Origin of the sequence: Paenibacillus sp. FSL K6-1558, assembly GCF_038002565.1 — a bacterium.
Lineage (GTDB): Bacteria > Bacillota > Bacilli > Paenibacillales > Paenibacillaceae > Paenibacillus > Paenibacillus polysaccharolyticus.
Genome location: NZ_JBBOCV010000001.1, coordinates 5,824,820 through 5,940,162, shown reverse-complemented (window position 1 = coordinate 5,940,162; position 115,343 = coordinate 5,824,820). Strand labels below are relative to the sequence as shown.

The window sequence follows — 115,343 nt, the reverse complement described above, 5'->3', positions numbered from 1 at the left end:
GAAAGGCAGCGATGCCAACCGTCAAAATACACGGCTGTGCGTAATCGGTCCGGGTTAACTCTGCCAGACTCCCTTGAAAACAAAGGTTCGATACGCTGTATCCCAAGATCTCCGAGGCCTCTTCAAACGTTCTTTTGGCTACTATGGAACTGGAAAACAGCTCCTGTCCCATACCTATATATTGCGATCCCTGACCTGGAAACAGCAGTGCCGTGTGCATAACATCCCCCTCAGAACCAGATATTCGACAATATTCGATGTTCAATTTACGTTGTTACATGATTTAATTATCTAATCATAATTGAAATTTAAGGATTATAATACAATTTATTTACATTTGAACACATTATATCAACACTGCCTTAAACAGATCAATTTATTTTTTTTACCCATTGCAAAATGAACTGAATGTCATTTATATTATAATAAATCGTGATTCATTTTTAAGAAAAGGAGGAATTGATCCGATGTCTCCAAAGTTATCCGATGATCAGAAGGAACTAAGGACTTTGCAAATTCTTGAAGCAGCGAAACGTGCATTTGAATACAAGGGTTATGGGGCAACAACGCTAAAAGATATCGTCGAAGAGGCCGGTATGAGCAGAGGCTGGATCTATCTATATTATCAAAGCAAAGAAGAAATCTTCGAGGCACTGCTTCATTGGCAAGATATGCGGTACAAAGAACACATCGAAACCTTGATTCACTCTTCGTCATCCATCTGGAAAATTATCCAGGATCTCTATACGCAGCAATTAGAGGATCTGCTTCGTTTCCCAAATGCGGGACTACAATCTGCTTTCTATGAATACTCTCTGATTGGCTCACGCGATGAAGAACGCCGGAACTTACTGATTGAGCGCTACAATTCGGGTGTTGCACAGTTCGCAACCTTAATTCGGATTGGCGTAGAGCGAGGAGAATTCTCAACTGACATGGACGTGATGGACATTTCCAGACTCGTTGCATCGTATCAGGAAGGAATCATGACACACTCCATCACGGTAGGTACCGAAAAGGCTAAAACAAGCATGCAGTTTGAGGCGTTGCTCGCGTATCTGAAAACACTGTTACATCCCGTAATGATTCACGAACCTGACCATTCGGAGGAAAACTAATGCAGGAACTTTTCCGTAATCCAACTTTCTTGAAACTCTTTCTGGCAACCTTCACTTCGCAGCTGGGAAATGTCGTTGGAAATATGGCGTTCGCTTATTATATGGTGGATCGTTTCAGTAACCAGCCGTCTTTGGCCAGTATGGCAGAGCTTATGTATTCCCTTCCAACCTTAGCCGTTTTCTGGATTGTTGGAGTCGTCGCAGACCGTTTTGATCGTAAACATATTGCTACATACAGTGACTGGATCAGAGCTTTGTTAACCTTGTTATTGCTACTTTTTGTTCACTATGACGTGTTGTTTATGTGCTTTCTGATTCTTTTTCTGCGTAGTTCCATTTCCAAGTTTTTCGGACCGGCCGAAATGGGACTTCTCCAAGGTAGCATCGGTCCAGATCAGTACGTTCACGCATCTGGACTTATTCAGATCATCTCAGGTGTATTTATGCTTTTTGGACTGAGTCTGGGAGCAACGGCATACCATTTCATTGGTATCGAGGGAGCTATTATCGTGGATTTGTGCAGCTTCCTGTTATCTGGTTTCCTTCTCGCCTGGGCCAAATTTCCCGAACAGGCACGCATGCCGAACGGAAAAAACCGTGTACGTGATCTGCGATTTTCTCTTGTCATCAAAGACTTCTGGCAGGGGCTTCAATATATTATACATAACCGGCTTCTGCTGATTTTAATTAGTGGATTCATGTTTTTTGGTATAGTTAACGGAGTTTTTTCCGTCCTTCCAATCTTTTCAATGAAGTACAAACTTAGCCCGGATCAGTATGTTGTCCATTCATCCCTTGTCACTGTCTTTATGGGGATTGGTTTCTTGATCGGCAGTATTTTGGGTCCCATTCTGATTCGGCGTTACACAAGAACACCCATTCTGATCACTTGTCTATTTCTAGCAAGCCTGTTCCTGGCAGGATTGGGCCTCGTACCTCGTGTGGAGCTTTATTTCGTTATTATTCTGCTGGCAGGGATCGCCATTGCTCCTATCAACATTGCACTTGGTAGCTGGCTTCCGGAACTTGTTCCGCCTCAGAATATGGGACGTGTGAATTCACTCATTGAACCCGTTATGATGCTGGGCCATTCTCTGGCACTCGGAACGATCAGCTTGGCTTTCCCTGTGTGGATCAATGTGACATGGCTTCATCTGACACTCGCTATATGCACAGTCGCCGTTAGTTTCTTCTATTTGAGATCACTTCCGGGACTTGTTCGCAAAACCACGGCACCTGCAACTGCTGAACAGGCTACACCATAATCATATTTTCCAAACCAAATCCCCCCTGCAATCCATCGGAGACACTACAGCATTCAGCATGATCTCGATGTTTATTTCAGGGGGCACTCCATTTACATCATCTCACAACCCCTTGTTCTGCCTGTTACGAATCATTGCCACAATCCATAACAACAGCGGAAGTAGAATAAAAACAACGGGCAGGTTAAACGGTACGGCTACAAGCTTCGGAAAAAGAATAGAGCTATCCACAAAGTTCCGTGGCAGCATAGATAGTATGATGGCAATTGGAGATGCGATAAAGATGAAGCTCCGCCAACGTTTAACCCCTAGCCACTGGGCAGTCCCGTAAGATGCTGCAAACAGATATAAAGACACCTTGATAAAAATCCCCATGATCCAGATCGCAACGACGATCGCATCGAGATTTTGCAGGAAACCAAAGGAAATAAAACGTACCAGATTAAGAAACGGATAGGTCTGTCTGGATGCCGTAGAATAACCAAAGATAGCAATACATTGCATCGCTGAAAGTAAGGTGAAGAGACCTGCTATAACAGAACCTAGGAGAGCGCCCTTCACGCCTTTTCGTGGATCAGCCACAAAAGGAAGAATCATCATGAGCAATATATTGTCGCCTAGGAATGAGGCTGTTGGCAAAGCTCCCTTCAGCAACACGGAAAAGGTATTGTCCATAATAATCGGCTGCAGGTTATCAAGTTGGATTTGGGAAATATTGAGGAGCAAGGGCACCATAATACCAAGCAAGATGAGAGGGCCCAGTACCTCGCTGCATCTGGCCAAGACCTCGATACCCGCATACGTTACATAAGCCGCAACAACAAGCATGCCGATAATGGGGATGATGACTGGCGTCAATTGAAGGATGGTGCCAATCATAAAATCGCCATACTGTCGCAAGATAATCCCTAGCACCGTAAACCAATATAATACATAGATCAAAATAATCACATGCCCCAGAAACTTGCCCATAATTTTAGGTGCATAGCTGATAAGAGACTCATTGGGATACATAATGCTTATACGTGTCAGCACATAGGCAAGTCCTACGGAAAACATACTGGAGAGTAATATGGAAATCCAGGCATCCTGCTTGGCAACAGCAATGGACGGATTAATCGTAAGCAGGATGGTCATACCAATCTGCATCGTGGAAATCAGCCAAAAAACCTGATTACCACTGATTTTTTCCTTGTACATGAAGACCCTCCTCTCCCTATTGCTTCTGTTGGGTATTGAACATGCCTGGACGCAAAATATCCGCTTGTGCATTTACTGTAATTTTGAGTTCTGGAAAAATAGTGTCCCATTCCTTCTCATGTTTTTTCCACAAAACGGGATATTTACGGTGAAATGCACCAGCAAAATTAAAAATATCCGCTTTATATTTGGTTTTAGCTTCATGGATCGCCAGGTGAATACGCTCTTCTATATTTTCTTCCAGTTGTTTTTCAATATTCGCCAAGCTATCACTGCTCTGGTCGATGTTAATCTCCGTTGTGTTCTGAATCAACTGATTTTTGCAATCCACATCGATTCTGAGAGACCATTCCCCGTTCTTGTACATGGGTGTAATCTTGGATCGGTTCCTCAATAGTTGCACCGACAAGGTCCCCTTCGTGTGCTCTGGACGAATTGTAATGATCGCATTATTCATCTCATCTACAGCCCACAAGATACCACGAGTGATTCGGTTATCCGCTACACCTACCAACTTATGGTTGTGCATGATCGCTGTTCCGTTAATGTAACCAATGCCTTTGGATGGGTCATCTTGTCCCGGAGCTTGTAATATCTCGACCCAAGGGAGTAAAGCCGCTCTACTCTCATCCTCCAGCATCTCCATTAAATGTGCCATCGACGAGTTGATGCTCGTTTTGTTTACTGCCATCTCACGCAAAACTTCAGACGTATTCCGTTCCAGAATCGAATGTTTTTCTAATACTTCTCTGGCCTTTCCCTTGGTGACAAAAGTAAACGCGCGTTCGCGCGGCTCGGAATCCCGCATGAGGAAGTCTAAATCATCCTTTAAGCCCTGCTCTACCTTTTCTGCACCAAATAAATAGACTTCGGAATGCCCCCAGAAAATTTTGCGCGAAAACTTCATCTGCAATTGGGCCAGGGCATCTGCTATATTGACACCTTGAGCGGATTGCACAAACGTTGTGCCACTTCCACCCGTTGCTTCTCCCCCAGACTGACCGCTTTGAGTTGAACCTTGAGGGATAAAAATCTGAATACTCACTTCAATCGAGTTGTCACTTGCCTTATCAATGGCTACACCCGTTACAAGCGCAAGATCATTGATCTCCTTACGATCCCAACATCCAGCCAGCAGTGGAAAGAATAACAGAACAACCAACATTAGACAAAAATAACGCATCCACGGCTTCATGGCGAGGCTCCTTCATCCTCTTGATCCGGACGGTTATTGGAGGGTTGCCGAATTGCATTTTTTCGCCCTGTCAAACTTGGTCTCTTGAGATTAGCCCATATTGGCGACACCATGAAGCTGTCGAGCATTTCACTCCACTTCATTGGCGCAAGGGGCTGTAGATAGGGAACACCGAGCGAGCGTAAGGAACATAGATGAATAATGATGGCGATGACGCCAAGCATCAGACCGAGCAGTCCAAACATTCCTGACAGAAACATAATCGGAAAACGTAACAGACGAATAGCTATACCCGCGCTATATTGTGGCAGCAAAAAAGATGCGATACCGGTAATGGCAACCACCATAACCATTGGGGAAGAAACAAGACCAGCAGAGGTCGCTGCCTGTCCAATAACAAGCGCGCCAACGATACTGACGGCGGAACCGACCTGTTTGGGCAAACGTACGCCAGCTTCTCGCAGTGCCTCGAAGGAAACCTCCATGAGCAACGCTTCAATCAACGCAGGAAACGGAATCTCTTCCCGTGACTTCGCGATACTAAGCAACAATGAGGTGGGCACCATTTCCTGGTGAAATGTCAAAATGGCTACGTAAAGAGAAGGCAGCACCAGCGAAATAATCAGGAACAAAAATCGCAGCCAGCGAATGAAACTGCTTATGACATAACGTTGGTAATAGTCTTCCGGTGATTGTAACATCGCAAAGAAAGTCGTCGGGGCAATGAGACAGAATGGTGTGCCATCCACCATAATGCCGATTTTTCCTTCAAGGAGAGAAGCGCTGACTACATCCGGTCGCTCTGTAACTTGAATCTGCGGGAACGGAGAATAGGGGTGATCCTCGATCAATCCCTCGATATAACCACTTTCCAGCACACCGTCAATATCAATTCTCTTGATGCGGCTGTGAACCTCTTCAACTAATGCATGGCTAGCAATGCCGTCAATATGAACAACAAGGACCGACGTTTTTGTATATCGCCCAACCTGAAACGGATCTAATTTTAGAGAAGGGTCTTTAATTTTGCGGCGTAGCATCGAAGTGTTTACACTGAGTGTCTCTGTAAAACCTTCCCTTGGCCCGCGAATAATCGATTCTGCTGCTGGCTCCTCAATGCCCCTTTGCTGCCAACCAGCTACCCCAATGGCAATACCAAACGGCAGTTGATCTACAAGCAATGCGACACAACCGTTAGCGATATGGTTTAACAAATCCTCAAAGCTTGTCACGATGGTGAGCTGACTTGTGGTCACAATAGAACCTATGTATGCGAAGTCAATCTGAGATTTGTCCGTGCGGGCTTGTAAGAGCGGGGCCAAAACATGCAGATCCAGCAACGATTCATTGACCATTCCGTCAATAAACAACATAAACGCTTCTCTGCTGCCCGCAAGCGGAAATGTTCTGGTTTTGATATCTGTGGAATGGTTGTATATCGTTTGGACAATGTCCACATTCTCCGAAAGCACGGTGCTGAAGGGCATCGTTCGGTAATCCAAAACGTCGACCATCTGAACGCTCCTTAAATAGGAAAAATAGTTTATTCGTTCAATGTACAGCCTAGTAGCAAAATTCAATGTAAGGATATATTTTCCCCAATCGGATTTTTTATTCTTTTAGCGTGAAAAAACAGCAAATAAACCACTTCAAAATGAAGTGGTTTACGGATGGATTTATACCTCTAGCGTTCTATTTTCACATTGCCCACAAGATTCATTTCTTCAACAGCCGTTTTACCCGCAATTCGTCCAAACGTAAAGATGTCTGTCAGGGCATTACCGCCCAAACGGTTGCCTGCGTGAATCCCCCCTGCCACTTCTCCAGCGGCATATAGATGGGCAATCGGCTGGCCGTTTTCATTCAATACACGGGTTTCCGTATCAATCTTGATCCCGCCCATCGTATGGTGAACGGCAGGTTTTCTAGGCGTAGCGTAAAATGGCGCTTTCTCTACTTTTAAACTAAACGTATCCTTATGGAATTCGGGATCAAAGCCCGCATCCACATAAGAGTTATACTTATCAATTGTCGTTCTGAGTACCTGAGGGTCCATGCCCACTTTTACTGCCAGTTCTTCAATCGTATCCGCTTTAAACAGAGTCCCCGCTTCAACTTGCCGATCTATCTTCTCCTGGCTGGTATTCGCTGCGGTTTTCTTAATCTCGTCGTCAGCGATTAGATAAAATAAACTTCCCTGTTCGATGGCCGCTTTAGTCAAGACATCCCGTCCAGAAAATTCATTAACGAAACGCTCGCCTTTTTTGTTAACAATGACAAAGTTCTCAGGTGGTACTTGTAGTCCACTGAACAGTTCGCCAGTCTCTGGATCGGCTACAGGCATCATTTGTGTGAAACCCATGCCTGTTAATGCCGCGCCTGCACTCTTGCCAAGCGATATTCCATCCCCTGTCATCGCGTAGGAATTCGTCGTTTTGATATCATCATCGATGTGGCTCCAGTACGTGTTATATTCCTTGAGCATCTGTGTATTTGCACCAAAACCACCACTAGCAAGCACAACAGCTTTCGCATGAACGGTGATTCTCTGTCCGTTGACTCCAGTTGCAATAACACCTGCTATTTTTCCATCTTCGATGATGAGCTGTTTAACCGGACTATCTGTAATAATTTGACCGCCATTTTCTTCTACATACTTGCTAAGTGCGATGATAAAGGCAGAACCATAACTTTTGACAGGTTTATGACCACGTCGCCACAGGGCACCCACTGGAGCAAATACGATGCTCTTATCATATTCGACCCCGATATCTTCAAGCCATTGCACACTTTCCAGGGCACGGTCTGTAAGTACTTTGACCAAATCATACTGTCCATAGATCGTATTGCCATTCAAATCCGTTCGTTTGCCCCCAAAATACGTTTGCATTCTGTGAAGTAGCGGGGAATCGAATAAATAAGCCTTTTGTGTTCCGAACTTTTCCTGATATGCTGTGAATTCTTCTTTTAGTGCATGGAAATCATCTATATATTCGGGATGGATTAGGTTCTCATCCGTACTTAACAAATTCTCAATAGTCTGTCTTTCACCTGGATTTTCATTAAACTGTTGTTGCCATAGAGGATCAGCTGCATTAACAGGACCACCCGAACGGATCGTGTTGCCCCCTACGGCTGGATATTTCTCCAGAACAATCGCACTTGCGCCGTGTTGTAGAGCTGTTGCAGCAGCACTTAAACCCGCGCCGCCTCCCCCTACAACGACCACGTCACAAGTATATTCCTCATCATCTTTCATCTGGCTGCTGGCAGGTTTTGCACGTCTTTTCAGAATATCCGGATTCACGCCGGCAAGCTTAACTGCTTTAGCAACACCGTTGATGACCGCGTTGCTCGTTTCAGAAGCACCGGAGAGCGCATCCACATTGAGTGTCTGTCCTTCAATAATTTTATTCGGAATTCTCACAAAAACAACATCGGCGATACCCTCGGTTTCCCCCTTTGCATCAATATCGATACTCTCGATTCGGTTTGTACTAAAAGACACTTTCATCGGCAAATTCCCACTGTGACCAATGGCATTGACCTCATACACACCCGGTTTATAAGTAAACTCTTCTTCCTCATTCAACTGATTAGAAATTTTGGCAAAACGAAGGAAACGCAGGAAACATACTTCCAAGAAATCAATCGTTCCTTCATGATTCAGGTTTCCTGCTTCGTCAAACGCTTTATGTGCACTCCCCAGCAAAAACTCATACCCTGGCATCACATTAGCTTCAACACCCGGTGCATCCAGAATTTGACGAAGATGCAACTGGGCACGAGATGAACCTTGTGTTCCCTGTGACGCTCCAATGATCATAACGGGCTTCCCAGCCAGCGGATGGATTTCAAAGCTAAGCCATTCGAGCAAGCTCTTAAGGGATGAAGGGATGGAATGATTATATTCCGGAGTTGCAATGATGACGCCATCACTTGCGATAATTTTCTCATTAAACGATTGTATAATGGCACTGTTCGTCTGGTTATCGGATTGATTAAACATCGGCACATCTGTAATATCGAGAATTTCAATGGCTGCTCTGGACTCAAATTGTTTTTGCATGAACTGAAGCAACTTGCGATTATACGATTTCTTTGCATTAGTGCCTACGATTGCTATGATTTTCATTGTAGTCAGCCTCCTACTCTTGCCAGGAAAATTTTTTCGTTTTTTGCTTCAACGTTCTTTTGGACAACAGTTCCGTCGTGATCTCCGTAAACAAAACAAACTCCCTGAAAATCTCTTCAAGCTCCGCTACTTTTTCTGCGCTAATCAGGCTGCCACTGTGATCAAATGCACTCTGCGATTTTCCCAAAAGAAACTCGCTGCTAGGCATCATTCTCGCTCCAAGCTCAGGTGAGTCTAGAATTTGTCTAAGATGCGCTTGCGCTCTGGAAGAACCAAGTGAGCCGTGGGAAGCACCTACGATCAGAACAGGTTTGTCCTTCAAGGTTTGAGTAGTATAACTGACCCATTCCAGCGCACTTTTCAACACAGCAGGGATCGCATGGTCGTACTCCGGAGTAGCAATAATAATGCCCTTAGCTTTGGAAATCTGATCCAGTAAATCTTGCACCTTCACAGGAATGTCAACTTCAGCATCTTCTATTTCATCTTTTTCAATAAAAGCAGGTAGATCCTTAATTTCAAACAAGTCAATCTGAGCCTCATCTGCAAAATGCTTTTGCATAAATTGAAGCAGAGTACGGTTCGTTGATTCATCCGAATTGGTACCCACGATAGCTAAATAATTCATGGTAATCCCCTTTCTGTCATTCGAAAATAATGTTCGTCAAAGTCAGACTCGATCTTTCGGCATAACTCTAACATAGGAATGGAAGATTGATCTAATAGTTATTCATTGCAGTTTGATAACCAATTTGTTATAATCAGCTCAAATTCAAAGTTTGTTATTTTTTTCACAAAGGGTGAGGGACATGTCTAAATTAGAATCACAGGATATTTTGTGTTACATCGACAGCCTTTTGAAATACAGTAACTTTAGCAAAGCCGCCCAATCACTGTATATTTCTCAGCCCTACCTGACCAAGGTCATCAAAAAAGTCGAAAACCAGTTGGATTGTGAGCTGATCACTCGCAACAAGCTTCCATATCGATTAACCGAACAGGGAAAGATCTATTATCAGTATTTAACATCGCTCGAACATAGCTACGCCAAGCTCATGAAAGAAATTTCCTATGCATCGGATATCGGCAACAAAGTGTTACGAATCGGAATTCTGCCTAGCCTGGGTTCTTATTTGATACCCCTTTTTTTACCTGCATTTTTAAAGCTTCATCCTGCTTATAAGATTAATCTGGTAGAGGATCTGCCTGAAAAAAATGAAAAACGGCTGCAAAATGTTGAATTGGACTTCTGGATTGGACAAAATTCGAGTAGTATTTCTCCAAATCTAAACGCATTTAGTTGGGGCAAGCATAGCTACCGGGCTGTTATCCCGCGCGGCTGTGAACTGTATCAAAGAAATGTTGCCGTCATCCCGGAGGGTACGTTTGATATTGCTACCATTCTGAGTCAGCAGCTCGTTTTAACGTCCAAAGGCTCTGCCGTCCGTAAACAGATCGATCAATTACTTAGTGTGCACAAAATACAACCAAGCATCGTGATGGAAAGCAACGAAATTCACACAGTGTTGAAGCTTGCCAAACAAAATATGGGCCTGACGATCATTCCCGAAAGTGTCCGAATTGACGAGTCTGCTTCGGAATACAACATCTACCCAATCCCGATTGATAAGATGAGTCTGGACTATTTTATAGCACATCATAGCGAAAGAAAGCTGTCTAGTGTGGATCATGACCTTATCCATACATTTCTGAATCATGGACAACAATGTGCAGTGTAGGAGGAGATCCGCATAAATACTTTTACGAAAATGATCCCTCTCATGGGAACTAAGATTTCTCTATTTATCGAGGGGGAAGATGCAGAAGAGTTCGCGCAGGAAGCAGAGAATATGCTGTTCCGTTACGAGAAAGTGTTTAGCGCCAACAGTGATCACTCACAGCTCGCGATGTTGAAGCAAGAAGCCGCCTCCCAACCGCTTCAAGTCGACAGGGAGCTGTATGATCTCATCAAGATAGGCAAAGAACATAGCCTGGAGGAAGATTCTTTTTTAAATATTGCGATTGGCCCGTTGATCAAATTGTGGAGAATCGGTTTCCGCGAGGCACAGGTGCCAGAGGATGCAGAGATTAAGAAGGTACTGGCGCTCTTAAAGCCTGAACATATACAGCTCAATGATGAGCACCAGACCGTACATTTATTAAAAAAGGGGATGGAAATCGACCTGGGAGCCATCGCTAAAGGTTATTTTGCCGATCAGGTGATGGCCTTTTTCAAGAAAAACGGAGTAATCTCAGCTATGGTCGATATGGGCGGAAATGTGCTTGTTCATGGGGACTCCCCTTCGGGTTCGAGTCACTGGAATGTGGGAATACAGAATCCCTTTTTACCCAGAGGCAATGCAGCAGCAATCGTCAGTATCAGGGAGCAATCCGTCGTTACCTCAGGCATATACGAGCGTGTTTTAGAAAAGAAAGGACAGCAGTACCATCATATCTTTAGTAGCAAAACAGGCTATCCCATTGAAAGTAATGTCGCTTCGTTAACCATTATTGCGGATAGATCACTCGACTGTGACATCTATACGACAGAATTATTCGGATTAGATGCGGCCTCCATTATTCATAAAGTGAATCAAATGAAACATATCGAAGCCGCCGTCATCACGACAGATGGGAATCTGGCCTACACCGAAAGTCTACGGGGAAGAATCCAACCACTATCCAGTTAATGAATGAGGAGATTGTTCAGGCGATTCTCAGAGTGTTTCAATCAATTTCTGAATCTTAGATTCGGAGATTAAATATACAGGGCCTAAGATATCCATTTTGCCGTCTTTTACACGAATAGCACTCTCCTGCTCTGCCGCATACACATTCATCTGTTCAGATAGTGGAAACAGGTATCCTTTAACAAAAGCGCCATAGTCGCGCCTAGAATGAGATTCATAGGCAAAATGATCAAAGCTCAAACCCTCATAAATCGTCGTTGTTTCAGCCTTAGGGGTATCGTCACTCGAAGATATCCATTTTGCAGCCATATTTAATGCACCTGCACTTGCACCGATGATAATGGCATTACTATTCTTAATCATATCGGATAGTTCATATTCCGCCAAAAACTCATGCTGCTGAACAGGATATCCTCCACACATAAAAATGACAGACGCGTTCCGAATCAACTGATGAGCCTCTTCTTTCTGCATACGATAATCAATGAAGTGATATTCATCAAAAATCAGGTTAGCCTGAGTTAACCAGGTCCATTCCGTAATATCCTCAAAGTTCACTTGCTCTCCTTCATAATCAGACGGCTTAGCGCTGATCATTACAAGTGATTTTCTATCTGTGATATCCTCTTGCAATCGTTCGACCAGTTTCTCTGGAAAAAAATTATTAAACCAACTGAAATAATAGTGAGTACTCAAACTGTATTACCTCCATATGTATAATTGACCTATCTCTATACTTAAGAAAACTAAAAACATAACTCCATACTAGCATAGCATCGAATTAAATGATGAGAAATGGTCCTATCTCCGAAAAGAAGTATGTCCGTTGCCCTATTCAGACCTGCCCACCCTATAAGATAATATAGAGTATATATAAACTTCGAATAAGGGATGGGATGATCATGAGTACGCTACAACCAATTATCCATGTCTTGCAACATTCTTCTGATGAAGACGTCGTTGAACAATTTTTTGAGCACGAGCCATTAATCTGGATTGATTGGAGAGAAGACGAGGGGGACATCATCCAATACTTCAACGGTCAACTGCCGGAATCCGATCAGATCAAGTGTGAGATCATCGACATCGACAAGCCGAGAGGCGTTGATATTGTGTTAAGTTCGAACGATCGAAAGCATACAATTCCGTTCGCCGATGATCGGACTGATCGAGACAGCGCGATTCGGGCGATGCAGGAAATGATTGCTCCCCGATATCAGATTCGATGGTTTATGGAGTCTTTAGGCAACGACACGTTAGCATATCTCTTATTATCTACGGAACAGTGGACAGAACTGGAGAACCAGTTCAGCAAAGAAAAACTTGAATTCTACTTCCAGCCAGTAACAAATAAAAGCAATATGTTTTCTCTCGACATGGATGAAGTATTCACTTTAATTGAAACAAGGCAAAAAGCGCGTACCTCCGAATAAGGGATGAAAACTCGTTGGTACTTGTACACTACTCTAAGTTCCCCGATTTTTATATCAAAAACGCCATCACGTATTGTGATGGCGTTCCTTTTATTTGGGAGCCTAGTAGGTTAACCGCTTCGTCTTGACTCCACGTAGATACCCTATATTTAACAAGCTTACATCAAACTCCATAAATTATAGATCATCATTGCTGCTTCGTCACGGTTAGCCGTTTTCTTCGGTGCAAACTCATCGTTACCTACACCGTTTATGATGCCTGCTCCTTGTATTGTCTCTACCGCTTGCTTCGCATAGTTTGCGATGTTTGCTTTATCCTTGAAAGCTATAGCTTCACGATCTTGTAATTTTAGTTGCTTCAATTGGATCGCCTTGTATACCATAACGGCCATATCTTCACGCGTAATATTCTCATGAACTCCGAAACTTCCATCTGGTTTCCCGTTCACAATCCCCAGCTTCTGCGCGATTGCGATATTTCCATGGTACCATTCTCCTTGTTTCACATCACTAAAGCTTGCCGCCTCGCTCTCATCCGATAACTCCAACACATTCATCAGCATCGTGATGAATTCTGCTCTTGTCACCTGACCTTTCGGATTAAACTCGCCATCGCCCACACCCTTTACGACTCCTCTTGCTCCCAATGCCGAGATCGCATCTTTCGCCCAGCCTTGGGTCACATCCTGAAAGCTCGTTGCAACATACGCTACCGTATACTTACTTAGATCCGTTGGTTTGAACTCTACTTGACCTGTTCCTGCATTGTATTTACCATTCATCACAACTCTTAGCTCTCCGTTGCCCTTTACATCGTATACGATGATGTTGTTTGGATTCTCAGAAACCTTCAGCGTATATGGCAATGCAATCACGAGATCATCTCTACCATCAAACGCCGTAAGCTTCGTACCATCTATCGTTAGCTTGATATCATATACGACCTCACCATTCATCCTAGCTTGTGTGCCAGCTGGCAGTTGATTAGCCGCTATTTTCTTGATCGACAATCCTAACGTTTTCCCTGCGCTTGTTTCTGTTCCAAGCCGTTCGGTAGCCAACGTTACGACTACTGAGCCTGTGTTAATCTCGATGTGATCTACCTTAGAAGCTGCACTTGTTAAGCGGGGATCTACCGCTAACTCAACGCTTAACTCGTTCAAGCTTTGATCTCCTTCAAGTTGTACCTGTAGCTTATCACCTGTCGTTTGATCAAGTGCACGCTTCACTGTATCAGGACTTAGCTTCACTATAGAAGCACCGTTCTCATTAACAACTGGCTTAATGTTTATCTGACCGTTGCCCATCACAACCGGTTCACTTCCACCTGTAGAAGCTGGTGGTACTGTAGGTGCAGGGATGTTACCGACACTACCACTACCGCCACCATCTCCATTACCACTGCTTGGTGCATGTGGTGTTCCCGATACCACAACCCCTGCGGATTCTTGCCCCGCTACGTTTATCGTAGTAATACGGAATTCATAACGCGTGCCATTTGCAAGTCCTGTGACTTCATAACTGCTAGCCGCATGATTCAGCGTTACCGTCTTAAACTCTGTATTTCCATGACCTGTAATCTTAATAGCGACCAGATCGCTTTCTGCAGGATTACTCCATTTCAAAGTAAGCTTCTGATTACCAGCTATTACGCTTGTTCCGGTCACTTCTCCTGGCGCAGTCGGTTCAACCAGTGGTGTCACCGTTACTGTAGCGCTGGATGATATACCACCATCTACTGTAGTTACTGTAATGCTTGCTGTTCCTGGTGCCACCGCTGTTACTCGACCTGTCGCACTTACAGTCGCTACAGCTGGATTACTTGAGCTCCATTTTACTGCCTTTTTCGTTGCATTTGCCGGTGTGATCGTAGCTGTCAATTGCCCTGATTGACCTTCTACGATGGACAACGTCGTTTTGTCCAAGCTAATTCCGCTAACCGGTACCGTCTTCCCACTGAGTGCATCATACTCACTTTGTGTAATCGGAATGACCGTTCCGTGACGCGGACTAGCGGGTAAGTTGTAGTTCGAAGATAATGTCCACTCGCCTGATGCAAGATTGGTTGTCTCGAATGGAATATAACCTCTTCCACCAAACTCATCTACGAATAAATACCACTTTTCTTCTGTATTCGATTTGAAGATGGTTGGCCCCTCGACCCATTTCATGTTACCCACACCTTGATTAATCATCTTGAAGGTTGGATCTAAGATCGAGTCACCCATCTCTTGGAAAATCATCTTGCCAAATGGAGCAGTAACTCCGTTGTCTCGTTCATCCTTCGTAAAACGATACACTTTTCCATCATGTTCAATCATTGTAGTGTCAATGATGGAGTACCCATAATCCAAATATACTTTCGGTTCAGTAAACGTATAGAAATCTCTTGTCTTGCTATACATCATTTGTTGATAAGCGTTACCGGTATGAGATGCATCATCAAACATTCTTGATGCCCAAAATACGATATATTCACCTGTTGTCTTGTCGTACATGATTTCTGGTGCCCAGGTATTACCCGCTTCTTCGGGTGCAACCTCTACCATGCGTTGATCTGTCCAGTTGACGAGATCACTCGATTCCCACACCATAATGGAACGGCTACCCCACGTCTGTGCTCTGCCCCAGTTACCATTACCGTTGATTTTCAGATCGGTGGCGATCATGTAGAACTTGTCGCCTTCAGGCGAACGAATAATGAATGGATCACGTACTCCCTTCTCTCCTAAGGTAGAGGTCAGTACAGGTTTACCCTCATTCAATTCTCGCCAGCTTAACGGATCATTACCGTTACTTAGTGCAAAATAAACTTGCTCACCTGTTGAAGTACCTTCCCCAGTGAAATAGGTGAAGAAGTATCCTGCATATTTTTCATCAGCAGGCAGTTCCTTGACCTTCGCAATAAACTCCTTCGTAGCGGATGCTGAGTTTAATGTAATCGTAGCTGTAAGCTTCACGTCTACATCTCCACGACTATTTGCAGGACGTTGCACTTCCCCAGTCAACGACACGACATTTGGTTGAGCGGAAGCCCAAGTAATCGTTGTCCCATATAATCCAGATGTCGGTAAGGAGAGATGACCTCTTACATCCTGAATGTTATGCACAACTAGTGCCGCTTTTGCTTCATCTACAGCATTGGCATCGCTCGGCAATGCTTTAACCATCATCGTAAAAGTTTTGTTCGTTGTCTCTGTACCATCTGTAAATACCGCTGTTAACGTTACAACTTGATCACCAGTTGCGTTATCTGGTCTAGTCACGACACCTGTAGTTGAGATCACATTGCTCTTATCCGTTGTCCAGCTTATTGTTGTGCCATAAGCACCTGAAGTTGGCAAGGTTACATTGCTTGTAATCGCATCTTTGGATGTATTCGAAGCAAGCAGTTCATCGATTGTTAATTTCTCTGTCGCAGCCGATACAAGCATGCCCTTCATTGAAGCAATCTTCTGATCCGCACGAGCCTTAAGGACTGTAATCTCGGCCGCAGTCATAGCACCATCATAGATTTGGAAGTCTGCAATCAACCCGCCGAAGTATGGATCAGCTGTATAAAATGATTTACCGATGGTTCCACTGCTGCCTGAAGTATTTTTTATTTGTTCTAGCGTCATTCCATTCGTTGAGCCTGTTGCAACAGCAACACCGTCAATATAAATGGTTAGTGTGCCATCCTTGCCTGAAACAACCGTCGTCACTACTTTCCATTCATTATTCTTTAAGCCAGTGGTAGAAGTTGAAGACTCATTATTCCAGGCATTCGTCGCGATGCCTAAACGCGCTAGACCGTTAGCATTATATCGTGGTGTGAAATACGTATAGTGCGTATTATTATTTGGCCTTCCTAGTGCGTACAACCACTCCGCAGCGTTTTTACCGCTCCAATTCACAATCGATGAGACGGTGATATCCGTTAATCCATCGAGAACTCCTTGTGGCAGCTCTACATAGGAGTCCGCCCTGCCCCCGTTAAAGCTCAGCACACCAGCATCTTCTGTACGAATCCATTCTGCCTTAGACGGATTCATCCATTTCCCGTTGAATTTTCCGGTTTGGTCCATAACCGTCGCAGTCGCACGATCAATATCATTCATATCGTAGTGCAGAATGAGCTCAGCCCCGGATGGCTGCTCTACTGGTAGAGTAACGTCTTCTTCCGCTAATGCTGCAATCTCCTGACCAGATAATGCACGATTATAAATACGGAAGTCATCCAATTTACCATCAAACAGACGATCAGAACTATTTCTGGATTTACCAATATAATTCATCGTTGTTTCCAGTAACATTCTGGGCTCAACATTAAATGTCGAGCTGCGTTTAACCTCTTTCCCATTCACATAAAGTACTGCTTCGAATTCATCCATAGTAACGGCAACATGTTGCCAAGTCTTCGTTGGTAATAGTCCGGCATTTCGCAATGCATATTTGTAATCTGACCCGAGTTTCGTGCTGTCATTGCTAAATTTTTCTGTAAAAGGGGTTACGACAGCGAACTGCAGACTACCTGTATCACCTTGTGTACTCAGGTACATGGTATTGCGGTTAACCTGTCTACCTGTTTCGGAAGCAAAATCAAATATTCTCTGATTGGCTTGATTTTTGTCCATTTGAACCCATGTAGAGAACGTAGCCTTCTCCAGATTCAAAGATTGAATCAGGTTATCTGGCAGTTTCACATATCCTGTAGACCCATTAAGCTCTAGCGAAGCGCCCTTTTTACCGATGTGATCCTCTTCATTAATCGTTGCTCCACCTACCAGTGTTGCGTGATGGCCGTTCCCCGAAATGTCGTTCAACGTTGTACCATTCACTGTATTTGCATCGAATGAGTAATGTACAACCGGGTCTGTTGATGGTGCGGGTCCCTTCACAGCATATTTCTCTTGCAAAGCATTATACTCCGCACGTGAGATTGGGATCACCGTTCCGTGCCTTGGTCCTGGCGGAAGTGCATATTGATCACTGCTTAATACATTGTTAATATATTGCGTGCTGCTATTCAGATCTGTTGTATATCGTACATGATAAGGCCATGAATCCAGGAACAGATACCACTTGTCTTGATGAATATCCTTAAATATGGTTTGTCCTTCGTTGTTTCCATTTTTTCCGATCAAGCCAAGTTTGTTATCACGTGTACCCGGAACAGCGTCGTATTGAAGGCCATTGGCAGCAATACCGTCCTTGTCATAGTAGAAATTTGGTGCTTTCTCCACATACACTTTGGTATTGACTTCTGATTTGGTAAATCGATACAACATATCATTATGCTCAATAAACGTCGTATCAATGGTTGGAAGTGACTCATCAATCATGACCTTTGGCTCTGAAAAGTTATAGAAATCTCGTGTTGTTGCATAATACATCACATTATACTGACCTGCCGGTCTCCCGTTATAATCACCGTATGTCTCTGTATTTTTCATCGATGATGCCCAAAATACGATATACTCTCCAGTTGCAGGATCATAGATCGCTTCTGGCGCCCACGTATTTCCTCCTGTCTTGGGAGCAACCTTGACCATTCGTTGCTCACTCCAGTTGACGAGATCCTCCGACTCCCAGATCATCATGTAATGACTGCCCGTAATTTGAGCCTGGTCGAAATTCGTACTTTCACCCATTTTCAAATCGGTTGCCAGCATATAGAATTTATCACCTTCTGCTGAACGAATAACGAATGGATCACGAAGTCCCTTTTCACCCATATTCGATTGAAGGATCGACTTCCCATTGTTCAACGCTTTCCAGTACAATGGATCTTCAGCCGTAGCGAAGGAAATTTCTTCACCACCCTCATATTCACCTGTAAAGTACGCAAAGAAGTACGCATCAAGCTGTACTGGCGCAGCTGCTTTTTTAACGGTAAGATCAAACGTACGCTCTTTGGAAGCTGAGCCATTTGTAATTGTGGCTGTTAACTTAACGGGTACCTCCGTAGCTTGGCGGCTTACCCACCCTAACTGTGTAGCATTACTAGCCGCTTCAGCCGTGCCTTTAACAACGGTAGGTCTGCTAGACGTCCACGTAATCGTGGAGCCTTGTTCACCCTTAGTCACAAGACGCAAATTTCCTTTAACATTGTCTGCATTGTAGATCTCTAATTGTTCAGCATCCAGATCAACCTTTTGCTGGTCATCAAATTGCTTCAAGATCGTAACAGGGAATACAGCCGATGTAGATACGCCTTGATACGTTAATGTAGCCGTTAGCTCTGCTTGAACATCGCTTGACTGAGCATCTGGACGTTGTACAGCGCCACTGTTAGAAATAACTGTAGGCTGACTGGAACTCCATGTGATACTTACACCGTTTTTACCGCTTGTTGGTAAGGTAACATTTTTCGTTATTTTATCCGCACTCTGATCTGCCTCGTCCAAGTAACGATCTATGCTAAGTTGATTCGCTGCATCATCAACAGTAAGCTGACGTATTTTCGAGATGTGAGTTACGGCTTCTTGTTGATATAACTCGCCCACTTCTTGCTCCGTCAACGCACGGTCATATACTCGGAAATCAGCTATGCTTCCTTGAAGATATGGATCGTTCGCGAAGATGGACTTGCCGATAAATCCAGAGAACGTAGAATCTGGATTAATGATGTCTGACAGCTTGAGTCCCTTCGCATTACCTGAAGTAACCTTGACTCCATCCACAAATAATGTGATCGTGTTGCTGGCTTCAGAGAAGGACACCGTTAGATGCTTCCACTGTCCAGCGATCAGGTTTGAGTTTGCGCTACCTGTCACTAACGCTTCGTTCGGCCAGCCATTTCTAGAAATACCTGTAGCAATCATATTGCCCGCTCCGCTACCGTGACGTGGAGTTACAAAAAAATACTTGTTTGTTTCCGGTGTTAACACTGTACCCAGACCGAAAAACCAGCGATTCGTACCATCATTCGTCCAGTTCACGATGGAAGATACGGTAATCTCATTCAGACCTTGTAATAGATCTAGTCCATTGGAGCCCTTAGGAATCTCAACGTATCCACTATTCGATGTAGAGCTCCCACCATTGAAGGAAATAAAACCAACCTCACTGTTAGAAATGAATTGTCCATTATTTGCATTTTTAAATATTCCATCAAATGTAACTTGTTTGTTGGCGACATCCTTCAGTACGAGTTGACCATCTACTTCTGCAGTGGTTTTCATGTTGTAATGAAGAATCAGATCATCATTTTGCGACTTGGCTTGAACGTTAATAGCGGATACAGCTGTAAAATCTCCATCTTTCGTTTGTACCTTAATGGTGGCTGTCCCTTCACTAACCGCTGTAACGTTACCTGCCGAATCGACATTCGCTACACTGGAATTACTCGATGTCCAGGTAACTTTTTTATTGGTTGCATTCGCAGGTGAAATTGTAGCCACGAGTGTCTCGCTGTCCCCTACTGATAAACGAAGTGTAGATTCATTAAGAGATACACCTTTAACAGTAACTTGTTCAATAGAGTCATCCTTAGGCAACAAGGTGACGATAAACGCCTTCGTTGCTTGGCTCCCACCCAAAGAAATGGTTGCCGTTAACGTCACTTGTTGCTCCATTTCTCGTAAAAACACTTCCCCCGTTGGGCTAATTGCACTTTCATCACTGGAAGACCATACTATCGATGCGCCATATTTATTGACAGAAGGAAGTTCAAGAGATTCGGTAACGGCAGATAGGTCACCTAACGTCAGCTCTTTTTTGCTTTGTTGTACTTGCTTTTCATCGAGTGATTGTTGATATACTCCAGCGATATCATCACTACTTAATGCCTCTCCGTAAATTCTCAAATCTTGAAAGCTACCCGCAAAAGTAGCATCCCCCAAATAATTGGAGCGACCGATGTAAGCTTGCAAATCCGTACCAAAGCTTGCTGTTGTTTTCTCTTTGGAGACGGTGCCTATACTTACTCCGTTAATGTAACCTGTAATAGAGTCTTCTGTAATCACCGTTGTATAGTGAACCCATTGACCTTCATACTGTGACGTAGAAGGGCCTGATACGCCTACCTCCGTCGTCCAAGGCTGATCAACATTATTGCCATCTGTAAATACGGACTTAAACTCACCACTTGGATTGGATGGATTAAACAGCCAGTAATTCGTTGGCAACTTATTTTCAGCTGCTGGCGTACCGTAGAATAAGGCTGCGTAATTCCCACGTCCAGTGTTACTCTTCATCCATACAGAGATCGTTGTGTTTTCTTGATGGTCGAACAAACCCGTAGGAAGTTGCACGTAATTCGTAGTACTATCGGTCCCTCCAGGCAGAGTAAGACCATCGGCATAAGTGATATTGCCTACAGCCGTCCCATGCTTGCCATTACCTGATGTATCCAACACATCTTCAAGCAATGGATAATGCGCCAACATCGTTGGTGTAATTGGGTCAGCTGAAGCTTGATTTTTAAATGGCATACCAAAACTAAAACAGCTACTGAAGGTCAACAGTAAAACCAAAGTGATGTTTGTCATTCGCTTTCGCATAGCATTCTTCCCCTCATTGAATATTCAGAAGCACACAAAACCATAGCTCGCTTTCAAACCAAGACCCCTTCACTCAAGAAACTAGAGAACCACCCCAAAATGAATACGCTTACATTTTTTCATATTACGTGTTCCGATATTTCAATTCAATGTACTATCATGTTAATAACGTGGACTTTTTTATTTCAATTTGAAATTTGATTTGGATTGAAGCATTGTCCCTATTCCTCGAATCAATCGTTTTTATTCCAATATATACTTTACATTGAAAATAAAGGATTTAACTCTAGATAAACATAATATATATAGTTGGGCGCTTATAAACTTGATAACGCTTCCAAATACGGATGCGAGTAAACCATGAGCGCACCGGATCAAAAAATAAGGAGGATTGCATCTATGCCAAAACGATTTAGAAAAATGCTCGCGTTCCTTTGTTGCTTGGTAATGGTGACCTCGCTAATGCCTACGAGCTACGCTGCCGACAGTGACAACATTGAGAGCTCAGCAGTAACAAATGAAACAAAGGCCGCCATTTTTGGCACTCCCGAACTCGGGTCAAACGACCCACTCTGGAGCCAAACCATGGAACATCACATCAACAAAAGCACGGTGCCCACCGACCCAAGACCCCATGCCACGGGCACAGCTAGAATCCTCTGGGATCACGACTACCTGTATGCCCGTGTAGTTGTGAATGACAGTAATCTATATCAGGGAGCTGGCGGAGATCACCGGTACGACAGCCTGGAGTTTTATGTGGGTACCGGAACCAGTGGCTCTAATCAATGGCGTGTCAGCGCGACGGGTGTGTTTTCAGGGCAGGCCGCTCCTGGCAGAGCTGCATGGACCCAGATTACGGAAACTGGATATATCGTGGAGATGAGAATACCCAAAAGAAACTTGACCTTACAGGAGGGAAAGCTTACCTTTGAGGTCTACATTAATAACTCAACGGAAAACGGCGGTGACCGCTATGAAGTCGTTTCCTCTTTTGGAGTACCCGACGCGGCTTATACTAGCTCTGATTCATTTACAGACAGCCTGCAGCTTATCTCAGCCAATGAAGTGGACACTAGATTATCCATTACCGCAACTGCCGGGCCGGGCGGCTCGATCATGTCGAACCCACCCGGCGATGTGTTTAGAGTAGATCGGGGCTCTAACAAAGAAATAACGTTTACCCCCGATTCCGGTAAAGTTGTGGATACGGTAACGGTAGATGGCGAGATTGTGACTCTATCTTCTAGCTCTTATACCTTTTCGAATATTGAGGCTAACCATACCATTCATGTGACATTCAAGAACGATCCGGACGCAGGGGTACTCCCCTTTATCGTATGGAATGACAACTTTGCCAGCGGGGAGTACACAACGGCTGTCATCATTGACTTAGGCGAGGGAAAGGCGGCGTTAGGCTCCGCGCTTAATCCGGACTTGTTCGCCTTATCGGTTAGGAACACCACCCTGAATGGTGAAGCGGTTACCTTAGAAGGACCACGCAAGATCACAAGGGTATATGCTAATGATGAACCGAAGGTACGCGGCTATGTGGGGCCGGTTAGCAATTCACCAGATTATCAGGACGGACTGGCGAGCGGGCGTTACATCGTGGTTGAGTCTGAGTTTTATTCAGAAAGCGGCGGCAATACAACACTGGACGGCAGCAGTAACTCAACAAAGCAGGTTTACACCCTCAGCCCAAAGGGTGAGATCGTGCTGACAGAGGGGAATGCACTTCACAACGTGGTTTTTGAGCAAGAAAAAGTTGTAAATGCCATCCTTGATAAGTTCACAACCTTCACGGATCATTCGGTCAATCGCTCGCTCTACCTTCATAAGGATGAAGACGGTAACGTGATGAAAGGATTGCCGTTATATGTGTACACCCACGGCATGTCACGCGGCGGCACAAACGCTGCGGCGGACCAAAAAGCGGCCATGAAATCTGCCAACGGCTCCGTCGCTCTAATGAAAAAAATGGCCCAGAATCCCGAAAAATACGCCAGCCACATCCTGAATATTTCCTATAATGGCGTTTCTGTTCCCTCCACACAGAATGTTAAAAAGGTCATTGACGCCTTGATCGCTAGCGGCGAAGTAGATCCTAACCGTATTTATGCAGCAGGCTTCTCCTGGGGCGGGCAGTATACGAACAACTTAGTTAACAGCTATCCCGGCTTCTTCGCTGCTGCCGCACCGATGGCCCCGGTAAGCGGTTCACCGAACGCTAACTCCAATGAGGCACACAATAACTTGGCCTATTGGATGTTTTTAAATGCTCATAATGTTGGTGGCTACCAGACTAACCTCAATAATTACATCAATAACAATATGCCGAAAATGATTAACGCAAGGGCTTCACGCTTTGAAAGTAATGAGGTACTTACGTGGCCTTACAATCAATTTGATCAGCCTAATCTGAGACCTAATCCTGCCAACACACCTGTTCTGGCGGATTATATAGCGCATGAAGTTGAAGCGGCTGTTCTCTACAACGAGATAACGATGGGAACTTGGAGTATAGCTCCCACGGCACAATCCTCTAACTTGCCGGCCTGGAACAATGACTACACAGATGTCTTTGATTGGATGTTCGCACAAAGAAAACCGGCTGCGCCCGGTGCGCCGAGTGGACTCAAGGCGACAGTAGGTGACGGACGGGTCACCTTGAGCTGGTCTGCTCCTGCTGACAACGGTGGTAGCGCGATATTAGGCTATAAGGTATGGTATGGCAACGTACCGCCAGTCACATTGGATGCGGCGGAGACCAAATATACCTTCAATAACCTGACAAACGGCCAAAGCTACAGCTTCAAGATCATCGCGTTGAACGCGAAGGGCGATGGAGCAGAGATCAGTGTGACGGCCATGCTAACAGCGGCGACAACTCCTACCGTGCCTGGTTCTGGTGGAACTTCCGGTAATACAGGCAACATTGGTAACACAAGCAACTCCGACAGTACGGGCACCGGGACAGATAACGGAATATCAAATTCGAACTACACCCTGACTACACCGAAGGATAAACCCGCTGTCACGGACAAAAATGGAATTACCACCCTGCCCGGTGGCGGCAAGATTTCAACCAAAGGCGAGATCGAGATCACGGTACCAGAGGGTACAACGATAGACTCTAACGGTAAGGTGACTATTCCGGCGGACAAGATCGCCCAAGTGACGCTACCTAGCAGCAAAGGCACAGTGACCATTTCTGGTGGATCGACAATCGAAAACGACGGTACGGTCACTGTGGGTGGCAAAGTAGCCAACGTGAACCTGCCAAATGACAATCAATTGCATATCCATGAAGGATCAAAGATCCGGGGCGACGGTACGATATTGATTGGACCGGACGGAGCAAAAGTCGACTTAAACAGCGGCTTGTCGCTAAACATCCGTGAGGCTACGGTGCTTGCATTCAATGATGCCACCTCATTGGGCTTCCTCATACGATCGGGCAATCCTTTTAGGGATACCACCATGGATGACTGGTTCTACAGTAACGTAAATTCCGCTTACACATACAACCTTTTCAACGGCACGACTTCTACATCATTCTCACCTAGCACCGGAATGACACGTGCAATGTTCGTGCAGGTACTAGCCAATCTGGAGAACGTAAAACAAACCGACTATAGGAGTTCCCGCTATAGCGACGTGACGGACGGACAATGGTACACGGCGGCAGTCGAGTGGGCGGCAGAAAAAGGCATAGTCAACGGTTTAAACGCCAATCTGTTTGACCCTAATTCTCAGATGACTCGCGAGCAGATGTTAGTAATCCTTTACAACTACATGCAGTACAAGGGCTATCAAATACCTGAAAGCCAGTCTAAGTCCTTCACGGACGAGAGTGAGATCAGCTCATGGGCATTGGAGGCCGTTAAGGTGATGCGGAGCAACGGTATTGTATTAGGCAATTCGGACAATCTCTTTGCTCCTAAAGCCACTGCTACCCGCTCCGAAGCAGCTACTCTCTTTGTAAGGTTCATCGAACACTCGCATAATTGAAAGCGTGTACAGGATGATACGCTCCTTCTGGCTAAGCAACATACCTAAAGTCCTCCATTGTAGAGGACCATTTTAGAAAACGTCTTTTCTTTCACTTCCGATAAGAAGACAGACTTACGGAGCAATCCATCAAAAAACGCCATCACATTGAAGTGATGGCGTTTCTCTTGAACGGAGCGGTCATTGGATTGAATTCATTAACGCGTAGAAATACTGAGGTTCATGCGTTTTATTAAGACGATACCATGCGTCTAATGTTTCTGGAGAAAATACATCTAGCGCTCCTAAAACATGAACAGAAAATTCAAGTGGAGCTACTCCGGAAGCGGTGATCAGTTTTCCATCCGTAACAGCAACGTCCAATTTGTAATATTCTTCGCCTGTGTAAGACGGACAAATCATTTTAAGATACGCCAGATCATTGCTTGTATGCGAGCGGGAATCTAACATGCCTGCTTGAGCAAGTCCTATGGAAGCTCCGCAAATCGCTCCAACTACGATCCCTTCCTGTAAACACATCTCGGCAAATTTTAATATGGGCCTGTGAATATCCTCTGTCCATGTGTTTCCCCCAGGTAAAATCAATGCATCTACGCTTGTAATGTTGCACTCATCCACTGTAATATCAGGTGTTATTTTCAACCCACCCATTGTAATTACCGGAGTCTTTTCGAGCCCAACAGTAACGATTTGTACTGGAGCCAGTCCCTTTCTAAAGTATCTTCCTGAGTTCAGCTCAGCAGTTAAATAACCTATCTCCCAATCGGACATGCTGTCAAAAACATAAAGATATACTGTGTTTTTCATTTTGAATTTCTCCCCTTTTCTTATCTATCAAGGACTACAATCCATCGATAATCACTGACTATCTCATTATAAAACAGCTTCACTGACATCCGCTGTCAGTGAAGCTATTATTGTTGATAATATTCCATTAACTCTGCTGCAATAGCAACAAGCCTGTCTTTCACACTCTGGGGTTCGATGATTCGAATGGATACACCATAGGATAGAAGAAAATAAGGGACAGAATTATGAATGGATTTTTCCTCAAATAAAAAGATGGCTTGATTAGATGTTCGCTCTTGCAGATGATGGCCTAAAAACCAATGCATGCTTAGTTCGTCTAACGCTTCCGGCCTGCCTTCGATCCTTAAAGAAATTAACCCTTCCTTCCCCACAAGATCAGGTAACAGGTTTTTCATAAAAAAGTCACGGCTAGAAAAAGCTTCAGGACGCTTAAAGATTAGTTGAGTACGCTTGATCATTAAAATCCGATCTACCCGGAAACTTCGTATTTCATTTCTTCGGTGGCAAAATGCAATTGTATACCATTTATTGTTCCAGTAAACGATACCATACGGATCTATCATCCTGTTCTTTGGCTTCTCTTCATGGTTTGTACGGTAATCTATCTCTACAGTGATTTCCTTTTCAACAGCATGCTCCAATTCCGCTAATACGAGCTGACTCGAAGGGCTGGCCATGCGGTTTATCACTTCAAATCCAGATAATTGTTGGTTTAGTGCGCTCTCCTGTTGCTCATTCGAATACATTTTCAACTTGGCTGTCGCATTCTCTAATGTCTCACTCAAGGGGTATCCAGCTTCTTTTGCAAAAACAGCAGCATGAAGAAGTGTCTTTTTTTCTTCCATATCAAATAATAGAGGCGCTCTGATAAAATGATTCAGCAGACTATATCCACCATGATGGCCTGCGTCGGATATGATCGGCACCCCACTAGAACATAGTGCATCAATATACCGATAAACGGTTCTTATATTGACTTCTAGCTTTTCGGATATTTGTTTTGCAGTCAACTTCTCTCCCGAGTTCAACATCCATAGGATGGCTAACATATTATCTTTTTTGGGCATAAAACACCCCTCCCCCATATCATCATAATAGGAATTCCACATACGTCAATTGATTTTCACAAAAACAAAAGAACGGCATCTCTGCCGTTCTTTTTGTCAAACTCTTATGGAGCCTAGGGGGATCGAACCCCTGACCTCATCGCTGCCAGCGATGCGCTCTCCCAGCTGAGCTAAGGCCCCAGGATATAAAATTATATCTTGTCCAGCACTGCTGAAAACTCATTTTTACAGGCGACTTCTATATCATATAAAATCCCTTCTGGACTGTCAACAATCTTTTCTATCGCCGAAATCTTATGGAGAAGAACATTCATGTTACGGGCACACACGGCATGGCATATACCAGATGCAGCTCCGGATTGCTCTTCTCCTTTTCCCCCACTACATTAGTCCTCCAGATCTTCTTTGGACAACAGTGATTTCAGTTCTTTCATGAACATGTTAATGTCTTTGAACTGGCGGTACACCGAAGCAAATCGCACATACGCTACTTCATCGACCGGAAACAGCTGCTCCATTAAAAGCTCACCAATTTGGCGGCTCTCCACTTCAGCCTCGGCTGTGTTACGCAGTGACTTCTCCACTTCGGATACCATCATCTCCAGCGTTTCTACAGAGACCGGACGCTTCTCACACGCACGGATCAAACCACGGAGAATTTTGTCACGGCTGAACTCTTCCCGGCTGCCGTCCTTCTTAATGACAATCAACGGTGTTTCTTCGATCATTTCAAAGGTTGTAAATCTTCTCGCACACTGCTCGCATTCGCGGCGGCGGCGGATGGATTTCGATTCATTCGCTGGTCTGGAGTCCAACACTTTGGTACCTAAATAACCACAATAAGGACATTTCAACTTAGATCACTTCCCACTTTTACTTTTTACCACATATTCCCTGAGCATATCTTGTAATGAAAATCGCATTCGCGACACATAATACTTTTACCAACCCGCGAGGAGGTGAACAGCAATGGCACAAAGCAACGGTAACTCCAACAACTTGGTTGTAACTAAAGCTTCCGCAGCCCTGGAGCAAATGAAATATGAAGTAGCTCAAGAACTCGGAATCAGCATCCCACAAGATGGGTACCAAGGTAACATGACTTCTTACGAGAACGGTTCGATCGGTGGATACATCACGAAGCGTCTGGTAACAATTGCAGAACAGCAATTGGCAGGTCAATACCAATAATCATCTGCATCGTAATACGTTACACAGAGGAGCATGGGGCGGCCGGTACACTACCGGTCTGCTCCGTGCTTCTCCTTATCTTTTTCCGAGCAATCGCTTTAGAACGTATCGTAGATCTTCACATACTGATTATAATAGTAAATAACCCGTTGTACATAGTGGCGTGTCTCGCCAAAAGGAATATCCTTCACCGTTTCAAGCGTGCCATCCCATACACCATTTTTCAACCAGCTGCTGACCTTCCCCGGTCCTGCATTATAAGCGGCAATCATCACAATTTCGTTGCCACCGAACTGGTCTGACAGATTACGCAGATACCATGTCCCCAGTTGAATATTTCGCCCGGGTTCATGTTTCAATTCCTCCAGCGAAGTATCCGGAATTTTGGCTTGTTCCAGAATCCAGTTCGCCGTATCCGGCATGAGCTGCATCAGTCCGATCGCACCACGTTTGGATTCTTTACTGGTCTTGAAATTGGTCTCCACCCTGATAATCGAAGCGATCAGAAACGGATCAACCTCATAACTTTGGGATTGCGCCCGAATCTCTTCCTTATATTCAATCGGATAAAACCAGGCCATCCAGTTCGTATTTAGAAATAATACAAGTACAAAGGAAACAAACATGATCAGCAGTACACGTTTTTTACGCAATATTTTCATAATAAACCCTTATGCGTTAAAAATAATTCAAGCTGCTTCTCCGTCTGAGCCCATGATCCGCTGTTATCAATAACGATATCTGCCCGCTCTTTTTTGCGTTCAATATCCATCTGAGCCGCAATGCGTGCTTCGGCGTCAGCCTGGGTCATCTGATCCCGGTTCATCAGTCGCTCCAGTTGTACTGCTCTAGGTACATATACGACCATAACTTCCGAAAAACCTTCCTCAAGGCCCGACTCGTACAGCAAAGGAATATCCGACACCACCAGCTTGTCCGGATGTTTCAATTCGTATGCAGCCGCTCTCTCACGCATTTCCTTCCGGATCGCCGGATGAGTGATGGCCTCAAGCGCTTTACGTTCCTCAGGGTGCTGAAAAACAATACTCCCTAACTTTTTCCGATTCAGTGTTCCGTCCTCATTCAAGATAGCTTGTCCAAACCGCTGAACAGCGGCAGCCAAAACGGGATGCCCAGGCAACATAACTTCCCGGGCAATAACATCTGCATCGATGAGCAGCGCTCCCTTACTGGCCAGATAGGCGGAAACACTGCTTTTGCCTGTTGCGATTCCGCCCGTTAAGCCTATATTCATCGTCTCACCTCATAACAGCTTTATTACTCCTCAAAACAACTTGAATATTCCCATAATCATTAACAGCAGGGCCGGCAGAACTGAGAGTTTCTGCATCCAGCGCTGTGCTGCAAACCGTAATCCTACCTTCATGCCAAGTGACAGAAATGCCCCACTAAACAAAGCAATCACCAGTGCTGTCCACAGCGTAGGAAATCCAAGCAATGCCGCACCCAGACCTGCACCAAAGGCATCCAGTGACAGCGCAATTCCGAGCCACATCGCTTCCTGTGCGGAGATACTGCCTGAGTTATCCATGTCCGCCTTGGACGGGCTGCGCAAAATTTGAATAACCACACCCAGCTTGCGCAATTCAAGTGTAAATACCATGCGCTCCACCGAACCATCCGTTGGCGAAGGTTGCACTTCCAGAACCATTAATTGATTCTTGCTTCTGGATGAAAGCCCCGATTCCGTTGTTCCATTTTCTTGAAGCAATCTCTCCTGCACCAATTCACTCTCTGCTTCCTCACGTTCTTTGCCCCGCCGCCTGATCAGTTGCAAAAGCGACCACGCACCAATCACAATGAGAATGACAGCCCCCACAATTGAAGCTACTTCTGGGGACACAACATGAGATAAGAGCACACCAACCTGCATAGATAACGCGATTACCAATCCCGAACAAAGCGAAATAATAGCAATGGATAAGAGCGGAATCTTGGTCCTCCGAAGTCCATATGTAATTCCAACTCCAAAACCATCTAAACTCACTGCAAAAGCAAGCGCCAGTAATGAAATAAAATGATGCAGCACCCCGGATTCCTCCCCTGTGCGGTACGTGCCAACTGATGATGTCAGTATGGGTATATGCCCGCTTATTTCTGCCATATCAGTATATGGAGGGAGGAATCCAAGGGTGCTATGATTTCATCATTTCATTGATTCAGTTCTGGTTCGGGAGATCAAAGTCGTTGACAATTCGGGCAAAAGTGCGTCCCACGTCCGCCAACGACACTTTTTTCAATCAATGTGCCGCAGGTATGGCAAGGCTCGGCTTTACGGCCATAAATTTTCAGCTGATGCTGGAACATGCCCATCTCGCCTTGCCCATTAACATATGACTTGATTGAGGAACCTCCTGCATTCACGGCATCCTGTAGCGTAGCCACAATGGCTTCATGCAAAACCTTCAGCTGTGCTTCGGTCAGCGTCTTCGCAATCGTCTCGGGATGTATACCTGCACGGAAGAGAGCCTCGTCCACATAAATATTCCCGATGCCAACCACATATGCCTGATTGAGCAATACAGCTTTAATTTTGGTCGTACGTTTCCCCACTGCAGCGCGGAACGCGTCCACGGTAAAAGCCTCATCCAGTGGTTCCAGTCCAAGCTTCATGAGCGGTTTCGAAACCATCTCTTCACCTGCGCTGAACAGATGCATCGTCCCAAACTGACGAACATCCTTGTATCGCAATTCCGTGCCATCATTGAAGTGGAAGATGACATGAGTGTGTTTCTCCACCTCTTCGTGCTGATGATACACACCATAACGTCCCTCCATCCGCAGATGGGAGACCAGCACAAGCCCGTCCAGCAAAATCCGTAAAAACTTGCCCCGGCGCTCTACACCAATCACGGTATGTCCTGCCAGTTCCAATGCAAATGCTTCTATATCGTCAGGCCGCTGAATAATCCGCGGCAAATTAACGGTAACATGATCAATCGTTTTACCTACAATAAGTTGATTCAACGTTCTTCTGACTGTTTCGACTTCCGGTAGTTCCGGCATGATGTTCTCACCTCCCTTATATTATAACGGAAGATGACGCTCAGCGGGACCCTTTCTTATCTATTTTGCTTCATACCAGTTCTCACCAAAGCTAACCTCAGCTTTGAGCGGCACCGACAGCGGAAGCGCCTTTTCCATCACCGAAGGCACAAGCTCCTTCATCAGCTCCAGTTCATCCGCTGGCACTTCAAAAACGAGCTCATCGTGTACCTGAAGTAACATACGACTCTGTAGCTTACGTTCGCGCAGCGCCTCGTCCATCTGTACCATCGCCAGCTTAATGATATCAGCCGCAGTACCTTGGATCGGTGTGTTCATCGCGGTACGTTCCGCGAAGGAGCGTAGATTGAAATTACTCGCGTTGATTTCGGGCAGATAACGGCGGCGTTCCAGCATCGTTTTCACATAACCGTCCCGGCGTGCATCCTTCACAATATCATCCATATACCGGCGCACACCCTGGAATATTTCAAAATACTGATCGATGAACTGTGCCGCTTCTTTCCGCGTAATGTTCAAGTTTTGCGATAGACCATAATCACTGATTCCGTATACGATTCCGAAGTTAACCGCCTTCGCAGAACGACGCATGTCACTGTCCACATCCTCCGGCTTCACGCCGAATACATCGGAGGCGGTCTTCGTATGGATATCCATATCATGTACAAAAGCTTCCTTCAGACGCTCATCATCTGAAATATGTGCCAGCACACGCAGTTCAATCTGAGAGTAGTCGGCTGCGAGAATAGACCAACCCGGCTCGGACGGTACAAAGACTTTTCGAATTTTGCGTCCTTCTTCCATACGAATCGGAATGTTCTGCAAGTTCGGGAACTGGCTACTCAGTCGTCCTGTTGCTGCAATGGTTTGACGATAGAACGTATGCACCTTGCCATCCCGGTCCGATATCTCTTTCAGCAAACCTTCCACATAAGTGGATTGCAACTTGGCAAGCTGGCGATATTGCAAAATATGCTGCACCACGTCGTTATAAGGAGCCAGCTTTTCCAGCACTTCAGCGTCGGTGGAGTAGCCTGTTTTTGTTTTCTTCACGACAGGCAGGCCCAGCTTGTCAAACAAAATTTCGCCGAGTTGTCTAGGTGAGTTCAGATTAAACTCCGTACCGGACAACTTGTAGATTTCGGCCATCAGCTTGCCGATCTGTCCTTCAAATTCACGGCCAAGGGCTTGTAAGTCTTCTGTATTCGCCTTGATGCCCTGCTTTTCCATGTCGGCAAGAATACGGGATAACGGCATTTCGAGCTCATGGAACAGCGAATTCATCTCATCGCTCTCCATTGCCTGTTCCTGAAGGGGGATAATCGCGGCCAGCGCAGCGGCTTTCCGGCATAAGAAATCACCCAGAACTTCCGCCTCTGGTACTCTGTATTTAGCCCCTTTCCCCAGAACGCTATCGTCTTCAACCAGTGAAGGCAGCCCATACTTGGACGTCAGCCCGCTGATTGTCTGATTCGACTCGGTCGGGTCAAGCAAATAAGCAGCAAGCTGCACATCAAATGATGCACCTGCGAATTCAATGCCATGTGCATGCAAAGCCAAATCCACACGATGCAGATCATATCCACGCTTCGGCTGGTCGGCACTTGCAAGCCATTCCCGAACAGGAGTTGCCGCATCAGACTTTAGTAATTCCGGAGATATGAACGTATATTTCTCCCCGGCACCTACGGCAAGACCAACAAGCTTCGCCTGATGCGGATTGTCACCATGCGTTTCCACATGCAGCACATCGATCGAATCCAACATATCCATCAGATCAGCTATGTTATCTTCTGTTGCAATCGTAGATTCAACCTCAGCCGCCGGAACAGCCTCTTGCTCGGAAGCCACGCTACCGCTAAAGGACAAACGCTCCAGCAATGACTTAAACTCCAGCTTAGCCAGTGCAGGCCCTGCACTAGCTTCTTTCAATCCATCAAACTGCATATCATCCCACGTCTGTTCCAGCGGAACCTCACGGTGAATGGTCGCCAGCTGTTTGCTCATGCGTGCATCTTCGGCATGGGTTTCAATCTTTTCCTTCATCTTGCCTTTCAGTTCACCCGTACCGTTCAGCACCTCTTCCACCGATCCAAACTGGTGCAGCAGCTTCAGCGCCGTTTTCTCCCCAACACCCGGAATACCCGGAATATTATCGGAAGCATCGCCCATCAGACCTTTCAGATCGATAATCTGTAGTGGTGTCAGACCGTAACGTTCCTTAATCTGTGCCGGGTCGTACAGTTCAATCTCCGTAACCCCTTTACGCGTCAGCCCGATATGTACATGCTCGGAAGCAAGTTGCAACATATCCTTGTCACCCGATACAACGAGAACCTGTCTGCCTGCATCATCCGCGCGTTTGGTCAGCGTTCCGATAATATCATCCGCCTCGAAACCAGCCAGTTCAAACTGCGCGATCCCGAGGCCTTGCAATAGTTCTTTGAGCAAAGGAAACTGCTCGGACAACTCCGGCGGTGTTTTTTCCCGTCCACCCTTGTATTCCTGATACCCTTCATGACGGAACGTCACTTTGCCCGCATCAAACGCCACCATCACATGTGTAGGCTTGTGTTCTTCCAGCAAGCGAAGCAGCATCGTCGTAAATCCGTACACCGCATTGGTGTGCAGACCTTTCGAATTGGTCAGGGGAGGCATTGCAAAAAATGCCCGATAAATAATGCTATTTCCATCTATAAGAATAAACTTGTCCATTCCAGCACCTCGCGTATCATATGGTCAGACTGTACTTACATACCTACTCTCATGATACCATACCTGCCACCTACATCAAAAAAACTTCACACCCCTTCTCACCACATTTCTTCCGCAAAAAAAGAACCTCCTTCCCAGTCAGCCTGTGCACAGGCCAGCCGGAAGAAAGTTCTCTCATTTCGATCATCAACTCTGATCTTGTATGTGCATGTTTCATTGCTTGTGCAGCAGTGCCTGCCCAGAACAACTTATTGATTCAGGTCCGGACGCTGACCTGTGACCAGATACACCGTGCTCTCACCGATGTTGGTCGCATGATCACCAATACGTTCAATGTAACGCCCAACCATCAAGAGCAACATAGCCTGAGATGCATTCGTTGGATGTTCAGTCATTAATGTGTAGAGATCACGAATCATGTTGCTGTACAACTGATCGACTTGATCATCGGTTTGTGCCATTTTATAGGCCAGATCCGTATTTTCTTTCAAATAGGACTCTATGGACTCATCAATCATGGATTTTACCACTTCCGCCATACGCGGGATATCCACCAGCGGCTTGATCAGCTCTTGACCTTCCATACGAATCGTTACCTTCGCCACGTCGAGGGCCAGATCCCCCATACGCTCCAAGTCACTGGAGATTTTGAAGGCCACGATAATACGTCTTAAATCCTTCGCAACGGGCTGCTGTGTAATAATCAGCTTGGAGCCCAGCTCCATGATTTTGTCCTCAAGGGCATTGAGATTCGCATCATTCTTAATGATGATCTGAGCTTTCTCTACATTCAATGTCTGCAAACTCTCAATCGCACCGTCCAAGGCATTTCCTACATGTTCCCCCATTTGTTTCAGCAGGGAGCGCAGTTCTTCCAGCTCTTGATCAAATTCTTTTCTGCGAATCATAGATTTCATGTCCTCCTTCTCCATCATCTCCGGGTAAGCCGGGATCATCCTGTTCAGCTCGCCTTAACCAAACCGACCGGATATATAGTCCTCGGTCCGGGAATCTTGCGGTGTGGAGAATAACGTCTCCGTATCAGCTGCCTCCACCACTTCACCATTCAGGAAAAATACCGTTCGTCCAGATACTCGTGCTGCCTGATGCATGTTGTGAGTAACCATGACGATGGTATATTTATGATGCAACTCTTTGACCAATTCCTCGATTTTCAGCGTGGAGATCGGGTCCAGCGCCGAAGTTGCTTCGTCCATCAACAACACATCCGGCTGTACAGCCAGTGCACGTGCGATGCACAGACGTTGTTGCTGTCCGCCAGACAGGCTTAACGCCGATTTTTTCAGCACATCCTTCACTTCATCCCACAATGCCGCATGAACCAGACTCTGTTCGACGAGTTTATCCAGTTCTGCTTTTTGGGTTACGCCGTGCAGACGTGGTCCGTACGCCACATTGTCATAGATCGATTTTGGAAAAGGATTCGGCTGTTGGAATACCATTCCTACCCGTTTGCGCAGCGTCTCCACTTCAATTTCATTACTGTAAATATCCGAACCGTTCAGCATAACTTGTCCTTCCACACGAACACCCGGAATCATGTCATTCATCCGGTTCAACGTGCGGAGCAATGTCGATTTACCGCAGCCTGACGGCCCGATAAACGCTGTGACGGTTTTCTCCGGCAGATCCATCGATATATTTTTAAGCGCGTGATGCGTATCATAGTATAAATTAAGTCCATCAATGTGAATGAGGTCTTTCATGGATGCTCACTTCTCCTTCGTTGCAGGGATCATCGGATTCCCTTTACGTTGAGACCGGCGTTCATATTCTCTACCAATCAGCACAGTCATCTTTAATATCCTAACGTAACATTGTAAAAACAGTACCACCTTCATGTTAACGGAATGTAAAAACACCTGAAGAAGACCTAGTCCGTTATACAACGTCCCAGGTCTCTCTTTTTTAATCTGCGCGATTTCCGTTATACGCTGTGCCTCGGTTGTGCTTTAGTTCACAGCTCGGAATGATCCGTAATCATGGCCTTCAGCTTCAACTGGATATTCTCTGCGACCCTGCCAGCTTCCCCGCCTTCAGCAGCAATGGTCTCCACGATGCAGGACAAAGCTTTTACCGCATGATTTAACTTCCCAAACGCTGCCGCACCTTCCTGCACAACCTGCGCACTCTCATCGATTTCAGTACCACTCGCCTGAATGAGGGATACGGTCTGCTGGGTTAAACGTTCAATATCCTGAAGCAATACGGTCATGCTTCCAGCCACTTCTCGTGTCTGTTTGGCAAGTGCCCGGATCTCTCCGGCAACAATCTGGAACCCCCGGCCGTATTCTCCGGCATGCGCAGCCTCTATCGATGCATTCAGTGCTAGCAACCCACTCTGATCCGCCAGCGTTCGAATGGAACGTGCCATACCCGCACCTGTTTTGATGGATTCGAGCATCTGACTTGCGTGTTTGCCCTGATCCCCCATATGCTCATGAACCTGAAGGTAGGAAGACTCAACTTGACGCAGACGCCCTTCTCCCTCATTTGACAAGAGGATAACTTGCCCTGCTTCCTGTACGGTCTGATTCGCCGCTTGAACCAGTTTGGTTACAGCCGCATGAATGCGTGAAATTTCCTGTCCACTCTCCGTCACGGTGCATATGCGATCTGCGGATGCCTTCTGCTGAAGTTTACGAGAAAGCGACATCACATCACGGATCGTCAGTACACCAAGCAAGCAATCCTGCTCCGTTACGAGCAGGCAGTCATAGAAATGATCCTCATCCCGCCGAAGCGCGGCATCAATAATAGCTGCGGGGTCCATATGTATATCTACAATAACCGGTGATGCGTTAGCTACATTCATAATCGGTTTACGATAAAATAAGTCCGCTGCGAACCTTCCGTTCAGTAAACGATACAAGTTCTCACGCATCAATAATCCTATCGGTTTCATGTGTTCATCACAGAGCACAATACATGGATGCTCCAGTCCATCACTTAACATCGCCGCAGCCTCTCCGCAAGTAGTATCTCCCCTAGCTATAGGCACCTGACGGAAATATTCAGTCAAAGAAACGGCATGTTCCTCCTGAACTTCACTTGTTGATTCGTCCGATTCCAACTCAGGCACGAACGATGTTTCTTCCCCTTTTTGTAAACTAACATCCAGATTCTCAGGTCTAGCCTCTAACAACATGGGCATAATTACACATTCTCCTTTACGTGCTAGCTCCGCCCTAAGGTGGGTTTTTAGGTACAAAGTATCACTTGGATAACCTTATCCTACTCCCCGTAAATGAAGAAAAATCTTCCTTTGTGTAAAAAGGAGGTAAAATAAAACTCCCCGATCATTTAACTAGAATGATGGGGAGTTTTTCTTTTGACAACCAATTTATAACCTACGCCGCGGATGGAATCGATATGAACGGATTCAGGGTCAAGTTCCAGCTTTTTACGTAATGAGCTGACGTGCACATCTACGGTTCGCTGGCCTCCGATATAATCAAAACCCCAGACCGCATTCATCAGATCATCCCGGGTCAGCACCACGCCAGGTTTTTTAGCGAGATATAATAGGACTTCGAACTCCTTCGGACGTAAGCTAATCGATTGTCCTCCCAGAGTCACTTCATACTTCAACGGATAAATTTCAAGTTCACCAAGAATAATACGTGAGCCGTCTTTATCCTCAGGCTGCGGTAAATCGTCGCCATTCGAGTAACGTCTGAGTACCGCATCTACACGTGCCAAAAGCTCGGATACACCAAACGGTTTCGTAATGTAATCATCTGCACCCGATTTCAGCCCTTGCACAACCTCGGCTTCACCGTTCTTGGCGGTAAGAATAATGACAGGAGTGCTTACTCCCTGAATACGCAGTTTGTTCAAAATATCCAGACCATTCATGCCTGGCAGCATCAGATCCAGTAGAATCAAATCGAAATCCTGAGACAAGGCCCGGTCATATCCTGCTGACCCATGATCCTCTGCCGTTACGTCATAACCTTCCTGTGTCAGGTTATACGTAAGTAATCTCGATAATGTCGGTTCATCTTCAATAACCAGCAAACGCTGTGCCATGATACCCCTTCTCTCTTCATAGGTTGTCTGTTGCCACAACACTTTTTCTATCATAGCACTAATTTGTTAACGCTGTGTAAAGCAAATGGCTCATTTTACATTTTGCTTCTCTAAGCCTACCTTTTTCTTTCCAAAGTAAAACTAGACTTCTTCTTCTTGAATTAAAGGCAGGATTACCCGGAAGGTGCTTCCCATCCCTAGTTCACTTTCGACCGACAATTTACCATGATGAAGCTCCACCAGGTGTTTAACGATAGAGAGTCCAAGTCCTGTTCCTCCCGAATTCCGTGATCGGCCTTTGTCTACACGGTAGAAACGTTCAAAGATTCGCGGCAAATCCTTCTTGGGAATACCAATTCCCGTGTCGGACACCGAGAAAACTACCTGCTCTTCCTCACTCGTCTGATCCATCTTCACCTGGAGTTTCACCCTTCCACCCTCAGGTGTATAGTTAATGCCGTTGGATAACAGATTAATGAAAATCTGCTTCATTTTGTCCTCATCCGCTTCAATATACAGTTCCTCCGGTACATTCATTTCCAGACGAATCTGCTTTTTCTCCGCTACCTTGGACAAAGTTCCAAGCACCATTTCGAAGAAGGAATGCACATGCACTGGTGAACATTCCAGCGGTGCACGTTTCGATTCAATCTTGGACAACTCCAGAATATCTCCAATCAAGCGGTTTAGTCGATCACCTTCATCATAAATAATCTGCAGGAAAGAACGTTCCGTTTCCTTATCCTGTACACCGCCGCTTAGTAAGGTTTCTGCAAATCCCTTCACTGCTGCCACAGGTGTTTTGAGTTCATGAGAGACATTGGCCACAAACTCGCTACGCATGGATTCCAATCTGCGAATCGCAGTTACATCCTGTAACAGGAATAACATTCCCCGATATCCGCCATTGTCTTCTGACATCGGTACACCATCCAGCCTTATCAACCGTTCTTCAGGGTTAAATACACTTACTTCTTCGTGCATCCGTTCCTGATTAGCTACGCTCTCTTCAATCGTGCGTGTCAGCTCGTAATGCCGCTTGAGTTCCGTGTAAGGTCTTCCTGTAACCTTCACGGCCTGAATACCGAGCATACGCTCTGCTTCCCGATTAACCAGTGCAATCGATTGCGTTGCATCAATCATGACGATCCCGCCCGTCATATTCGCCAACACACTTTGAAGCAATGCTTCATTGTCCCGAATCGTTTTGAGCTGGGACTGCAGACTGTCTGCCATGCCGTTAATCGCCAGACCCAATTGGCCGATCTCGTCCCTGCGCGTTACTTTTACTCTGGCATCGTACTCCAGCTTTGTAATCCGGTGTGCCACTTTGGTAATATGCTCAATGGGCGACGTTAGACCTCTAGCTACCCGGTAACTGACAAATGCCACAATGAGAAAAAGCAGGCCCAGGGCAGCAAACATAATCATCCATCCGCGTTGGAGTCCTTGATCCACCGCTTGCAAACTCATAGACAGACGAATAAAACCGTCGAATTTGCCACTTGGCATTTCAATCATGTCACTTTGATCCGAATTAACAGGCAGCGCGACATACAGCATGTCCTGCCCTAACGTTGCACTATATCGGATGGACTGTCCAAAAGTCCCTTCCGTAGCCGTCCGGATCTCTTCGCGATTCAGGTGATTATCCATTGTCGCAGGGTCACTCTCGGAATCGCCGATGACGACACCGTCTTTATTGATAAAAGTTACTCGCGAGTCTGTTAGACGATCCAGTTCCAGCGCTCGGTCCGAGTAATATTTCCGAGTTTCCGCTGATGTCGGTTTGGAAGCATCATGAAAAGGGAATGTCGCTTTTAACAAATTAATTTCACGCACCATCGTTTGTTCCAGTGCGGCGATATGAGTAGTCTTGAAAACTCTGCCCATCGTATATCCGGCTACAATGACGGATACGCCAATGAGTACCATCATGATTAGAGCGAGGCGAATGCGAAACGGTCTCATTAATCTCTTCCTTCTGTTATATTTTGGTCCGTTGAACAACAAGACAATTTACATAACCACTCTGATGACAGAATAACCTTCCAATCCCTGTTATCTTCAGGTTTTTTCTGTCCTCACCGTTCATATGTAAATGAGTAAATTCAAATGATGAAAACAAACCATTATTTATCCATTTAGTTCGTTGCGGTCACCGCGTGTCGTTGGATGTGATATAACTAGAAATTCCACATCTTGTGCACTTCGATTTTGCATCTGATGGGGTGCTCCCGGCGGGATTTCGATGCCTTCATGTGTTTCCAGCACATAGGTCTCTCCATTCAGCTCCATACAAGCCTCACCGCTAAGAACAAAAAAGAATTGGCGACTCTTCACATGTACATGCCTTGTTTCTGTCGTGCCTGCGGGCATTCGCTCATGAATCACACTAAGTGTCTCTCCCTGAACCAGATGCCAACCATCACACTGAGTCCCCCATATATAATGCGCTGCCTCTTGTTTGCTAATCTTCATATGAGTGCCTCCCGAATATGTTATCCGGTTTATCATATCACATCTAATGAGATATCTTTCCATGTAAAATGAGCAATAAATCTGCCTTCTTCCCCTCTGACTCACCCCATTGCTTTAAAGTCAGACCTGTACAAGGTATCATAAATATATCAACGCAGATACAGACTTTTGTAAATCACATCTTACAATAGATAGGACTTCAACCTGCCTCCCCTGTTCGGAACCCTCTTCTTATTTGAAAAAAATATATAAAGAAAGACGGGACGCCACTATGCTTTAGCGTCCCGTCTTTCTCTTCTCAATACAGCAACTATCCTCGCCCGTTCCGCAATGCCATTTGCACGGTGCATCACCTAGCCGTTAACGACTTCGCCGCCGTTCACATGCATCACCTGTCCGCTGACATAAGAAGAGTCATCAGAAGCGAGGTACACATAAGCTGGTGCCAATTCATCCGGCTGTCCTGGACGTTTCATCGGTTGCGTGGCTCCGAATTCACTTACTTTTTTCTCATCAAATGTCGAAGGAATCAAGGGTGTCCAGATCGGACCAGGAGCTACGGCGTTCACACGAATCCCCTTTTCAATCAGATTCATCGACAATGAACGGGTGAAGGATGTAATTGCCCCTTTGGTTGACGAATAATCCAGTAACGTCGGGCTTCCCCGATAAGCGGTTATCGATGTTGTGTTAATGACGGTGCTACCTTGTTTCAGATGTGGCATAGCCGCCTGTGTAACATAAAACATTCCAAAGATGTTGGTACGGAATGTTTTTTCCAGTTGCTCTGGCGTAATATCCTCCAGGTTTTGTTGCGGATGTTGCTCAGCCGCATTGTTAACCACAATGTCGAGTTTGCCAAGTTCATCGACCGTTTGTTGAACACTTTTCTTCGCAAAATTCACATCACCGATGTCACCTGCGATAAGCACACACTTGCGCCCTTCCTGCTCCACCTGACGTTTCGTTTCCTTGGCGTCCTCATGCTCACTCAGATATACAATCGCCACATCGGCGCCTTCCTTGGCATACGTAACAGCAACAGCCCGTCCAATTCCGCTGTCTCCTCCCGTAATCAAAGCCACTTTGTCCAATAGTTTGCCTGCTGCCTTATACTGCGCCCTCTCGAATTCAGGCTTGGGATTCATCTTGGATTCAATTCCCGGACGCTGATCCTGATGTTGTGCAGGCATCGTTTGTTGTTTTTGCTGGGTAGTACTTGACATTGTACCTTCTCCTTTCAAAATGAACATGTTTGATTTTAAGAAGACTTGGACACAAATAACATGCTTCCTTGTCTCTCATTCGTCATAACTCTCATTAGTCTCATTCTGTAGGATGGCATGAACCGACCAGATTATTCTTCTACTGGACAGCAATGCGAACCCTCATAATTACTGTCATTCCTTATTTACCACATATATGGAAATCCAAACTTTGTATTTCGTCACCATCTGCATTTGTGAATATTCGAAATTTTTTCGAAATTGACCTGTTTCATCATACAAATGGTGTTCCTAAGCAGATAGGGCTGATGTACAATGTACAGTGTGGAGATTATATTCATCTTTTTTTAAGTCACCTAGCGTGATTAGCAGCATCATCTCATTTGCTTCAATACGACAACAATCTAATTTGACATGGAGATCTGAACATGGAATCGCATATTACTACTTACATTACACTTGTGACCACGTCAGCCGTGCTGAATCTGTTTCTGTGTATGTATACGTACTTCAGAAGAGCCCATTTTCCAAATGCCAACATCTTTATCCTGTACACGGCTTCCCTGTCCGTATATACCTTCGGATATGCCATTGGTCTCGCCAGTAATACACTGGAACAGATGAAGTTCTGGAATATCGTCCAATATATTGGTATGCCGATCTCTGCACCGCTTGGCCTGCTTCTCATGATTCATTACACTGGAAAAAAGTTGTCTAAATGGCTGACGTCAGCCTTATTCATCATTCCTTCCATTACCGTCTTTCTGGTTGCTACGAATGATTGGCATCATCTCTATTACAAAAGAGTATGGTTACGTGAGGATAGCACAGTCCCCGTCATGGCGATGGATATTGGTCAATGGTATGTTGTCCATGGTGCATTTACGTTCTCCTGCCTTTTATGTGCTGGCCTTATCTTAATTGGGCAATGGCGTCACACCAAAAAGATGTACCGTCGTCAACTGCTTACGTTAATTGTGTCGCAGATTATTCCGATGGTTGCTGCATTTGTGTACTTACTTGGCGTGACTCCGTTTGGCCTCGACCCAGTTCCCGTTCTGATGTGTGTTACATCGGCTATGTATATCTGGGCTATTCTGTCCTCCAGACTGTTAACCATTGTACCGATCGCCAAAGAAAGTATTTTTGAAAGTATGCGCGAAGGGGTTCTTGTGCTGGATAGTTCCTATCGTCTTGTCGATTTCAACAGATCCCTAAGACTGATGTTACCTGACATTGAAACATCGATGGTTGGGCAACCCTTGAATGACATCTGGCTTCGTCTTGCAGGAGAGACCTTTCCCGTTGAATATGAAAGAGAAGGGCTGCAAACCGACTTGTACTGGCAATTAAACGGAGAAACCGTCTGTTACCAAGTCAGGACGTCTTATGTATTTAACAAAAATCCTCAAGTTGTCGGTATTCTCATTATGCTAATCGACATTACCGAACAACGTTTTTTACAAGAACAATTGAAACAACTAGCTTATTTCGATGGTTTAACCAAAATATACAATCGGACTCAATTTTTAAACAAAGGAAGAGAATGGCTTCAAGAAGCCCGGCTTAATTTTCACCCCGTCTCTTTTATCTTGTTTGACATTGACCATTTCAAGCGTATCAACGACACGTACGGTCATGATGCGGGTGACCAAGCCATCGTTCATGTTGTATCCGTGTGCAATCGTTATTTAAACAGTGAAATGTTATTCGCCCGTTACGGCGGAGAGGAATTCGTTATCGCTTTGCCGAACATGGTACTCCAGGAAGCATATACTCTTGCAGAGCAGTTGCGAATGGCTTTGTTAAATCAACCGCTCAACCTAGAGGGCAAGTCCATTCCGGTCACCGCCAGCTTTGGTGTCTCCCAAACGGTTGGCGAGTCGGATACCCTGGAATCTTTGCTACGTGACGCCGATCACGCCTTGTATGAGTCCAAACGGAATGGCCGAAATGCAGTACGAGTTTATGGTGCCGGTGTTAGCTAATGATGAGTAGCGAGGTATTCAGGTTCCCGGCAGTCATTGTATAAAAGATCACAAATCAAACAGACAGCCTTTGCAGGCTGTCTGTTTGTTTGTATAACTGTGCGGTTTAATTCAATAGAACCCGGCGTTACTAACGCCACATGGTTAAAAGTGTACATGTTTCATTAGCAATAGCTTTTAGCGCTACCACTTGCCCTGAACATGTGCAAACGCTTCACCTTATACTCATAGTTATCGTTTGAGAATCAACATTAGACGCTGAAGACTCTTATTCTTCTATTAGAAAATGGATCTGTCCACCATCAGGTACACCATGATGAGCAAGAACACGGCAAGCAACGTGCTAAACGTACGAATTTTGCCTTGGTATGGTGTTACATCCTTATTACTTTTCACGCCTTCTGCGGCAAGACGTAACGGTTTACCCATAATTCCGCCAATGGCTGCAATTGCGAGAAGAAGTACCACTACTACAGCCATCCAGATGTGGGAATAATCTCCCTTGGTCATCAGATAACCACCTGTAAGAAGCTGAATAACAAGCGCATACTGTGCAACTTTGTTTAAGGAACGAAGTGACGCGAATGCTCCCTCCTGTGCTGGCAAGCTCAATGTGCGAATTTTACCTACCACGAATGGCAAAATCAGATAAAATCCCATGGCCAGTGCTCCGACGATATGGAGCAAATACATAATCATTGTCAAAATTTTCATCCTCCTCAACATATTCGCTGTGCTGTATATCACATTTTATTATACTGGGGAACTTATCCAAAGAAAAGAAAACCTCCGTATTTACGGAGGTTTTCTCACTTTTCATGTTCAAAAAGTCTTCAAAACTTAAATATTAACGATTGAAATGACGTTACGCACCGAATCTGCAGACGTATCAAGCGCTGCTTTTTCTTCGGCTGTCAACTCCAGTTCGAAAATCTTCTCAATTCCGTTGCCTCCCAGAACGGTTGGCACACCGAGGAAGAGATCCTGATATCCATACTCACCTTCAAGATAAGCAATAACCGGAATAATGCGTTTTTTGTCCTTCAAAATGGCCTCCGTCATCTGGACCAGTGAAGCTGCCGGAGCATAGTATGCACTGCCATTACCCAGCAGGTTAACAATCTCACCGCCGCCTACACGGGTACGTTGCACAATCGCATCAATGCGATCTGCTGGAATCAGGGTATCGATTGGAATACCGCCTACACTCGAATAACGAACGAGCGGTACCATATCGTCACCATGACCACCAAGCACAAAGCCACGTACATCCTCTACGGATACATTTAACTCCTGCGCAATGAACGTACAGTATCGGGCAGTGTCGAGAACACCCGACTGTCCGATCACGCGGTTTTTCGGAAAACCGAGTGTCTGATACGCTGCATACGTCATTGCATCTACCGGGTTGCTCAGAATAATGACAATGGACTCAGGGCAATATGTTTTCACATTTTCACACACGGACTTCACGATACCTGCATTCGTATTCACCAGATCGTCACGGCTCATGCCCGGTTTGCGGGCAATTCCGGCTGTAATGATCACAATGTCTGAACCAGCTGTATCCTCGTAGTTGGAAGTTCCCACGATATGACTGTCGAACCCTTGCACAGGGCTAGCCTCCAGCAGATCGAGCGCTTTACCCTTGGTCGGATTCTCCAGTTGAGGAATATCAACCAGAACAACATCCCCGAGTTCCTTCTGGGCAAGCATCAGTGCAGTTGTAGCACCGGTAAAACCGGCACCAACGACTGTGATTTTTTTGCGCTGAATAGTCACGATTCACATCTCCCCTTACAGGTTTTTGTTACAGGTTGCTAATGATTTGATCAGCGAATTCGGAACATTTCACTTCTGTTGCGCCGTCCATCAGACGTGCAAAGTCATACGTTACCGTTTTATTGTTGATGGATGTTTCCATGCCTTTGTAGATCAGGTTAGCCGCTTCTTGCCAGCCCAGGTGCTCAAGCAACATTACGCCGGAGAGGATTACGGAACCAGGGTTCACGACATCTTTATCTGCGTATTTAGGTGCAGTACCGTGTGTTGCTTCGAAGATAGCATGTCCAGTTACATAGTTGATGTTCGCACCAGGTGCGATACCAATTCCGCCAACTTGCGCTGCCAGAGCATCGGACAGATAGTCACCGTTCAGGTTCAATGTAGCGATCACGTCGAATTCACCCGGACGAGTCAATACTTGTTGCAAAGCGATATCAGCAATAGCATCTTTAACGATGATTTTGCCAGCATCTTCTGCTGCTTTTTGCGCTGCATTAGCTGCATCTGTACCGTCTTTTTCTTTGATCACATCGTATTGTGCCCAAGTGAATACTTTGTCGCCAAATTCTGCTTCAGCCACTTCGTAACCCCAGTTTTTGAAGGCACCTTCAGTGAATTTCATGATATTACCTTTGTGTACCAAAGTAACGGTTTTGCGGTTATGGTCAACAGCATATTGTACCGCTGCACGAACCAAACGTTTCGAACCTTCCTCAGATACAGGTTTGATACCGATACCGGAAGTTTCTGGGAAACGAATTTTGTTAACACCCATCTCCTGTTGCAAGAACTGGATCATTTTTTTCACTTCTGCAGAACCTTCAGCGTACTCGATACCTGCATAGATGTCCTCTGTGTTTTCACGGAAAATAACCATGTCAACCAGCTCAGGACGTTTAACCGGGGAAGGTACACCATTGAAATAACGTACAGGACGCAGGCAAGTGTACAGGTCAAGCTCTTGACGAAGTGCCACATTCAGGGAACGGATACCACCGCCGATTGGCGTAGTCAGAGGTCCTTTGATGGCTACGATGTACTCACGAATCGCTTCGAGCGTATCGTTCGGCAACCACTCTCCGTATGTATTGAATGCTTTCTCACCAGCAAACACTTCATACCAAGCAATTTTTTTAGTACCGTTATATGCTTTTTCTACTGCTGCATCCAGAACACGTACAGAAGCTTTCCAGATGTCACGGCCTGTACCGTCACCTTCGATGAATGGAATGATTGGATTATTAGGTACTTGAAGCGTACCGTTGTCAATTTGAATTTTTTCGCCTTCAGTTGGGAGTGCAAATTTTTCCAATTTCATAATTACAATTCCTCCTAAGTTTTGGTTTCACAGTATGAAGCATACCACATTTTTGCAGGAAGGAAGGGCTGTCTCTACTCGGCAGTATAGCCTCATATTCACAAGCCCCTCGCCTCATCTATATGATTATACTGTTTTTGCTAAAGTTTAGCGAAGATCGATGGAAACGTATTTCTGATCTGTTGGGCCCGTGTACTCGGCACGCGGACGGATAATACGGTTATCTGCAAGTTGCTCCAGAATATGCGCTGTCCAACCGGACACGCGGCTGATCGCAAAGATCGGTGTGAACAATTCCTGATCAATCTTCAGTTGAGTGTATACGGAAGCGGAATAGAAATCGACATTTGGCTTCAAACCTTTTTGGCCTGTCACGATTTCTTCAATCTTCACGGACATCTCATACAAACGGGTATCGTTGTTCATCTCACCCAGTTCTTTGGACATCTTCTGCAAATGCTTTGCACGTGGGTCACCATTTTTGTATACGCGGTGTCCAAAGCCCATGATCTTCTCGCGGTTATTCAGTTTTTCCTGAATAGCTGCTTCCAGACGATCCGGTGTACCGATCTCGTCCAGCATTTTCATAACAGCTTCGTTTGCACCACCATGCAAAGGCCCTTTGAGTGCACCGATCGCAGAAGTTACGCCTGAGTAAATATCAGACAGGGTCGCTACCGTAACGCGGGCAGCAAATGTTGAAGCATTCAGCTCGTGATCTGCATGCAGAACAAGTGCCTGATCAAGTGCTTTTACCGCGGTTTCGGACGGCTCTTCTCCCGTCATCATGTATAAAAAGTTCTCAGCGATGGAAGCGCCTTCTTTTGGAGCCACAGGCTCTTGCCCTTTACGAATACGTGAGATTGCCGCTACAATGGTTGGCAATTGCGCTTGCAACTTCACTGCTTTGTTTTCGTTCGCAGCTTCTGTCATCTCGTCGGCTTGCTCATCATAGAGCGCAAGCGCGGAGACTGCAGAGCGTAGAGCTGCCATCGTGCTGATGTGTTTTGGATACAACTTGATTTGGGCGATCAATTCGCTTGGAATCGGCGCGTAATCGCTCAGACTTTTACGAAGTGACTTCAGTTCATCTGCTGTTGGCAACTTGCCAAACCAGAGTAGATAAGCAACTTCTTCAAAACTTGCATGTTCAGCCAAATCATCGATATCGTATCCACGGTATGTAAGCACACCGTCTACAATAGAGCTGATCGAAGAGGTTGTTGCAACGATGCCTTCCAGACCTTTGGTAGCTGTCATATTACATCTCTCCTTTAATAAGCGAAATCAGAAATCATTCTAAGTCATATCAGTGCCAAAGTGCACCTAACCTCTTTTGTAAACCGTTTCATTTTAAAAATGACCTAAGTTGTCAAAATTCGGTTTTCTTATCTGTCAATCGGTATTTACTTATATCATCATACTGGATTTTGTCGTTTATGTGAACATGATGAGAGTTCATTCGCACATCAAACATATTTATCGGAGTGATAAAGCATTTTTGAAAACCTTTACACAAGCAGGGTTGGGATTTAATGTGTACTGAACAATTTATGTCATTAGAGAAATCAAACCAAAATATAGTCACAAAATCTATTGCTATAATTTGTAAACCTCAGGCATACTTTAGGCAGACGATGTGCTAAGCAGGATTCCGGCACACGGTTGCAGACTGTTCTTTTTGGCGTTTCAAAAGCTGACGATTGCTCTATATTAATAAGATAAGCTCTTGACTGAATAAAGGGGAGTTGAACCTTGGATCGAATCATTCTCAAACGTCTGCTTCGCGGTCTGTGGGTTATTGTAGCTACCTTTCTGATCGCCGTAGCCGTATATCTGTTGTTCCCGCTGTTATATCCTTTTGTTATTGCCTGGATTATTGCCTACGCGATGAATCCGCTCGTAAAGTTGCTCCAGAACAGGCTCCGTTTTCCACGCTGGCTCGCGGTTACCTTATCACTTCTATTGTATTTTGGGGCAATCGCTGTAATTTTATCTGCGGCTGTTACTCGTATGGTTAAAGAAGTCATTTCACTAACCACCAGTTTCGATCTGCATGTGGACGAAATCAAAGAAACGTTTGTACGCTGGACGCAGAACGATACGATCCAAAGTTTGATAGCGCAGATTAACGATTTTTACAAAGAAAACCCGAATTATCAAGAAACCATTAACAGTAACATCAGCAAAACAACAGAGACCGTCGGAACAGCGGTAAGTGACCTTGTTACTGGGTTTTTCAACCTGATTTTAAACCTGCTGACCTCGCTACCTAATATGGGTGCAGTTCTCATTGTGGTGTTGCTATCTACCTTCTTCATTAGCAAAGGCTGGACGCGTCATAGCATTACCGTCTCTGGTTGGGTTCCGTCTGCAGTTCGCAAACCGATCTCTGATATCTGGAATGATCTCAAAAAAGCCCTCTTTGGTTATGTACGCGCACAGCTGATCATGATCTCGATTACAGCGCTGTTCGTCATGATTGGGTTGCTTATCCTTCAAGTCAAGTCAGCGTTCACGATCGCTCTGCTGATTGGTCTGGTCGACCTGCTCCCCTATCTTGGTGTCGGTCTGGTCATGGTACCTTGGGCGGCGTATTTGTTCATGAACGGGGATATCTATCTTGGCATCGGTATTAGTGTGATCTATCTTATCTTGCTTATTGCCCGGCAGATCATTGAACCGAAAGTTCTTGCCAGTAGTGTGGGGCTAGACCCACTCGCAACGTTAGTAGGCATGTTTGTTGGCTTGAAGCTATTTGGTGTGCTAGGCCTCATTATCGGTCCGGTGAGTCTTGTGATTCTCGATGCCTTTAACCGTGCCAATGTACTTCGTGACCTCAGGACCTATATCATTAATGGCAGAGTCCGATGAGTCTGATTGAAGAGCATTAATCACAATCCTTTTCCAGTTAAACTAATGCAAAAAAAGTCTCCGTTCCAAGCAGAAGGTGCCTGCAGAACGGAGACTTTTGGTTTAAACGAGATAGATGCTCTCCTATTTCGGACGGCGATAAAATGTAATGCTGCCGTTTCTCATCTTTTTCTCCAACCAGCCCAGGAAGAATAACCGATATACTGGACGTGTTAACGGAAATACTAACGTAAAACCGATGAGATCGGTCACAAAACCAGGGATCAGCAGCAAGAATCCGCCGACAAAAACGAAAAGACCATCGACCATTTTCCGCCCAGGCACCTTGCCGCGTTCCATCTCCTGTTTGGCGTCCATCAATACCTTACGCCCTTCAAACTGCAACATGGCTATACCAATCAAGGACGTGAGAATCATAAGAAGCAATGTTTTTCCGGCCCCGATCCAATCACTCATCAGAATGAAACCAAACAGCTCAATTACCGGAATTAATAAAAGTAAAGCCCACATCCATTTTCGCATTGATATGTTACTCCTTTCCTGAGAACCACACCTTTTCAAGCGCGCTGTATAGCTCTGAAGCGACCTTATCCAGTCTAACCGGCTTCCAGTCTGTATTCACCCACACATGCTGGGTAGATCCCGTCACCAATCGTTCACCTGGGAGTGATTCATCATGTGCCCACACCCGCTCACCGACAGCGAGTGAAGCATCATCTTCCTCAGACATACGTCTTATGTCGTACTCGTAATTCAGGCGCAAGCCGCTAAAAGCAGTGATTCGAGTGAAAATGATGATCTCGTCATCGTACCGCGCCGGTTTATGATACTTCACATCCAGACCGGTTACAGGAAGCAACAGTGCCTGTTCTTCCATTTTACGATATGTATACCCCATTTGGCGAATCATCTCGGTACGGCCGATCTCGAACCAGTTCAGGTAGTTCGCATGATAGACAACCCCCATCTGGTCGCTCTCCTGATAACGTACACGAAGACGAGCTGTATACCAGTTACCATTACTTTCTTTTCGCACGTTCTCAGCCTCCTTGGCTCTACCATTCATACGCTTCAAATCACAGAATCGTGTCATGAAGATGGAAAAAAAGCAACGGGACATAAGGGCCCATTGCTTCTTTCATGTTACTTACCGAATCATACGCTACAATTAAGCGTTGTTTGGAATTTGGCTAACTTTGATCAGGTTAGTAGAACCGGAGCGGCCCAGAGGTACACCTGCTGTAATGACAACCAGGTCTCCTTCTTTAACCAGTCCTGATTTTACGCCACCTTCAATTGCATTTTCGAACAAAGCATCCGTAGAATCAACCAATCTACCTTTAACAGGAGTTACACCCCATGCCAGTGCCAAACGACGGGAAGTTCTGTCTTCTGTCGTTACAGCGATGATTGGAGCTTCTGGACGATATTTAGAGATCATACGTGCGGTATGTCCGGATTCTGTCGAAGTGATGATCGCTTTTGCGTTCAAATCTTGAGCGGACAGAGCAACGGATTGACTGATCGCTTCAGTAACCGTTGTTTGTTGTGCAACACGTTGTTTCAGATACAACTCTTGGTAAGGCAGAGCAGATTCTGCTTTTTCTGCAATACGGGACATTGTCAGCACGGACTCTACCGGATATTTACCGGCAGCTGTCTCACCAGACAACATGATTGCATCTGTACCGTCAAAGATTGCGTTGGCTACGTCACTTGCTTCCGCACGAGTCGGACGCGGGTTACGTTGCATCGAATCCAGCATTTGTGTAGCTGTAATAACCGGTTTACCCGCAACATTACATTTTTCGATCATGCGTTTTTGTACCAGTGGTACTTCTTCAGCAGGGATTTCCACACCTAGGTCTCCACGAGCAACCATCAGGCCGTCAGACACTTCAAGGATTTCGTCCAGGTTGTCTACACCTTGTTGGTTTTCGATTTTGGAGATAATTTGAATGTGACCTGCATTATGTTTCTCAAGCAATTCACGAATTTCAAGCACGTCGCTTGCTTTACGAACGAAAGAAGCTGCGATGAAATCGATACCTTGTTCGATACCAAACACGATATCGTTAGCATCTTTTTCAGTGATACCCGGCAGGGAAATCGCGACGCCTGGAACGTTAACACCTTTTTTGCTTTTGATTGTACCGCCGTTAACGATACGGCATTTGATCTCGGTGCCTTGTACTTCCACCACAGTCAGTCCGATCAGACCGTCGTCGATCAGAATTGTAGATCCAGCTTCAACATCCTTAGGAAGATCTGCATACGTAATGGAAAGACGATCTTTGGTTCCCAGAATTTCTTCTGTCGTCAAAGTGATGTACTCGTCCTGAACCAATTCAATTGGCTCAACTTCAAGTTTACCTGTACGAATTTCCGGTCCTTTGGTGTCCAGCAGGATTGCTACAGTTTTGTTCAGCTCTTCACATGCTTGGCGAATCGCTACGATCCGTCCGCCGTGCTCATCGAAATCACCGTGGGAGAAGTTCAGACGGGCTACGTTCATGCCAGCCATAATCAGTTTCTTGGTATTCTCCAGGGATTCACTGGATGGGCCAATCGTACATACAATTTTCGTTTTGCGCATTTTGGGTTTCCTCCGATTTTAAAGGTCTAACTTTATATCTCTATTTTTCTTTTTCCAACTATTAAATTTACTATACTTTCGATCATTTGTATAGGAAATTCGTCACATCATTCTGCATTTCCCGACAAATTTTTCACAGGTTCTGCTTCTAACGGCTGTTCCGATGCTTCCACTTGGACAGATTCTGCCTCGGAATTTGCTTCAACTTCACCCGCAGGCTCTCTTTCTTTAGTAGGTTCTACCGCAGAGGCTGGTGCTTCAAAAGTCACTGAGCCGATTTTGCGGAATTTTTCATAGCGATCCTGCTTTAATTGCTCCGCACTCCATCCTTTCATCTCATCCAGATGACGAACTAGAGCTTCGGAGATCGCTGTTGCAGCTGTATCATAGTCCTGGTGAGCTCCGCCGCGCGGTTCAGTGATAATCTCTTCGATCACTTCCATCTCGAGCAGGTCTTTCGCCGTAATTTTCATCGCTTCAGCGGCCTGATCTGCTTTGGATGCATCCTTCCATAGAATCGATGCCGCACCATTAGGAGAAATTGCAGAATAGATGGCATGCTCGAGCATGAGCACACGGTTACCTACAGCCATAGCTAGAGCACCGCCGCTTCCACCTTCGCCGATGACAACAACAATAACAGGAACCGAGAGTTTAGCCATCTCCAGCAAATTACGGGCAATCGCTTCCGATTGACCTCTCTCTTCTGCAGTATTACCCGGATACGCTCCTTTAGTATCAACAAACGTAATAATCGGGCGACCAAATTTGTCAGCCTGCTTCATCAAGCGAAGTCCTTTACGGAAACCTTCCGGGTGAGCACTTCCAAAAAAGCGGGCGATGTTGTCCTTCGTATCCTTTCCACGCTGTTGGCCAAGTACCGTTACGGTTTGTCCATTCAGCTTGGCGAGTCCACCAACAACCGCAAGGTCGTCACCAAACATACGGTCACCATGCAGTTCGGTAAAATCAGTAAAAATGAGCTGAATCAGATCCAGTGCTGTTGGACGCTGCTGGTGACGAGCCAAATGCATCTTCTGAGCCGGTGTTATGCTGGTGTAAATCTCTTCTTCAAGTCTATGATAACGTTCTTCGAGACGGGCTATTTCTTCGGTAAAATCAATCCCTTTTTCCTGCCCAAACTGAACGAGTTCTTCAATTTTTTTGCGCATCTCAATCAGAGGCGCTTCATATGGCAAACTACCCGCCATTTAGACCCCTCCCTTTTCACTGTGCATATCGAGAAGCTTGCCAAGGGTTGCCCGAAGTTCTTTCCGGTGAACAACCATGTCCAGTTGACCATGCTGGAGGTTGAATTCTGCGGTCTGGAAATCATCCGGCAGCTTCTGACGGATCGTTTGCTCAATTACTATTCTGCCTGCAAAACCAAATACAGCGCCAGGTTCAGCGATAATAATATCGCCAAGGCTCGCGAAACTAGCCGATACCCCACCGGTTGTCGGATCGGTGATCACCGAAATATAGAGCCCGCCTTGCTCGTCCAAACGAGCTAAAGCCGCACTTGTTTTAGCCATCTGCATCAGACTCAGAATACTCTCCTGCATCCGTGCACCGCCTGAAGTAGAGAAAATAATTAAAGGAAGCTTCTTCTCAATGGCATGTTCAACAGCACGGGTAATTTTCTCTCCGACTACAGAGCCCATACTGCCTGTGAAGAAATCAAAGCTCATTACAGCAACAACAACAGGAAGACCTTCAATGGTCCCTTCTCCTGTTATAACGGCTTCCTTCAAACCCGATTTCAGACGTTGCTGCTCCAGCTTACTGCTGTACCCCGGGAATCCGAGTGGATCAACCGAAACCATATCTGCATCATGCTCAACAAAACCTTCTTCATCCAGTACCATTGCAATACGTTCCATAGCGTTAAGACGCATATGGTAGCCGCAGGCAGGACATACTTTCAGGTTTTTCTCCAGTTCCTTGCTATATTGAATGGTGCCGCATTTGCTGCACTTGTTCATAAGCCCTTCAGGTATTTCACGTTTCGGGCGCTCGACGGCTTCTTGACGTTCACCTGGAATTGCACGCTCGGAAGGTATGGTAGCGTACTTCCGTTTCTTTTGGAATATATCTTTGAACACAACTACACCTCTCCAGCCAATAATTTGATGGCCGCAGGCCACAGTCCGCTGTAACAATCAGCTTGATCTGCATGCTGCGGTGAACCGCTTACGCTTATAACTCATGTTAAGACTTATACCTTACTAGCATTCAGAACAAAATTCCTCCGATACAAGGCAAACCTCAACGGCTACTCTCCGCACAATTGAGGTTACCTGCTATAACCGATTAACAAAAAAAGAAGGAAGGACAGTAGCATTATACTCATGCAAGTCGATTCCTCTTTCCGCTTCCGCGGTCAGTCCCTTATGTACCAGTGGTACTTTTTGTTATCTGCCAAGGCACTTCAATATCGAGAATCAAGAATGAAGAATGGAATTCAACACTTCCTGAACCTCTTCCAATTCCCCAGAAGGGACGCGAATCTCATATTGTTGCTTGGATAAACTGATGGGACGGGTCTGTACCAGAAAACCTTCTTCCGAAAGCTTGGTCTTGATCTTGTCCGCAACCTTTGCTGTCGGCGCAATGTAAATCACCGTCCACATGCCATGTCCGCCCCCTAAGCTAATGTTCAGAGCCCGTATATTGGACTAATGATACCATACCTCCGTTTTTTTCTGCAAGGAAGGGTTGAAGACCTTTCAGGAGAAAATCGGATGATTCGGGACATTGTCCCCTGCTTGGCAAGCCAAATGGTCATAGTCATGTGATATAATTCGCTGACTTTTACTAAGAGGCAAAAACCTTACAGGGCAGCCATAGCCGCCCTTAATGCTATTGGACAGATTGAGATGGTAACCACAGGTTTCTGTTGGTATTAATAGATCTTACAGGTCTGAAAGGTATTTCTTGGCTTTAATATTCTTGTGTGCAATCCGCGCGGAGGCGGCTGCAGCAAGACCTGCAACCAGATCATCCAGGAACACGTGAACGGCCGATTTTTGTTCATTCAAATCATGAATCACACCTATTTTTTCCTTGTCCAGATAGCCAAAACTGGTTAAACCAATCATGCCATACACATGTGTTATCCCTAAAGCCAGAGTCTCGTCCACTCCATAGAGTGACTCATCCGCTTCCATTATCGCTTGCAGCGGTTGGGGTAGAAGCTTTTTTTCAGCCAGTTCGTCAAGCGCAATGCCGGTGTACAGTGTGTACTGTACCTCTCTTTTTTGCAACACGGATTTTACGCTGGTTACACAGTCGTCCATGGTCAATTCCGGGTGGTACCCTTTCTGCAAACGATACACAATCTCTGCGATAGCATCAATGTGTACACCTCGCCGGGCCAGCATAGCTTCCGCGATCTCATATGACATATCTCGACCTCCCGCATCAATCCCCCGAGAACCTCCAAGTTCTTCGGTGTTCTCAAGTGTATGCAGTGAACTTCCAAAATGTTCATAAATTGTGCGAATGTACACGCTCAAGCTGACATTACGCCATACCGATCTTCTGTTGGCTAGCATGTGCAAGTACAGCTGGCGTTTATTGGCTAAAATTTCAAAGAGGGTATTTTCCTCATCATTCATTCATAGAGAGAGCCTTGTAATTCAAGACGGAGATCATGGTAAACGGAACAGACACAATTCCGCATAAAATAGAATTTCCCGGCGTATTTTGCTGTTTTTCACCGGAATAACCGTTCTTGTGATCATTACCACTGGCAATGTGTACATTCGCGCAAGGACTTCTGGTGAACGATAACACTGAGCCGAAGGGATACATCATTGACGGAACTTTTATAAAAAAAGGATGCCCACCGTTCTTGATCTTGCAAACGGTGGACATCCCCCGCTGAAGGTGGTGAAAACCTGCTTCAGCTTTATTTGATTTTGACTGTCCCTTCACCAAGCATTTTCTCCATTTCGGAGAACAGTGCCGGTGAAGGTTTGATCCGGTAGGCGTCGCTCAAGGCGAGCAGCTTCTGCTGCTGCTCGTAGAAAAGTACGGTCGCTACCGGGCCAGGATGCTGCTGGAGCAGCTCTTTGAGGCGCGCCAGCAGCTCGGGCTTCTCGGCCTGCGGGGTGAGCTTCACGAACACCCGTTGCTCGGCCCCACGCGGCGCGCGGCCCTGCTCCGCCGCGCCAGCCGCAGGCGTCGCACTGCCCGCGCGTGCGCTGGCTGCGGCGCCTGTGCCTGCCTCGCTGCGCGCCGAGGCAGGGTTGCGGCTTCCGCTTGCACGCGCAGGGAAGCGTCACCGCCTGCCGCTGCGCGGCGCGGCGCGGCTCCCGCGCCCGCCGGTCGGCGCGGCGAAGCCGCCTGCGCCGGGCGCGAAGCGCTGCCGCTGCCGGGCTTGCCGCGGCGGTCGCGGCTGCGCAGCTGCTGTTCCAGTGCCGCCGGTGTCAGCGGCGACACCTCCTCGGCCAGCAGCTTAAAGCCCTCGTCCTGCTGCTGCACCTTGGCACGCACGACGAGCAGTTCACCTTTCCCGACATGTTGCTGGCTTCGCCGCCATACCTCGGGAAAGAGAACCACTTCGCAGCGTTCGACTTGGTCTTCCAGCTCCATGAACGCCATGGCCTTGCCCTGTTTCGTCGTAATCGACTTCACGGACACCACCATACCTGCGGCGACGGCCATCGTATCGTCAGCCGCTTCCGTCAATTCCATGATCCGGTCAGCCCCGCTCGATGCGAGCACATCTTCGTAGTCATCCAGTGGATGACCGGACAGATACAGACCAAGCAATTCACGTTCCAGTTCCAGCTGCTGACTTGCCGAGAACGGCGGAATTTCCGGATATTCAATCTCCCAGTTTGGTGTCTCCACAAAGTCAAACAGCTGAATCTGCAGATCCTCACGCTCTTTACGCCATTTCAGAGCCGCTTCAACAGTCTCGTCTAACATTGCCAGCAGTTGCGCACGATGTCCTGGCAGGCTGTCAAATGCTCCGGCCTGAATCAGTGATTCAATGACACGTTTGTTGCACACTCTCAGATCAACACGGCGACAAAAATCGAGCAAACTGTCGAACGGTTTTTCCTGTCTGACTGCCATAATGCTTTCCATCGCTTGTGTACCTACATTTTTCACTGCAGCCAGCCCGAAACGAATGGCTCCTGAGGACCATATCGTTACTACTCCACTATCCTTATTGCTTAATTCTGATGCCTTCTCCTGAATCCGTCCATGCGCATGATCGGGATTCTGGTTGTGCGTCACATCCTCAGACTGAGCATGCTCGGCACCCTGCATCCTATCATGATCCCGCATTTCCTGCTGATCATGAACCTGTTCCGATCCAAGCACAGTGTCCGATACAGATATTCTCACCAGACCCGGGTCTAACTTACGGCCCGACTCTTTCGAATCTGACTTAGCAGATACAGCCTGCCAACCTTCGTTGTATCCACTTCTCTCCATTTCCGTTAAGTGTTCGTTATCGTCCGGCATAGGCCCAGGATCATCCGGTAACGGCACCTCTCCGTAATCCCCATGTTCCTCATAGTTATCATAAGAAGCATCTTCGCGGGCTTCGGGAGCTTCACGTCTTGGTGGTTGTCCACCTGTTTCCCTTGATTCATCCATCTCCTTCACAGCAGACGAAGCAAACACAGGTGTGAACAAAATGCCACTTTCATTTACATCTGGCGGGAGCACATTAATCTGCATGTGACGGCATTCCACTACATACTCTGCAACCTTACGATGGCTCCCCATAACAGCGGTTAGCATAGAAGCCATGAAATGCACGGGATAGTGCGCCTTCAAGTAAGCCGTTTGGAATGCAAGCACACCATACGCTGCTGCGTGAGCACGTGGAAAACCGTAGTTGGCAAATTTGACAATCATATCGTAAACGAGGTCTGCTTCTGCTTCGCTATATCCCTGTTTCAGACTGCCCTGAACAAAGTGGCCTCGTTCCAGATCGAGCACTTCCCGTTTTTTCTTGGAAACAGCTCGGCGAAGCAAATCCGCTTCTCCCAAGGAAAAGCCCGCCATACGGGATGCAATCTGCATGATCTGCTCCTGATAGACAATGATGCCGTACGTATCTTTCAGAATCGACTCCAGATCATCATGTGGATATTCCACTTCAATCTGACCATGCTTACCCTGAATGTATTTGGAGATAAACTCCATCGGACCTGGACGGTACAACGCCAATACGGAGATAATATCTTCGAACACACTCGGCTTCATTTCCTTCAAAACACGACGTACTCCGGCAGATTCCAGCTGAAATATACCCATCGTATCGCCGCGTCCCAGCATCTCATACGTAAGTGGGTCGTCGTCAGCAATCCGTGTAAAATCAGGAACTTCCGCACGCTCCCCAATCCAGCGCAGACAACGTTCTATAATGGAGAGGGTTCGTAAGCCGAGAAAATCCATCTTAAGCAGCCCTATCGATTCCAGATTTTCCATGGAATACTGTGTCAGGGCTGTTCCTTCGCTTCCTTCCTGCAATGGAACGGCATCCGTCAGCGGATCTCGTGAGATGACGACACCCGCAGCATGCGTGGAAGCATGACGAGGCATTCCTTCCACCTTCATTGCCATATCGAGCAGCTCACGTGTCTTGGGTTTCGTCTCATACAACGCCTTCAGCTCCGGCGTAGCTTCCATTGCTCGTTCAATGTTAATGCCGAGCTGTGCAGGAATCAGTTTCGCAGCCTTGTCCACTTCGCCATATGGCACGTTCAGCGCCCGCCCAACATCACGGACTGCAGCTCGGGCTGCCATGGTTCCAAACGTAATAATCTGGGCAACATGGGCTTTGCCGTATTTCTGTGCCACATAATCAATGACCTCGTCACGACGTTCATCACTGAAATCGATATCGATATCGGGCATGGATATCCGCTCAGGATTGAGAAAACGCTCGAAGAGCAGGTTATATTTCATCGGATCGACATCCGTAATACGAAGTGTATAAGCCACCAGGCTTCCTGCCGATGAACCCCGACCCGGTCCGGTGACAATTCCCTGCTTGTGCGCATAAGCGATGAAATCCCACACGATCAGGAAATAATCCGAGAATCCCATGCTGTCAATAACCCGCAACTCATAGTCCAGCCGTTGCTCCAGCTCTGTACGAAGCGCCATATCGTTCCACCGATTGGAGTCTGCATACCGGGTATTCAAACCCTCTTCACACAACTGACGAAGATATGCAGACGGACTCAAACCTTCAGGGAGCGGACGGTATTCCGGTAAAATGGATTTGCCAAATTCCAGCTCCAGTTCGCAAGAATCGGCGATGCGGACTGTATTAGCGATGGCCTCCGGCACATGAGGGAACAGACGAGCCATCTGCTTGCCGCTCTTCAAATACAATTGGTTCGTTCCGATCCGCAAACGAGTCTCATCCTCTACCGTTTTACCTGTCCCGATACAGATCAGGACATCTTGCAGTTCTGCATCCTCTTCGGACAGATAATGAGCATCATTCGTTGCCACAAGCTGGATTTCCAATTCAGCAGCGAGTTTGATCAGCTGCGGATTGACTCTTTTTTGCTCAGCCAGTCCGTGATCCTGTAGTTCCAGATAAAAGTCGGAGCCAAAGATGTTTTTGTAACGTAGCGCGGCACGGCGCGCCTCTTCTTCACGCCCATGCAACAAATGCTGAGGAACTTCGCCGCCGAGACAAGCGCTGAGACAAATAATTCCTTCATGATGTGCCGCCAAACTCTCCATGTCGATACGCGGTTTATAGTGGAAACCCTCCAGATGTCCAATGGAACACAGCTTCATCAGGTTCCGATAACCGGTCATATTTTTCGCCAGCAAAATCAAATGATAGATCGGTTGATCCTTCCGGCTTCCCCGTTCTTTGCGAGAACCTGCCGTCATATATGCTTCACAGCCGATAATCGGTTTGATTCCCCGCTGGGCGCAGGCTTTATAAAATGGGATAGCCCCATACATGACGCCATGATCGGTCAGCGCAAGTGTCGTCATCCCCAGATCTGCGGCTTTATCCACGAGATCCGGAATACGCGCAGCGCCGTCCAGCAAACTATATTCACTGTGAACATGCAAATGCACAAAAGAACTCATGTCTTTTTACTTCCTTTCCCCGCTTACAGTGGCAGCTCTCATCATTGATGCTGTGTGCCGCCGTAGTGTACTTTATAATGCGCAAAATCCGAATCGTCGAAATCCGCGTAAATATGCACTTATATGAATGTTACCGTTAAAATTGAATTCTCTATCTAAATAAAAGAGTTTATTATTCTATTTTATCATAACGTCAGGGGGCTCGCCCATACAATAGAAGTACAAGCTGCTCCCCTGTTGTACAAACCTAAAACAGGCGGGATGCTGCTGGTCTGAAAGGGGTGTTGTGGGTGAGCACTTTTTTATCCAAAGCCATTCTTGATTTCTTTATTGCATTCGGGATCGTGCTGGGCGGCGCGATGATTGGAGGTATAGGTGCTGTCATTTCCCTTCAGCCTCCCACACAAACCATGCTCGATATTTCTGGCAAAATAAAAATCTGGGCACTCGCTGCCGCTGTGGGTGGTACGATCGATCCGATGCGAGTCATTGAGAGTAATTTTCTGGATGGCAACCTGTCACCAGCAGTGAAACAAATCCTATACCTGATCTCAGCCTTTATGGGGGCACATATGGGAACGGAACTGGTGAAATGGGTGTGCGGCGGAGGTCGGGGTTAGATGACCCGTGATGACCCTGTATGAGACTTCCCCCCTTCTCCCGCTACCGCCCGTTGATGCGTATGACTGCCGTATTTGTACTCGGAATGATCGCTGGATGTGTTGTGTATAACGGCGTGTTTCATCTCAGTTACAACAAACTGTGGCTAAACAATCAGGAGCTGCAACTTCAACTACACCAGAACGAGGAGGATATAAAAACTCTGAAAAAATACAGCAAGCGCCAAACGGTGATCAAAGAGATCAAAGTTCGCGCCGAAGAATCCGATAAAGGCCCTGACGAGGCCTCACTAAAACTAATGTTACAGAAACTCGGGGATGAGCTTGAAGTTTTGCGTGGAAGAGATGTGTATAACATCGACGAATATAGCAAAATGACACGCATCATGCTTAACCAGAAAATATATAAAGTCAGGGAAAAAGAATATTCCGTTCAGGTCAAAACGATGCTTGTCATGGAGGGCGTTTTACAAGTCTGGGTACAGATTCGCATTCACGTTCCAGCATAATCTCCGAAAAATGCAAAAAACTGCCCTGGTCTGCATGGTCACATGCTACAATAAGGGCAGTCTATGTTTTTCAAAAAAGGAGTTGCTTCTGCGTGTTGATCGAAGTATTAAAGTATATCCTGATCGCCCTCTTCGCCATCGCTATGATCTGTTCTGCCATGAACAGCATTCGTTCACGCCGGACAACTGACCAACATGTTGCCGGTTTGTATCGCTCCTGGACGAATATCTGGATGGGCTGCATGCTTATCATTCTCGCACTGATCTTGATGTTTGTTTTTACCGGTTCTACGTTATCTGTCATTGTGGAAGCGCTTTTCCTGATCATGGGAGCTTACAATGTGTTTGCCGGTCTCCGTAATCGCAGTTACTACGCCAGACTTAAACAGCATTCCAGCAATACAACCGCTTAGAGTTAAACATTGCACATGCCGAAGCGTTTCGCTACAAGTCAGGTTTGGACAACATATCAGCAAAAAAAAGAGAGCACTCCCGAACAATCTTGAGGTGAATCGAGTAAGCCGTATGCACTTTGCTGCATTGCTGTGATCGTACATGCTGATCCGTACATATCAAAGTGCACATGCCGCATAGCAGAATCCATGGTTCACGTCTTCCACTGACGGGCAATCGCTCTCTTTTTATGTGCCTGGATATGTTTCCAGACAATCGCTTTCGATTACGTATTATGCATTTATTCTAAGCATGGTCTATGGACTGCAACGTCATGACTGCCTTGCACACCACACTGCCCTCACGGGTAATGACAATATCCATTTTGCATGTCCTGCGGCTCGTTTCCAGAATCATGGGGCGCACCATAATCTGATCCTCAATCTGCACCGGGCGGACAAAATATGTCGTTACGTTATCAACCACATGGTCATTACCTGTGACGTCCCACGCTGCTCTTCGGGCAGCTTGTGTCATAACATTCAGTAACACACCTTCCGAGATCGTCCCCAAATCCGTGGCCATCTGGGGAATAATGAAGCCGTGGAACAAGAGTTCGTTCTGTTCCCCACGTTCTTCTGCGAATCCGTTCCAGATCAGATGATCAAAGGTCTCGCCAAGCTGGGGTTGCTTCTGCGCATCACGCATGGCTTGCAGTACTTCCTTACGTGTAACGGAAGCAATAAGCTTACGGTTACGATCAACGATGGGTAGGAAATCAATGCCTTCCCAGGTCATTATCTGCGCAGCAGAAGCAAGGGAGGTCTGTAACGATGCTGTAATCGGACGGCGAACGACACACTTTTCAATGCTTTGATCCGGTTGCAGTTCACTGACATCCTTCAGACTCACAATACCGATGACCCGGTTCCATTCATCTACAACCGGAAAGCGGTGCTCCCCTGTCTCCGACACCAGCGAATGGAAATCCGCGGCCGAACTCGTCACCTTGAGCACTTGCAGACGGGGTTTCTGGCCGATAATATCCTCCACCAGCATGATTTTTTTCTTGATCAGCCTGTCAAAGATCGCACGGTTAATCATAGAGGCCACGGTAAAGGTATCATGTCTGGAGGAGATAATCGGCAGTCCCAGTTCATCTGCCATAATTCTTACATCCCTGCTTGTACCAAAGCCACCCGTAATCAATACGCCAGCTCCTTGTTCCAATGCCAAAGAATGAGCATCTTCCCTGTTACCGACAATAAGCAGACTGCCAGCATCGATGTACCGCGCCATCGCCTGCTCCTTCATCGCACCAATCACATACTTGTGCAATGGCTTGGCTAGTCCTTCATTACCGCCAAGCACATGTCCCTCCACAATCGTGACCACGTCGGCAAAGGTCAGTTGCTCCGACATGCCCCGAGGTCTTTTTTCGATCCGCACCGTTCCGATTCTCTCTTTCGTCACGACCAGTCCGAAGTTCTCCGCCTCTTTAACAGCACGATAAGCGGTTCCCTCACTTACCCCCAGTTCACGTGCAAGCCCGCGCACCGAGATTTTGCTGCCCACCTTCAATTGTTCAATATGCTGTAGAAGCTGTTCATGCTTCGTGACGTTTTCTTCTTGTCCGTCCAACTGTACCACCCCCGAGGTTGCATCTGTACTATACTGTATCTATTATAACACGACCTTAGGGAAATAACCCCATCTGACATAGAGTCCTGACCTACAAAAAAACTTCTCAATGTTATCCTACATGGTCTGATCCTATATACTTTGCTTGAACACACAAATAAGACCGAAACCCCACACACTTCAGGATTCCGGTCTATCTAAAACTCATTTATACGGATTCGCTACGCTCCTGCTTGTCCAGCAGTTTCATCTCCCACTGCCGTAACTTCGCCCGGCGTACAGCCTCCAGCGCACGTTTCTTCTCCTCATCTACGCCAAGAATGAAATGCAGGTGTGCGCCTACAATTAACAGCGAGAACAGCACCCACACGATACCGAAAATATTAACCCAGTCCATTCCGCCAGCAAAGGAAATGCGCGGAAGCGCGATAACCAGCATTGACAATGCAATCAGCAGATAGATGACATGTTTTGTTTTTTTCAACCTCTTCACTATTCACAGCTCCTTCGTTCCATATATAGCTAGTCTATGAACGGTTCAGAGGGAATATGAGAGGATCAGAGAAAAAAACAGACAAGTGTGTCTTATTGAGCTTATAGCTTAAGCTTCTGCTCCGCCGTACAGATGAGCAAGGCTATCTGCAATAATTTTGTTTACATCCTCGATAATTACACTAAGGCGACGCTCTGCATCGAACAGGCGGCGGATGTTCAGGTTCAGACTCAATACTTCAAAGAGTTTCTCCATCTTTTCCATCTCATCCGGTGCTGGCATATCTCCACTCATCATGCGTTGTTGCAATTCCATCTGTTGGTTACGGAAGTTGTCCAGCATCGCTTTGGCCTCTGGATCAGCTTCAATCAATTTCATCGCAGAGGTAATCTCCTCAACCTCGCTACTTTCTCTTAGTGCTTTTGCCAAATCATTGGCTTTGTCATAAATATTCATTATAATTCCTCCTCTAAATTGGTTGTTCATCCGTGTAAGAACACGCATTCTATGCTCTCAAATAAAGGTTCTGGATCAGGCCGCCCAAAAACGCCCCAAATCAAACACATTTAAATCCGGCTGGGTCAATCACCAAGGGGTATATGTCCTCATATGATGAAGCACATGCCATGTTCAGATGCCGTTCAACTTCAAGATCAGACATCAAGCTGCCGCCCGGAAGGAGATCCGTGATGTCCACTAAAAAAGTAACGATACAGGTTACCGGCTCGGGCATCCTGCAGGACGACGTCATCATGCTGGGCGAAGGGGTTCTCAAAGCACTCAAGATTCCTTCGGGAAGACCTCTTCAACTGCAATTCGGTTCGTACCGCCGTGAAGTTACAGTTATTCCGGTTCCCCGGTATGACGGATTAAGACTCAATCAGACGGTAGCCAGCAAAACCGGCCTTGTGCCCCGTTCAGTCCTGAGGGTATCTTACCGTGCTTCCAGCCATACGCTTCGCCTGGGACCCTACATCAGCGTTATGGTCAGTCAGGATTACCCCGATCAACCTGATCGGCCCTTTGGCTCGATTACGATGTTCTGCCAGGAATTAGTGCATGCCTGCCGAAAGCAGGGCGCCTATGTATCCTTTTTCACACCGGAGGACATCGGAGCAGTAACTGGTCACATGCAAGGCTGGGTATATGATGACGGCTGGAAAAAGACCGTTCTGCCTGTGGCAGATGTGGTCAATAACCGGCTGACGTCCCGCAAACTCGAGAACAAACCTAGCGTACAGCATTTTATGAAAGAAGTAAAATCGCTATACGGTACACACACCTTTAACGAAAAGTTCTTGGACAAAAATGAGGTGTTTGACGCACTTAAGTCGATTCCGACACTCAAACGGGTGCTGCCCGAGTCCCATTTACTCAAAACATCAGCGACTCTCAAAGCAATGTGCCAACGTTATCCGGTCATCTTTCTGAAGCCGGTCCGTGGTTCACTGGGCAAAGGCATTATCCGGGTCTCCCGTCAGCCAGAAGGAGGATATCTAACTCTGGCGACAAGTGTCGGAGGTACCCGCAAACAATCTTATGCTTCTCTGGATAAACTCTATGCCAGTATGTCCGGAAAAATGAAAACAACGCGTTATCAGATTCAGCAGGGACTGACCTTGATTGACAACAGCGGCAGGCCTGTTGATTTCCGCGCACTCGTACAGAAAAACAAGACAGGAAAGTGGAGTGTAACTTCCATCGTTGCCCGTATTGCAGGGGGCAGTCATTACGTCTCCAATCTGGCGAGAGGCGGAAGCCTCAGTACCGTCAAAGAAGCCGTAGCCAAAACGCAGCTGTCCAGTTCTGCCAAAGCCTCGGCCTATGCCGGACTGCATACAGCAGCACTCGATATCGCCAAAGGGATTGAGAGTGCGATCCCCGCCCATTTTGGTGAGCTAGGTATCGATCTCGCGCTAGATACAAGTGGACGCGTATGGCTACTTGAGGTGAATTCGAAACCATCCAAAAACGATAATACCCCGCTGAGCGAGAGCAAAATTCGCCCGTCGGTCAAAGCCATGCTTGAATACTCCACATATCTTGCCGGATTCTGAAGTTTGATCTCATGAAGGAGGTGTAGCAACATGTTTACATCGCCGCAAAACAATACCATGGCTATACTCGTCCGTGAAGCAGAAGGCTCACCTCCTTTTGCAGATGAACGCTTCTGCCGCAGGCTTTGCGTGGAAAGTTTCAGGTACGGGTTACGAATTATCGTCATCCCGATTCCTGCCCAATATACCGAAGGCATTCTTCAGAGAGCATACACTTATCATCAAAAGAAATGGAAAGCTATTCGTATGCCTATGATCGATCTGGTGATGAACCGATGCCTGAATCCACTTTCCAGAAATACCAGGCAGCAGTTGGAACAATATCTACCTCATACCTCCAGTCTTCGTCAGCGTTCTTGGTCAAGTGCACTTCCTGGCAAATGGGAAGTTCATCGTGCTCTATCGAAGTCAACCACCCTTCGAGGACTACTTGCTCCAACCACTCGGGTTAGGTCGACTATTCCCTGGGAAATATGGCTTGCCCGCTGGCCCAAAGGTTTATTTTTCAAACCCGCCTCAGGAACTCATGGCAAAAACACCTTCCGCTTATCCACAGGAGAATTGCCATTCCCCTGGATTGTGGAGGGTCGTAATAGAGGCAACGAACACTATGTCAAGTCATTTTATCAAGCAACGGATGTATCTTCCTGGCTGGAATCACATCAGGCTGTACAAAACATGATTGTGCAGCCTTATCTGGAGCTTAGCCATCACGGAAGAGCATTTGATATAAGGGCACTGGTACAAAAAAACGGGCAAGGGCGCTGGACGCTGACGGGTTGTATGATTCGGGAAGGAGCTGAAGGCTCTCTGACCTCGAATCTTCACGGCGGGGGTAACGCTTATCCTGCTGATGCATACCTTACAGAGCGATATGGCAAAGACAAAGCTTCATCGTTGTTGCTACAGATCAAACATGTTGCCGCTCTCATTCCTTCGACGCTGGAGAGCCGTTTCGGCCGACTTGCGGAACTTGGTCTTGATTTTGGAGCTGATGTAGACGGCAGGCTGTGGTTGATTGAAGTAAATTCAAAACCAGGCCGCGCCTCATTTGCGGAATCAGATGACAAACACATGCATGCCCTGACGTATACACAACCACTTGCTTATGCCCGTTATCTGCTGCAACAACATGTTCTCGCGGACGTCTCACGTCCAATGAAAATGCCGAATTCATCCAGCAAAGCTGGCCTGAAACGCATCCCGATTCCAGGTAGCTGAGGCCTGTAATGCCTGCTTGCCATGGAGCACAAGGATCTTTTTCAGGATAGGAGGATAAATCATGAGTTTGACCTTTTGCAATCTGCATTTCACCCAAAAACCCGAAAAAGTGGTGTACGTATCTAATGCTTTAATGAAAAGCCTTAATCTGTCCGGCAAAAAAACGATACATCTGCGGTTCGGGCGTGATCGCGTGCCAGCCACCATCAAACCGATTCGCAAAGCGGGGAAACATCTGTATCTGGCATCAGGCATCCGCAACTTAATGAACGTTCCCAAACGTGGCAGCATTTATCTTCGCAACCTCCAGAATGATGAAGTGCAGCTGGGACCGCTCATCGGGGTGCTGTCCGACGGTTCTTCTTCAAGCTCGAATCCGTTCGGCTCACGTACTGGTTTCATCAAGCAGTTGCTCCGTGAAGGAAGCCGTAAATCGTATATCTATGCCTTCACTCCGCGAGATATCAACTGGCAGAACGAGACCGTTTCCGGGTACTTTCTCAATGAGAGCGGAAGCTTCTTCCGCAGGACGGTGCCTCTGCCCGATGTGGTTTACAATCGTTTGCCGAGCCGCCGCTCCGACTTCTCACCAGCGATCAATCAGCTGCGGGAACGATTTATCCGCCGTAAAATTCCTTTTTTCAACTGGAGCTTCTTCAATAAGTCGGATATTTACAAGTTGCTGGAGAACGAACCCACCGCAGGACGTTATATCCCGGAATCCATCACCAATCCTACAATTGACCAGATGAGGGAAATGCTTGAGCGGCATCAGTTCGTTTATTACAAACCCACCGCTGGCAGCCTTGGCAACGGGATCTACCGCTTAACCTACTCACCTAAACGTGGATATTTTGCACGTTATCGCAAAAAAGGAGGTAACGCCCTGTTGCGCTTTGGTTCATTTAATAGCCTGATGCGCATGCTTCAAGGCAGACATGGCAAGCAGTTACGCGGCTATGTCGTTCAACAGGGAATACGGCTGATTGAGATTGACGAATGCCCTATTGACTTTCGTTTCCACATGCATAAGAACGGGAACAATCAGTGGGTTGTTGTTGGCATTGGTGCCAAAAAAGCCGGACGTGGAAGTGTAACAACTCACATCAAAAATGGCGGCTCTCTAATGACCCCTGAACAGGCGCTCAGTCGCAATTTCGGGGAACGTGCGGGCGAGGTTCTGCAACAGGCGAAATCCGTCGCTATTACACTGGCCCAGGCGATTGAATCCCAGCACCAGCATCTGATTGGTGAGATTGGCTTTGATCTGGGCATTGATCAGGAGGAACATGTATGGATGTTCGAAGCGAACGCCAAACCCGGGCGCTCCATCTTCCGTCACCCTTCACTCCGGGTGGAGGGCAAATCGTCGGTGGAACACATTTTGGAGCATTGCCTGTATTTGAGCAAATTCCGGAAGAAGGACAGCATTTGATGAGCCTTCATGATGATTTCAAACCTGTGATCGCTGTACTCACCATGCATGATCAACAGCGGATGTTCAGAGGGAATCATCAAAATTTTCAGGATATTTTGCAAACAGGTGAAAGCATGGGCTACGTCGTTTATATCGTGACAGTCCGCGATCTTAATATGACTGGACCTACCGTGAAAGGATATACGTACAACAAAGGGAGCGGCAAATGGACTTCAAAGCCGTTCCCTCTCCCTCATGTGCTCTATAACCGTATTCCTAACCGGGAAGATGAACGCAAACCCTCGGTTCAACGTAAAATTGAAGAATGTCTGCAATCCGGTATTGAACTGTATAACCCGTATTTTTTCAATAAATGGAATCTGTTCGAATGGCTCAAAAAATCCAAGTCCACGCAGCAATTGATTCCTCATACCCGGCGGATGCGCAGCGCATCTTCACTTGGTACGGTACTTCGCACCTATCCTTATTTGTACCTGAAACCGGAGAGCGGCAAAGCTGGCAAAGGCATCATGATGCTCAAATTTCAAGAAAAAGAAAAGCTGCCTTACCGACTTAAAATACAAAACACTCGAAAAAGTATGACATACAAGGCAGCCACGTTATCCAAGTTATGGGCCCGAATTCGCAAAGAAACCGGACATACGCCCTATATCATGCAACAAGGCATCGAGCTCGCTTCTTCTCACAAACGACCTTTCGACCTTCGTGTGCTTGTGCAGAAAAATGGCAAAGGGCAATGGAGTGTGACTGGCATCGGTGCACGACTGGCAGGCTCACGCAGCATTACAACTCACGTGCCTCGAGGCGGAAGTGTAGAAGACCCGGAGAAGCTGCTCACCGAGCTATTTGGGGAAGAAATGACTACAACTCTAATGAAACGGGTAAAGTCTACCTCCTTAATGATTGCCAGGCAGGTTGAGCGCGGTTCGGGACATACACTTGGTGAAATGTCGATGGATCTTGGCGTGGATGATCTGGGGGAGATCTGGTTTTTTGAAGCCAATGCAAAACCGATGAAATTTGATGAACCACAGATCAGGCGGCGTTCTCTGGAACGCATTTTCCAGTACAGCGCCTATCTTGCCCGTCAGTCTGTACGATGAATGGCAGGAATACTGCATACAAAGAAGGTGATTGTTTGTGTCCTCACCTGTTCTGGGCATTATGACATTGTATCTGAATGAACACCGCGCTCTGGAAGAACGAAGCATCTACCGCCGAATGATTCTGGAGGGGCGCAAACGGGGACTTGATATTTATGTATTCACACCTGCTGATGTCCATTCCGGCGGCAGGCAGATCGAAGCGATGGTGTATGACGAAAAGAATGGCTGGTCCAGGGAATGGCGCGCATTCCCGGATCTGATTTTTGATCGGTGTCGCATTCAGCGAAACCATCGTTTCCAGCAGCTCCTTGCCTTTCGTGAAAAATACGGACATCTGCTCTTTCTGAATCGACCTTTACGCAATAAATGGACCATTCATCAAACCCTGTCCGAGCAATCCGCCTTCCGGCAGCATTTGCCGGAAACGATTTTATTTCAGGACATGTCCGATGTAAACCGAATGCTCAAGGTGTCCCCGCTGATCTATCTGAAACCGATCAACGGCACAGGCGGACGGGGCATTTTGCGCGTAGAACGTAGCAGCAAGGAACCCAGTACAGTACTCGTTCAAGGCCGCGATCAGAAGCGCCGCATCATTACACCGCGCAAGGTTCATCTATCCAGGCTCGGCCCCCTGCTCCAGCACTGGAACATGAAAGATAAATATCTGGTGCAAAAAGGGATTCAGCTCCAGCTTCCTAACGGCAGAGTACATGACTACCGTATGCTGGTTCAGAAAAACGGAGAAGGCGAATGGGAACTCACAGGATGCGCAGGGCGCATGGGCGCTGAGAAAAGTGTAACCTCGAACCTTCATGGAGGCGGGCAGGCCATAGCCATGCAGCGTTTGATGAAACAATGGATTCCCGAAGAAGAACTGCGAGAAGAAGTGACAGCAACGGCAGCAAAATTTGGCATTGATGTAGCTTCGTTCCTTGAGGATACGTATGGCGATCTATGTGAGCTTGCACTGGATTTGGCGATAGACAAAAGTGGGCAAATCTACCTGCTTGAGGTCAACCCCAAACCTGCCCGTGAAGTCTTTGCCCGAATTGGTGAACGAAGCATTTATTATAAAGCGATCACACAGCCGCTGGAATATGCTTTGTGGGTATACCGCAACCGCCCTACTCAAACGGTTAAAAAACCTCCCTCTCCCAGGCCCGTTACTTCTAAAGCAACGAGAGTGAAGCGGGGCCGGAGAGTGAAGTAACCAGCTAGCTGATCATACATCGTAACACTAGGCTGGGCAAAGTAAAAAGGATTGCAGGTTCAGTAATAAGCTGAGCCTGCAATCCTTTTACGGTTCCACACCATCCATCCTATCTAGCTGTAAGCATGGAGCTTATCATTTTATAAATTTCAGCATATGCACACAGGTTCTAACTACTTCCAGTCCACCTGATGTTCGTCGATCACAATCCGCGCTTCCTGACCGCGGTACTCGTAATCTAGCGTGAACCTCATTTGTTCCGGCTCCAGTGCACATCCTGTCACTTTCACAGCTTCTTCTGATTCGTCAGCCGGTAGGCCTATGGCTACAACGCCCACTTTGCCAGAAAATTCAGCTTTGCCTTGAATAACAGCCGTTTCCGATTTCGAGCCGTAGATTTCAGATACCCAGCCCACCTGTTCTGTCAACTCAAACGTTTCACTGCCATCCCCCGCCATCAAAAATTTAATGCACAGCTTCGTGGAGGAATCGTCAAATCGAATGCCTGCTCGCTGTTTCGCTTGATCTTCCTTGCGTAATACAAGCAGTGCATCCGGATGCAAATGGAACCGTTGCTCCAACGAGTGTGTCTTTTCAGCATCCAGCCAGTCCACCACCAGAAGCAGAGGTACGCTTTTTCCTGCAAGCACCCACCGACGATGGCTAACCGGATCGGGAAGATGTGTATATCCATCTTGTGAAGCATCCATAAAGTGATAGCTGCCTTGACTCTCATAGCGATGTGTTGTCACTTCTGCCTCAGGCTCACCCCATTGCTGAGTGGATACATAAGGTGTCTGATCTGTCCCGTCTATGGTAATCGTATTATGTGCCCGCGTGCTTTTGAAATAATGACGCCACTGCCCTTCTTCATACGTATAACGTCCCGTATCCGTAAAGAACAGCCGGTTATTCCACATCCATTCGATGTTCAAAGCATCTGCATGACCGTGAGCACCACCCATCGGAGCTGCATCAAAGAACAAATATTGTTGCTCATCCCTCATCACATAATATCCGGTCTGTGGAAAAATGCGGCTCGTCAATGAACGGGATGCACCAGCCTGCAGCCTAACACACTGCTCGTATTTTGCCACACCCACCAGCCATAGGCATTCTGAACTGTCGGTTCCGCGAGCCATGAGATCCTCGTCTCCCAGAATTGCACCTAACAGTGTCAACCGTTGTCGTCCATCACTAAGCCAGTCCGAATCTCCAATGCCCGTCGATTGATGATCCGGTCTGATCATCGCTTCGGTGAACGCGGCCATATTCCGTAAACATTCCCCATACCACGCCGAGAACGGATGTCCCGAAATACCTGCCAGCAGATACGGTGTACCAAACATCTCAATACTCGCGTTATGATAGTGGGTGTTCAATTCGACCTGGATTCCCTCTTCATTCAACTGATGCAGCAGACACAGCTCCAGCCGTTCGGTAGCCACTTGACGCCAGAATGGACTGCGTGGATGCTCCTTGTAAAAAGCCGCAATCATAAACAAACCCTGCATATGCATAATGGCATGATTAATTTCCGTACTGCCAAGATAATGCGTCAGGAATTCCGCATGCTCCTCCAGCCCTTGCAGAAATTCGGCCCGAAAGGCATCGTCCAATTGCCGACTGGATTCCATATATTTGTACGCGGCAATCCAGGATTGCACACGCAGACCTGTTTCAAGCAAACGCCAAGGACCTGGTTTCTGAAAAAAAACTGCTTCATCATATGCCAGATGAACTGGCACCGGATTCTGTGCTCTCCATGTACGATAGTGATCGATAAAGGTAGTCACATATAACGGGTTGCCTTTCATCAGATAAGCTTTACCCAAATCAAGCATATGCCAGTGCCTGTTAATGCCCCACGTGAACTCCAGATCATTGGTCGGATTGTGAAGCCAGTCCACCGGCGTCCCCAGTGGAATCCAGTTGGTTAGATCGTTCGTATATGGCACAATAAATTCGTTCAGAATAGCACGGTTGGCAATCGTCACTGAATTGCGGGCTTCCTCTGGAAAATGCTCCTGGTAATATAGCGCTGCCTGCTGCAGTTCGTCTGCTGAAAGGTAAAAATCACTCATTGGTCTGCCTCAAGAAAATCCTGACGGAATGGCGTAAACACATCCAGTATAATCGCATCTTCCAGCGCTTTTACCCCGTGCGGCACATTCAAGCCTGCATAGAAACTGTCTCCCGCTTTGAGAACCTTGGTCTCTTCGCCTACTTGAACCTCAAAGCTACCCTTTACAATATAACTGACTTGCTCGTGCGCATCATGGGAGTGAACTTCGCCGATCCCACCTTTGGCAAAGGTAACTTCGACCATCATGAGTGTTCCACCCATCCCCAAAATTTTGCGCGAACTTGTTTCGTTAATGATATGTGGTTTTACGGAATTCTGGTCAATAATCATTGGATATTCCCCTCTCCAAGGCAAGATAATTTTGAAAGTTTCAGTAAAGTGAAGCGACCGAAGTATGAATACAACGGCCGCCATGTTTAGATTTTACTCTTCTTTGGACAGTTTACCTTGAAGCTTGGATGAATCAAACGATGGATCTGCCGCAATTTTAGTCAGGCCTGCCGCTTTGCTTTTCTCAAGTGCTGCATTATACCGTGTGTTCAGATCCTTGATCACGCCATCCAAATCACCACCAGTGAATACGTAAGCTGAGAAAGCTTCAGCCCATTTCATGCCTTCCAGCGAGCTCTCTGTAATCACACTTGGATTGGCAGGGAAGATCGCGTCATACTTCTTAGGTAAGAAACCTTCGATACCTGGAATGCTAGGTTTTTTATCGGAGCTGAGTACAGCAGGAATCAGAGAGATACCGTAACCTTTTTCATAATATTCACTTTGCAGATCCGTGCTGTATACGTACTCCATGAACTTCCAAGCTGCTTCTTTGTTTTTCGAGTCAGCATTGATGCCGATATAGGAACCACCAATAACTTGCGAAGCCCCTTTAATCGTACCATCATCTGTTGGCACAGGAGCAGCACCCCAATTTTCTTTGGTCGGGAATTGATCTTTGTAGACACCTGGCTCACCGGAGTGATTGATGTACATCCCGATTTTGCCTTGTGCAAATTGTGCTCTCAGTGGGTCAATATCCAAGCTTTCCACACCCGGAAGCATGCTGCCATCTTGATTCATCTGACGAAGTGCCTGGGCAATCGACTTGTACATGTTGAAGTCAAACTGACCTGTCTTGTAGTTAAAGCCGTCGATACCTTCGTTCGTGCTTGCACCGGCAATGGTGTTCGCCGCTCTCCAGAAACCGCTACCACTTTTGAATGGGCTGGCGAAGCCATAGATACCTTCACTTTTACCTGCTTCGGTAATTTTCTTTGCGTCTGCTACCATCTCAGCAATGGTTTTAGGCGGAGAAGCAATGCCTGCTTTTTGGAAAATATCTTTATTGTACACCAGTCTCCAGATCTGGCCTGTATTCGGAAGGGTATAGACTTTTCCATCAATCGTATTTTTATTTTCGATCAGGCTGTCCTTGAACGTTGCCTTCATGGCATCGCTCATATATCCGTCGATTGGAGCAAGGTACCCCTTTTGATAGTACGTTTGGAAATCGTCGATTTGAAACACATCAGGAGCTTGTTTACTCGCAAATGCGATATCAACGGCCTGCGGATAATTATCACCCATGACGGTCATTTCTACTTCAATGTTGTCTTTGTTGGTCTGGTTGAACTGCTCAATCTTGGATTTCATAAAATCAGCATCGTGTCGATCCGGAGTCCAATAGACCACTTTCGTTTTGCCACTACTCTGTTCTCCGCCGCCAGCAGCAGCCCCGCTGCCCTTTGTCGTTCCACTGTCTGTCGAACAACCAGCTACCGTTAATGCAAGCACAGCACTTAGTGTAGTCATCATCCACTTCTTAACCATTGAAATGCCCCCTTATGCTTGTCTGGACAACCTGTTTGGTTCCCCGTTAACGTAATGATAAACGTTCCACTTATGTCGAAGTGAGGGACATTCTGACTATGCAAGGTGGGAAAAATGACGATCTCTGTCTTAGCCGTTCTCATACATCTGCCGAAAATGTGTAGGGGTCATGCCACAATACTTTTTGAAAAGGCCACTGAAATACGGTCTGTCCTCATACCCCAGCATCTGGCATATTTCCTGTACCTGTACACCCGCAACCAGCAGTTCCTTCGCCTTTTCCATTCTTAACTTCGTAATATATTGAATAAGCGTCATGCCCGTTTCCTTCTTGAACGCATTCGCAAAATAACTTGGACTTAAGTGGACCGACTGGGCACAAGTCTGCAATGTGAGATTTTCGGACAAATTCATGCTGATAAACTCTTGGGATTTGCTAATCGCCTGTTTGACATCCGTAAGCCTTTTCTTATCCATGATCTCGCATCCCATACTGCTGAAATGCTTGATGTAGGCTCCCCAGCCCTCAAACGTCAACGAGCGCATCGCTTCAAGCACGGTCAAGTCTGCTTCCAGACGAAGCCGTTCTTCTTCTGTGATCTCATCACAGAACGCCCGGTAGATCGCAAATGCGAGTCCTGACAACAGACGGATCATCGTCAGTGGTTCGGGAAAACCTTTGGCGTTCTGCCAGACTTCCAAAATATCATCGATAATTCGGTGACAAGAGCTTTCATTGCCACATTTCAATGCGTAAAATAACTCCTTTTCCTTTTCCAAAGGATAGACGGGAGCAACCACATCCTGATTCTCCAGTTCTGCATACTGGAAGATGCAGTTTCCTTCACTGTAAAAACGATAAGATATCGCCTTGTCCGCATTGGCATAAGATATCCAGATTTCTTGTGGTCTGCGAGCGATCGTTCCGACTCCAATGGATATAGTCTTTTTGCTATATTGCTCCACATTGTGGCGGCATTGCTCCATAAGATCGGATAAATCAATCTGTTCGGATGTATTAAATATAGCGGCCAGGCGGTAACGATTTTCACGCAGTACAACACTTCTCGTATACCGATTCAATGTCTCGCTGACGATATTCTGAACCGCAAACGGAACGATCTCTGCATCCAGGTGCATCGTTGATCCGTACCGTGTATAACCATCCACCTCAATGACCATGACATTAAGATTGGAAGAATCGAGCTCAATGTCAAGCTCGTCCCACCGGCTTTCATTCAGAAATCCGCCAATCTCATGCCGAAGCAGACCTAGAAGATAACTGTGACGTTCGTACTCACTGCTGCTAACCGCTTTCTGTTTCAGCTTTTGAAGTTGCTGCGACTTCGCTTGTTCACTCTCAATAACCTGTCTCACTTTTAGCACCGCACCCAAAATCTCCTCAGGCGTAAACGGTTTGAGCAGATAATCGAAGGCTCCGAGCTTGATCGCTTCCTGGGCGTATTGAAAATCGGAGTATCCGCTAATAAAAATAAACTTGGAGCGCAGTCCAGCATCCATTGCCCGCTTCATGAGTTCGAGTCCGCTGAGCCGAGGCATTTTGATATCCGTAATGACAATGTCAGGCTGCTGTTCAGTCAGAAGCGACCAGCCTTGCTCTCCATTGTTCGCTGTGCCGACAATCCGCACCTCATGATCCTCCCACGGAATGGTGGAAACGATGCCCTTGACCACAGCCTGAATATCATCCATAACACACATCGTCAGTTGCTCCATACGTACGCTCCCTCCTAGCTAATCGGAATGGTGATGACTACCGTAGTCCCCACGTTTATTTCACTACGGAACACAAGCGAGGCTTGCTCACCGTACTGTAGATTTAATCGATCAACCAGATTGGATATAGCATATCCTTTCCGGTTCCCCTCTATTGTTTCTTCCGCATTCATTTTCGCTACATCCATGCCGCATCCATTGTCCTTGACCTCCAAACGGAGCGTATCTTCAAGACGATGAATCCGGATCAGAATGCGTCCTAAATCTTCCTTATCATTAAAACCATGCAGGATCGAATTTTCCACCAGAGGCTGAAGCAAAATTTTTAGAATTTCGATTCCTTTGCAAGATTCCTCTGCCTCAATCCGGTATTCAAACAAGTCTTCGTAACATTGCTGCTGTAACTGCATATACTGCTCGACGTGTTTGATCTCTTGCTTTACGGTGGTCATGTCTTTTCCATCATTTAACCCGAGTCTGAACAGCAGAGAAAGAGAGACAATCATGGCGCTGACATCCTTCTTCTCCCCACTCTCGCTTTTCCAGAACATCGTATTTAACGTATTGTATAGAAAATGAGGATCAACCTGAGCTTGAAGCGCCTTCACTTCCAGCCGCCGCTTGTCCTGTTCCGTTGCTCGCACCTCTTCAAACAAAACCTGAATCTGATCGAGCATCCGATTAAATCGATGTCCTACGGCACTGACCTCATCGTCATATTTGCTGCGAAAGCGTACGTCCAAGTCGTTGTACTCCACCTCGACCATGAGCCGCCGCAATTTGTTCAGCGGTTTCAGCAGCGCAGAGGATAATAGGTCGGACAACGCGAGCGCCAGCAGGATGCAGAACAGCATAATCAGGATGACCAGCCAGCGAATCTTCTTCAGTGGAGATAATAAATCGGCCTTGGACTGAACACTGACCATAACCCAGTCCTCATTCATCGATAGAGCCGAGTAATTCACCAACATATCTTGTCCCTGTCCGTTGGTATACGTGAAATCACCTGACCCGCGATCTAATCGTTGTGCAAATCCAGGCTCTGTTACCAGATCAAAAGTGCCTGCTCCCGGACGAATGACCTCACTTCCATTTTTATGAAGTAAAAACAATTGTACCTGACTGTTCATCAGATCCTGATTTAAAATATCTCGCATGGCTGCTTCCCTCATGTTAACGACCATGTATACCTCCGAAAAGGTATGGTTATCGATCACAATGGGTTTAAGCAACAGTGACAGCACATTACCCCGGGATTGGAATAATTCGCTGGGATGTGAACCAAACCACATCGTATTCCAGCCGGGCCGTTTGACAACTTCTCCATATTCCTTGTCAAACGCATTGCTTTGATTCGGGAAGTCTTTTGTCGAGAAAAAATTGCCGATCGGTGTCTTCAAATATGCGGTATCAATCAGCGGCTCTACCAGCTTCAACTGGGCAAATGTGGTCTGAAGCAGAGAGAGATTCTGATAATAACGCCCATCATTGTGATTACGCACATCCTTCATCACCTGTGTGAACGTGTCACTCAGCATGAACGAATAAGATGAAACGACAATATGACGCAGATGCTCGTCCATGACCTGTACGGACTTGTTCAGAATGCTCTTCTTTAATTCAAGCGCGTTCCGCTCTATACTTTTGGCAGCGAAGAGATAAGAGAAAATGCCCGTCACACTGATACACAAAACAACGAGAAAAATGTAGATGAGCTGTATCCGTTTTTTCAGAGACATTTTGTAGAAAGTTGACTTCATAGGCGGTCGCTCCTTGAACAAGGGCTGGCCCTGTCCGCTGTAATTAAAAAGAGTATAGCACAGCGGAATCTGCACGGAATACCGTTCCCCGAAATCTCTTCCTCAGCTTTACCGCCCTAACCTTTGACAGCACCCAGCGTAACTTGCATGAATGATTTATTTGCAAAAATGTATACAACCAGCAGTGGCAAAATCGACAGACAAGCTCCAGCCATCATTAATTGCACCTCAGCTGCAGCCCCGATGCCGTAGCGAAGGTTCGCCAGACCAACCGGCAAGGTTTGCAACTTGGGATTGCTCATCGTGAATACGAACGGAAGAATATATTCATTCCATGAGTTCTGGAAAACACCCAGTCCCGCAACAGCCAGACCCGGACGCAAGAGTGGCAGAATAATCCGCCAGTAGGTGGTAAAGAAGTTACAGCCATCAATCATCGCAGCCTCGTCCAATTCACGGGGGATACTCTTAAAGAACCCAACGAGAATAAAATAGGTTGCCGCATGGGCACTGATTAATATGATGATGACACCCCACAGCGAATTATTCAGACCCAGCTTGACCATGAGATCAAATTGTGGTCTAAGTACCACAGCACCGATCGAAATAAACAGTGTGGATGCCATGAGCAGCGTATACGCTTTTTTACCTTTAAAATTCACCCGATCCACCGCATAAGCAGCCATGGACGATACCAGCAGTGTTCCTACCGTTGTGGCAATACTTACAAAAATGCTGTTAATCGTAAATCCGGAAAAATTTGCTGTCTTCCAAGCCTGGCTGTAGTTCGTGAACTGCCATATCTTCGGCCAGATTGTTGCTCCTCCGGTAAGTTCCTGGTTGGTTTTGAACGATCCTAGTAACACGAGGATGATCGGGAACAGGGACAAGATCGCAATGATCAGCAAAAATATAAAGAGAATGGTTCGCTTCGTCCAGCGAGTCCAGCGGAATGAACTTGAATTCGAAGATGCAGGTGCAAGAACGGTTTGAGTCATCATCGTTCCCTCCTAATCATGATTAGTAGACATCATTAAGCTTTTTGGAAATCTGGAAGTAAATGAGCGTCACTGCCCCTACAATAAGAGCTGTTGTGAATCCAACTGCACTTCCGTAACCAAGCTGTTGCAAAGATTGTGTGTCCGCCGAAACAGGGAACAACAGTTTGAACAGGTACAGATACATAACCTCTGTTTTGCCATAAGGCCCACCCTCGGTTAAGACCATAATGCTTTCGTACCCCTTAAGTGCTGTCGTGATCGCTAGCATAATGATCATCTGCATTACTGGTCCGAGTAGCGGAATCGTTACATTGCGTAATTTTTGGAATTCGCTTGCTCCATCCAGTGATGCTGCCTCATACAGCTCCTCCGGAATGCTTTGCAGACCCGCAATGAACAACAACATATAGTTTCCGACAGCACCCCAGATCGCAATAATGATCGTTGTCAGCATCGCATGATTCGCATCCAGCCAACCAATTGGCGAGGATATGATGTGATACTTCATCAGCAGCTGATTCAAAATGCCGTTATATGAATTGAAAATGATGAAAAAAACAATCGCCATGACAGATGCACTAAAAATGGTTGGAAGATAGAAAACCGCTCTGAACAAAGAGCGGCCACGCCACTTGCGATTCAGGATAATCGCCAGAATCAGAGATAGCGGAATGGTGATGACGAGTTTACCAAGTGCATATATCCCCGTATTTTTTACCGAATCCCAGAACTGTCCATCACGAATAATCCGTGCAAAGTTATCAAGTCCGATGAAGATCGGCTTCCCGATGCCCTGATAATCATAGAACATGTAGCGCAGAGCCCATAACAACGGATAGATTCCGAATACCAGTGTGAGAAAGAGACTTGGGATGATGAAGATGTAGGCGTTCAGTTTGGATGGTTTCATCAGAATCAGACCCCCTATAGCTTTTGAATGAAAGTATAGAGGGATTTACATCATATGCGGGATAGGGAAATCAACTTTCTACAGGGGAGAATGTGACTGCGTGCAAAAACGCAAAAAACCTGCATAGGCGCAAAAAGGCCCATACAGGTGTGTGATAAAAAGCTGTAAATCGTTGATAAGGCTGTTGCTCATGTGCTGTTTATTGATAACCAGACATACCCTACGGAGGCCAGGTAGCTTTGAGTTTGTCAGGGGGTGTTGTCATGATCATGCAGTGTTAAAACACTTATTCTGCTTCTTCATATAGACGGAGCAAATCAGTGAAATCCGAGATCAGTGCATCGGAACCGGCAAGTTCTTCATCCCTCCCGAATCCGGCATAAGCACAGCCGATAACGGTCTGGTTATTCATTTTGCCCGCTTCGACGTCCGAAGAACGATCACCTACCATCCAGGCATCCTGAATCCGGTGTTTCTGCAGCAAAATCTGTACCAAGTTAATTTTGGAAGGTGTCTTGTACTGACCTGCACTATATACCCCTTCAAATAGCGGCATGATTTCGTGTGCGAACGCAACCCCCTTGACATAATCCTCAAGCCCATTGCTGGCAACAAACAGACGAATACCTTGGGCTTTCAGTGCTGTCAATGTTTCTTTGACACCGGGATACAGTTTGGAGTCGCCTCCATCGAGTCCTTCGATCTCAAGTTGCAGCAATAATTCATCGGCACGACGATGAGCTGCTTCGGATGCTTCAGGCATAACGACTTTCCAGATATCTTCAAGCAACATGCCCAGACTTCCGAGCATCCGCTCTTCCGGCGGGGTTTCTCCTTCATAATGCCCCTCTGCACGCAACGTATCAAATAACTGATGATACGCAGGCAAAAGCAAGGTCTCTGTCTGAAACAACGTGCCATCCATATCAAAAATCATCGCTTCCGGTTTACGTAAACCCGATATATTGGTCATATGCAAAATTCCTTTCGGAGTGAAATTGGTTAATTTGTAGATGAATTACTGTTCCGAAGCGCTTCAAGCACCTGTTGCGCCTCGTACCCATCGTGGAACGTATAAATCCTGCCCGGTTTTTCCTGAATACGGGCAATGACATGTTTCAACACAGGCAGTTCGCTGGAAGATTCCAGCACTTCCACGGGGGACAACGGCTGTCCGATCTTGCCACTCATCAATTCCTCCCAATTTTCCAGCGCAATGGTGCCCTCGGTGCCATATACAACCATGGACACACGCTCCTCGCCAGCAAAATGAGAAATCCCCTGCAGATGAACCCGAGTTCCGTCCTGTACTTCAAGTACAGCCTGCACTTCCTGTTCACAAGCATCAGGTTGATCGGCAGGATAAGTTACTTGAGCATTCAGTACACGTAGACGCCCGAATACATTTTGGATCATATGAATCCAGTGAATGCCAACTTCGAGGATAAAACCTCCCTGATCCCGGCTTGTGATCCATTCATTCTGCTGCCATGAGCGCGGCCACTGCGGGAACTGCAGAATCAGGTCAATTTTGCGAATGTCACCCACTGCCTGTTGTTTAACCATCTCTTGCAACTTCAACACAGCTGACTCATGCGGCATCGAAAAATGAACGGCGTGAACCACACCAGCTTGCTCAGCAGCTTCGACCATTTTGCGCGCTTCTTCTAAACTGTTAGCGAGCGGCTTTTCACAGAACACATGAATTCGACGGTCCAGAGCGTCCATAACCACCGGATAATGATATTTCGGCGGTACAGCAATGTAGACGAGGTCAATCTGCTGTTCATCCAGTAGCTGTTTATAATCACGATATGTTTTCACCGCTGGACGGGTTGCTGCAAATTCCTGTAAGCTTTGCTCATTCGCATCACAGACCGCAGTAATCTCAACGGAGATATCCATTTGAGTATTTTCCGCTTGATGAATCATATGTAAACCCATCTTACCCAGGCCGATTACAGCCATTTTCAATGATGTCATTGCATTCCCTCCAATTCAATTTCAGTATAGCAGAAATCGTGGATTAGAACCGTTGATCATGCATTGCGTTATCCCGATATCGCTTCATCGCGTCAATATGTATAGGTAAATAGCCTCGGGTCATTGGAATCAGGAAAAGGATTGACAAAAAACCACAAAAAAAGATACCATTTCTAGTACCAAGTAATTCTTCTTCTTACAACCTTAGACAAATACCAACATGCACAATTGGATAAGCCGCCTGGTTCTTAAAACCTACTACTTTGAAACGAGGTGTCCACGCGTGAGAACTGTTGCGGACTACTTAGCAGAAACGCTACGCAATCTGGGTGTCACTCATGTATTTGGTATTATCGGAAAATCCATCTGTCCCGCTCTTCTGAAAATGGTAGATTACGGTTTGGAATTTATCCCTGGTCGTCACGAAGCCAGTTCAGGCTTTGCCGCATCGGGTTATGCATTGCAGACAGGCCGTTTGGGCGTAGCCTTCGCCACCTCTGGCCCTGGAGGATCTAATCTGCTCACCGCAGCGGCCCATGCCAAAGCGAATAATCTTCCCGTTTTATTTCTTACCGGCCATCAATCTATTCAGGAACTGGGCATCCCCCAGTGTCAGGACTCCTCTTCGTATTTGGCTGATCTGGCCGAAATGTTCAAACCTGCTACACTATTCAGCAAACTGGTCGAACGTGGAGATCACTTCGGAACCATCTTGAATCATGCTCTTTCTATTGCACTTGGCCCAAACAAAGGTCCTGTCCATCTCTGCCTGCCTTTTGACGTGCAAACAGAGCAACTTCCAATATGTCGTATTGTTATTCCAGAACCTGAGCCGTTGCTCAGCATCTCAAGTTTGAATCGAATCCTGCCTTTACTGCATCAAGCAGAACGCCCATTAATCATTGCAGGTAAAGGTGTAACTCGTGCCGGGGCGCATGAGGAACTAAAGCAATTAGCCGAAACATTTAATATTCCAGTCGTGACAACTCCTGGGGGGAAAGGAGCCATAACATGGGATCACCCCTTATATCATGGCCCCTGTGGTGTTGGCGGATTCCCACACGGGGACGAGATGTTGAATCAAAGTGATCTGTATATTGTCCTCGGCTCCAGACTGAGTGATATGACGCTCTGTAATCTCAAGCCGCATAATCATCCGGCACAGCTGATTCAAATCGATACCGATCCAACTTTCGTAGGCAAAATCCTTCAATCTCAGACCTTACATATCACAGGGGATATCAAAGACAATCTGCAATATCTGCTCAGCACCTTGCCATCTTCTCTTACATCTGCTTCTACAGGTGCCTTCGAGTCCTTTGAATATCAAACTCCATTACCAGATCTGTCGCATCTGTCACTTGCTGCCGTACTCGATCAGATGAGCGAACTGCTTCCCTATGACCACAAACTGTTTGTTGATGATGGAAGCCACGGCTTTCATGCCGTCCAGCGTTACAAAGTGAAGAAACCCGGTAGTTTCATATTTGATGCCTACTTTGCCTGCATGGGGAATGCCATCGGCATGGCTATTGGTGCCAAAGCGGCTTCACCTGAAGAAACGGTTTTATGTATCACCGGAGACGGATGTTTTATGATGCTGGGCACAGAAATCAATACAGCCGTATGCAAGGATCTTCCTGTCATTTTTATCGTTGTCAACAACAAACAGCTGGATATGGCCTTGAAAGGCATGGAAAAAACGACGGGACGCATCGATGGCACACTTTTCGAGGTTCCCATGGATGCAGTCAAGTTTGCCGAGTCTCTTGGAGCTAAGGCTTTCCGTGCAGAAACGTTACCGCAGTTCTCAACCGCACTGGAAGCCGCTTTGGAATTAAATCAAGTTGCTGTCATCGAGCTGTTGACCGACCGGGACGAGATCCCACCAACGGCTCATCGGGTTGTCAATCTAGATTAGGAGGTACGAGTCATGAGTGACCAAGTGACCCAAGGGTTAGATCGTTTTGCCAAGCTTTCCGGGGAATATGGTGCGAAGGCACTTGCTCCGATTAAGGAGCATTTTCCCGAACTGTCCGAATTTATAATGGGAACGGCATATGGTGATATCTTTCAGCGGACAACCATTACAGATCAGTGGAAAGAAATCGCCATTATTTCGTCATTAATTACACAGGGACAATTCGAACAGCTTGGTGTGCATTATGCCATGGCCTTAAGTGTGGGTATTACCGTTGATGAACTTAAGGGAGTATTGCTTCATCTGGCACCGTGTGTCGGTGCTCCACGTATTATCAGTGCATTTAATGTATTGCTTGCCACGCTTGAGGAAATCCAGTAATTCAACGTTCTACATTTTTATACATTATTCGACCTTTTTATTGATCTTTTTACATTATTACCTTTATAATATGGGTAAATTATCCTCCCAGCCTTACAACCTGGTACCGCTCACTTTAGGGGCTATTGGACTGCTCCATTCATTCCATAGAGGATAGTTTTCACTCATTTTTTACAAAGGAGAGAGAACGCGCAATGGGAAAGTTTAATCTACAAACGGATGCTTCAAACAAGGTGTTGCACATTGAATTGGAAGGTTCTTTTTCTCAAGAGGATGGTCTTCGTTCGATCTCGGCTTATCAGGATACGATATCTGCCATCAACACCAAGGAGTTTAACCTGGATATTGACTGCAAAAAGTTGAATGTTACTGCTCCCGAGATTGTACCTCTTCTGGAGGGATGCCTGGCCATGTTTAAAAAGGACGAATACAAAAAAGTGGTGTTAACCTTGGAGAACAATGCCATTCTGAAAATGCAGCTTGCCAGACTTGGTCGGACGGTAGGGCTGGACAATCTCGAAATTATTTCGGCGTAGCTCCCTGATTTGTATGATGCTTTAATGACAGCTCTGCCTTTCCACTTAAGAGGAGGATGACGATGGCTGGAATTCGTATTGTAGATATCGATATGTATCACCCTGAAACCAAGGTGCACAATGATTTTTATATTGAACATTTTGATGCCAGAGGGGTCGATATTCGTGGTTTGTTAAAAGCACTCGGGCGTGAGTCACGTTACAAAATTGATCAGGAGGACGAAAACTCACTGACCATGGCCTTCGAGGCCACCCGAAAGCTACTCGCTAAAACCGGTTTAACCGGACAAGATATCGACTTGATTGCGTATGCAAGCCAAACACCGGAATATATTTTTCCTACGAATTCCTTAATGATTCATCATCTGATTAGCGGAGCAGCCCACACCATCTGTATTGATAGCAATGCCAACTGTGCAGGCATGACCGCAGCTTTTGAACAGGTCAGTCGGCAGATGCTTGGTAATCCAAGAATCAAGCGTGCGCTGATCATCGGCTCAGACTATGTTGCTCCTCATGCCAGTCCGGATGATCCGGTTTATTTTGCGAATTTCGGAGATGCGGCCGCAGCTGTAATTGTAGAACGGGATGAACATGCCGTTGGGTTTATCGATTCAATCTACCAGACGGATACCTGCGTATATCAAAATTCACTCTTTCCAGCCGAAGGACTCGCGAAGCTCGGAAGCACGGGTGTTGATGCAGGAGCTTTTCATGTGAAATTCACACCGTTTGACGATTCAATCTGTGTCGATGCAGCTTCAGAGTCCATTCGTACGTTGCTGACACGGAATGAAATCAAGCCGGATGAGATTAAAGCCGCCTGTTTCTCTCAGCTGTCCATTGCTAACATTCGTGCAGTGTCCGAAAACATCGGCATTGCTGATGACATTGCTGTATATATTGGCGACGAATTTGGTTACACCTCGACAAGCAGCCCGTTTATAGCCATGCATCGAGCCATTAGCTCCGGAGAGCTGCAGCGCGGTGACAAAGTGTTGTTCTGGACCGTTGGAGCCGGGTGGCAAAATGTTGCCATGGTCGTGGAATACTAAGGGCAAAAGCACTTCTACAAACTTATATGTTCAATCTGCAGGACGACCTTGAGGAACAACTCTTCATTCATCGTCCTTTTTTTGATCTTATTTTTTCAATCTATATAAGTTCAACTAAAAATTTTACACAGTCCACTCCGATAACAGAAGAACCTTCCATTCGCTGTTATCCCCAGATTTTTTTGAATTCCCTTTTCCAAAGGGAAAAATCCGGTGATAAAGGCGACCGCTTCGCTTTTCCAGGTTTTTTCTGTCCTCTCCGTTAACGTGTAAAAGAACAGTTCAACTTATATTATTGTACCTGAATATAAAAAGCAGCCCACCTGGACTGCCCTTTATCCCTTACGCTACATCTGTTGCTGATTGGCTCATCGTCAAAATATTTTCTTCGTTTCCCGATCATCCTTCAGAATTTCAACGGCCTCCCGGAACCGCAGTGAGTGCACAATCTCGCGTTCCCGCAAAAATTTCAGACTGTCCTGCAAATCCACGTCATCCGTTAAATCAATTAACCATTGATATGTAGCCCGAGCTTTCTCTTCGGCTGCGATATCTTCGTACAAATCCGCGATCGGATCACCCTTCGCTTGAATATAGGTGGCGGTAAAGGGTACTCCAGCAGCGTTATTGTAAAAGAGTGCTCTGTCATGTGCCGCATAATGGGCATCCAACCCAGCCAGCTCCAATTGCTCAATCGTGGCATCCTTGGTGAGTTTGTAAATCATCGTTGCAATCATCTCCAAGTGAGAAAATTCCTCCGTTGCGATGTCATTCAATAGACCGATGATTTTGTCAGGAATCGTATAACGTTGATTCAGGTATCGCAAGGCTGCTGCCAGTTCTCCGTCTGCACCGCCATATTGTTCCATCAACAGCTTCGCCATATGCGGATCACATTTACTCACCCGAACTGGATATTGCAATTTTTTTTCATATACCCACATGCACAGGACGCCTCCTTCGATTTTATACTTGCCAAGGCCAAGGTGTCTGGGACCACTCCCACGGATATTTGGAAAAGGCATGACCAAAATTCGTCAGCGGACCGTATAACTGCTGAAATTCATGTGCAACGCGCATCCGTTCCTGGCTGAACTTGTTATACTGTTCGATGCTTTGAAAATCTCCCGGATGTGTATCCAAATACAAATTCAGCTCAACCAGAACAAAATCCAGCGCCTGAAGTTCCTCCAGCAGTTCGTAATATTTGGCGTCACAGGCTTTCGGCTGTTCCTTCTCCATCGTTCACCACCGCCCTTTCCTTCGTTTTCTTCGAGGTATACGGACTGTACAGCGCCGGCCACAATGTGCCGAGCCTTAAAGCTTCAGCCGGACTGTATTGCGGCCACCCCATCGGCTGAAAAGGAATAAATAATTGCGGTGGAACCAGATACGTACGAATACCTAGAGGTTTACACGGATCAAATGGACCCACAAAAGGAACATAAGCCCGAACCTGAGGATCTTTCAGAGGATCTTTCAATCGAAACGCCTCCTTTATCATGCAATCACTTGCATTCTGCATTCTGGGCATTACTTCACAAGGCATACAGTACATCCCCATCATTTCCTGTCCTTATAACCATATGTCGAGATGATCAAGATAATCCCTTTTTACAGAAACTATAAGACGGATTTTGCCATTGCAGAGCAAGCTCACTTATTCCCGACATGCAAAAAAAGACCTTTGAAAGGTGTCATAACACCAGCTCAAAGGTCTTACTTAAAAATCTTGTTTATCCGCTATTGTTCACATCGATTATCATCCGGAGACAATAGAAGATCACTGCTCATCTTCCGAGATTTCATCTTGTTCTTTTACTTGCTTGTACACTTTGACCCGGTTAATTCGTAGACGTGTAGACTCTTCGACTTCAAAAACATAGCCGTTCCGTTCACGTGTTCTCCCCTTAGCCGGACTGCCTTCCAGTTCTTTGAAGAGCCAGCCGCCAATGGTATCTACCTCTTCATCCTCAATGATCGCTCCGGTCCATTCATGAACTTCCTCAATCAACGAACGTCCGTCAATCGAGAAAGCCTCACCGATTCGTTCCATATGTGGCCGCTCATCCTCGAATTCATCATACAGATCCCCAACGATCTCTTCCAAAATCTCTTCAGCCGTCAGCAAGCCTGCAGTCCCTCCATATTCATCGACAACGAGCGTCATCTGGGAGTGCTTTTTCTGCATTAAACGTAACACATGACTGATCTCCATCGACTCGGGAACGTTCAGAATCGGACGCACCATTGAAGCCAGATTCTGTTGTTGTTCCGGTTCTGCCAGAAGCAAGTCCGTAATATGAATAAATCCGATAATCTCGTCCTTATCTTCTACGGCAACCGGGTAACGGGAATGCTTCGTTGCGTTGATGATCTTTAGATTTTCCTCCAGGGACAGATGGGTATACAAACAGTCCATATCTGTACGAGGCAACATAACTTCACGAGCCAGCATATCGGAGAAATCAAAGATATTATCCATCAGTTTGATCTCATCCTTGTCGATAACTCCGCTTTTGGCACTCTGTTTCATCAGGATGCGGAGCTCATCTTCGGAATGGGCCTCGCTTTCACTCGCGGGTTCAATACCAGCCAAACGTAATAAAGCATTCGCTGATGCGTTAAGAACCCAGATGAACGGAAAGAAAATTTTATAAAATATTAGTAACGGTGCCGATAAAAGCAACGCCACTCCATCTGTTTTTTGAATCGCCAGCGACTTTGGGGCCAGCTCGCCAAGTACAATGTGCAGAAACGTAATGATACAGAATCCGATAATAACGGATACCGTTGTAATCAGACCTGTATCGGAAACGCCAAGCTTAAACATCAGCGGTTCCACAAGCAGTTTGGAGATCGCAGGTTCCCCCAACCATCCCAGTCCGAGAGATGTCAGTGTAATCCCGAACTGCGTTGCCGACAGATAGGCATCCAGTTTACCGTTCACCTTCAGGGCGTAACCAGCCAGACGGTTTCCCTCACTCTGCAATTGTGTCAGGCGTGTCTGTCTTACTTTGACGAGAGAGAACTCTGCTGCGACAAATACACCATTCAAAAATACGAGCAAAAAGACACAGACCAGATTAAATACCAGCTGTCCAAGATGAAATTCGGTATGAATGCCCAAGATGTAACTCCCCTTCTCTGTCTATTTCAGGAATGCACCTGGAATATTAACGTAAAATAGCTTTTCTAGATTTGAAGTCCACGCCTTTATAATACATATCGGCCACAAGAAGATTTGGCCCGCAACACGATGCAGCATCACAATGGCAATTTACGGTCTGATTGAGCGGATGCTCAGCAGACCATTCATGGAATACATCATCCAGCTTCCGATCATGGATATTGCCGAATGCAGGGATATCGGCAAAATCAGTCACGTACACGTTGCCAGTAAACATGTTGACGTTAACACGGTTGCGTCCGTCCGGATCATTACGAACCGTTACATTCGGTTCGCTGTACAAGCGATTAATAAGCTCACGATCCTGCTCAGCTGCACTGCATGCAAAGAACGGTAGTGTTCCAAAAAGCATCCACATGTCTTTGTCACGGACATCAAGCAAGCGATGAATGGCATTCCTCATGTGATCCAGTGATAATACTGGAAGAGAGGATGCAAAGTTAGAGTTGTACATCGGATGTACTTCGTGCCGTACACAACCCATTTCCCGAATCAATTGGTGAATGCCGTCCAGTTTATCATGCGTCCGATAATTAATCATCGACTCAGCGGAAATAAACATTCCGGCCTCACTTAGCTTGCGGGAGTTTTCCATCATCTTTTCATACATTTTCACGGCGACTTCACGTTTTACCGGTCTACCGCTGTTGGCAAATCCCACCTGATGGAAATCATCTGCATTCAAATAATTGAAGGAGATGTGCATCACATCCAGATACGGGAGAAGTTTTTCATAACGGCTGATATCCAGTGTCAGATTAGAATTGATCTGGGAGCGAATTCCGCGTTCCTTCGCATATTTAAGCAGAGGAATGATCATCTCATCCACCGTCTTTTGGCTAAAGCTGGGTTCACCACCTGTCAAACTGATAGTCTGCAGATGCTCCACCTCATCAAGTCGTTTCAACATTAGTGAGAGTGGCAGTGCAGGTGCCTCTTGCATCGTAAGCATATCCCCCACGGCACAATGCTCACATCGCATATTGCACAGATGTGTCACTGTCATTTCTACACTGGTCAGCACATGCCGGCCATATGCACGCAGAGAGCCAATCGGATCCCACGGATCATTCGTTGGCGATAATGGCATCGGTTGTACCGATCCTGAGTTTAGCATGGTCATTGTTCTTCACCTTATTCCTTTTATTAACCTAAAAAGTTTTATTTACATCATATCCGAGATTACTTTTTTGGGAGTTATCTTTTATCATAGCACAATTATGAATCTTCCTGCACAGCCAAACCCTGACCATTACATGACAAAAAACGCTCATGAATCATCGGAAATTCAGCCTAGCTTCACGTTCCCGATATGACCACTGAGCGCCTGCTCTATACTTCGTTAGCTTAACTATTCAGCTGTTCATGCTTCGTAAGTGTAGCAGAATCTTCCGCACCCTCCACCCCTGTAATCATGACGGATAGCTTCGTAGCAAGATTTATTTCGTAGGGGGCTGCAAGAACCTGTCCTTCTGCATCCTTGATCACACGAATCAATGGCCGTTGTGGCACGCGGGGTTGAATGGCAGCGACAACGCCAACTTCTCCAGTGCTCAGTTTTACGGATATACCTACGGGATAGATCGCTACACAATCCCTAAACTTTTCAAGCATCCACTGTTCATAAAGCGTTCCAGAACCTGTATACAGTACCTCTACGGCTTGATGCGGCAATAAAGCTTGACGATAAACCCGATTGGTCGTCATGGCATCATACGAATCGGCAAGAGCAATCCACTTCGCATATTCATGGATTTCATTGCCTTTCAAACCAAAAGGGTAGCCACTGCCATCAATTCGCTCATGATGCTGCAGTGCACAGTGTGCTGCGAGCAGAGGGATGCCGGGTTCATCCTTGAGAATGCGGTGTCCATACGTGGTATGCTGTTGAATAACCTTGTATTCCTCATCACTCAGACGTGAAGGTTTATGTAAAATGTCGGAGGGAATCTGCGTTTTCCCAATATCATGGAGCAGAGCGCCTAGACCAATCTCCATAAGTTGCTGACGTGTATAACCTGATGCCACACCGAGAACAAGAGTATATACACAAACATTCAGTGAGTGAGTATACAGGTCAAAATCGCTGGAGTTCATGTCCATTAACATGATCATCGCTTCCTTTTGACCACCAATGTCCTCAAGAATGCTGTTCATTACACCACTAAGCGCTTTACCAAAATGTGTGATCTGGTTTTTACTTTTGAAGCCGGACATATGTTGAAATTGCTGTTTGATCTCCACAAGTGCTCTTCGCTTGGTCTCTTCCTGTAACATATCGGGCACGATAATGTCTTCTGTCGCAGCATCCTGAATATATACATATCCAATCCCAAGATCTTTCAACCGTCCGATTAAACGACTCGTCAGTTCTACATCCTCACTGAGTAAAACCAGACCTTCCTCACTAAAAATTCGTTTCCCCAGCTTCATGCCAGGCTGCAATAAGTTTATATGTACTAAACGCACAGCCTATCCTCTCCCGCTCCATAGATGTAATGAACACTAGCCGCCGCATCAGCAGAAGGCAGTCTCGTTCTAGCTTCTAGCTTTTAGCTTGATAACCAGCGGTTACGCAGGCACTCCTCCAGCGCCCCTGGTCGTTTTAATTCTTCTTCCAGCAAATCCCGTATAAATTCCGGAAGGTGATATTGTATATTGCTTCCTTGAGCCAAAGAAGGATATCCCACATTAAACGTAAACATATCAAGCGTTCCAATCACATATTCACGCTTCCCATCCATAGGTATACCGTTCACATAAATGGATTGGATCTTATCATACGCTGGCGCACTAGGGTCGTAAAGAACCTCTATTCCATCTACACATAACGTCCCGAGAATACGTCCCCGAAAGCCAAATCCCACGATGGGTTTAGAGAAGAATTCCTCCAACAGTGACTGTTCAAGCGCTTCACGAATCTGATCACCATTCAAACATATTGTACAAGCATTTATTGGAGATGGACATAGGGAATGTAACATTCCTTTCGTAATGTCGCCTTGTGGCAGGTTTCCGAGTAACTGACCCGCATTCACAAGCGATATTTCCGCTTTTGTAAAATGGCGTACAGCTTGCGCAAGCAAGCTAGCAAAAGGAGATTCCCGCTCGTAATAAACGGGCAAGGTTCGATCCGTGATCACGGCCGTCTGATCCAGCAATCGTTCAGCTTCCTTACGGTTCTTAGCAATTGCCAGAGACACCTGCTCTTCCAGCATGTTACTGTGTACTGGCACACAACCGCTGCTCACCAGTTGCACAGGCTCTGCTTGGCCTGCTCTTTCCAGCACAACTCTACCGAGCCATTGTCCGAATTTACCTGCCGCTCCCAGCACGGTATTGCCAATCAGCAAGGGTTCCTCCAGCACATGATGGGTGTGTCCGCCCAGGACAACATCAATGCCCTCAACCTGTTCCGCCAGTCTTTTGTCCGTTGAAAGACCCAGATGAGATAAAACAACGATCACGTCCACTTGCTCACGCAGTACCTCAACCTGATCTCTTAAAGTTTCTACTGGGTCCGTCACTTGCCAGCCTAACAGTTCATAGAAGGTGCTAAACGGGGCTGTTGCTCCTAGCAGACCAATGCGAAATGGTCCTTTTTCGACAATAATCCAAGGTTTCATCCAGGCTGGAGGACGCCCTGTATCCTGTTCTACCACATTGCCGCACACAATCGGACATAGGAGTCCCGTATAGGACTGAGCGAGTTGGTCTGGCGTAAAGGTTAGTCCCTCATTATTTCCAATCGTAATGGCATCATAACCTGTCAGATTGAGCACATCTACGTTGGCCATTCCGAGTGTGCCTTCCGTTTCAACAGCCATTCGATCCATATGGTCTCCAATATCGAGGACAAGCAGATGTCCACCTTGGGCACGTTCTTCATTGATCATAGCAGCGATCGCACTCATAGAGCCGAAATGACTGTGTATATCATTGGTGTGCAGAATGGTTAATGTTTGCTTCTCGCTGCTGCGCATTACACTGCCTCCCCTGCCGTTCATTAAACGTACATTCTTCTAATGGATAAGCATAACATTTTCTACGTCGTTATGATATATTTATAGGGTTTAGAGATCAAAAAGGAGAGATTCATTCCATGAAATTGACAATTCAACTATTTGCAGGTATTGCAGAACGTTTAAATACATCCCAACTTGAATTTGAGTATGATGGTGATACGCTTACTGCTGCTATGCTTAAAGAACAATTGAGCCAGGCTTATCCTGAGGCTGCCACACAGATTCGTTCATCATTTTTAGCAGTTAACCAGAGATACGCTCCTGCCGATACATTACTTAAGACGGATGATGAATTGGCTTTGATCCCTCCTGTATCTGGAGGTGACGGTTCGACGAACCAAGACGAGGATCACCCTTATACACAAGAGCATCGCACTGAAGACGGCCTGTTTCTGATTACCAATGCGCCCTTGTCCGTGGAGGCAACGACCGACATGGTCATTACGGCTAATCATGGCGCTGCGTTAACTTTTGTAGGCACGACACGGGAAATGACTGGTGAACAGCGTACGGTTCATCTGGAATACGAGGCATACGTCCCCATGGCGCTGTCCCATATGGCTGCGATCGGCAAGGAGATAGCAGAACGCTGGCCAGGTGTACTTTGTGCGATAAGTCATCGAATCGGCAAAGTTGACGTTGCCGAAATCAGTGTCGTTATCGCGGTATCCTCGCCTCATCGCAGCGATTGTTATGATGCAAGCCGTTACGCTATTGAAAGACTGAAGCAAACCGTACCAATCTGGAAAAAAGAAATTTGGGAAGACGGATCAGAATGGAAAGGCCATCAACTAGGACCCTGGAACCCCATGGACGAGAAAAAATGAGTCTATTCGCTGTTTACAGAGGCGCATAAACAGTAAATAAGTCGTTGTCAACCCATTTTTTTCTTGTTATTATAATGATATGTGTCGATATTAGTCGAGGAAAAGGTGGTTTATACGTGAGAGTGCATGTTACAGATCTTAAACCCGGCGACCTGCTAAAAAATGATATCTACAATACTTCAGGTCTCCACATGCTGATGAAAGGTTCCGTTCTCAGCGAAGATGATATATCTAAGCTGCTGCAGCATGGAATTGATTTCGCAGATGTAGAACAATCATCCGACCTTCACTCTAATGAACAAAACTTGCCTTCCGATCAGACCCGTCTGTTAACCAATCTGTTTAACGACACGATCAAAGGCACAGAATCTCTGTTCGAACAAGCCATAGAAAAAGGCTTTATTGATGAATCACAGGTTGACGAAATATTAGGCACCTTAACGGGACAGCTTGAAAAACAAAAGGATGTTGTCTCCCTGTTACTTATGCTGGATGGAGACATTGACTACACCTACAATCATTCCTTACAGGTTGGCATGCTCGCTTTTTATATCGCTGGGTGGATGGGTTATAGCCCGGATGAATGTATTACGGTAGCCAAGGCAGGATATCTTCATGATATTGGCAAGTCCAAAATTCCTTCTGAAATTTTACATAAACCAGGCAAACTAACGACAGAAGAATTCGCAGAAATGAAAAAACATACCTTTTATGGTTACGATATTATCAAAGCTTCAACAGAGGACGAAATCATCGCCATGGTTGCTCTTCAACATCATGAGCGTGAGGATGGCAGTGGTTATCCGCATGGTTTGCGAGGAGATGAGATTCACCCCTATGCTCGTATAACTGCTGTAGCCGACGTTTACAGCGCTATGACAACAAATCGGGTGTATCAGACCAAACAGGAGCTAATTTCTGTTCTATGCGAGCTATACAGCCTCAGTTTTGGTCAGTTGAATGGCGAAGCCACCCAAGAGCTGATCAAACATATGCTTCCGAATTTTATTGGTAAAAAAGTACTGCTCACAACAGGACAAACTGGTGTCATTGTAATGAACAATCCAGCTGACTACTTCCGCCCACTCGTTCAGACCTCTACGGCCTTTATCGATTTAGCGAAAGAAAGAGATATTGCCATTGTTGAAATTTACGTCCAATAAATACGATTGAAGAGAAAAGAGGGATCAAAGGAAGCTCGATCGAGCTTCCTTTGATCCCTCTTGCTTATATTCGGTCGATGGAGTTACACACAGAATGCTTTTGTGATGATAACCAACAGGATGAACAGTACCAAGATCGCGCCAACCGAAGTACATGGATTGTATCCACCTACACCGCCTACACCACCAACGTTGCCTTTACAGCCGTAACCTACTTCGCTCATGTGATTGCCTCCTCTTTATCAGGTATACCCTAACATATGACGCTTCCCTGCCAGAGGAACTGGGCGAAACGGCATTCTTCGCAATTTGGTTCATAGCCCATAAGATATGAGTGGTATGCACTTATACTGGCCTTCGCTCCTATAATGGCCTTCGCTCCTATAATGGCCTTCGCTCTAATACCAACCTTGCTCTTCAAGTTTCAATCCTCTTTTGGCACCAGTATTCCCGTTTCCTTCCGATACATGATCACAAGTATTCTCCAAAAGTCATAACTTCCTGTGTCATCCTGAATATAGGGACGATAATAAGCCAGTGCCTCCTGCGCCCAGTCAGGGCAACTCATGTTGGATAATCGCTTTTGTTCTTGAATCCAGCTTCCTTGAAGCTCTAATTGCTTCTGCATAAGCGTGAACAACTGCTTTTCCTGACTTGTCATTGGCGGACCCTCCTCCTGAGAGATCGTTCCGTATTCGTTTAACAAATACGCCGTTGGTTCCACAACACCATCTTCACTTGCAGTATACCCGTACGAAGGCGAGCTTGTTTTTCGAATCTCATAATGCACATGGGGCCCCGTGCTCTGTCCTGTACTGCCTTGGTAACCGATTAGTTGTCCTTTCCTCACTCGCTGACCAACCTTAACGGCAATTCGAGAGAGATGGGCGTAACAATGCAAGTATCCACGATGATCCTCCAGCGCCACAGTAAGCCCGTAACCGCCAAAACCGGAGCCTGTGCGTCCTTCCGTTGCAAAACGTACCGTTCCTTCAAGAAAAGCAGATACAGGCCCATTCCAAGGCTCGGTGACCAGGTCTACCCCTCGATGAAACGTCTGGCCTCCATGTATAGGATGAATTCGATAGCCGAATGAACTAGTAATCCGATACCCTTCGAAAGGGTTTGCATTCATAGACTCACATCCTTTTTCTACCATTAAATGCTTAACTCTATGAATTGGCTTGTGCTATTAGTCTTATTTTTACATGTTCAATCAAAGATTACTCTCTTTATGGCATAAGAAAAAAGACGAACCATGACGGTTCGTCTTTTTTCAGTACATATGTCTTAACCGATGGAACCTTCCATCTCAAATTTGATGAGACGATTCATCTCAACCGCGTACTCCATTGGCAATTCTTTCGTGAACGGCTCAATGAAGCCCATGATGATCATCTGTGTAGCTTCAGCTTCAGTCAGCCCACGGCTCATCAGGTAGAAGAGTTGATCTTCGGACACTTTGGAAACCGTTGCTTCATGCTCCAGCATGATGTTATCATTCATGATTTCGTTGTAAGGAATTGTATCCGATGTGGACTCATTATCGAGAATGAGGGTATCACATTTGATGTTGGATTTCGCGCCCTCAGCTTGGCGTCCAAAGGAAGCCAGACCACGGTACGTTACTTTACCACCATGTTTACTAATCGATTTGGATACAATCGTTGAAGTTGTATCCGGAGCCAAGTGAATCATTTTCGCGCCTGCATCCTGGTGCTGGTTTTTACCTGCAACAGCGATGGACAGAACGGAACCTTTAGCTCCACGGCCTTTCAGTACAACTGCAGGATATTTCATCGTCAGTTTGGAACCGATGTTACCATCGACCCATTCCATCGTTGCGTTCTCTTCAGCAACCGCACGTTTGGTAACGAGATTGTAGATGTTTGGTGCCCAGTTTTGGATCGTTGTGTAACGAACGCGGGCATTTTTCTTACAGATGATCTCAACTACCGCACTGTGCAGGGAATTTGTGCTGTAAATTGGAGCAGTACAACCCTCTACGTAGTGAACGAAGCTGTCTTCGTCTGCAATGATCAATGTACGCTCGAATTGGCCCATATTTTCGGAGTTAATCCGGAAATATGCTTGCAGAGGCACTTCACATTTTACGCCTTTCGGTACGTAGATGAAGCTTCCTCCAGACCATACCGCACTGTTCAGCGCAGCAAATTTGTTATCTGCTGGCGGAATAACAGTAGCAAAATATTCACGCAGAATTTCCGGGTGCTCTCTCAGAGCCGTATCGGTATCCATGAAGATTACGCCTTGGTCTTCCAGTTCCTTCTGCATATTGTGGTACACAACCTCGGACTCATACTGAGCCGATACCCCAGCAAGGAACTTTTGCTCCGCTTCTGGAATACCCAGTTTATCAAATGTTTCTTTGATTTCGGAAGGAACTTCTTCCCATGTTTTTCCTTGCTTTTCCGAAGGACGAACATAGTATTGAATATCATTGAAATCCAGTCCATCCAGATCGCCGCCCCATTTAGGCATGGCCATCTTCTCGAACTGTTTCAAGGATTTCAAACGGAATTCCAGCATCCACTCCGGTTCGTTTTTGATTTTAGAAATTTCCGTTACAACTTCCGCTGTCAGACCTTTGCCGGTTTGAAAGATGGATTTATGCTCATCGCGAAAACCATATTTATACTCTTCCATTTCTGGTGCTTTTTTAGCCATCTTGCTCGACCTCCCTATCGTTATTGTACATTGTCCTCTTCGTCAATTCCTTTGCGTAATGCATTCCAGGCCAGAGTGGCACATTTGATGCGTGCAGGGAACTTGTTCACACCGGATAGGGCTTCGAGATCTTCATAATCATCGAAATCGACTTCTTCCCCTTGCATCAATGAGGAGAAACGGTTAGCCAGATCGAGCGCCTGTTCAATCGTCTTGCCTTTGACAGCCTCGGTCATCATCGATGCCGAAGACATGCTGATTGAACAGCCTTCTCCCGTATACTTGGCTTCCTGAACGATTCCGTCATTCAGCATCAGCTGCAGTGAAATCCGGTCGCCGCACGTTGGATTGTTCAAATTCACCGTGACGACGTCATTGTCAAACGTTCCGCGGTTACGCGGGTTTTTGTAATGGTCCATTATAACACGACGGTACAGATCATCAAGTTGCATCGCCAAAATACTCCTTTGTCTGGATTAAGGCGCTGACAAGCCGATCTACATCTTGTTCGTTATTGTATAGATAAAAGCTCGCACGAGCCGTTGAGCTTACTTCAAGCCAGCGCATCAGCGGTTGGCAGCAGTGGTGTCCTGCACGAATCGCTATACCGCTCGCATCCAGCACGGTAGCGACATCATGTGGATGTACATCTCCCAGATTAAAGGTTACTACGCCAACATGACGTTTAGCTGGTCCATAGATGCTGAGTCCATCAATCTCTGACAGGCGTTCCGTTGCGTAAGCGGCCAGTACACCTTCATGATGAGCAATTTCATCCATGCCGATCTGCTCAAGGAAATCAATGGCAGCACCCAATCCTACTGCTCCCGCAATAATCGGGGTTCCGCCTTCAAATTTCCACGGCAGTTCTTTCCAATTGGAATCGTACAACCCCACATCATTAATCATCTCACCGCCGAACTCAATTGGTTCCATGGACTCCAGCAGCGCCTTTTTGCCGTAGAGTGCACCGATACCGGTCGGTCCGCACATTTTGTGACCAGACAGCGCATAGAAATCACAGTCCAGATCTTGCACATCCACCTTCATATGCGGTGTGCTTTGTGCGCCATCCACAACAATAACTGCACCATTGCGATGGGCGATTTCAGCGATCTGTTTAACGGGATGCACGAGTCCCATCACATTAGATACATAGGCAATCGCGACAACTTTAGTTTTGTTCGTGATTGTTTGCTCCACATCAGACAACTCAATATGGCCGTCTGGCTGTAGCGGAATGTATTTCAATGTGGCCCCTGTCTCCTTGGCGACTTGTTGCCAAGGGATCAGGTTACTGTGATGCTCCATCTGTGTAAGAACAATTTCATCGCCTTCTTTACAGTTGGCACGAGCATAAGACGAAGCCACCAAATTCAGGGCTGTCGTTGTACCGCGTGTGAAGATGATCTCCTGCGTGCGACGAGCATTGATAAACTTGGCAACCTTCTCACGAGCGCCTTCATAAGCGTCCGTTGCCCGGCTTCCGAGTGTATGCACACCGCGATGCACATTGGAGTTCTCATATTCATAATAATGTTTAACCGCGTCAATCACAGCACGAGGCTTTTGCGAAGTCGCAGCACTGTCTAGATATACGAGCGGGTGTCCATTGATTTCCTGGTGGAGGATCGGGAACTGCTCGCGAATGGATGGGTTCATTGTCCCAGCTTCTTCTCAATCAGGGACTGCAATTGGGTACGCAGTGCTTCCAAAGGAATATCCGCCACCACCGGAGCAAGGAAGCCATAAATGATCAGGCGCTCCGCATCCGTACGGTTAATCCCGCGAGACATCAAGTAATGGATTTGCTCCGCATTCACTTGACCTACAGAAGCCGCGTGACCTGCTGTTACATCATCCTCATCAATCAGAAGGATCGGGTTGGCGTCTCCACGTGCTTTAGGACTCAGCATCAATACTTTCTCGGTTTGCTGTCCGTCGGCTCTTGTAGCGCCTTTCTCGATTTTCGTGATACCGTTGATGATTGCCGAAGCCTCTTCACGCATAACCGCACGTGTGATCATTTGGCTTGGCGTATTTTTACCGAAGTGACGTGCTTCAGTTGTGTAGTTAATCTTCTGTGAACCGGAACCCACAGCAATCACTTTGGAATCCGAAGTGGACCCATTCCCCTTCAAAACACTCATCGTGTTGCTTGCCGTATCACCATTGTTCATTTCACCAACGATCCATTCAATGGAGCTGTCATTTTCCAGAACAGCACGGCGGAAGGATACATCCGTTACGTTAACGTTCAGTTGGTGAACCGTTGCAAAGCGCACTTTTGCACCCGATTTTACGAATACTTCCACAACTCCGTTATGGAATACCGGTGCAGAGAGCTCACCAGACACGTAGTTGTCCACGTAAGTAACCGAGCTGTTTGCTTCGGCAACAACGAGTACGTGAGGCGCAAATGTTGCGGAAGCATCGTCTGTAAGCAATACTGCTTGCAGTGGAACTTCAATGTTCACGTTTTTCGGAACGTACAGGAACACCCCGCCATTCCACAACGCTGCATGCAATGCGGCAATGGAATGTTCATCGGCTTTGACCGCTGTGTTCAGATAAGGCTTGACTAGATCAGCATGTTCACGAACAGCAGTAGCCAAATCCGTGAAGATGACACCTTGTGCTGCCAGATCAGCAGACAATTTGGAATATACTGCACCAGAGTTACGTTGGATTACCAGGCTTCCTTCAGCTTGATCCTTAACCAGCTCTTTGATGGATGAAGGTACTTCTTCCAGGGAAGAAATTGCTGCGTCTGCTTTATATGTGCCGTACTCGCTGATACTCCAGCGTTCAATTTTTTGTTTTTCCAGTTTGGGAAGCGCCAGCTCACTCGCAAGCTTCAAAGCTTCGAGCCGCTGCTCAGTCAACCAGCCGGGTTCATTGTTACTTTCCGACAAGGCGCGAAGCGCTTCAGATTCAACCGGAAGAATTGTTTGTGTAGTCATTTATTATCCTCCTCCGTTTTGTCCTTACGCTTCTTGACCTACAGTTTCGTCTGTAATTCCCAGTTCCGCTTTTACCCAATCATAACCTTCAGCCTCGAGACGTTGAGCCAGCTCAGGTCCACCGGATTTCACGATGCGACCTTGCATCATTACGTGTACGTAGTCTGGAGTGATGTAGTTAAGCAGGCGTTGATAGTGCGTGATGATCAAGAAGCCGCGATCTTCGCTCTTCATTGCATTTACACCTTCTGCAACAATCTTCAAAGCATCGATGTCCAGACCGGAGTCGATCTCGTCAAGTACGACGATTTTAGGATCAAGCAACATCATTTGCAGAATTTCATTCCGTTTTTTCTCACCACCGGAGAAACCTTCATTCAGGTAACGATGTGCAAACTCAGGGTTCATATCGAGTTCTTTCATTTTACCTTCCATTTGACGGATGAACTTGATCAGGGAAATTTCGTTTCCTTCACCGCGACGAGCGTTGATTGCACTGCGCAAGAAGTCGGAGTTAGTTACACCCGCGATTTCGCTCGGGTATTGCATAGCCAGGAACAGACCAGCACGTGCGCGCTCATCTACAGCCATATCCAGTACATCTTCACCATCGAGAGTGACTGTACCGTCTGTTACTTCATATTTAGGGTGTCCCATCAAGGCAGAAGCCAACGTGGATTTACCTGTTCCGTTCGGTCCCATGATCGCGTGGATTTCTCCACCTTTCATTTCCAAGTTGATGCCTTTCAGGATTTCTTTACCTTCAATGGTCGCTTTCAGACCTTCAATGACGAAATTCGTAGTCATGTGTATTGTTTCCCTCCATTGATTAAATTGATGTTTACTGTCGAAAACGAAAAAGCGCCTATTATATCTGAACAGGGCTTCCCCTGACTTTCTCTGTTTCATCATACATCTGTAAAGCAATTTCTTCTTGCCACTCTCAGGCATACTTTCTTCACATGCTGTAGAGCAACAATCACTTTAGAATAATTCTAAACTGATTCTCAATGATTATCAAGTCATTTCCTATTAATTCTTGTCCTTCTCAGGAAACTTCATTCCTTATGATTCTATAATAAATGACTGTTTGAATCAAATTAGAAAACAACTTTTCATTTGCGGGACAGTGATATAAATCACAAATTTCACAGTTTGTTCAGCTTGCACACCAAAATGAAAAAGGACTTATCCATTTCCGGACAAGTCCTTTACACTTTATTTACACAAGTTTTTGCACATAAAAAAGATTACATTCTGAGTGTCTCGTTAATCTTCTGTACCTGGTCGGCAAAATCCGCAACGTTCAGCACCGGCGTCATTTCGCGCGGCACCAAACCATTCGGAATGGAAATCCATGAACGGCAACCGTTATATTCTGGCAATACGGGAATTTCCATCGGTTCCTGCAAACGGTACACACGTAAAATCAACACGTGGAGCGGATCTTTCTTTTTCCACTTCAAACGGGATTCAGCAAAATCCGCTGTCCACATATGATATTCCAGAAGTCGATCCAGCATCTCCTGATCTCGAATCTCCAAATCCTGCGTTACTTCAGCATACGATGTAATGCGGACGGTTGAAGCTTCAGGCGCCCATTCGGCCAGCGACTCTTCAACATAGGATTGATCCGAGGACTTGATCAGTTCTTTACGCTGATGCTCATAAGTCGGATACAGGTAAAACGCTGGACTTTTCAACTCAAAATGTTTCGTTTCCTCCACAATCCCGCCTTTTCGCATCACCATGATCTGGCGACCGTTTTCCAGAGCTTGGATTGCAGAAGCCCATTCTTTTAATGCCGGTATCGCTCCTGTGTCTAACATTGTGTTCGCCCTCCCCTGTCACTCTTGACAGCAGTATAGACGCTTCACACTTATCTGACAACTTTTAGCAGGCAACACTGAACACTTTACGGATGAACTCTTCAACCACGAATGGGTTACAGACAGACGGATCTCAGTCCGTCCTGAAACGGTTTAGCCCAGGTATGCACGAAGCATCCACATATGTTTCTCCAGATCCGCTTTGAAGCCTGTCAGCATATCAGCAGTAGGTTGATCCTCAGCCGCATCGGCCAGATCAATACCTTCCTGATACTCATTGGAAAGTGTAGCGAAGTCTTCAATCAGGTTCTGTACCATAGCGTTCGCATCTTCTTTGCCGGAAGCTTCCTGGATCGAAGCCATCTCGAGATATTCTTTCATCGTTGCTGCAGGGCTGCCTTTCAGTGTAAGCAAACGCTCAGCAATTTCATCCATTTGCACTGTAATTTCGTTATAGAACTCTTCAAATTTCACATGCAGTGTGAAAAAGTTCGGGCCTTTTACATACCAGTGATAGTTATGGATTTTGACATACAGTACGTTCAGGTTAGCCACCTGACGATTAAGTACTTGTTCAACGGATTTTGCTTGATCTGTTTTGTTTTTTGTAGCCATATTCAATCCCATCCTTTAATTTAAAATGTAGTCTGTCCACGTTATCTCAGGTTCCCCTGTACGCAAGACAGAGAGTTCAAGTTCAGAACCCGCTAATTTCGCGGAAGTGTTATGGGGCGCGGTTTTATTCAACCGTCCAGCCTATTCATTTTTACCCGTGAGCCTGATCTTCGAATCACCACAACCCAGACTTGTCTCAAAAAAAAGTTCAAAAAACATGCTTTATCCGATATACTGTCATAAACCAAGCAAAGAAGTAGGTTTTCCTGTTTCTTCATATATATGGAGGTGGCACCTTTGACTCAATATCATCCTTTAACCCCACAAGAAGCGATCGTATTAGCCAAAACTTTACCGGGTCCATTTACGGCAGATGCGAATCTGGATTGTCGTGAGATCGGTGACGGCAACCTGAATCTCGTTTTCCATATCACGGATCAGAACTCCGATAAAAGTATCATTATCAAACAGGCGCTTCCTTATGCGAAAGTGGTTGGCGAATCCTGGCCGCTTTCCCTCGTACGTGCTCGCATTGAACGTGAAATTTTGCAGGAAGAATATCGTCTGTGCCCTGGAATGGTGCCCGACGTGTATCATTATGACGATGATCTCGCATTAACGGTCATGGAGGACTTAAGTGACCATGTTATTATGCGCAAGGGTCTGATTGACGGAGCTTCCTATCCTCTTTTCGCCCAGCATATTGGGGAGTTTATGGCGAGAACCCTCTTCTTCACTTCAGACCTCGGTATGAACCAACAACAGAAGAAAGAACAGCAGGGACGATTCGTCAACCCTGACCAATGCAAAATAACAGAAGACCTGATCTTTGATGAACCGTATCGGATTGCACAAAATAACAACTATGAAACAGCGATTGAAGATGAAGCCGAAGCTCTTCGTACCGACGAAGCACTGCATTTGGAGATCGCCCTGCTCAGGGAAAAATTCCTGACCCATGGACAAGCCCTTCTTCACGGGGACTTGCATACAGGCAGTATTTTTGTAACTTCCGAGTCGACCAAAGTCATTGATCCGGAGTTTGCTTTCTATGGGCCGATGGGTTTTGACGTAGGCGCCGTGCTGGCGAACCTGCTTCTTCATTATGTTTCGCTGTCCGGCCGTTATCAGGATCAGTCTACACGGAATGAACGTGCAACAGAGTTACTGGACATGGTACGTGATGTCTGGACTGAATTCGATACTCGTTTCCGCGCACTGTGGACTACCGCTCTCGTTGACCCAATGGCTAAAACGCCAGGTTATCAAGACCTGTATGTACAGCAGCTATTTCGAGATACGATCGGTTTTGCCGGGGCTAAAATGGTACGTCGCATCGTAGGACTTGCCCACGTCGCTGATATCGATACCATTACGGATGCTACTGAACGTGAACATGCACAGCGCAAAGCACTGGCCGTTGGTAAAGCCTTGATTAAGAACAATCGGCACGTAAATACAATCGGTGAGGTTCTAGATCTGGTATCTTCTGCCCTCGCAACGGTTAAAGTCTAACATTATTGAACGGAGGAACATTCATGACAACCCCTGAACATCAGCCTCTGTCTTCGCTCAATTGGAAAAAGGACAAGCTTGAAATGCTCGATCAGCGTCTGCTGCCCGAAACGATTCTGATGCTGAAACTGTACACCCCTGAGGAAGTATGGGAATCCATCCATTCCATGAAAGTACGCGGTGCACCTGCCATTGGTATTGCAGCGGCCTTCGGCGTAGTGCTCGGAGCCAAAGCTTATGATGGCATCGCTATTCAAGGCTGGCTGGATCATGTCAAATCCGTCTGTGCACATTTGGCAACATCACGTCCAACAGCGGTTAATCTGTTTTGGGCATTAGATCGCATGATGCAAAAGGCTAACCAAGTCGTAGAAGCTGGTCTAAGTCTGGATGAAAGCACAGATGCGCTTGAAGCAGAAGCGTTGTTAATTCAGAAGGAAGACGAAGAAGTATGCCGCATGATCGGTGAACATGCCCTGCCTTTATTTGAGGATGGAATGGGTGTACTTACACACTGTAACGCAGGAGGTCTGGCGACAGCGAAATACGGTACGGCAACCGCCCCGATGTATCTCGCTCAAGAGCGTGGCATTCATCTGAAGGTATTTGCTGACGAGACACGTCCCGTTCTTCAAGGCGCCCGTTTAACTGCATTTGAGCTACAACAGGCCGGAATTGACGTAACGTTACTCTGTGACAACATGGCGGGTATGGTCATGTCCAAAGGCTGGGTACAAGCTGTCATTGTGGGTACGGATCGGGTCGCAGCAAACGGGGATGTCGCCAACAAAATTGGTACATACAGCCTGGCTGTACTGGCCAAAGCGCATAATATTCCTTTTTATGTAGCAAGTCCACTATCAACCATCGACTTGTCCACAACGTCCGGGGATCTGATTCCAATCGAAGAGCGTGCTGCTGAAGAAGTGACTGAAGGATTTGGCAAGCGTACTGCACCGCAGGGCGTTAAGGTGTTTAATCCAGCCTTTGACGTAACCCCGAATGAATATGTTACCGCAATTATTACGGAAAAAGGTATTGTTCGTGCGCCTTTCCAGGAGAACCTCGCGGCTTTATTTGCAGAATAAAAATATTTATAAGACAACCCACTTAGCATGCATTGCTGTGGGTCTGTGAGGAGGGGGACAAGCCGGATGCATCCGGCTCCGTCCCTTTTTTTCTGTTCTATCTCTATAGCGCCGAATGAAAACGACACGTGCTTCAGATCATTTTTAACAATGCTTCTACACCTGTCATACCCACTGTAATCCCCATAGCCTCTGCCTCAGTCGTCACCGATTCCATTGGTGCATGAAGCAGTTGCTCCAGTGTTCGCACACCTACAGCCCGTGCGGCCACAATCTTGCGATCGCCCAGCTTCTCATTCAATAATCCCACATCAAGGGCGCCGCACATGATATACCCTTTGGATGTATTAATCGTTAACAGTGTCGTTTTGGGAAGTTTCACTTCTACCCCAACGAGCACATGCTCTCCCACCACAATCGGCTCCATCGTCACCATAATCTCACGATCCACCTCCTCTTCAACAGATCACGATAATTGTATGCCTTTTGGTGAATCGTCGTGTGGACACCTGCCGTGAAAAGAGAAAAGTTATGCTGAACTGTCGTCTTCAAGGCTTTGACGCGTCGGAGTTCATGTTGAATCTCTATCCGCTGCTCTTCCATTCTTTTCTGTGAACGCAACTGATCAATGAATCGAAACACCTGATGGTTTCCAATTGCTGCTAGTTCTCCGTTTATCGAGGCGTCATGGTACGTTAAATTCAGATGATAATTCGCTTTGCGGATTCGTGACGAAGTGACCTTATATACGTATCTCAATCGATTCTGATATGAAATGTTCATGCCCTATTCCCCCTGCTTCTTCCTGTCCTGATTACTAAATTATAGTTGTAGGTCAGGTTCATGAAGCATGCAAAAGGTTTGATCACGGGATGAAAAAAGAAGAATATATGAGGAAAACAAAGGATCATTCTGAGTTCTAAAATTAACCGATTTCTAAGTCTTTGGTACTATGATTTCCATCATATTAGTGCTATAGTATATTAGAGTACATACGTGCTTACACATTATTTAACGGGGCTGGGATGAATGAAACAAACCTTATCCAATCAAGATGACGTCGGCTATTTATTTAATGTCGATATACTTATTAAGAGCCGTTCAAATGCATTGGCACTGCAGTCCCTGATCGAGTTCATAAACAAAGAAGAACAAATTGCGGACTTTCGGATTCACTCCGGAATTGTGCTTGGTCAAATCATTGAAGCTATGACTCAGGCTAAAACAGGTTCTACTGACTCTAATCAAAATTTCCTTGATTCACCACAATTTTCCAACGCACAGTTAAACTCCAACAAGTCAGACCATATCGTTGATTCGGTTTCGTCCAAATCACAACCACAAGAACCAGTTGCCAAGGAATCAAATTCAAAAGTTGACAAGAAAAAGTCTACTGCAGACACTTCCCATGTCGCTGATTCGAATTCGTTCGATGCCTGGATTGAATCCTTAATTAAAGAAAATCGTCTCACCCGAATTGTCGTAAACAACAAACATGGCAAGCATCAGAGCATTCCTTGTCGAATACTTAATTTTGATCGGGATAACAATGTGGTTAGCATTTATCATGTGGATGAAAAACAAGTTTACACATTCAGAACAAACGAAATAGATGAGTTCTTACTGTAGCCTTAAAGATTCAAACAAAAAAAGCAACCTGATCTGGAATGCGGTAAACATTCGGGCACAGGTTGCTTTTGTTATACGATTATTCTTTAACAAAGACTGCTACAGACTGGTCTTGCCCCGTTGCCAGACATCCATTGCAAACAGCAGCCAGCCAGCAATAAAAGCTACGCCACCGATCGGTGTGACCGCTCCTAAAATTTTGATACCCGAGATGCTAAGTACATAGAGGCTTCCTGAAAAAATGATGATACCCGCGAAAAGCAAACGCGCTGCCCATTTCAGCTTCGTTGATGCTCCGAGCTGCCCAGCAGTTAATCCTACAATTAGCAAAGCAAGCGCATGAATCATGTGGTATTGTACCCCTGTTTCGTAGGTAGCAATTGCACTTGCACCAATTTTGTCCTTAAGCATATGTGCACCGAATGCACCAATAGCCACCGACAGCATCGTTAATATGGCTCCAAGCATCATCCATCTCCGTTGCATATCCACTCTCTCCCTTGATTCGTTTCGAACGCCATTACTCCATATATTGTAGCGAATTCAAGCTCTAAAGTAAAAGAAATGCCTTATGCATATCTAATCTAGAATCGCTGGACACTATACAGGGTAATAAACATTCAGTATTCTATACAAATCATGATATCTTTTAAGGAGGTAGCGTGCCCTAATGAATAATTACAATTCACCAAACTCAGATGACTATACACTCCCGCCAGAATCAGCAGAAATCAATGGAATACCTCTCAAACATTCAGGGCCGGGGATCGCAAGTTTTGTTATTGGACTGGTTGGTTTTCTAGGGCATCTCGTAACATTTGTGTTGATGTCTCTTGTACTGAATAACTCCATTGAACTCCTCGGATCGTCAATCAGCCGGGAAGAACTCGCTATTCATCCGGCATTCGTTCTAGGTTCTTTGGCTTTTCTTGTCTGCCTGGTTTTTAATCTCATCGGCCTCATTCTTGGGATTATTGGATTAGCGCTCAAAAATCGCAAGAAAGTCTTTGCCGTTATTGGCACGATTCTGAGTGGACTACTTATTTTGTTTTTCACAGTGCTTGTACTTGGCGGTATATACTTGACGTAATGCTTTCCTTGAGAGCCCCGGTTCTTTATAATTAAGCTAGGTGGCTTAACCTTTGCCCCGTTATACTTAACATATGAATGACCAAATATTTGAATTCAAAAGGAGATTGACATGCCACGAATTAAAATTTTTGCGGACAGCACCAGTGATCTGGCTCCGGAGTGGATCCAGCAGTACGAAATCGGCATCATTCCTTTGTATGTGGTGTTTGGTGAAGAATCCCTGAAGGACGGACAAGAGATCAAACCAGAGCAATTGTACGAACGTGTAAGTCGCCATGGTTCTCTGCCCAAAACAGCAGCACCTTCACCCGCTGATTTCATGACCGCATTTCAACCTTACATAGAACAAGGCGACGATATTTTTTACATCTCCTTATCTTCTGAGCTTTCTTCAACCTATCAGAACGCTCTGCTCGCCAGTTCTGAATTTCCAGAGGGGCGCATCTCTGTAGTGGATTCCAAAAATCTCTCCTCAGGCATTGGCTTGATGGTAATGAAAGCTGTGTATGCAGCAGAACAAGGAAAAACGCTGGCCGAGATTACGCAGCAGATTGAAGCCATGAAACCAACGGTGCGTACAGAGTTTGTTATCGATACTCTGGAATACTTGTATAAAGGCGGACGTTGCTCCGGTATGCAAAATCTGATTGGTAGCCTACTTAAAATCCGTCCCGTCATTCGGGTAACCGATGGTAAGATGTCCCCCGCCTACAAAGTACGCGGTAAACGAGAAAAGGCGCTGGAACAAATGTTGCAAAATACGCTCAGCAATAAAGAACAGATTGATCGGGATTTAGTGATCGTTGTTCATACCATGGCTGAGGAAGATGCGTTAAACCTGAAAAAGACGCTGCAGGAGCAAACCGGAGCGCGCGTAGAATTAACTACGGCAGGTTGCGTCGTTTGCAGTCATTGCGGACCCAAAACGACCGGAATAATCTATAACACGATTCATTAGGACGAATGGTAACAACAAATAAAGGGCATGCTCAGCAGATTGCTAGGCATGTCCTTTATTGGGTTGGGGATGACAACTAAATAAGCTTATTTTCTTTGATACCCAGACCTCAACTAAAACTAACTTAATCCATGCTCGTCTTGCCCGCTTGATTTGATCGTTAATAGGTTCTGGTCTTCAGATCGTCCAGACTTTTGAATCCATAACCTTGCTTGCGTGCCTCATCAATGATTGCTCCAAGTGCCTCCGTATTGTCTTTCGAAACGGAATGTAGCAAGATGACAGCCCCCGGATGAAGCTGTTTCAGCACCTGTTGATGAGCATACTGTGCACCACGCTGTACATTCGTGTCCCAATCCTTATAGGCTACAGACCAAAACACATTGACATATCCCTGAGCATAACTCTCAGCAAGTGTACGATTGTTGAAAATACCGCGAGGTGGCCGCAAAAATGTAGCCTGTTGCCCCGTGAGACGGTGCACTTCAGATTTCACTTTTTCCAGTTCCTCTTTAATTTGTGTATTGGAAATTCGAGTCATGTCCGGATGACTCCAGGAATGGTTCCCGACAATGTGCCCTTCGGCAGCCATACGTTTGACAAGATCCGGCTGATCCTTCAAATAATGTCCTGTAACAAAGAAAGCTGCCGGTACCTTCTTCGCTCGCAACACATCCAGTATTGCAGGTGTGAACCCATTCTCATACCCATTATCGAAAGTCAGATACAGTTCCTTTTGTTTGGTATCCCCCAAGAAAATGGCATGATTATGCTCCAAAATAGACTTGAAACCTTCCTGATCAATGGAAGGCAGTTCGCCATTCTGACTTTTTTTAAAGCCAAAGTGGTATGCTCCATTAATGGGAGATGCTTCTGCCTGCGATGCCAGCATGCTAATGGTGAACAAGCCGAGCAGCAGATATAGCACCGTTCGCTTCATGTTATCCGCTCCTGTCCCTGAAATTTCAGTTTGTTTAATGGTCACAAACACCTTCAGGTAATATGCCGCAAGAGCGTCTATATTATGTAATCATTAGCGTTATATCCGTTTATTCTCGCGTGAGGACTGCGTTGGTTGATGGAAAAGCTCAAGTAAAGTCTGAGGTTTACCGCTAGTAGCCAGCCAATCTTTTACCGTCTGGATTGCACGAGTCTGACCGTCCCCTTGATCCCTCCAGGTTAGAAGCTCTATCACTTTGATGATGAGTGCTGACATGTTATGATTGTCCTTTTCAGAGCGTTCTGCACGTAATTTATGATATAGAGCCTCCTGCTCCCAATCCAGCAAAATTTCATCTCCGATCGTCGGTTTCATGAGTGTATAAGCCCGATTGCAGCCTTCGCAGCGAACTGTGTTCACTTGTTGCTGCACAAAATAGGTGTTCACTTCCTGCCCGCAATCAGGGCAGTTGAACCCTACCTGAATATTTTGAATGTTGTCACTCATGATCTTGTCCTCCTGCTCTCTGTGTATAACATCTATACCCGATATACAGACGGTTCACGCTTCTTTGACGGATAATTTTCATGGTCTATAATCTAGCAAATATGTTAAAATATTATACATAGGATTAGTTGAAAAGAGGTGGGATAACATGTCGAAGGAAGATCGTCATATTACTTGGCAAGCATCGAGTCTAAATCGACAGGATCGGGAGAATAACAACGGACATCGCAGTCGCACGATATGGTTTACAGGTTTATCCGGAGCGGGCAAATCCTCCATTGCCTTTGCACTGGAGAGAACCCTGCATGAACAAGGTGTTCGCTGTTATGTGCTTGATGGTGACAATGTACGGCATGGATTGAATCGGGATCTCGGTTTCACCGCTGCAGATCGCCAGGAAAACCTGCGTCGCATCGGAGAAGTAAGCAAGTTGATGGTAGATGCGGGACTACTTGTGCTTTCGGCATTTATTTCTCCCCACGCACAGGATCGGGAGATGGTCAGGCAGCTTTTTGAACCGGAGGATTTCATCGAGGTTTATGTTCGTTGTTCTATTGAAGAATGTGAACGGCGTGATCCCAAGGGACTCTACAAAAAAGCTCGCAAAGGTGAAATCCCTCATTTTACTGGTATATCTGCTCCCTACGATATCCCAACCTCTCCTTCATTCGTCATTGATACCGAACAATGCAACATTGAGGAAGCTGTTCAAGAAATTGTGCAACATCTGCAACGAATCGGTGCCTTACATCTTCCTGTACAGACCAACTCATCTCTGACTTATTAATTCAATTCAAGAAATAATAAAGATATGAAAGGCGTCCCTCTGCGGCACGCCTTTTTTCATTCTAGTAACACTCGCTTCTCTTTAATTCGTTAATAAGAATACAATTTATGGTTTACTGTCCAGCAGCACCAGCTTGCATATGAAGCAGTTTGCTGAAACTGCCTGACGAATCCATAGATAATTGCTGATATCCGCCTTCTTGGATGACCCGCCCTTCTTCCAAAACGATGACACGGTCTGCTGTTCGGATCGTGGAGAGTCGATGTGCAATGACGATAATTGTGACGTGTCCCTTTAATCGTTCGATCGCTTCATGGATATGCTGTTCATTTTCACTGTCCAGTGCACTTGTGGCTTCATCCAGTACCAGTACAGAAGGGTTACGAAGCATGGTCCGAGCCAGTACAAGACGCTGACGCTCTCCACCGGACAGGCGTATGCCACGATCACCTATAATGGTATCCAGACCTTGCGGAAGCTTGCGAACAAATGAAGCGGAAGAAGAAAATTGGAGTGCCCGCCACATCTGTTCTTCACTTGCATCCGGATCAACCAGACGTAAGTTCTCACGAATGCTGGTATGGAACAAAAAAGGATCTTGTGAGACATACCCGATCGAACTTCTCCAGTTCAATAACTGTTCCTCAGTCAAGGGTTTTCCATCAATCAGGATACGACCACTCTCAGGCTTCACCAGACCCATGATCAGATCAACAAATGTACTTTTACCAGCCCCCGACTTCCCAACAATAGCAGTCATACCTTGAGCAGGAATATATGCTTGCACATTCTTTAATGCATACGTGTCACTTCCCTCATAACGGTAATCCACATCCTCACACACGATGCTTTTTACCAGATCGATTGGAGCAATAGGCTGGGAAGCAGAAATACCTGTCTCTTTCCTTGATTCACGGATCTCACAGTTCTTCTCCGTTTGATCCTTCAACTCTCTCACGATCCGAAATGCCGGCAACATTGAACTGATGTACTCCAGATTAGACTGAATCGCTGTAAACCTTGGCCATAATCGTGAAAAAATCAAAATAATTAATAACAGGTTGGCTGGTGGCACCGACATCACCTGTAAAGAAAGGTAAATAAACGCCGCGATGATTATCGCCGCTGACACCCGATGAATGAGCTGTGTACCTGTATTTAACTGACTAAACTGCACCACATTACGTTCAATTTGGCTGCATATGCGATCAAACCAGCGGATATGCGAACTTTCCAGCATATTGCTCTTAATATCCTTAATTCCGTTGAAATGCTCCGTGATCCCGTAGTAGTAGCTCTGCGAGAATTCGGAAGTCTGATCTCCAATCTGTTTGGCACGCCTAACAAACTTTCTTAGTAATACAAATAACAACAAACCACTGACAAGTACAAGCGTTGTGAGCTTTGCGGATAACCAGAAAGCCAGCCCAATCTGAATCGCTGTAAAAATCAGCGAGGCTGCCATCTGCAGGACTAGACTTGTTCCCTGACTTACCCTGGCAAGTTCTGTGGTTAATATATGGTTGAAATCGGATTTTCGTTTTTGGAGAAAAAAAGACCACCGTGCCCGAAGTAGTGCACTGTAGGTTTCCAGGCGCAGCGTTCGTATGAATTGCTGCTGAATACGGGTATTGCGAATCGTCTGAAGACGCTGCATCCATGCCTGTCCTGAGAGGATAAATACAAAAGCCAGTAAAACAAGTAGCAATTGACCATTTTCCGAGAATCGGTGGAGTAGCTCCGTTAACCAGGGGATATGTATACCAGAAGAGCCCATCTCAAAAACACCAATTAAACTTAACATAGGAACAAGCATGTAGATGCCGATTCCTTCCATTAAACCAATCAAGATCATAGCTAGCAGATTCCAATATAAAATAGGCCCAGAAATATGATGCAGTTTTCGCATGAAATAATTTAACTCGGCGATCATACCTTTCCCCTCTCTGCCATCGTGCTTTTTTTGAAGCGCCGCCAGAACCAGAGAAATGGACGTAACGGAAAATACAGAAAAAACAGAGAACGTGGTAGCGGGAATTGATGCACATCCCAAGTACTTGGATATAACCGCTCAATAAAGAAAAACCATTTTTGCCTCGTACTACGAAGAGAGAATAAATAAGTTGAATAGTTGTGTAGCTCTTCTGGACTGTCTAACATTTCGTTCATAAACAGCGCGCCTTCTCTCGCCAGTCGCTTTCCCATACGCTCACGCGTAGCCATAATCGATAAATACGGATCGCCCAGCGGGGTATGCAACAGATCCGAAACGAGATGTAATGTCTGGGAACCGATGGCTAGACGTCCTTCTGCTTTCAAACGACGCTCTACCTTTTTCATATCGAGCGGCATCGAACGAATCATCTGATCGATATCCAGTAACCACCGCAGTCTGAACCAACCGTGTCTTGCACCATGCGTCACTAAATAAACCCATAAATCCTCTCTTTCAAGCATACGTACAGGTGTCTGGGTGTACGAACTGAATCGGCTTCGTTTCCACAACAGTTCAAACTCCGTTTCCCGGCCAGAATCAGGGTTAAGCCGCCAATGGATCTCCACTTGAGTACGTTTGACCGGATGAACATAACAGATATGATGCTCCCGCCACTTCCAGCTACGAACAGTAAGCGCCCTTTCCCCTTCTTTGCACTGGTAACCAAGGTTGACAAGAATACGCCCTGCTTCCTCCACATTCTGAACTGGAATTAAAATATCCAGGTCTTTCGAAGTCCGCATGGACACATCTCCGTACAAATCATGAGCCAGAGCAGGCCCTTTCAGTGTAATCGTGCGAATGCCACGCTCCCGAAATGCGCCACACACTTGCTCCATCTCGGCTGTTAAATGTAACATACGGAAAGTATTAATCGTATACTGC

The 115,343-nt window shown here is 46.1% G+C and carries 101 protein-coding genes and 1 tRNA gene (2 of these 102 running past the window's edge); 29 read left to right on the top strand and 73 right to left on the bottom strand.

Annotated features, from left to right (window positions below; translation table 11 throughout):
• On the bottom strand, window positions 1-220 hold the start of the coding sequence (fabD, locus tag MHI38_RS25860; protein WP_154886688.1) for an ACP S-malonyltransferase. 989 nt of this gene lie to the left of the window's left edge; 220 of the gene's 1,209 nt are visible here — the first part of the coding sequence; its start codon is at window positions 218-220; its stop codon lies off the left edge, out of view.
• 247 nt (window positions 221-467) lie between these two features.
• On the opposite strand from fabD, the gene MHI38_RS25855 reads away from it, so the two are divergent.
• Both MHI38_RS25855 and MHI38_RS25850 read left to right on the top strand, forming a co-directional pair.
• On the top strand, window positions 468-1,118 hold the full coding sequence (locus tag MHI38_RS25855) for a TetR family transcriptional regulator (RefSeq protein ID WP_154886691.1): 651 nt from the start codon (window positions 468-470) through the stop codon (window positions 1,116-1,118).
• Window positions 1,118-2,383 (top strand): MFS transporter, encoded by a 1,266-nt coding sequence (locus MHI38_RS25850; RefSeq protein ID WP_154886693.1) that lies wholly within the window; start codon window positions 1,118-1,120, stop codon window positions 2,381-2,383. Before MHI38_RS25855 ends, MHI38_RS25850 begins: the two co-directional genes overlap by 1 nt.
• A 102-nt stretch (window positions 2,384-2,485) precedes the next feature.
• On the opposite strand, the gene MHI38_RS25845 is transcribed toward MHI38_RS25850, so the two are convergent.
• The 5 genes from MHI38_RS25845 to MHI38_RS25825 form a co-directional block, all read right to left on the bottom strand.
• The gene (locus tag MHI38_RS25845; RefSeq protein ID WP_186809561.1) at window positions 2,486-3,583 is read right to left on the bottom strand and encodes an endospore germination permease; all 1,098 of its coding nucleotides are present in this window, start codon (window positions 3,581-3,583) and stop codon (window positions 2,486-2,488) included.
• A 16-nt stretch (window positions 3,584-3,599) separates the two neighbouring features.
• Window positions 3,600-4,778, bottom strand: coding sequence for a Ger(x)C family spore germination protein (locus MHI38_RS25840; protein ID WP_154886697.1), 1,179 nt, complete (start codon window positions 4,776-4,778; stop codon window positions 3,600-3,602).
• The gene (locus MHI38_RS25835; RefSeq protein ID WP_154886699.1) at window positions 4,775-6,292 is read right to left on the bottom strand and encodes a spore germination protein; all 1,518 of its coding nucleotides are present in this window, start codon (window positions 6,290-6,292) and stop codon (window positions 4,775-4,777) included. The genes MHI38_RS25840 and MHI38_RS25835 overlap by 4 nt, the downstream gene beginning before the upstream one ends.
• A gap of 170 nt (window positions 6,293-6,462) precedes the next feature.
• Window positions 6,463-8,913 (bottom strand): flavocytochrome c, encoded by a 2,451-nt coding sequence (locus MHI38_RS25830; RefSeq protein WP_154886701.1) that lies wholly within the window; start codon window positions 8,911-8,913, stop codon window positions 6,463-6,465.
• 13 nt (window positions 8,914-8,926) lie between these two features.
• A complete protein-coding gene (locus MHI38_RS25825; protein WP_154886703.1) occupies window positions 8,927-9,541 on the bottom strand; it encodes an NAD(P)H-dependent oxidoreductase in 615 nt (204 codons plus the stop codon).
• Window positions 9,542-9,722: 181 nt separating this feature from the next.
• Here MHI38_RS25825 and MHI38_RS25820 point away from each other — a divergent pair, with 181 nt between their 5' ends.
• Both MHI38_RS25820 and MHI38_RS25815 read left to right on the top strand, forming a co-directional pair.
• Entirely contained in the window at window positions 9,723-10,652 is a 930-nt protein-coding gene (locus MHI38_RS25820; protein WP_154886706.1) for a LysR family transcriptional regulator, read from the top strand.
• 42 nt (window positions 10,653-10,694) lie between these two features.
• On the top strand, window positions 10,695-11,603 hold the full coding sequence (locus MHI38_RS25815; protein ID WP_261769173.1) for an FAD:protein FMN transferase: 909 nt from the start codon (window positions 10,695-10,697) through the stop codon (window positions 11,601-11,603).
• 27 nt (window positions 11,604-11,630) lie between these two features.
• Here MHI38_RS25815 and MHI38_RS25810 read toward each other — a convergent pair whose 3' ends face one another.
• Window positions 11,631-12,299: a Type 1 glutamine amidotransferase-like domain-containing protein gene (locus MHI38_RS25810; RefSeq protein WP_154886709.1), complete on the bottom strand. Its 669-nt coding sequence runs from the start codon at window positions 12,297-12,299 to the stop codon at window positions 11,631-11,633.
• Window positions 12,300-12,505: 206 nt separating this feature from the next.
• On the opposite strand from MHI38_RS25810, the gene MHI38_RS25805 reads away from it, so the two are divergent.
• The gene (locus MHI38_RS25805) at window positions 12,506-13,036 is read left to right on the top strand and encodes a glutathione reductase (RefSeq protein WP_154886711.1); all 531 of its coding nucleotides are present in this window, start codon (window positions 12,506-12,508) and stop codon (window positions 13,034-13,036) included.
• Between the two features lie 158 nt (window positions 13,037-13,194).
• Here the strand turns inward: MHI38_RS25805 and MHI38_RS25800 are convergent, their stop codons facing one another.
• Window positions 13,195-21,453: an immunoglobulin-like domain-containing protein gene (locus tag MHI38_RS25800; protein WP_341181846.1), complete on the bottom strand. Its 8,259-nt coding sequence runs from the start codon at window positions 21,451-21,453 to the stop codon at window positions 13,195-13,197.
• A gap of 468 nt (window positions 21,454-21,921) precedes the next feature.
• Between MHI38_RS25800 and MHI38_RS25795 the strand changes: the two genes are divergently transcribed.
• Entirely contained in the window at window positions 21,922-25,536 is a 3,615-nt protein-coding gene (locus MHI38_RS25795) for an S-layer homology domain-containing protein (RefSeq protein WP_341181845.1), read from the top strand.
• A 180-nt stretch (window positions 25,537-25,716) separates the two neighbouring features.
• Here the strand turns inward: MHI38_RS25795 and MHI38_RS25790 are convergent, their stop codons facing one another.
• From MHI38_RS25790 to nrdR, 4 genes are all read right to left on the bottom strand, one after another.
• Window positions 25,717-26,343, bottom strand: coding sequence for a type 1 glutamine amidotransferase family protein (locus MHI38_RS25790; protein ID WP_154886718.1), 627 nt, complete (start codon window positions 26,341-26,343; stop codon window positions 25,717-25,719).
• A 107-nt stretch (window positions 26,344-26,450) separates the two neighbouring features.
• A complete protein-coding gene (locus MHI38_RS25785; RefSeq protein WP_154886720.1) occupies window positions 26,451-27,413 on the bottom strand; it encodes a WYL domain-containing protein in 963 nt (320 codons plus the stop codon).
• Window positions 27,414-27,520: 107 nt separating this feature from the next.
• A tRNA-Ala gene (locus MHI38_RS25780) sits at window positions 27,521-27,593 on the bottom strand.
• 206 nt (window positions 27,594-27,799) lie between these two features.
• Window positions 27,800-28,267 (bottom strand): transcriptional regulator NrdR, encoded by a 468-nt coding sequence (gene nrdR, locus MHI38_RS25775; RefSeq protein WP_090920285.1) that lies wholly within the window; start codon window positions 28,265-28,267, stop codon window positions 27,800-27,802.
• Between the two features lie 115 nt (window positions 28,268-28,382).
• Here nrdR and MHI38_RS25770 point away from each other — a divergent pair, with 115 nt between their 5' ends.
• Window positions 28,383-28,604 carry an alpha/beta-type small acid-soluble spore protein gene (locus MHI38_RS25770; RefSeq protein ID WP_017689472.1) on the top strand — a complete coding sequence of 74 codons (222 nt, stop codon included), beginning with the start codon at window positions 28,383-28,385 and terminating at the stop codon, window positions 28,602-28,604.
• A 98-nt stretch (window positions 28,605-28,702) separates the two neighbouring features.
• Here the strand turns inward: MHI38_RS25770 and MHI38_RS25765 are convergent, their stop codons facing one another.
• The 12 genes from MHI38_RS25765 to MHI38_RS25710 all read right to left on the bottom strand — a co-directional run bounded on the left by MHI38_RS25765 (window position 28,703) and on the right by MHI38_RS25710 (window position 42,106).
• Entirely contained in the window at window positions 28,703-29,266 is a 564-nt protein-coding gene (locus tag MHI38_RS25765) for a lytic transglycosylase domain-containing protein (protein WP_090920282.1), read from the bottom strand.
• Window positions 29,263-29,859, bottom strand: a complete 597-nt coding sequence (gene coaE, locus MHI38_RS25760; protein WP_154886723.1) for a dephospho-CoA kinase — start codon at window positions 29,857-29,859, stop codon at window positions 29,263-29,265. Before coaE ends, MHI38_RS25765 begins: the two co-directional genes overlap by 4 nt.
• 30 nt (window positions 29,860-29,889) lie before the next feature.
• Complete coding sequence (locus MHI38_RS25755) at window positions 29,890-30,654, bottom strand: manganese efflux pump (RefSeq protein ID WP_186809562.1); 765 nt, start codon at window positions 30,652-30,654, stop codon at window positions 29,890-29,892.
• 149 nt (window positions 30,655-30,803) lie between these two features.
• Complete coding sequence (mutM, locus tag MHI38_RS25750; RefSeq protein WP_154886727.1) at window positions 30,804-31,631, bottom strand: DNA-formamidopyrimidine glycosylase; 828 nt, start codon at window positions 31,629-31,631, stop codon at window positions 30,804-30,806.
• Between the two features lie 60 nt (window positions 31,632-31,691).
• Entirely contained in the window at window positions 31,692-34,346 is a 2,655-nt protein-coding gene (gene polA / locus MHI38_RS25745; RefSeq protein ID WP_341181844.1) for a DNA polymerase I, read from the bottom strand.
• 248 nt (window positions 34,347-34,594) lie between these two features.
• Entirely contained in the window at window positions 34,595-35,254 is a 660-nt protein-coding gene (gene phoU / locus MHI38_RS25740; RefSeq protein WP_090920525.1) for a phosphate signaling complex protein PhoU, read from the bottom strand.
• Window positions 35,255-35,317: 63 nt separating this feature from the next.
• Complete coding sequence (pstB, locus tag MHI38_RS25735; protein WP_090920265.1) at window positions 35,318-36,073, bottom strand: phosphate ABC transporter ATP-binding protein PstB; 756 nt, start codon at window positions 36,071-36,073, stop codon at window positions 35,318-35,320.
• A 251-nt stretch (window positions 36,074-36,324) separates the two neighbouring features.
• Window positions 36,325-37,521, bottom strand: a complete 1,197-nt coding sequence (locus MHI38_RS25730) for a methyl-accepting chemotaxis protein (RefSeq protein WP_154886731.1) — start codon at window positions 37,519-37,521, stop codon at window positions 36,325-36,327.
• Between the two features lie 149 nt (window positions 37,522-37,670).
• A complete protein-coding gene (locus tag MHI38_RS25725) occupies window positions 37,671-38,399 on the bottom strand; it encodes a response regulator transcription factor (RefSeq protein ID WP_090920260.1) in 729 nt (242 codons plus the stop codon).
• A gap of 141 nt (window positions 38,400-38,540) precedes the next feature.
• On the bottom strand, window positions 38,541-40,370 hold the full coding sequence (pnpS, locus tag MHI38_RS25720) for a two-component system histidine kinase PnpS (protein ID WP_154886733.1): 1,830 nt from the start codon (window positions 40,368-40,370) through the stop codon (window positions 38,541-38,543).
• A 165-nt stretch (window positions 40,371-40,535) separates the two neighbouring features.
• Window positions 40,536-40,880: a cupin domain-containing protein gene (locus MHI38_RS25715; RefSeq protein ID WP_154886735.1), complete on the bottom strand. Its 345-nt coding sequence runs from the start codon at window positions 40,878-40,880 to the stop codon at window positions 40,536-40,538.
• A gap of 353 nt (window positions 40,881-41,233) precedes the next feature.
• On the bottom strand, window positions 41,234-42,106 hold the full coding sequence (locus tag MHI38_RS25710; RefSeq protein ID WP_186811654.1) for an SDR family oxidoreductase: 873 nt from the start codon (window positions 42,104-42,106) through the stop codon (window positions 41,234-41,236).
• Between the two features lie 428 nt (window positions 42,107-42,534).
• Here MHI38_RS25710 and MHI38_RS25705 point away from each other — a divergent pair, with 428 nt between their 5' ends.
• Window positions 42,535-44,094 (top strand): histidine kinase N-terminal 7TM domain-containing protein, encoded by a 1,560-nt coding sequence (locus tag MHI38_RS25705; protein WP_154886739.1) that lies wholly within the window; start codon window positions 42,535-42,537, stop codon window positions 44,092-44,094.
• 279 nt (window positions 44,095-44,373) lie between these two features.
• On the opposite strand, the gene MHI38_RS25700 is transcribed toward MHI38_RS25705, so the two are convergent.
• From MHI38_RS25700 to citZ, 4 genes are all read right to left on the bottom strand, one after another.
• A complete protein-coding gene (locus MHI38_RS25700) occupies window positions 44,374-44,799 on the bottom strand; it encodes a hypothetical protein (RefSeq protein WP_341181843.1) in 426 nt (141 codons plus the stop codon).
• A 135-nt stretch (window positions 44,800-44,934) separates the two neighbouring features.
• Window positions 44,935-45,876, bottom strand: a complete 942-nt coding sequence (mdh, locus tag MHI38_RS25695) for a malate dehydrogenase (protein WP_090920243.1) — start codon at window positions 45,874-45,876, stop codon at window positions 44,935-44,937.
• A 28-nt stretch (window positions 45,877-45,904) separates the two neighbouring features.
• Complete coding sequence (gene icd, locus MHI38_RS25690; RefSeq protein ID WP_090920240.1) at window positions 45,905-47,197, bottom strand: NADP-dependent isocitrate dehydrogenase; 1,293 nt, start codon at window positions 47,195-47,197, stop codon at window positions 45,905-45,907.
• A gap of 147 nt (window positions 47,198-47,344) precedes the next feature.
• Complete coding sequence (citZ, locus tag MHI38_RS25685) at window positions 47,345-48,457, bottom strand: citrate synthase (RefSeq protein ID WP_123064199.1); 1,113 nt, start codon at window positions 48,455-48,457, stop codon at window positions 47,345-47,347.
• Window positions 48,458-48,952: 495 nt separating this feature from the next.
• Between citZ and ytvI the strand changes: the two genes are divergently transcribed.
• Window positions 48,953-50,071 carry a sporulation integral membrane protein YtvI gene (gene ytvI, locus MHI38_RS25680; protein WP_090920232.1) on the top strand — a complete coding sequence of 373 codons (1,119 nt, stop codon included), beginning with the start codon at window positions 48,953-48,955 and terminating at the stop codon, window positions 50,069-50,071.
• A gap of 123 nt (window positions 50,072-50,194) precedes the next feature.
• Here the strand turns inward: ytvI and MHI38_RS25675 are convergent, their stop codons facing one another.
• The 10 genes from MHI38_RS25675 to MHI38_RS25630 form a co-directional block, all read right to left on the bottom strand.
• Complete coding sequence (locus tag MHI38_RS25675; protein ID WP_090920522.1) at window positions 50,195-50,599, bottom strand: FxsA family protein; 405 nt, start codon at window positions 50,597-50,599, stop codon at window positions 50,195-50,197.
• A gap of 1 nt (window position 50,600) precedes the next feature.
• On the bottom strand, window positions 50,601-51,107 hold the full coding sequence (locus MHI38_RS25670; protein ID WP_373323200.1) for an acyl-CoA thioesterase: 507 nt from the start codon (window positions 51,105-51,107) through the stop codon (window positions 50,601-50,603).
• Between the two features lie 132 nt (window positions 51,108-51,239).
• Window positions 51,240-52,667, bottom strand: a complete 1,428-nt coding sequence (pyk, locus tag MHI38_RS25665; RefSeq protein ID WP_090920229.1) for a pyruvate kinase — start codon at window positions 52,665-52,667, stop codon at window positions 51,240-51,242.
• 107 nt (window positions 52,668-52,774) lie between these two features.
• Window positions 52,775-53,878, bottom strand: coding sequence for an acetyl-CoA carboxylase carboxyltransferase subunit alpha (locus MHI38_RS25660; RefSeq protein WP_253495799.1), 1,104 nt, complete (start codon window positions 53,876-53,878; stop codon window positions 52,775-52,777).
• Complete coding sequence (gene accD, locus MHI38_RS25655) at window positions 53,879-54,772, bottom strand: acetyl-CoA carboxylase, carboxyltransferase subunit beta (protein ID WP_123064194.1); 894 nt, start codon at window positions 54,770-54,772, stop codon at window positions 53,879-53,881. It abuts the gene before it with no gap.
• 339 nt (window positions 54,773-55,111) lie between these two features.
• Window positions 55,112-55,300 (bottom strand): glutamate decarboxylase, encoded by a 189-nt coding sequence (locus MHI38_RS25650; protein ID WP_090920220.1) that lies wholly within the window; start codon window positions 55,298-55,300, stop codon window positions 55,112-55,114.
• A gap of 282 nt (window positions 55,301-55,582) precedes the next feature.
• Window positions 55,583-56,074, bottom strand: coding sequence for a phosphatidylglycerophosphatase A family protein (locus tag MHI38_RS25645; protein WP_090920516.1), 492 nt, complete (start codon window positions 56,072-56,074; stop codon window positions 55,583-55,585).
• 205 nt (window positions 56,075-56,279) lie between these two features.
• On the bottom strand, window positions 56,280-56,606 hold the full coding sequence (locus MHI38_RS25640) for a hypothetical protein (RefSeq protein ID WP_341181842.1): 327 nt from the start codon (window positions 56,604-56,606) through the stop codon (window positions 56,280-56,282).
• Window positions 56,581-56,799: a hypothetical protein gene (locus MHI38_RS25635; protein WP_341181841.1), complete on the bottom strand. Its 219-nt coding sequence runs from the start codon at window positions 56,797-56,799 to the stop codon at window positions 56,581-56,583. Before MHI38_RS25635 ends, MHI38_RS25640 begins: the two co-directional genes overlap by 26 nt.
• A complete protein-coding gene (locus tag MHI38_RS25630; protein WP_341181840.1) occupies window positions 56,790-60,761 on the bottom strand; it encodes a DNA polymerase III subunit alpha in 3,972 nt (1,323 codons plus the stop codon). Before MHI38_RS25630 ends, MHI38_RS25635 begins: the two co-directional genes overlap by 10 nt.
• 290 nt (window positions 60,762-61,051) lie before the next feature.
• On the opposite strand from MHI38_RS25630, the gene MHI38_RS25625 reads away from it, so the two are divergent.
• From MHI38_RS25625 to MHI38_RS25615, 3 genes are all read left to right on the top strand, one after another.
• A complete protein-coding gene (locus MHI38_RS25625) occupies window positions 61,052-61,381 on the top strand; it encodes a YtrH family sporulation protein (RefSeq protein ID WP_090920214.1) in 330 nt (109 codons plus the stop codon).
• 20 nt (window positions 61,382-61,401) lie between these two features.
• The gene (locus tag MHI38_RS25620) at window positions 61,402-61,890 is read left to right on the top strand and encodes a hypothetical protein (protein ID WP_090920211.1); all 489 of its coding nucleotides are present in this window, start codon (window positions 61,402-61,404) and stop codon (window positions 61,888-61,890) included.
• A 92-nt stretch (window positions 61,891-61,982) separates the two neighbouring features.
• Entirely contained in the window at window positions 61,983-62,303 is a 321-nt protein-coding gene (locus tag MHI38_RS25615; protein WP_341181839.1) for a YtpI family protein, read from the top strand.
• Between the two features lie 286 nt (window positions 62,304-62,589).
• Here MHI38_RS25615 and MHI38_RS25610 read toward each other — a convergent pair whose 3' ends face one another.
• The 3 genes from MHI38_RS25610 to MHI38_RS25600 all read right to left on the bottom strand — a co-directional run bounded on the left by MHI38_RS25610 (window position 62,590) and on the right by MHI38_RS25600 (window position 64,873).
• Complete coding sequence (locus MHI38_RS25610; protein WP_090920206.1) at window positions 62,590-63,924, bottom strand: DRTGG domain-containing protein; 1,335 nt, start codon at window positions 63,922-63,924, stop codon at window positions 62,590-62,592.
• Window positions 63,925-64,132: 208 nt separating this feature from the next.
• The gene (locus MHI38_RS25605; protein ID WP_090920203.1) at window positions 64,133-64,417 is read right to left on the bottom strand and encodes a hypothetical protein; all 285 of its coding nucleotides are present in this window, start codon (window positions 64,415-64,417) and stop codon (window positions 64,133-64,135) included.
• A 108-nt stretch (window positions 64,418-64,525) separates the two neighbouring features.
• A complete protein-coding gene (locus MHI38_RS25600) occupies window positions 64,526-64,873 on the bottom strand; it encodes a YlbF family regulator (RefSeq protein WP_090920200.1) in 348 nt (115 codons plus the stop codon).
• 233 nt (window positions 64,874-65,106) lie between these two features.
• Between MHI38_RS25600 and MHI38_RS25595 the strand changes: the two genes are divergently transcribed.
• The 5 genes from MHI38_RS25595 to MHI38_RS25575 all read left to right on the top strand — a co-directional run bounded on the left by MHI38_RS25595 (window position 65,107) and on the right by MHI38_RS25575 (window position 71,452).
• Window positions 65,107-66,474 carry a YheC/YheD family endospore coat-associated protein gene (locus MHI38_RS25595; protein ID WP_154886743.1) on the top strand — a complete coding sequence of 456 codons (1,368 nt, stop codon included), beginning with the start codon at window positions 65,107-65,109 and terminating at the stop codon, window positions 66,472-66,474.
• Between the two features lie 30 nt (window positions 66,475-66,504).
• Window positions 66,505-67,695 (top strand): YheC/YheD family endospore coat-associated protein, encoded by a 1,191-nt coding sequence (locus tag MHI38_RS25590; protein WP_341181838.1) that lies wholly within the window; start codon window positions 66,505-66,507, stop codon window positions 67,693-67,695.
• Between the two features lie 61 nt (window positions 67,696-67,756).
• Window positions 67,757-69,130, top strand: a complete 1,374-nt coding sequence (locus MHI38_RS25585; RefSeq protein ID WP_090920191.1) for a YheC/YheD family endospore coat-associated protein — start codon at window positions 67,757-67,759, stop codon at window positions 69,128-69,130.
• Window positions 69,130-70,236 carry a YheC/YheD family endospore coat-associated protein gene (locus MHI38_RS25580; protein ID WP_341181956.1) on the top strand — a complete coding sequence of 369 codons (1,107 nt, stop codon included), beginning with the start codon at window positions 69,130-69,132 and terminating at the stop codon, window positions 70,234-70,236. The genes MHI38_RS25585 and MHI38_RS25580 overlap by 1 nt, the downstream gene beginning before the upstream one ends.
• 37 nt (window positions 70,237-70,273) lie before the next feature.
• Window positions 70,274-71,452 (top strand): YheC/YheD family endospore coat-associated protein, encoded by a 1,179-nt coding sequence (locus MHI38_RS25575; RefSeq protein ID WP_090920186.1) that lies wholly within the window; start codon window positions 70,274-70,276, stop codon window positions 71,450-71,452.
• 173 nt (window positions 71,453-71,625) lie between these two features.
• Here the strand turns inward: MHI38_RS25575 and MHI38_RS25570 are convergent, their stop codons facing one another.
• From MHI38_RS25570 to MHI38_RS25530, 9 genes are all read right to left on the bottom strand, one after another.
• A complete protein-coding gene (locus MHI38_RS25570) occupies window positions 71,626-73,536 on the bottom strand; it encodes an alginate lyase family protein (protein ID WP_341181837.1) in 1,911 nt (636 codons plus the stop codon).
• Complete coding sequence (locus tag MHI38_RS25565) at window positions 73,533-73,868, bottom strand: cupin domain-containing protein (protein WP_123067371.1); 336 nt, start codon at window positions 73,866-73,868, stop codon at window positions 73,533-73,535. Before MHI38_RS25565 ends, MHI38_RS25570 begins: the two co-directional genes overlap by 4 nt.
• 93 nt (window positions 73,869-73,961) lie before the next feature.
• Window positions 73,962-75,362: an ABC transporter substrate-binding protein gene (locus MHI38_RS25560; protein ID WP_221786452.1), complete on the bottom strand. Its 1,401-nt coding sequence runs from the start codon at window positions 75,360-75,362 to the stop codon at window positions 73,962-73,964.
• 129 nt (window positions 75,363-75,491) lie between these two features.
• The gene (locus MHI38_RS25555) at window positions 75,492-77,099 is read right to left on the bottom strand and encodes a response regulator (RefSeq protein ID WP_341181836.1); all 1,608 of its coding nucleotides are present in this window, start codon (window positions 77,097-77,099) and stop codon (window positions 75,492-75,494) included.
• 14 nt (window positions 77,100-77,113) lie between these two features.
• Window positions 77,114-78,859: a sensor histidine kinase gene (locus MHI38_RS25550; protein WP_341181835.1), complete on the bottom strand. Its 1,746-nt coding sequence runs from the start codon at window positions 78,857-78,859 to the stop codon at window positions 77,114-77,116.
• 116 nt (window positions 78,860-78,975) lie between these two features.
• Window positions 78,976-79,857, bottom strand: a complete 882-nt coding sequence (locus MHI38_RS25545; RefSeq protein ID WP_090920169.1) for a carbohydrate ABC transporter permease — start codon at window positions 79,855-79,857, stop codon at window positions 78,976-78,978.
• 22 nt (window positions 79,858-79,879) lie between these two features.
• Window positions 79,880-80,770, bottom strand: coding sequence for a carbohydrate ABC transporter permease (locus MHI38_RS25540; RefSeq protein ID WP_221786449.1), 891 nt, complete (start codon window positions 80,768-80,770; stop codon window positions 79,880-79,882).
• A 286-nt stretch (window positions 80,771-81,056) separates the two neighbouring features.
• Window positions 81,057-81,743: an HAD family hydrolase gene (locus tag MHI38_RS25535; RefSeq protein ID WP_308722117.1), complete on the bottom strand. Its 687-nt coding sequence runs from the start codon at window positions 81,741-81,743 to the stop codon at window positions 81,057-81,059.
• Window positions 81,744-81,772: 29 nt separating this feature from the next.
• The gene (locus MHI38_RS25530) at window positions 81,773-82,753 is read right to left on the bottom strand and encodes a Gfo/Idh/MocA family protein (protein WP_341181834.1); all 981 of its coding nucleotides are present in this window, start codon (window positions 82,751-82,753) and stop codon (window positions 81,773-81,775) included.
• A gap of 283 nt (window positions 82,754-83,036) precedes the next feature.
• Here MHI38_RS25530 and MHI38_RS25525 point away from each other — a divergent pair, with 283 nt between their 5' ends.
• The 4 genes from MHI38_RS25525 to MHI38_RS25510 all read left to right on the top strand — a co-directional run bounded on the left by MHI38_RS25525 (window position 83,037) and on the right by MHI38_RS25510 (window position 86,646).
• Window positions 83,037-84,674, top strand: coding sequence for a thiamine pyrophosphate-dependent enzyme (locus tag MHI38_RS25525; RefSeq protein WP_154886768.1), 1,638 nt, complete (start codon window positions 83,037-83,039; stop codon window positions 84,672-84,674).
• A 12-nt stretch (window positions 84,675-84,686) separates the two neighbouring features.
• Window positions 84,687-85,055 (top strand): carboxymuconolactone decarboxylase family protein, encoded by a 369-nt coding sequence (locus MHI38_RS25520; RefSeq protein ID WP_090920153.1) that lies wholly within the window; start codon window positions 84,687-84,689, stop codon window positions 85,053-85,055.
• 194 nt (window positions 85,056-85,249) lie between these two features.
• The gene (locus tag MHI38_RS25515) at window positions 85,250-85,591 is read left to right on the top strand and encodes a hypothetical protein (protein WP_154886770.1); all 342 of its coding nucleotides are present in this window, start codon (window positions 85,250-85,252) and stop codon (window positions 85,589-85,591) included.
• Between the two features lie 62 nt (window positions 85,592-85,653).
• On the top strand, window positions 85,654-86,646 hold the full coding sequence (locus MHI38_RS25510) for a 3-oxoacyl-[acyl-carrier-protein] synthase III C-terminal domain-containing protein (RefSeq protein WP_308722120.1): 993 nt from the start codon (window positions 85,654-85,656) through the stop codon (window positions 86,644-86,646).
• A 374-nt stretch (window positions 86,647-87,020) separates the two neighbouring features.
• Here the strand turns inward: MHI38_RS25510 and MHI38_RS25505 are convergent, their stop codons facing one another.
• The 7 genes from MHI38_RS25505 to MHI38_RS25475 all read right to left on the bottom strand — a co-directional run bounded on the left by MHI38_RS25505 (window position 87,021) and on the right by MHI38_RS25475 (window position 93,819).
• Window positions 87,021-87,590 carry a manganese catalase family protein gene (locus tag MHI38_RS25505; RefSeq protein WP_090920145.1) on the bottom strand — a complete coding sequence of 190 codons (570 nt, stop codon included), beginning with the start codon at window positions 87,588-87,590 and terminating at the stop codon, window positions 87,021-87,023.
• 22 nt (window positions 87,591-87,612) lie between these two features.
• Window positions 87,613-87,888, bottom strand: a complete 276-nt coding sequence (locus MHI38_RS25500; protein ID WP_090920142.1) for a spore coat protein CotJB — start codon at window positions 87,886-87,888, stop codon at window positions 87,613-87,615.
• Window positions 87,860-88,150 (bottom strand): spore coat associated protein CotJA, encoded by a 291-nt coding sequence (locus MHI38_RS25495; protein WP_090920510.1) that lies wholly within the window; start codon window positions 88,148-88,150, stop codon window positions 87,860-87,862. Before MHI38_RS25495 ends, MHI38_RS25500 begins: the two co-directional genes overlap by 29 nt.
• 279 nt (window positions 88,151-88,429) lie before the next feature.
• A complete protein-coding gene (locus MHI38_RS25490) occupies window positions 88,430-89,776 on the bottom strand; it encodes a CNNM domain-containing protein (protein ID WP_154886775.1) in 1,347 nt (448 codons plus the stop codon).
• 46 nt (window positions 89,777-89,822) lie between these two features.
• A complete protein-coding gene (gene yfkAB / locus MHI38_RS25485) occupies window positions 89,823-90,959 on the bottom strand; it encodes a radical SAM/CxCxxxxC motif protein YfkAB (RefSeq protein ID WP_145329119.1) in 1,137 nt (378 codons plus the stop codon).
• Window positions 90,960-91,183: 224 nt separating this feature from the next.
• A complete protein-coding gene (locus MHI38_RS25480; protein ID WP_308722123.1) occupies window positions 91,184-92,269 on the bottom strand; it encodes an HD-GYP domain-containing protein in 1,086 nt (361 codons plus the stop codon).
• A 119-nt stretch (window positions 92,270-92,388) separates the two neighbouring features.
• Window positions 92,389-93,819, bottom strand: a complete 1,431-nt coding sequence (locus MHI38_RS25475) for a bifunctional metallophosphatase/5'-nucleotidase (protein WP_341181833.1) — start codon at window positions 93,817-93,819, stop codon at window positions 92,389-92,391.
• 119 nt (window positions 93,820-93,938) lie between these two features.
• Between MHI38_RS25475 and MHI38_RS25470 the strand changes: the two genes are divergently transcribed.
• Complete coding sequence (locus MHI38_RS25470; RefSeq protein WP_090920123.1) at window positions 93,939-94,688, top strand: molybdenum cofactor biosynthesis protein; 750 nt, start codon at window positions 93,939-93,941, stop codon at window positions 94,686-94,688.
• A gap of 116 nt (window positions 94,689-94,804) precedes the next feature.
• Window positions 94,805-95,851 carry an HD-GYP domain-containing protein gene (locus tag MHI38_RS25465; RefSeq protein WP_090920120.1) on the top strand — a complete coding sequence of 349 codons (1,047 nt, stop codon included), beginning with the start codon at window positions 94,805-94,807 and terminating at the stop codon, window positions 95,849-95,851.
• 83 nt (window positions 95,852-95,934) lie between these two features.
• Here the strand turns inward: MHI38_RS25465 and MHI38_RS25460 are convergent, their stop codons facing one another.
• From MHI38_RS25460 to MHI38_RS25420, 9 genes are all read right to left on the bottom strand, one after another.
• Complete coding sequence (locus MHI38_RS25460) at window positions 95,935-96,075, bottom strand: hypothetical protein (protein ID WP_167375722.1); 141 nt, start codon at window positions 96,073-96,075, stop codon at window positions 95,935-95,937.
• 200 nt (window positions 96,076-96,275) lie between these two features.
• Window positions 96,276-96,986, bottom strand: a complete 711-nt coding sequence (locus MHI38_RS25455) for a M23 family metallopeptidase (protein ID WP_186809564.1) — start codon at window positions 96,984-96,986, stop codon at window positions 96,276-96,278.
• A 155-nt stretch (window positions 96,987-97,141) separates the two neighbouring features.
• A complete protein-coding gene (gene sufB / locus MHI38_RS25450) occupies window positions 97,142-98,539 on the bottom strand; it encodes a Fe-S cluster assembly protein SufB (RefSeq protein WP_090920114.1) in 1,398 nt (465 codons plus the stop codon).
• 20 nt (window positions 98,540-98,559) lie between these two features.
• Complete coding sequence (gene sufU, locus MHI38_RS25445; RefSeq protein ID WP_090920111.1) at window positions 98,560-98,991, bottom strand: Fe-S cluster assembly sulfur transfer protein SufU; 432 nt, start codon at window positions 98,989-98,991, stop codon at window positions 98,560-98,562.
• The gene (locus tag MHI38_RS25440) at window positions 98,981-100,201 is read right to left on the bottom strand and encodes a cysteine desulfurase (RefSeq protein ID WP_090920108.1); all 1,221 of its coding nucleotides are present in this window, start codon (window positions 100,199-100,201) and stop codon (window positions 98,981-98,983) included. Before MHI38_RS25440 ends, sufU begins: the two co-directional genes overlap by 11 nt.
• Window positions 100,198-101,502: a Fe-S cluster assembly protein SufD gene (gene sufD, locus MHI38_RS25435; RefSeq protein ID WP_154886783.1), complete on the bottom strand. Its 1,305-nt coding sequence runs from the start codon at window positions 101,500-101,502 to the stop codon at window positions 100,198-100,200. Before sufD ends, MHI38_RS25440 begins: the two co-directional genes overlap by 4 nt.
• A 24-nt stretch (window positions 101,503-101,526) precedes the next feature.
• Window positions 101,527-102,309: a Fe-S cluster assembly ATPase SufC gene (gene sufC, locus MHI38_RS25430; protein WP_090920103.1), complete on the bottom strand. Its 783-nt coding sequence runs from the start codon at window positions 102,307-102,309 to the stop codon at window positions 101,527-101,529.
• Between the two features lie 443 nt (window positions 102,310-102,752).
• Complete coding sequence (locus MHI38_RS25425) at window positions 102,753-103,331, bottom strand: DUF1802 family protein (RefSeq protein WP_090920101.1); 579 nt, start codon at window positions 103,329-103,331, stop codon at window positions 102,753-102,755.
• Window positions 103,332-103,484: 153 nt separating this feature from the next.
• Window positions 103,485-103,946, bottom strand: a complete 462-nt coding sequence (locus tag MHI38_RS25420; RefSeq protein WP_090920097.1) for a Dps family protein — start codon at window positions 103,944-103,946, stop codon at window positions 103,485-103,487.
• 297 nt (window positions 103,947-104,243) lie between these two features.
• On the opposite strand from MHI38_RS25420, the gene mtnK reads away from it, so the two are divergent.
• Together mtnK and mtnA are read left to right on the top strand one after the other, a co-directional pair.
• Window positions 104,244-105,461: an S-methyl-5-thioribose kinase gene (gene mtnK, locus MHI38_RS25415; RefSeq protein ID WP_341181832.1), complete on the top strand. Its 1,218-nt coding sequence runs from the start codon at window positions 104,244-104,246 to the stop codon at window positions 105,459-105,461.
• A gap of 23 nt (window positions 105,462-105,484) precedes the next feature.
• Window positions 105,485-106,549: an S-methyl-5-thioribose-1-phosphate isomerase gene (mtnA, locus tag MHI38_RS25410; protein WP_123064994.1), complete on the top strand. Its 1,065-nt coding sequence runs from the start codon at window positions 105,485-105,487 to the stop codon at window positions 106,547-106,549.
• 133 nt (window positions 106,550-106,682) lie between these two features.
• On the opposite strand, the gene MHI38_RS25405 is transcribed toward mtnA, so the two are convergent.
• Window positions 106,683-106,985, bottom strand: a complete 303-nt coding sequence (locus MHI38_RS25405) for a YunC family protein (RefSeq protein WP_090920088.1) — start codon at window positions 106,983-106,985, stop codon at window positions 106,683-106,685.
• Window positions 106,979-107,332: a hypothetical protein gene (locus MHI38_RS25400; protein WP_341181831.1), complete on the bottom strand. Its 354-nt coding sequence runs from the start codon at window positions 107,330-107,332 to the stop codon at window positions 106,979-106,981. Before MHI38_RS25400 ends, MHI38_RS25405 begins: the two co-directional genes overlap by 7 nt.
• A 246-nt stretch (window positions 107,333-107,578) precedes the next feature.
• On the opposite strand from MHI38_RS25400, the gene MHI38_RS25395 reads away from it, so the two are divergent.
• Complete coding sequence (locus MHI38_RS25395) at window positions 107,579-108,178, top strand: hypothetical protein (RefSeq protein WP_154886790.1); 600 nt, start codon at window positions 107,579-107,581, stop codon at window positions 108,176-108,178.
• A gap of 99 nt (window positions 108,179-108,277) precedes the next feature.
• On the opposite strand, the gene MHI38_RS25390 is transcribed toward MHI38_RS25395, so the two are convergent.
• Window positions 108,278-108,664, bottom strand: coding sequence for a DUF423 domain-containing protein (locus MHI38_RS25390; protein WP_154886792.1), 387 nt, complete (start codon window positions 108,662-108,664; stop codon window positions 108,278-108,280).
• Window positions 108,665-108,848: 184 nt separating this feature from the next.
• Between MHI38_RS25390 and MHI38_RS25385 the strand changes: the two genes are divergently transcribed.
• Window positions 108,849-109,268, top strand: coding sequence for a hypothetical protein (locus MHI38_RS25385; protein ID WP_154958219.1), 420 nt, complete (start codon window positions 108,849-108,851; stop codon window positions 109,266-109,268).
• Between the two features lie 111 nt (window positions 109,269-109,379).
• A complete protein-coding gene (locus MHI38_RS25380; protein WP_154886796.1) occupies window positions 109,380-110,228 on the top strand; it encodes a DegV family protein in 849 nt (282 codons plus the stop codon).
• A gap of 160 nt (window positions 110,229-110,388) precedes the next feature.
• On the opposite strand, the gene pdaA is transcribed toward MHI38_RS25380, so the two are convergent.
• Entirely contained in the window at window positions 110,389-111,168 is a 780-nt protein-coding gene (gene pdaA / locus MHI38_RS25375; protein ID WP_341181830.1) for a delta-lactam-biosynthetic de-N-acetylase, read from the bottom strand.
• A 99-nt stretch (window positions 111,169-111,267) separates the two neighbouring features.
• Window positions 111,268-111,675 (bottom strand): hypothetical protein, encoded by a 408-nt coding sequence (locus MHI38_RS25370; protein WP_341181829.1) that lies wholly within the window; start codon window positions 111,673-111,675, stop codon window positions 111,268-111,270.
• A gap of 148 nt (window positions 111,676-111,823) precedes the next feature.
• Between MHI38_RS25370 and cysC the strand changes: the two genes are divergently transcribed.
• Window positions 111,824-112,462, top strand: coding sequence for an adenylyl-sulfate kinase (cysC, locus tag MHI38_RS25365; protein WP_090920009.1), 639 nt, complete (start codon window positions 111,824-111,826; stop codon window positions 112,460-112,462).
• A gap of 112 nt (window positions 112,463-112,574) precedes the next feature.
• On the opposite strand, the gene MHI38_RS25360 is transcribed toward cysC, so the two are convergent.
• Together MHI38_RS25360 and MHI38_RS25355 are read right to left on the bottom strand one after the other, a co-directional pair.
• The gene (locus tag MHI38_RS25360; protein WP_154886800.1) at window positions 112,575-114,395 is read right to left on the bottom strand and encodes an ATP-binding cassette domain-containing protein; all 1,821 of its coding nucleotides are present in this window, start codon (window positions 114,393-114,395) and stop codon (window positions 112,575-112,577) included.
• On the bottom strand, window positions 114,392-115,343 hold the 3' portion of the coding sequence (locus MHI38_RS25355; protein WP_154886802.1) for a nucleotidyltransferase domain-containing protein. The gene runs 245 nt beyond the window's last position; the window shows 952 of its 1,197 coding nt (coding positions 246-1,197); its start codon lies beyond the right edge, outside the window; its stop codon occupies window positions 114,392-114,394. The genes MHI38_RS25360 and MHI38_RS25355 overlap by 4 nt, the downstream gene beginning before the upstream one ends.

Bases quoted from the DNA above. Each gene is read 5' to 3' on its own strand.
- MHI38_RS25855 (WP_154886691.1), top strand. From the start codon at position 468: ATGTCTCCAAAGTTATCCGATGATCAGAAGGAACTAAGGACTTTGCAA.
- MHI38_RS25850 (WP_154886693.1), top strand. From the start codon at position 1,118: ATGCAGGAACTTTTCCGTAATCCAACTTTCTTGAAACTCTTTCTGGCA.
- MHI38_RS25845 (WP_186809561.1), bottom strand. From the start codon at position 3,583: ATGTACAAGGAAAAAATCAGTGGTAATCAGGTTTTTTGGCTGATTTCC.
- MHI38_RS25840 (WP_154886697.1), bottom strand. From the start codon at position 4,778: ATGAAGCCGTGGATGCGTTATTTTTGTCTAATGTTGGTTGTTCTGTTA.
- MHI38_RS25835 (WP_154886699.1), bottom strand. From the start codon at position 6,292: ATGGTCGACGTTTTGGATTACCGAACGATGCCCTTCAGCACCGTGCTT.
- MHI38_RS25830 (WP_154886701.1), bottom strand. From the start codon at position 8,913: ATGAAAATCATAGCAATCGTAGGCACTAATGCAAAGAAATCGTATAAT.
- MHI38_RS25825 (WP_154886703.1), bottom strand. From the start codon at position 9,541: ATGAATTATTTAGCTATCGTGGGTACCAATTCGGATGAATCAACGAAC.
- MHI38_RS25820 (WP_154886706.1), top strand. From the start codon at position 9,723: ATGTCTAAATTAGAATCACAGGATATTTTGTGTTACATCGACAGCCTT.
- MHI38_RS25815 (WP_261769173.1), top strand. From the start codon at position 10,695: ATGGGAACTAAGATTTCTCTATTTATCGAGGGGGAAGATGCAGAAGAG.
- MHI38_RS25805 (WP_154886711.1), top strand. From the start codon at position 12,506: ATGAGTACGCTACAACCAATTATCCATGTCTTGCAACATTCTTCTGAT.
- MHI38_RS25800 (WP_341181846.1), bottom strand. From the start codon at position 21,453: ATGCCATTTAAAAATCAAGCTTCAGCTGACCCAATTACACCAACGATG.
- MHI38_RS25795 (WP_341181845.1), top strand. From the start codon at position 21,922: ATGCCAAAACGATTTAGAAAAATGCTCGCGTTCCTTTGTTGCTTGGTA.
- MHI38_RS25790 (WP_154886718.1), bottom strand. From the start codon at position 26,343: ATGAAAAACACAGTATATCTTTATGTTTTTGACAGCATGTCCGATTGG.
- MHI38_RS25785 (WP_154886720.1), bottom strand. From the start codon at position 27,413: ATGCCCAAAAAAGATAATATGTTAGCCATCCTATGGATGTTGAACTCG.
- MHI38_RS25770 (WP_017689472.1), top strand. From the start codon at position 28,383: ATGGCACAAAGCAACGGTAACTCCAACAACTTGGTTGTAACTAAAGCT.
- MHI38_RS25765 (WP_090920282.1), bottom strand. From the start codon at position 29,266: ATGAAAATATTGCGTAAAAAACGTGTACTGCTGATCATGTTTGTTTCC.
- coaE (WP_154886723.1), bottom strand. From the start codon at position 29,859: ATGAATATAGGCTTAACGGGCGGAATCGCAACAGGCAAAAGCAGTGTT.
- mutM (WP_154886727.1), bottom strand. From the start codon at position 31,631: ATGCCGGAACTACCGGAAGTCGAAACAGTCAGAAGAACGTTGAATCAA.
- polA (WP_341181844.1), bottom strand. From the start codon at position 34,346: ATGGACAAGTTTATTCTTATAGATGGAAATAGCATTATTTATCGGGCA.
- phoU (WP_090920525.1), bottom strand. From the start codon at position 35,254: ATGATTCGCAGAAAAGAATTTGATCAAGAGCTGGAAGAACTGCGCTCC.
- pstB (WP_090920265.1), bottom strand. From the start codon at position 36,073: ATGAAAGACCTCATTCACATTGATGGACTTAATTTATACTATGATACG.
- MHI38_RS25730 (WP_154886731.1), bottom strand. From the start codon at position 37,521: ATGCCCATGTTGTTAGAGGCTAGACCTGAGAATCTGGATGTTAGTTTA.
- MHI38_RS25725 (WP_090920260.1), bottom strand. From the start codon at position 38,399: ATGGCACAGCGTTTGCTGGTTATTGAAGATGAACCGACATTATCGAGA.
- pnpS (WP_154886733.1), bottom strand. From the start codon at position 40,370: ATGAGACCGTTTCGCATTCGCCTCGCTCTAATCATGATGGTACTCATT.
- MHI38_RS25715 (WP_154886735.1), bottom strand. From the start codon at position 40,880: ATGAAGATTAGCAAACAAGAGGCAGCGCATTATATATGGGGGACTCAG.
- MHI38_RS25710 (WP_186811654.1), bottom strand. From the start codon at position 42,106: ATGTCAAGTACTACCCAGCAAAAACAACAAACGATGCCTGCACAACAT.
- MHI38_RS25705 (WP_154886739.1), top strand. From the start codon at position 42,535: ATGGAATCGCATATTACTACTTACATTACACTTGTGACCACGTCAGCC.
- icd (WP_090920240.1), bottom strand. From the start codon at position 47,197: ATGAAATTGGAAAAATTTGCACTCCCAACTGAAGGCGAAAAAATTCAA.
- citZ (WP_123064199.1), bottom strand. From the start codon at position 48,457: ATGACAGCTACCAAAGGTCTGGAAGGCATCGTTGCAACAACCTCTTCG.
- pyk (WP_090920229.1), bottom strand. From the start codon at position 52,667: ATGCGCAAAACGAAAATTGTATGTACGATTGGCCCATCCAGTGAATCC.
- MHI38_RS25660 (WP_253495799.1), bottom strand. From the start codon at position 53,878: ATGGCGGGTAGTTTGCCATATGAAGCGCCTCTGATTGAGATGCGCAAA.
- MHI38_RS25650 (WP_090920220.1), bottom strand. From the start codon at position 55,300: ATGTGGACGGTGATTTACATTGCGCCGACAGCAAAGGTTGCGGACAAG.
- MHI38_RS25645 (WP_090920516.1), bottom strand. From the start codon at position 56,074: ATGTCATATGAGATCGCGGAAGCTATGCTGGCCCGGCGAGGTGTACAC.
- MHI38_RS25630 (WP_341181840.1), bottom strand. From the start codon at position 60,761: ATGAGTTCTTTTGTGCATTTGCATGTTCACAGTGAATATAGTTTGCTG.
- MHI38_RS25620 (WP_090920211.1), top strand. From the start codon at position 61,402: ATGAGACTTCCCCCCTTCTCCCGCTACCGCCCGTTGATGCGTATGACT.
- MHI38_RS25600 (WP_090920200.1), bottom strand. From the start codon at position 64,873: ATGAATATTTATGACAAAGCCAATGATTTGGCAAAAGCACTAAGAGAA.
- MHI38_RS25595 (WP_154886743.1), top strand. From the start codon at position 65,107: ATGTCCACTAAAAAAGTAACGATACAGGTTACCGGCTCGGGCATCCTG.
- MHI38_RS25590 (WP_341181838.1), top strand. From the start codon at position 66,505: ATGTTTACATCGCCGCAAAACAATACCATGGCTATACTCGTCCGTGAA.
- MHI38_RS25585 (WP_090920191.1), top strand. From the start codon at position 67,757: ATGAGTTTGACCTTTTGCAATCTGCATTTCACCCAAAAACCCGAAAAA.
- MHI38_RS25580 (WP_341181956.1), top strand. From the start codon at position 69,130: ATGAGCCTTCATGATGATTTCAAACCTGTGATCGCTGTACTCACCATG.
- MHI38_RS25570 (WP_341181837.1), bottom strand. From the start codon at position 73,536: ATGAGTGATTTTTACCTTTCAGCAGACGAACTGCAGCAGGCAGCGCTA.
- MHI38_RS25565 (WP_123067371.1), bottom strand. From the start codon at position 73,868: ATGATTATTGACCAGAATTCCGTAAAACCACATATCATTAACGAAACA.
- MHI38_RS25560 (WP_221786452.1), bottom strand. From the start codon at position 75,362: ATGGTTAAGAAGTGGATGATGACTACACTAAGTGCTGTGCTTGCATTA.
- MHI38_RS25555 (WP_341181836.1), bottom strand. From the start codon at position 77,099: ATGGAGCAACTGACGATGTGTGTTATGGATGATATTCAGGCTGTGGTC.
- MHI38_RS25550 (WP_341181835.1), bottom strand. From the start codon at position 78,859: ATGAAGTCAACTTTCTACAAAATGTCTCTGAAAAAACGGATACAGCTC.
- MHI38_RS25545 (WP_090920169.1), bottom strand. From the start codon at position 79,857: ATGACTCAAACCGTTCTTGCACCTGCATCTTCGAATTCAAGTTCATTC.
- MHI38_RS25540 (WP_221786449.1), bottom strand. From the start codon at position 80,770: ATGAAACCATCCAAACTGAACGCCTACATCTTCATCATCCCAAGTCTC.
- MHI38_RS25535 (WP_308722117.1), bottom strand. From the start codon at position 81,743: ATGACCAATATATCGGGTTTACGTAAACCGGAAGCGATGATTTTTGAT.
- MHI38_RS25530 (WP_341181834.1), bottom strand. From the start codon at position 82,753: ATGACATCATTGAAAATGGCTGTAATCGGCCTGGGTAAGATGGGTTTA.
- MHI38_RS25520 (WP_090920153.1), top strand. From the start codon at position 84,687: ATGAGTGACCAAGTGACCCAAGGGTTAGATCGTTTTGCCAAGCTTTCC.
- MHI38_RS25515 (WP_154886770.1), top strand. From the start codon at position 85,250: ATGGGAAAGTTTAATCTACAAACGGATGCTTCAAACAAGGTGTTGCAC.
- MHI38_RS25510 (WP_308722120.1), top strand. From the start codon at position 85,654: ATGGCTGGAATTCGTATTGTAGATATCGATATGTATCACCCTGAAACC.
- MHI38_RS25505 (WP_090920145.1), bottom strand. From the start codon at position 87,590: ATGTGGGTATATGAAAAAAAATTGCAATATCCAGTTCGGGTGAGTAAA.
- MHI38_RS25500 (WP_090920142.1), bottom strand. From the start codon at position 87,888: ATGGAGAAGGAACAGCCGAAAGCCTGTGACGCCAAATATTACGAACTG.
- MHI38_RS25495 (WP_090920510.1), bottom strand. From the start codon at position 88,150: ATGATAAAGGAGGCGTTTCGATTGAAAGATCCTCTGAAAGATCCTCAG.
- yfkAB (WP_145329119.1), bottom strand. From the start codon at position 90,959: ATGACCATGCTAAACTCAGGATCGGTACAACCGATGCCATTATCGCCA.
- MHI38_RS25480 (WP_308722123.1), bottom strand. From the start codon at position 92,269: ATGAAGCTGGGGAAACGAATTTTTAGTGAGGAAGGTCTGGTTTTACTC.
- MHI38_RS25475 (WP_341181833.1), bottom strand. From the start codon at position 93,819: ATGCGCAGCAGCGAGAAGCAAACATTAACCATTCTGCACACCAATGAT.
- MHI38_RS25470 (WP_090920123.1), top strand. From the start codon at position 93,939: ATGAAATTGACAATTCAACTATTTGCAGGTATTGCAGAACGTTTAAAT.
- MHI38_RS25460 (WP_167375722.1), bottom strand. From the start codon at position 96,075: ATGAGCGAAGTAGGTTACGGCTGTAAAGGCAACGTTGGTGGTGTAGGC.
- MHI38_RS25455 (WP_186809564.1), bottom strand. From the start codon at position 96,986: ATGAATGCAAACCCTTTCGAAGGGTATCGGATTACTAGTTCATTCGGC.
- sufB (WP_090920114.1), bottom strand. From the start codon at position 98,539: ATGGCTAAAAAAGCACCAGAAATGGAAGAGTATAAATATGGTTTTCGC.
- sufU (WP_090920111.1), bottom strand. From the start codon at position 98,991: ATGCAACTTGATGATCTGTACCGTCGTGTTATAATGGACCATTACAAA.
- MHI38_RS25440 (WP_090920108.1), bottom strand. From the start codon at position 100,201: ATGAACCCATCCATTCGCGAGCAGTTCCCGATCCTCCACCAGGAAATC.
- sufD (WP_154886783.1), bottom strand. From the start codon at position 101,502: ATGACTACACAAACAATTCTTCCGGTTGAATCTGAAGCGCTTCGCGCC.
- sufC (WP_090920103.1), bottom strand. From the start codon at position 102,309: ATGACTACGAATTTCGTCATTGAAGGTCTGAAAGCGACCATTGAAGGT.
- MHI38_RS25425 (WP_090920101.1), bottom strand. From the start codon at position 103,331: ATGTTAGACACAGGAGCGATACCGGCATTAAAAGAATGGGCTTCTGCA.
- MHI38_RS25420 (WP_090920097.1), bottom strand. From the start codon at position 103,946: ATGGCTACAAAAAACAAAACAGATCAAGCAAAATCCGTTGAACAAGTA.
- mtnA (WP_123064994.1), top strand. From the start codon at position 105,485: ATGACAACCCCTGAACATCAGCCTCTGTCTTCGCTCAATTGGAAAAAG.
- MHI38_RS25405 (WP_090920088.1), bottom strand. From the start codon at position 106,985: ATGGTGACGATGGAGCCGATTGTGGTGGGAGAGCATGTGCTCGTTGGG.
- MHI38_RS25400 (WP_341181831.1), bottom strand. From the start codon at position 107,332: ATGAACATTTCATATCAGAATCGATTGAGATACGTATATAAGGTCACT.
- MHI38_RS25395 (WP_154886790.1), top strand. From the start codon at position 107,579: ATGAAACAAACCTTATCCAATCAAGATGACGTCGGCTATTTATTTAAT.
- MHI38_RS25390 (WP_154886792.1), bottom strand. From the start codon at position 108,664: ATGCAACGGAGATGGATGATGCTTGGAGCCATATTAACGATGCTGTCG.
- MHI38_RS25385 (WP_154958219.1), top strand. From the start codon at position 108,849: ATGAATAATTACAATTCACCAAACTCAGATGACTATACACTCCCGCCA.
- MHI38_RS25380 (WP_154886796.1), top strand. From the start codon at position 109,380: ATGCCACGAATTAAAATTTTTGCGGACAGCACCAGTGATCTGGCTCCG.
- pdaA (WP_341181830.1), bottom strand. From the start codon at position 111,168: ATGAAGCGAACGGTGCTATATCTGCTGCTCGGCTTGTTCACCATTAGC.
- MHI38_RS25370 (WP_341181829.1), bottom strand. From the start codon at position 111,675: ATGAGTGACAACATTCAAAATATTCAGGTAGGGTTCAACTGCCCTGAT.
- cysC (WP_090920009.1), top strand. From the start codon at position 111,824: ATGTCGAAGGAAGATCGTCATATTACTTGGCAAGCATCGAGTCTAAAT.
- MHI38_RS25360 (WP_154886800.1), bottom strand. From the start codon at position 114,395: ATGATCGCCGAGTTAAATTATTTCATGCGAAAACTGCATCATATTTCT.